The following is an 81,049-nucleotide window of genomic DNA, read 5'->3' on the forward strand; positions in this document are numbered from 1 at the left end:
GAGAGGCTGTTCTCCGACGTCGGCTATCTCATGGACATCGCGATCGGCGAGGAGGACTCGACGGGCAAGGGCCGCTGGCGGCTGCTGCTCCTGGAGGACTGCGACGAGCTGATCCGCGGCGAGGCGAAGCACACGGCGGGCCAGGCGCTGTCGCGGTTGCTGAACCTGACGGACGGCCTGTTGGGCCAGGGCCGCAACGTCCTGGTCGGTGTGACGACCAACGAGGACCTGGAGCGCCTGCACCCGGCCGTCGTCCGCCCCGGCCGCTGTCTGGCCCGCATCGAGGTGGGGCCGTTGACGCGCCGGGAGGCGGTGAGCTGGTTGGGCGCCGAGGAGGGCGTCGGCCGCGAGGGCGCCACGCTGGCGGAGCTGTACGCGCTGAAGCGGGGCACGTCCCCGACGTCGCTGCCGGACCCGCGGGACGGGGCGGACGCGGGGCTGTACCTGTAGCCATCCGGTGCTTTCATGGCTGTATGACCCTGTTCGTCGGGACGTCTGGGTGGCAGTACAGGGACTGGCGGGGCGCCCTCTACCCCGCCGACGTTCCCATGCGACTGTGGCTGGAGGAGTACACGGAGCACTTCGCCACAGTGGAGATCAACAACGCGTTCTACCGGTTGCCGACGCGGGAGAACTTCGAGGCCTGGCGTGACCGGGTACCGCGGGACTTCGTGGTCGCGGTGAAGGCGAGCCGCTATCTGACCCACATCAAGCGGCTCAAGGATCCCGAGGAGCCGGTCCAACGTCTGATGTCCCACGCGGCGGGCCTGGGCGACCGCCTGGGGCCGGTCCTCCTCCAACTCCCGCCGACTCTGCGCGCCGACCCCGCCCTCCTGGACGCCTGCCTGGCCTGCTTCCCGTCCGGGACGCGCATCGCGGTCGAGCCCCGCCACGAGTCCTGGTGGGCATCCGAGACCCGCGAGGTGCTGGAGACCCGGAGCGCCGCCCTGTGCTGGGCCGACGTCCAGGCCCGCCCGGTGACCCCGTTGTGGCGCACCACGGACTGGGGCTACGTCCGCTTCCACGAGGGCCGCGCCCACCCCTGGCCCCGCTACGGCCGACGCTCCCTGGAGTCCTGGGTCGACCGCATCGCGACCACCTGGTCCGGCGCCGAGGACACGTACGCGTATTTCAACAACGACCCCGGCGGGGCAGCGGTGGAGGACGCGGTGGTCTTCGGGAGGGCGGCGACGCGAGCGGGCCTTGCGGTGACCCGCACGCCGGATGTCGCCGCACGCCGCTGACTACTTGCCGTAGGCCGCCCGCAGGGCATCCCGCACGGCAGCGAGCGCCGCCTTCTCGTCCAGCCCCAGCCTCCGAGCCCGCTCCACGTACGCCTGCGCGGCCGATGCGAGCTCACGCTCCGCGGCCGAGCCGGCGGCGGCCACGAACGTGCCGTTGCGCCCCCGCGTCTCGATCACCCCGTCGCTCTCCAGGGCCCGGTAGGCCTTGGCGACCGTGTTGGCCGCCAGCCCCAGCGACTCCGCGAGCCCTCGCACGGTCGGCAGCCGGTACCCCACCGGGAGCACCCCCGCCCGCGCCTGCTCGGAGATCTGCGCCCGCACCTGCTCGTACGGCGCGGCACTGTCGTCGATGTGGATCTTCAAGGTCACAGGGCCGATTGTCCCGTACCCCCTCGGAAAATGAGAGGCACCCTCGCGCCCGGTCCCCGTAGCGTGCGCCGTGATGACTGTTATCGTGCGCCCCCTGCGTCCCGAGGTCCGAGCCGACGTCGAGGGCTTCTCCCACGTCCGCCACCTCGCCCTTCCCTTCTTTGTGGTGACCCCGGACTCCATCGTCTACGACGTCAGCCACATGCACCCCGACGGCCATTACCGGCCGCTCGTCGCGGAGGAGGACGGCGAGGTGATCGGCACAGCCCAGGTGGGGCTCGTCCACGACAGCCCGGAGCCCGGGCAGGGCTACGTCAACGTGTACGTCCACCCGGAGCGCACCCGCCGCGGCGCGGGCACGCTGCTGGTCCGCACCGCCGAGGAGTACCTGGCCGAGCGGGGAGCGACCAGGCTGTTCGCGTGGATCCTCGACGCACCGGGCAACCGCGCCTTCGCCGAACGGCACGGCTACCGCGAGGGCCGCTCGGCCCACTTCCTCCGCCTGGACCTGGCGAACGGCACGCTGCCCCCGCTGCAGGCCACGCCCCCGGGCGTCGAGCTGCGCACGGCGGCCGACTTCGCGGACGATCCGCGCCCGCTGTTCGAGCTGGACGCGGAGACGGCGTCGGACGAACCCAGCGACGTCACCTACGAGTTCACGGACTACGAGGCCTGGCTGAAGGAGACCTGGAACCATCCCCTCCTCAGCCATGAGCTGACCTCCGTCGCCGTCGTCGACGGCCGTCCCGCCGCCTTCAGTCTGGCCAACACGGACGGCGGCACCCGGTACACCTCCGGCATGACCGGCACCGCGCGCGCCTTCCGTGGCCGGGGCCTGGCCAAGCTGGCCAAGAACGACTCCCTGCACCGCGCCCGTGCCGCCGGCCTCACGGAGGCGTTCACGGGCAACGACACCGGCAACGGCCCGATGCTCGCGATCAACAAGTGGTTCGGGTACGAGATCTGCGCGACGGAGGTCCGCTATGTCCGCGAACTCGGCTGACCAGGCCCGCCTGCTGGACGTGGTCCTGGTCAAGTCCGGCCGCACGAAGATCCGTTACGCGGCCGAACTGCTCACCGACGACGGCACCCGCATCGCCGTCCGCGCCCCCTGGGCCGGCGACGGAGTCCGCGACTTCGGCTTCGTGCGCTTCGAGCCGGGCGACGTCTTCACCGAGTACTACTGGCGGGACCGCTGGTACGCCGTGAAGGAGGTCCGCGACGCCGAGGGCGCACTAAAGGGCTGGTACTGCGACATCACCCGCCCGGCCACGCTGTCCGGCACCGAGCTGATCGTCGAGGACCTCGACCTGGACCTGTGGCGCTCCGCCGACGGCACGGACGTACGCCGCCTGGACGAGGACGAGTTCATCGCGAGCGGCCTGCCCGAGACGGACCCCGAGGCGGCCGCGGCGGCGGTGGCGGCCCTGGACGAGCTGGAGGGATACGCGACGGTCGAGGGCGGCCTGGAGTCACTGCTGGCCTAGGCGCTCCGCCGGCTGTGTCGATATGCGGCTCCGCCGCGGGGCCGCGATATGTCGATCGTCTGCGGCGCCATCGTGGCTGGTCGCGCTCGCGCGGCGGAGCCGCATATCGACACAGCCCCGCGCCCCTTCAGGGCGCGGCCGAACCGCAGCCGATTTCGCCAGGGGTGCTCAGACCCTCGCCACCACGGCGTACCGCTCGTCGTGCACGGCCCTCCCCCACAGCGGTTCGTCGTCCGACAGCCGCTCCACGCGCACGTGCCCGGCGAGCGGGGCGAGAAGGCCGGTGAGCCGGTCGGCCGGTATGCCGACGGGGCTGACCGTCCCCCACACGCCCTCGACCAGCACCAGCCGCCCGCCGGGCCGCAGCAGCCCGGCCCAGTGCCGCAGCACACGCGCGGGGTCGGGCAACGTCCACAGCACATGCCGTCCGAGCACGACGTCGAACCGCTCCTCCCCCACCGGCGGCTCCGCCGCGTCACCGACGAGGAACGCCGCGTCACGCTCGGCGAGCTTGGCGCGAGCGAGATCCACCATCGCCGGGGACAGATCCACCCCCGTGACCCGGTGTCCCTGCTCGGCCGCGAGGAGCGACAGGCTGCCGGTGCCGCAGCCCAGGTCGAGGAGGTCGGACGCGCGCTCGGGGAGCCAGGACCGCAGCCGGGAGGCCCAGGCCCGGCGTACCTCGGGGTCGCGCAGGCCGTGGTCCGGTTCGTCGTCGAAGGAGGCGGCCGCCGCGTCCCAGTCCGTGTCCGCCCCTGTGATGGGGCGTTCACCGTTCGTCATGTTGGTCATGGAGCCAAGAGTGACACCCGCCACTGACAGGCGAATCGTGACAGCCGCCACTGACAGGACCTGCGGCGATGAGCAACTCTCCCCGAAAGGGTCTACCTCCATGTGAACGAGGAACACGGTGGACCTGAAGGAGGCAGCCATGCGCCGCGTTACCGTGCAGAAGCCCCTGAAGAGGAAGTCGGAGGCCCGCCGCGTCCAGGAGGAGGCGGACGAGCGCCCCTCGGGACGACCCGAGGTCCGCAAGGACATCGCACGAACCTGGTGGCCGGACGGCTGAGCTGGCCAATGGCCCTTCTACGAGAGCCGTCGGACCAGCCGCCTGGGCTGTGGGGTGGTCGCACAGACCATCCCCGCGAGGCACCACGGCCTCGTAGCCGTACTTCGGTTGAAGTTCTCTCCCGTACGGAGCCGGGAGACTCCCCCCTGGATCGCTCCGGGGAGTTTGACAGGTCGTGCCTGTCCGGCGACGACCCTTCCGGCCGCCGAGGCAAGTACGTGACTCGACTCGCCCAGGTTGTTGAGGACTTGGTTGTCGACCTCAACAGTCCAGCAAGCCTACCAAGCACGTTCCGCGCCCGTACAGAAACGCTCCGCAACGGGGGTCCGCGGCCACTTCGCCGCGTGGTCCGCCTCCATGGGCACCGGGAGCACCCCGATGCGCTCGACGCAGGGCGTGAAAACGGCGTCCGTCACCACCCTCACGGCCGGTACGTCGGCGGCCGTGGCGGGCCGGATCTCTCGCTCGTCATGGCGTGAACGCTCCCTACCTGATCTCCGCCTGAGCACTCCCTTAAGGCGACCCTAAAGATCGCCTCGAACCCCCTGCGACAGGTGATTTCACGGTTTCTTGGATCCGGCACTCATCAGTTTCGGTTCCGAGGAGATCCCCCATGCCCGCACGCCGCAAGGCCGCCACCGTCGCCGCCCTCGGCCTGACCCCGCTCGCCCTGACCGCCCTCGCCACCGCCCCCGCGTCGGCGCACGGTTCGATGGGCGACCCGGTCAGCCGGGTGTCGCAGTGCTACGCGGAGGGCCCGGAGAGCCCGAAGTCCGCCGCGTGCAAGGCGGCGGTCACGGCGGGCGGCACCCAGGCCCTGTACGACTGGAACGGCATCCGCATAGGCGACGCGGCCGGCCGCCACCAGGAGCTGATCCCGGACGGCAAGCTGTGCAGCGCGAACAGCGAGGAGTTCAAGGGCCTCGACGTGGCCCGCGCCGACTGGCCGGCGACGAGCGTGAGCAGTGGGTCGTACACCTTCAAGTACCGCGTGACCGCCCCGCACAAGGGCACCTTCAAGGTCTACATCACCAAGGCGGGCTACGACCCGACGAAGCCGCTGGCCTGGGACGACCTGGACCTGACGAACCCCGTGGCGACGGTCACCGACCCGGCGGCCTCGGGCGGCTTCTACACGTTCTCCGGCACCCTGCCCGAGCGGTCGGGCAAGCAGCTGCTGTACGCGGTCTGGCAGCGCTCGGACAGCCCGGAGGCGTTCTACTCCTGCTCGGACGTGGCCTTCGGCGGCGGCAGCGGTGGGAACGGTGACTCCGACGCCGGTGACTCCGACGGTGGCGACACCGGCGGCGGGGCCGTTCCGGCTCCGAGCGCCTCCGCGCCCTCCGAGGAGCAGATCGAGGACGGTGCCGACCAGTCGACGATCGAGCACCACGGCCACGGGGACCAGGACGCCAGTACGTCGGCGGAGCCGGCCGCGGCGGCCGGGGAGGCGCGGTCCGCCACCCCGGTCAACCAGCCGAAGGCGGCCGGTGCGACCGAGAACCTCGCCGAGACCGGTGGGGACAGCGGCACGGCGTATCTCGCGATGGGCGGTGCGGCGACCCTGGCGCTCGGCTCGGCGGTCCTGTTCGCGTCGGTGCGCAGGCGCGCGGCCGGCGGCGCTCGCCACGGCCGCTGACCCGGGACTCCGGGGCCTGACCGGCGGCTCAGGCCGGTCAGGCCCCGGTGGTGTGTTCCGTGTCGTACCGCTCTCAACCGATCGCCGACGCGCAGGTGGTGGGCGTGGCGCGGGCCGGGTCGAGCGCGTTGGCCACCTCGTGGAAGGCGATCCGGTCGGTCAGGCCGATGAGCGCGTGCTCGGACAGGTCGACCGCGCACAGGTCCTGGATCAGGACGTTCTTCACGTCGGGCCCGTTCAGGAACTGACTCCGATACGGCGTCACCACCTCGTCGTACTTGGTGGCGATGACGGTGTAGCGGACGCCGGGAACGGTGTCGCCGCCGGCGTTGAGCTTGGTCATGAACTCGGATCCGACGACCTGCTGGGCGAGGGCGGGCGTGGCGGTGGAGAGCAGGTCCTCGGCGCCGGGGAAGTACGGCAGCAGGTTGGTGAGCCCGGCCAGGGTGGTGCCGTGGTTGTTGGGCGCGACGCCGACGAGGGCGTTCACCTTGGCGGCGCCGCCGAGGAACTTGACGTAGTAGCGGGGCATCATGCCGCCCTGCGAGTGGCCGACGAGGTCGGCCTCGGCGGCACTGGTCGCGGCTAGCACCTTGTCGACATAGGCGGAAAGTTGCTCCGCCGACTTGTCGATGGGGCCGAGGGCGTGGAAGAACGGCACGCCCGGCAGCTGGCCGTAGTCGAGGGAGAAGACGCAGTAGCCACGGTTCTTCAAGTAGGGCGCGAGTCCCAGCCAGTTGTCGACGGAGTTCGCGAAGGTGCCGTGCACGAGGACGACGGGGCGGGGGTGGGCGGCGGACGGCTTGCAGGAGAAGTCGTTCCAGCCACTATTCGACGTCGCCGTCGTTTCGGCCGCCTGAGCGGCGGTGGTGGCGGGGACGACGGCGACCGCGGCGGTCAGCAGCAGCGCGGCCAGGGGTCTGAGCACTCGTTTCCAGGGCAGCATCGTGTGATCTCCTTGCGGCTCAAGGGAGGTGCGACGGCCTTACGCCCTGTGATCCGGATCACGAGGATGCTGTTCACTCGTCAAGTTACGGGCGAGTAGTAGACGTGTGAAGTTACGCGTCAGTAAAAACTTCCAGTGATAGTCGGCGACGGCCGGCGGTGCGTCGCAATCACTGACGAATCGTCACCAGGTAGGTCTGATAGGCCCCTTGGGCGCACTGCGCACCAACTGCTCGCGCAGCGCCCGCACTTCACCCGCTCGGCGGGATCGAGGCCCTCGGCACGCAGGGCGAGGGCGCGGACACAGGCGTACTGGGGGCCGAGGGCGTCGTACAGGGCATACGCCGCTCTGGTCAGCGCCGCCGAGTGGGCCGTCGGTTCCGTCAGGGTGCGGCTGCGGGGCGTCGAGGCGCGGTCGGTGTGGCGGACGGTGAGGGTCAGGGTGCGGCAGACCTTGTCCAGGGCGCGGAGCCGGGCGCCCAGTTCCTCGGCGGCGGAGAGCAGGGCGCGGCGGTGGCGATCGGGGGCCGACTCGTCGGGGGTGAGGGGACGTTCGGCGACCAGCGAACGCGATACCGCGGTCGGGACGACCCGGCCCCGATCGATTCCGCTCGCCTGCTCGCGCAGCTCACGGCCGGCCTGCTCGCCGACCAGACGCTGGAGCGTGGACAGCGGCGCGGCGGCGACCAGGCCGAGCGTGTCGAAGCCGCACTCGCCCAGGGTGCGGGCGGTCGCGGCATCGACGCCGGGCAGCGTGGCGACGGGCTTCTCGGCGAGGAACTCCGCGACGGCGTCCGGCTCCTCGGGCATGGCACATGTCACCCCGGGCCGCGCGTCCCGCGCCGCCACGCGGGCCAGCATCGGCCCGGGCCCGGCGCCGATCGCGCAGTCGACCCCGTGGTGGGCGAGGGCACGCAGCCGGATCACCGACGCCAGCTCGACCGCGTCACGCCCGAAGTCCCGCGCGGCGCACCGCAGATCGGCCAGCGCCCCGTCCGGCGGCAACGCCTCCACGACCGGCGTGAAGTCCTCCAGTAACCCGAGCAGCCCCGGCAGGACCGCCGCCTCGCCCGTCGGCGGCAGCTGGAAACGTACGCAGAGGATGGTCATCCCGCACTCCCGGGCTCTGGTGCCACAACTTCCGCAATACCGGCAATGTCCGCAACTTCCGCACCTGTGAAGGCTCTTGATCCGCGGTCGCGGATCCACCCACGGGTTCGGTTCGTATCCCGCGGGCGTTTGGATTCACCCGACTCGCGCGCGGCGTCAGTGGACCGCGCGGCATCAGTGGACTGCGTCCTCGCGCGCGGCGTCAGCGGACGGCGTTCCCGGTGCACGTGATCAGTCCGCCAGCGTCGCGGGCCGTACGGCCTGCGGCCCGAAGCGTCGGCGGGCGCGGTCCGCGGCGACCTCGGCCGCGCGGGCCCGGGCGTCGCCGGGATCCAGGGAGAGTTGCCAGTAGGCGCTCTCGGCCGGCAGCAGTCCGTCGGCGCGGATCGCGTAGGCGCGGACTCTCGCCCGTTGCAGGCCGAGGCCGGTCAGCAGGCCCAGGGCGGTCGCGGCGAGGGCGGGTGAGTGGTCGGTGGGTTCCGGCAGCGCACGCGTGCGCGTGCTGGAACTGCGGTCGGCGTACCGCACCGTGAGGGTGAGCCGGCTCGCGATCCGCCGTTCAGCGCGCAGACGCCCGCCGAGCTGCTCGGCGAGCCCCAGGACCGCCCGGTGATGCAGTGCGGGGTCGAGGCAGTCCCGCTCCAGCACCAGGTCGGCGGTCAGGTGCTCCGCCGGTTCCGACGGGGTGACCGGGCGGGGGTCGTGGCCGCGGGCGCGTTCGGCCAGCAGCCGCGCCTGACCGACGCCGAGGAGCCGTTGCAGGGTCGCCGAGGGCAGGTCGGTGAGCTGGCCGATGGTGTGCAGTCCGTATCTGCCGAGCGTCGTCGCCGTGGCGCGGCCGATGCCGGGCAGCGCGGTGACCGGGCGGGGGTGGAGCCAGTCGGCGGCCCGCTCGGCGGGGACCGAGGTGGTCTCGCCGGGCGCGGACGCGTCGGCCGCCATCGCCGCCAGCATCCGGTTGCCCGCGAGCCCCGCGCTGCTGTCGATGCCGTAGAGGCCCTTCAGTCTCATCATCGTCATCTGGACCATGTCGTAGGGAGAGAGGTCGAAGTACCTGAGCGCCGAGGTGAGGTCGAGCTGGACGGCGTCGGGCGGGATGGCCTGCACATGAGGCGTGACACCGTACATCAGTTCGATTATGTCACCGTACTGATCCTCGGTCAGCGCGGCGTGCAGATGGAGGTGGGCGATGTGCCGCTGCCGTGCGCTCACCCCACTCACCCCACTCACTCCGCTCATCCCACTCATCCGGCTCACCCCGCGCTCCCTGGACTTCGATGGCCGAACTTCTTCAGATCGGCGGAACGGGTGCCGGCGGGCTGGAGGTCGGCGTACGGATGCAGCCGTGCGCCCGCCGTGCCGTCGGCCAGGGTGCGCTGCGGCTGGGCGGGGGTCGGGTGCGGACGGCTCTCGCCGAGGAGGGCGAGCGCGGCCTCGGGGCCGTTGTCCCGGCGGGCGGCGGCGATCTCGTCCAGGTCCCAGGCCATGGAGCCGACGACGGTACGGCGGGTACCGCGCACCTGGACCGTGCCGCGCACCAGCAGCAGCCCGCTGTGGAACACGGTGTGCGCGCAGGCCGGATGGGAGTCCTCGAAGAAGGCCAGGTCGACCAGCCCGGACCCGTCCTCCAGCGTGACGAAGATGATCCGCTTGCCGCTCGCGATCGGCGGCGTCTGGGTCGAGGCCCGCACACCCGCCACGAGCACCTGCTGCCCGGCCCGCAGCCCGGCCAGATGCGCCGCGTCGGTCGCACCGATCTCCCGCAGCAGCCGGTGATGATGCTCCATCAGATGCTTGGAGACATCGATGCCAAGGGTGCTCAGCTCAGCACTGAGCGCCTCCCGCCCGGTCATCTCCGGCAGCCCGCTCGGCTCCGCACCGCCAACGGCGCCCGCGACGATGGGCAGTTGACCCTCGTGCGCGGACCGGGTCCGGGACTGCCGATGCAACTCCGCGATCTGGAGCAGCAGATCACGCCGGGTGAGCCGACCGTCGTGCAGACAGTTCAGGGCACCGATCTCCGCCAGCCGCTCGGCCACCGGCCTGCTGGGACGGGCCCGCTGCCAGAAGTCCGACAGCGATCCGTACGGCTGGCTCTCCTCGATCCGCGCGCACTCGCCCTCGCTGATGCCGTGCACCGCGGCCAACGCCAGCCGCACACCCCACTGCTCCCCGTCGGCCTTCTCCACGGTGTGCCGCACCCGGGAACGGTTGATGTCGACCGGCAGAACCTGTACGCCGCCCCGGCGGGCGTCAGCGACCAGGACCCGCTTCGGCCACATCCCGGGATCGTGTTCGAGCAGACCCGCCAGCAGGAACGCCGGGTAGTGCGCCTTGAGCCAGGCACTCTGCAGCGCGGGTACGGCGAAGGCGACCGCGTGCGCGCGGCAGAAGCCGTACGCCCCGAAGGCCTCGACCGTCTTCCAGACGTCCTCCCGCACGACCGCGCTGTAGCCACGCGCGCGTGCCCGCTCGTGGAACCAGTCCCTGATCATGGGCAGTTGCTCCTTGTCGCCGAGCGCCCGCCGGGTGATCTCCGCGAAGGCCCGGTCGCAGCCGGTCATCACCGACAACGTCTCGATGATCTGCTCGTGCCAGATGGTCACCCCGTAGGTGTCGGCGAGCACCGGCTCCAGATCCGGGTGCGCGTACGACGGCGTACCGCCATGGCGCGCGGCGATATAGCGCTCGGGCATACCACCGGCGACCGGCCCCGGCCGGAAGAGACTGATGTCGGCGATGACGTCCTGCACGTCGCGCGGCTGCAACCGGGACAGCAGATCCTGCTGACCGGGCGACTCCAGCTGGAACAACCCCAGGGTCTGGCTCTCCTGGATGAGCTTGAACGCGAAGACGTCGTCGAGCGGCACCTGCCGCGGGTCGTCCAGGTCGATGAGGTTGCCGGTGGTCCGTTCGATCTCGACGACGGCATGGGCCATGGCGGACTGCATCCGCACACCCAGCACGTCGAGCTTGATGTTGCCCAGCGCCTCGATCTCCTCCTTCGCCGCCATGGCCATGGGGTAGTCGCCCTGTGGGGTGGGCTGCACCGGCAGCCGGTCCAGAAGGGTGGCGTCGCTGATGACCACGCCGCAGGGGTGCATGGCCATGCCGTGGACCAGGGAGTCGAGGCCCTCGGCGAGCTCCCACAAGGGCCCGTACCGACCCGCCTCGCCCGCCAGTTGCCGCAGCTCGGGCAGCTCGGCGAGCGCGCCGGTGATGTCGGCGGCCCTCAGATGCGGGAAGCTCTTGGCGATCCGGTCGACCTCCGCCGGCGCGACCCCCAGCGCAAGACCGGTGTCCCGCAGTGCCCGGCGCGCCCGATAGGTCTCGGGCATCGCGGTGACCGCCACCCGCTCCTTGCCGAACCGTTCGAAGATCGTGTCGTAGCACTCCAGCCGACGGGCCGACTCCACGTCGATGTCGATGTCGGGCAACGACTCCCGGCGCCTGCTCAGGAACCGTTCGAACAGCAGACGGTGGTCGAGCGGGTTGGCCGTGGCGATGTCCAGCGCGTGACAGACCATCGACCCGGCACCGGAGCCGCGGGCCGCGACCCGGATGCCCTTGGCCCGGATGTCGGCCACGACCTGGCCGATGGCGAGGAAGTACGCGTCGTAGTTCCAGTGGGAGATCACACCGAGTTCCTCGTCCAGCCGGTCGAGTGCCGCGCGGTCGCGGTCGAGGCCCCGTCGGACCAGACCTTCTTCGCATCTCAGGCGCAGCAGCCGGGCCGCGCCACCCGCTCCCGGCTCGGCGCCGAAGAGTGACGGTTCCGGGAGGTGCGGTGTGCCGAGGCCGAGGTCCGCTCGGGGGTCGACGGTGCACGCGTCCGCCGTAACAGCGGTGTCCGCCATCAGGCGCCGCGCCCGCCGGACATCCCCTCCCGCGCACTCGGCGACCATCCGCGCGACGGCCGCCATCCCCCGCTCGTCCTTGAGCCAGCGCTGCCCGCTGTCCAGGTGACGCCGATCGATGGGGCGCAGCAGCCGTGCGGCGTCCAGGACGTCGGCAAGTCGATGTTGCTCGGGGTCGGCGTAGCGGACGGCGTTGGAGAGCACGGCGGGGGTGCGGGTGCGGTCGGCCAGGGCCAGCGTCCGGGCGGCCAGCCGAAGCGTTCCCGCCCCTGTGCCGAAACGTTTCTGCGCAACAACCTCCAGCCGGACCCCCCTCCCGAAGACCTCCCGCCACGGCGCCAGCAGCTTCACCGCGACGTCCTCCCGCCCCACCGACAACGCCCGCACCGGCTCCGAGAGCGGCCCGAGCAACACCGTCAGCCCGGGGCCGCCGTACTCGCGCAGCGCCTCCCACGGCACCACCGGCGGCGTACCGGACAGGGCACCGACATGAGCGGCCGACGCGATACGGCACAGCCGCGCCCACCCCGCCCGGTCCTCGGCGAGCAGCACGAACCGCAACGGCGGCTCGACGACATGCGCACCACCGCGCACCGGCGTACGGCGGCGCCGGCCGGGCGGCGGGGGCGCAAGAGCCTCCACCGCCAGATCGATCCCGAAGACCGGCCGAACGCCTTCCTTCACACAGGCCCGCGCGAACCGCACGGCCCCGGTGACCGTGCCCCGGTCGGTGAGCGCGAGCGCCGCCATGCCTCGCTCGGCCGCCCGCCGCACAAGCTGCTCGGGATGGGAGGCGCCGTAGCGGGCGGAGTAACCGGACGCGACGTGCACGTGGGCGAAACCCGCCATGCCGCACCTCCATCACTCCACCCCTTTTCGGCCACATGCCCGATAAATCCATCGTACTCTCGTTCGATTACTCTAACCCCATCAGCCCCGGTCAGCGACCCACATTCGAACACATCATCGATTCTCAAGGGGGCGAGCAGCACCCAGAACAAGCCCACCCCGCCACCTCCCCAACCAGCCACGGCAGTTGAGGGACCCACCTGCGGCAGAACATCCGTACGACATCCATTCGGCCGCCCCCCACCTGCACAAACACCACAGGCCCCGGACCGTGGGGGCATGACGCAGACCACCGGCGCCGACACCCCCCACGGCCCCTTCCTCGCCGAAGTGAAGGACGCGGTCACTCCACGAGCCACCCTGCTCGTGACCGGCGTGGTGATCCTCCACCTGCTCTTCATCGCCTCTTATGTGGGCGCACTCCACGACCCGAAGCCCAAGGACGTGCCCTTCGGGGTCGTGGCCCCCCAGGCCGCCGCCCAGCAGACGGTGACCCGACTGCAGAACCTCCCCGGCGACCCGCTGACCCCACGCGCACTGCCCGACACGGCGACAGCCCGCGAACAGATCCTGAACCGCGACATCGACGGCGCCCTGCTGATCAACCCGACCGGCACCACCGACACCCTCCTGGTCGCCACCGGAGGCGGAAGGGTGCTGGCCACCACCCTGGAGAGCCTCGTCACCACCCTGGAGAAATCCGAGGCTCGCACCCTCCGCACCGTCGACGTGGCCCCGGCCGACCGACAGGACGCCAACGGACTCTCGTCCTTCTATGTGACCGTCGGCTGGTGCGTGGGCGGCTATCTGTGCGCGTCGATCATGACGATCAGCTCCGGCGCAGGCCGCCCCACCCCCAGGCGCTCGGTGATCCGGCTCGCCGCCATGGCCCTGGTCGCGATCGTCGGCGGCCTCGGCGGCGCCCTGATCGTGGGCCCGATCCTCAACGCCCTCCCGGGCAGCATCGCCGCCCTCTGGGGCCTGGGCGCCCTGATCATCTTCGCGGTCGGCGCGGCGACGCTCGCCTTCCAGGCCGTCTTCGGCATGGCCGGCATCGGCCTGGTCATCCTGATCATCGTCATCCTGGGCAACCCGAGCGCGGGCGGCGCTCTCCCACCCCCACTGCTCCCCCCGTTCTGGAGAGACATCGGCCCCGCACTACCGCCGGGCGCGGGCACATGGGCAACCCGCTCGATCGCCTACTTCAAGGGCAACGACATGACCGCCTCACTACTGGTGCTCTCGGCATGGGCGGCAGCAGGGATCGCGGTCACACTCCTGGCGACATCGCTGCGCACGCCCAAGAGACCGCAGTCGACCAAGGCGTCGTAAGGCAGGCAGGAACGCACCCGCACCCGCGTACGGCGGCAAGGGGACGTGCCGGGTGGTGTCCGCCCGCAGTGGCCGGCGTCAACACGCAGCACCACTTGGCCTAAGCCCAACCGCCGGTCCGAGGACGGACACCACCCGGCACGGCCCCGACCCACCCACCACACCGCAGGCGCTACGCGCACCCCCACCAAACAGCCACAGGCCGCCGCAGGCATCAACGCGCACCCCCACACACGCACGACGCGGACCCCACACACGCGAAAGTCCCGCCCCTCACAAACAGGGGCGGGACTCCACAAATGCGACGAACCGTCAGCCGATCTCGGTACCCGTGGCCGACAGCGCCTCGGTCACCGGCTGGAAGAACGTCTCCCCACCGGAGGTGCAGTCACCGCTGCCACCCGAGGTGAGACCGATCGCCTTGTCGCCGGAGAACAGCGAGCCGCCGCTGTCGCCGGGCTCGGCGCAGACGTCGGTCTGGATCAGCCCGTTGACGATGTCACCGTTGCCGTAGTTCACGGTGGCGTCCAGCCCGGTGACCGTACCGTCGTGCACCTGAGTGGTGGACCCGCTCCGGGTGACCTCCATGCCGACGGTGGCCTCGGCGGCCCCGCTGATGGCCTGCGAGGACCCGTTGTAGAGGTTGACCTCGCTCGGGTGGTCGACCTCGGCGGTGTACTTGACCAGCCCGTAGTCGTTGTCCGGGAAGCTGGACGTCTCGTTGGTGCCGATCTCGGTGCCGCTGGAGTCCGACCAGGTCGTGATGCCCTCGGTGCAGTGCCCGGCGGTCAGGAAGAACGGCTCCCCGCCCTTGACGACGTTGAAGCCGAGCGAGCAACGCCCACCGTCACCGGTGATCGCGTCACCACCGGCGACGAAGGGCTTGAACTCACCCTTCGTGCGCTGGAGTTCGGCCTTGGCGCCGAGCCCGTCCACGACCTCGGTCAGCTTGGCCAGCTCGGCCTTGGAGACCGTACGGTCCGCGGTGACGACGACCTTGTTGGTCGTGGGGTCGGTCGCCCACGAGGTACCGGGAATGGTCGCGTCGGCCTTGAGCGTCGTACGCGCGCTCTTCAGCTCGGCGAGCGAGTTCTCGACGACCTCCGCCTTGGCACCGGCCGCCTCGACGGCGTCGGCGGCGGCCTCGTCGAGGACGTTCACCACAAGGCTCTTGGCCTGGGCGTCGTAGTAGGTACCCGCGGCATCGGCGCCGAGGTCCTTGACGAGCGTCGAGGCGAGCTTTCCGGCCGCGCCGACCGAAAGGGTCTTGAGCGAGGGCGCCTCGGGCGTCTCACTCGCGTTCGCAGTCTGCAAGGTCACTCCCGCGGCCACCAGTGCGGCGATGCCCGCACCTGCCACGGCGGCACGCCGCTTGGGTATGCGTCGGTGCTTCAACTCACGTCCTCCTGTGGGGGGTCGGCCCGAGAGGTTGTGGGGACCTCGACGGACCGGAAGGCGTACGGCTACGGAGGCGGCGCACAACAAATGCCGCGCCCGGGCCGGTTGAACAACGCTCACTATTCCGAGACCCCCGGGAGCACACAAGGTCGACTTCCGGACGCGCGTAGAACACGGTTGCGCGCCCACGCCACCTTGACCGTGCACAGTCACACGGGGCCTCTTCGCACAGCAAACACTGCAAGCGAGCGAACCATACGCAACGCGTGAGGTCTACTCCTGTCTTGAAATCGACCCTTCCGCATCCGAATTCAAGCGCGGCTCAAGAGGCGGAAGTTCCTCCTGCACGGCCCGAGACCCGACGGACGGCGCCCGCTGGGCACCGTCACCGGCCCGGGCGTCCCCCGCCGGCCTCTGTGCCCCTTTCTCCAGAAACCGCAACAACTCCACCGGAATCGGAAGCACCAGCGTGGAGTTCTTCTCGGCCGCCACCGCCATCACCGTCTGCAGCAACTGCAACTGCAGAGCGGCAGGCGCGTCGGCCATCTGATGCGCCGCCTCCGCCAGCTTCTTGGAGGCCTGGAGCTCCGCGTCGGCGTTGATCACCCGCGCCCGCCGCTCCCGGTCCGCCTCGGCCTGCCGGGCCATCGACCGCTTCATGGTCTCGGGCAGCAACACGTCCTTGATCTCCACCCGGTCGATCGTCACGCCCACTCCACGGCCGGACTGTCGATCATCAACTCCAGCCCCTGGTTGAGCATTTCGCGGTTGGACAGCAGATCATCCAGCTCACTCTTCGCAGTTTGTCGACACCCGGAACGATCACGGTGAACCCGGGTCCACGCACCTCGGACCGGAGCTTCCCGAGACGGAAGACCACGCCCCGTTCGCACTGCTTGACGACCCGCGCGGCCGCCGCCACATACACCACACCGGCCAACGCGAGCGTCGCTCCCGCCGCCACCAGCTCCTCGACCATCACGACCCCCCAGGGTCCGAAATGGGCGCACATCAGGGTTCTTTGGCACCTGTTCCGACGATAACCCCGCACTCCGGACAAAGGGGAGCCCCCACACGCGGTGCGTGCGGGGGCTCTGGGCGCTGCTGGCTGCCGGCCGGAAGGGTTTAGTAGACGCTCACGCCGTACGCGCTGAGGGCCTCGGTGACCGGCTGGAAGAAGGTCGTGCCGCCGGAGGAGCAGTTGCCGCTGCCGCCGGAGGTCAGACCGTACGCGGTGCCGTTGCTGCCGTAGAGCGAGCCGCCGGAGTCGCCGGGCTCGGCGCAGACGGTGGTCTGGATGAGACCCCCGACGACGTCGCCGCCGCCGTAGTTGACGGTCGCGTTGAGGGCGGTGACCCGGCCGCTGTGCGTACCGGTGGTGGAGCCGTCGCGGATGACGGTGGTGCCCACGCTCGGCGTGGCCGCGCGGGTGATGTCCACGCCGTTCGCGGTGCCGGGCCGGCTGACGGAACCGGAGTAGCGCACGATGCCGTAGTCGTTGCCCGGGAAGCTGGAGCCCGAGGTCGAGCCGATGACCGTGGTGCGGCCGGAGTTGGAGTACCAGGTGCCCGCACCGTCGGTGCAGTGGCCGGCCGTCAGGAAGTACTGGTTGCCGCTGCTGTCCTGGACGTTGAAGCCGAGCGAGCAGCGCCAGCTACTCGCATAGATGGCGTCGCCGCCCTGGATGAACTTGCTGAACTTGCCGGCGGTGCGCTTGATCGTGAGCGCGTCGGCGTTCGCGCCGGCCTGCTCCTTGATCTTCGCGATCTCCGCCTGGGAGACCGTGGAGTCGGCGGTCACCGTGACGCTGTTGGTCTTGCTGTCGACGGCCCAGGCGGTGCCCGGGACGTCGGCCTTCAACACCGAGCCGCTGACGCTCTTGAGCTCGGCGGCGCTGAAGGTGGTCGGAGTGTCCGCGGCGTTCGCGTTGGGGATCGCGATCGCGGCTGCGGCCACGAGGCCGGAGGAAACGGCGATCAGCCGGGTCCGTCTCGTAATACCACTGCGGGGGGTGGTGCGCTTGATCCTCACTTTTCGTTCCCTCCAAGGGAAGTCGGGGGCCCGCGTGGGGTGGGGCCCGTGAGGCGCAGTCAGCGGGCCACAGGTCCGGATTCCGAACACGCCGTGCCCCTGACAAGCGCTGAGGGGGAGTATTCGGCCGAACGCCCGCCAGCCGCAAGGGCGCCTTTCGGCCGTCAACCTTTGAACGATCTACGAAAACGGGCCGTCCCCCTCGACCGAGACCTGCAGCGTGAGCGCCTGCCCCCGAGCCTGACCTCACCACCGAAGGACCGCCCGTCCAGGGTCAGCCGATCCGCCCCGTCGGCCGTGAGGACAACTCCGTCACCACTCAGCCACCCACACCCCCGGGATGTCCGGAAGTCGCCTCTCCGGAAAGTCCCGGCCCTAGGGCATGATCCGCCGGACAGGCCCTAGCAACCGTCGCAGGGGCAGCAGCAGTCGCAGCCGCTGCAGTCGCAGTCACGGCAGCAGCCCTCGCGCTTCTTGCGGGACCACGGGCCCTCGTACTCCTTCGCGCAGCACAACTTGCAGGTGCAGCACAGCAGCCAGAACATCCCGCAGCCGGCCCAGAACCCACGCCGCCCCTTCGGCGGCTGAGCGGCCGGCCCACCTCCGAACCCGCCGAAGTCACCACCGCCGCCACCAGCACCGCCACCGCCGGGCGCGCCCCCACCGCCGGCATACGGGTTCCCGCCGGCATACGGATTCCCGCCACCGGCATACGGATTCTGCGGCGCCCCGTACGGCCCCTGCTGCGGCGGCTGCCCATAGGGCCCGGGCTGATGCGACGCACACACGGGCACCGTGCCGAACGCCCGGTCCACCGAGCGCCGAAGCTCGTGCACCAGCAGCAGATGGGCCAGCTTGGCATCCGTGAACTCCACCTCGCGCAACGCCAGCCGCACCCCGTGCACGGCGTCGTCGGCGAGCCGGCGCGCCTCGGCGAGCGAGGTCCCGGTCCCGGTGAGCGGGTTCCACGCGCCCGACTCGGCGTCCGCGGCCCGGTCCTCCACGGCGTCCAGGAGGTGCGCCAGCCGTCCGAAGAGGCGCCCGGCCTCGGCGAGCGGCTCGGCGTTGTGCGGCCGTCCGGCCAGGATCGCGGTGTGGGCGAAGGCGGCGGCGGTCGCCGTCTCGGTCGGCTCGGTCACGGCGAGCAGGGGCGTCCCGGGCCCGGCGAGCGCCTCGATGCCGAGCTGCCGGTCCACGGCGTCGACGAGTACGGAGGTGTCGAACCCGACGGCCGAGCCGCTACGGGCACCCGCCGCACCCCACCCCGCGGCCACCCGGCGTGCGGCGAGCGCCACCGGCCTGCGGGCCAGCAGCCCGTCCCCGTCGGCCACATGGTCACGCACCTTGGCGGAGGCGAGCACCAGCGAGACGGCGGCGGCGAGCCGCGCACCCTCGCCCTGCGCGACGGACGCGGTGCGCATTCCGCGCAACGGGCACGGTCCCGCCGTACGCCGCAGGCCACTGTCCTGCTCGGCCTGAGCCTCCGTCAGAACGGAGATCAGCAGCCCGTCGTAGTTCGTCACGATCCGCGCGAGCTGACCGTGGTCCCCACGCAACGAGAGGCACAGCCCGCACAAATGCGCCATCCATTGGCCGGTGAGCTTCTCTCCGAGCCGATGACGACAGGGCCGGACGATTCCGAACACGATGTTCCCCCGAGGTTCTTACGACGTTCCCAGGACGCTGAGCTGCCGCATCGTACCGACCGGGGTACCGATGGCGACGGCGGTCTCGTTCACCCGTACGCTCCCCGCCTCACCCATACGCCGCGAAGAATCATATTTCACTCACAGTCAGCAGCCGTACGTGGCATGCCCCTTGGGGGACACGGGCTCTCGACGGATGCGCTGTGCACCAGTACCGTCACAAACCCCCCGCGCGGCGTCTATCCACTTGGCACGACGTCCGCATCATGGATGACCATAGGGATGCGGAAGGCAATAGAGACCGCTGTGAGAGGAGGCGTCCATGGGATCGGTGCGCAAGGCGAGTGCCTGGCTGGGCCTCGTTGACGACAACGATGACGAGCGTTACTACGACGACGACTACTCCGAGGGGACCGAGCCCGGGGATGCCTGGGTCACCGACCCGCGGGTCAAGGTGGCCACGGACGTCGCCGAGGAGAAGGGCCGTCGGATCGGCACGGTCACCCCGGACAGCTTCCGGGACGCCCGCGCCATCGGCGAGCTGTTCCGGGACGGCGTCCCGGTCATCATGAACCTCACGGCCATGGATGCCGCCGACGCCAAGCGCGTCGTCGACTTCGCGGCGGGACTCATCTTCGGTCTGCGCGGCTCGATCGACCGTGTGTCCAACCGGGTGTTCCTGCTGACCCCGGCCGACACGGAGATCATCAGCGGGGAGTCGTCGGCACACCGCTCGGACGGCTTCTACAACCAGAGCTGAGGCAGGGCCGCTCACCGGCCCTGCCCCCTGGTGGGGTCAGCGGAAGGCGTCGAGTCCGGTGAGCGCCTTGCCCAGCACGAGCTGGTGCATCTCGACGGTGCCCTCGTAGGTGAGCACCGATTCGAGGTTGGTCGCGTGCCGCATCACGGGGTATTCGAGCGAGATCCCGTTGGCACCGAGGATCGTCCGGGACGTACGGCAGATGTCGATGGCCTCGCGGACGTTGTTGAGCTTGCCGAAGCTGACCTGCTCGGGACGCAGGCGGCCGGCGTCCATGCGCCGCCCCAGATGGTGGGCGAGCAGAATCCCCTTGTGCAGTTCGAGCGCCATGTCGGCGAGTTTGGCCTGGGTGAGCTGGAAGCCCCCGATCGGCCGGCCGAACTGCTCCCGCGACTTCGCGTAGTCGAGAGCGGCCTCGAAACAGGAACGCGCCGCGCCCATGGCCCCCCACACGATCCCGTACCGGGCGTGCGAGAGACAGCTGAGCGGCCCCTTGAGCCCGACGACCTCGGGAAGCACGGCATCGGCGGGCAGCCGTACGTCGTCCATGACCAGCTCACTGGTGACGGAGGCGCGCAGCGACAGCTTGTGCTTGATCTCCGGGGCGGAGAACCCGGCGCTGTCGGTCGGCACGACGAAGCCACAGATCCCTTCGTCGGTCTGCGCCCAGACGACGGCGACCCCGGCGACGGAGCCGTTAGTGATCCACATCTTCCGCCCGTTGAGCACCCAGTCCGAGCCGTCCCGCTTGGCGTACGTCCGCATGCCGGCCGGGTCGGACCCGTGATCCGGCTCGGTCAACCCGAAGCACCCGATGACCTCGCCGGAGGCCATCCGGGGCAGCCAGGCCTGCTTCTGCTCCTCGCTGCCGAACCGGTGGATGGCGTACATGGCGAGGGACCCCTGCACGGACACGAGCGAGCGGATCCCGGAGTCGGCGGCCTCCAGCTCCAGACAGGCCAGCCCGTACTGCACGGCGGACGCCCCGGCGCACCCGTACCCACTGAGCGACATCCCGAGGGCCCCGATCTCCCCGAGCTCCCGGGCAAGCTCACGAATCCCCGGCAGCTCCCCCGTCTCGTACCACTCGGCGACATACGGCACGACCCGATCAGCGGCCCAGTCCCGCACGGTGCCGCGAATGGCCAGGTCCTCGGGCTCCAGGAGATCGTCGATACCGAGGGGGTCGGCGGGGTCGAACGGGGGCAACTTCGAGGACGCGGACATGGGAGACCCTCCGGCAGCACGGAAAACTAGCACCGCTAGTTACGACTGATGCCAGACGCTACGACGCAGTGTCCCGCACGTCCAGTACGCACTACGCACTACGCACCGCAAGCCGCCGACGGCGGGGAACCCCCACAGGAGACGTCCACTTGTCAACGGACTGGAAACGGGTGGTGCGTGGGTGGGAGAAGGCTTGGTCAAGCGGAGACGCGGGACTCCACAACTTCCCTAGGTCCAGGAATCTCCGCCTCCACCGCAGGCGCCTCGCACTGCATGGCCCGCGGCAACCGCAACGCCATCACCGCCCCCAGCAGCAACAACCCCGCACTCACCAGCAACGTCACATGCAGCCCGTGCACAAAGGAGTCCCGAGCCGCATGCCGCAGGGCATCCCCCGCAGGCCCGCCCAGCTGCGCGGCAACCTCGTACGCCTCCCCCAACGAATGCGAGGCGGCCGTAGAGGCAGAAGCGGGCACACCCCCCACATGCGCCAGCCCGGGGGCGTACGCCGCGTTCATCACGCTGCCCAGCAACGCGATCCCGATCCCGGCCCCCAGCTGGTACGACGTCTCACCGATCGCCGCCGCGCCACCGGCCTGCTCCTGCGGAGCCTCGCTCAGCATCGACTCGTACGCCCCGAAGAGCGTCGTCTCCAGCCCGAAGCCGAGCAGCACGAACCCGAACAGCAGCAGCCCGGGGTTGTCCGACCTGCCCATGGCCGTCAGCAGCACTACCGCGGCCGCGGTCAGACCGAACCCGGCGCACACCATGCGCCGCGGCCCGAACCGTCGTAGCATGCGCGCCCCCGCCAGCCCCGCCGCCATCGCGGCGAAGGTCAGCGGCAGCAGCCGTAGCCCCGTCTCCAGCGGCGAAAGACCCAGCACCAGCTGCAGATACTGCGCCGCGATCAGTTCGAGCCCGACCAGCGCGAGCATCGCCAGCACGATGCACCCGACGGACGTACTGAACGCCGGTCGCGCGAACATCCGCAGGTCGACCAGCGGATGCGCCCGGCGCCGCTGCCGTCGTACGAAGAGGAACAGCAGCACCGCGCCGATCACCAGCGGTGCCACGGTGAACACGCTGTCCACCGACTCCCCGCCGCCGAGCCGCTTCACGCCCAGCACCGCGCCGAACAGTCCGGCCGCCGCGAGCAGCGCGCCGACCACGTCCCAGGGGCCCTTGCCGTCACCCTTGGACTCGGGCAGCAGAAGTCGGCCCACCGGAAGGCTGACCAGCATCAACGGGATGTTGACGAGGAAGACCGAGCCCCACCAGAAGTGCTCCAGCAGGAAGCCGCCGAGCAGCGGCCCGACCGCCGCGCCGACGGCGGCCACGGCGCTCCAGATACCGATCGCGAGGGCACGCTCCCGCCGGTCCGGGAAGACCTGGCGCAGGATCGACAGCGTCGCGGGCATGATCATCGCGCCGCCGACGCCGAGCAGGGCGCGGGCCAGGATGAGCACCTGCGGGTCGTGCGCGATGGCCGCGAGGCCGGAGGCGATGCCGAAGAGGCCGTATCCGAGGAGCAGGACGCGCCTGCGGCCCACCCGGTCACCGAGCGTGCCGAAGAGGATCAGCAGCGAGGCGCAGACCAGCGGATAGATGTCGACGATCCAGAGCAGTTCTATCGCGCCGGGCCTGAGGTCCTCGGTGACGGCGGGGACCGCCACGTGCAGCACGGTCGCGTCGACCGCGACGAGGAGCAGGCTGGCGCAGAGGACGACGAGGACGACCCAGCGGTTGGCACCGGCCCCGGCCGCCCGACGGCGCAGCGCAGCGGCAGCCGTGGTCGTCCCGGACATGTACGTACCTCCCAGTGTTTCCTCTCCCTCGGCGGGCTCACGGGGTGGGGACTCCCTGTGACTCGGCCGGAGAGGAGCGGTGGTCTCCGGCCCGCGCAACGAAGGGCGAGTGACTCGTCAGGTTACGCGAGTTCCCGTCGGTGCCGAGTGGCGGACCTCTCAGACCTCGCACAGAACGCGTGTGGCGTACGCCACTCCCCTCCAGGTCAGCACGGACCGGAGGGCGGTCCGGTTCGGCCCACCGTCGATAATCGAGCCCGTGACCGATCTTGACACGCGCATGGCACCGACCGGCCCGTCGGCCCTGCGCCGCGCGGCCCCGGCCCTCCTCGGCTACGCGGCCGTACGCACCCTGGGCCTGCTCGCCCTGGCCCTGTGGAGCGGGGCGCGCGACAAGAGCGCGTACACGCTGCTGACGGCCCGCTGGGACGCGCTCTGGTACACGAGGGTCGCGGAGCAGGGCTACGGCTATGAGGTGCACATGCCGAACGGCGACGTGCACTCGAACCTGGCCTTCTTCCCCCTCCTGCCCTGGCTGGAGCGGCTCGGGGCAGCCCTGACCCCGCTGTCGCACGCCGACGCGGGCTTCGCGGTGAGCCTGCTCGCCTCGTTCGCCGCGGCCTGGGGGATCTTCGCGGTCGCCGATCACGTGTACGGCCGTCGGGCGGGGGTGTGCGCCGTACTGCTGTGGGCGGTGCTTCCCGTCGGGATCGTGCAGTCGATGGCGTACAGCGAGTCGCTCTTCACCGCGCTCGCCGCCTGGTCGCTGTACGCGGTGCTGACCGGCCGCTGGCTGACCGCCGGAACCCTGGCGCTGCTGGCGGGCCTGACCCGCCCGGTGGGGATCGCCGTCGTCGCGGCGGTGTGGGCGGCGGGCATCGCCTCTTTCGTGGGAGACCGGAGCACGCCGGTGCCGCACGGCCCCCGGCGCGCGACGCGCGCCCTCGGCATGCTCCTCGCTCCCCTCGGCACCGCCGGCTACGTCCTCTGGGTCGGCCACCGCACCGGCAAGGGGCCCCTCGGGTATCTCGACGTCCAGGCGGGCTGGCGCAACGGCTTCGACGGCGGCTACGCCTTCGCCCGGTTCGTCGCCGACAAGTTCACGTCGTTTCCGTCGGCCCTGGCGGGGGTCGGGCTGATCGTCGGGGTCGGGCTGGTGGCGTGGCTGTACGTCGTCTGCGTACGGCAGGGCCAGCCGCTCCCGCTCCTGGTGTACGGGGGTGTCGTCACCGCGCTCGCCCTGTGCGCCTCCAGCTACTTCGGCTCGAAACCGCGCCTGCTGCTGCCCGCGTTCCCTCTGCTGCTGCCCCTCGCGCTGTCCCTGTCCCGGCTGCGTACGCCCAGGTCGGCGGGGGTGCTGGCCGGGGTCGCTGTGGCCTCGGCCGTGTACGGGGCGTTCTGGCTGAACGGCTCCGGTCCGCCCTGACCGGCGCCCGACCCGTGCCCGACCGGCGCCTGACCGTCGGTGAGCACTCGGATAATTCCGGCCCAGCATTCGGTGAACGAATTCATAAGCGGCGAAAAACAACCGCATCAGAATGATCAAAGGAAATGAAGGGTAGAGCGCCCGGGGATTGTGGATTCCGAGGAAATAAACCCCTCCCTGAGAGGAATCCCACATCACATCGTCATCACAAACCGGCGGAATCGCACGGGAACAGAGCTCACTCGCTGTAACGTCGATTGGGTGCGTACCGAACGAACCCTCACCCGTCTGGACCGGGTGTTCGCCAGGCTGGACCGGGAACCGGAACGTCCGGCACACATCGACGTGCCGAAGACGAGCCGGCACCGGATCGTGCTGTTCGCCGCCACGCTGGCCTTCTATGTGGCGATCGTATGGGCCGTCGTCATCACTTCATGGCTGGTCCGGCTCGACTGGCAGGTCATGTTCTTCCGGCCCTACCAGCAGTGGGCCGAGATCCACGCGTTCGTCGACTACTACGTGGTGCTCGGCCAGCGCGGCCCGACCGCGGTGATGGTCGCGGCCTGGCTGGGCTGGCGTTCATGGCGCCAGCACACGCTGCGGCCGCTGCTCGCCCTCGGCGTCTCACTGCTCCTGCTGAACATCACCGTCGGTGCCGCCAAGCTCGGCATGGGCCGCCTCGGCCCGCACTACGCGACCGACATCGGCTCCAACGAGATGTGGCTGGGCGGCGATATATTTCCCAGCGGCCACACCGCCAACGCCGTGGTGACCTGGGGAATCCTGGCCTACCTGGCCTCCACCCCGAGAGCGCGCCGCTGGCTGTCGGCCCTGTCGGCGGTGACCTCGCTGGGCGTCGGCCTCGCCACGGTCTACCTCGGTACGCACTGGCTGAGCGATGTGCTGCTCGGCTGGGCCGCGGGTCTGCTGATCCTGCTGGCGCTGCCGTGGTTCGAGCCGCTGATCGCACGCGCGGAGACCTGGATCTTCGATCAGCGCGACCGCTGGCGCGCAGGTCGGCAGGCCGTCCCGGCACAGCTGCCACCCGCTCCGGTCGAGGTGCCGGTGCGGCTCAAGCCGTGCCCGGCTGCCGCCGAGGACGAGGCCGCGGCACGCGAGGCGGCCTCCGCGGCCCGCTCACCGCGCGACCCGTTCCAGCTGGCGCCGAGTCCGCACACGACCCGCTCGGAGCGCACACCGGTCACTCCGGTCAGCATCCGCCGCCCGCCCCACCAGGAGCGTCTGGCCCGTGGCGCGGCCCCTGCGGCCCGACCGCTGACGGGCGGCTGAGCACCGGACAGCACAGGACAGCGGGGGTTCGGTACGCACAACCGCCCCGTACAGCGACGGCCCCGGCTCCTCTCCAGGAGCCGGGGCCGTCGCTGTCGACCAACCCTGCGTCTGTCCTTCGTCAGTCCTTCGTCAGCCCTTCCAGGCCCGCGCCACCTGGCCGTCCTTGACCTCGAAGTTCAGCCGGCCCGAGCGGTACTCCATGGTGATGATCGCCCCCGGCGGCAGCGAACGCACCGTCGACCACCCTCGGTCACGGGCGAGCCGCTCGGCCCTGTCGGCGCCGAGTCCGACGTAGGTGTCCGGGTTGTCCTGGGGTTCGGCAGGGGGTTTCGGAATGGGTGCCATGCCGCCACGCTAGGGCCTGTCCGAAGGATCGGGCCAGAGCGGACCATGAACCTTTGTAGTGGCCATCCGAGTCGCACGTCCCTCTCGGGTCACGCTTTTGTCACAGGATCACGACACGCGTTTCAGCCTCACTTCGTCACACCAACGAGCGGTTCTATAGGCCTTCCGCAGGCATTCGATCGTAATTTCCGCGTGTCGCGACGACCCCGCCAATAACCCGGCGGAAAAGTTCCGGGAGAACTGCCCCCGAACTCGTTTTCCCCGGCATTAATCGCCGGCCGCGGGAGCCGGTTCCGCACAGAAAGTACATGGTTCCGGCACAAGACCCCCGTACGCCCCCTGTCGGAGCGCTGCCGCCGCGAGCATCATGGCGTGAGCTCGCGTCGGCGCGTGCCGCGCGGGCTTCAGCGGGCCCGGGGCGCGACGAGCGAAGGGGCGAGCGAGCGATGGGGACGCAGACCGTACAGGGGACGGCACGGCCCATGGGAAGCGGGGAGCCGGGCGGCCGTGTGATCGTCGACTGGCTGACCACCACCGACCACAAGAAGATCGGGCATCTCTACCTGATCACGTCGTTCGGGTTCTTCCTGGCCGGCGGTGTCATGGCACTGCTGATGCGGGCCGAGCTCGCCCGGCCGGGGATGCAGTTGCTGACCAACGAGCAGTTCAACCAGCTGTTCACCCTGCACGGCACGATCATGCTGCTGCTGTTCGCGACCCCGACCTTCGCGGGCTTCGCCAACGAGCTGATGCCGCTGCAGATCGGCTCCCCGGACGTGGCCTTCCCCCGGCTGAACATGTTCTCGTACTGGCTGTTCCTGTTCGGCGGCCTGATCGTGATGGGCTCACTGATCGTGCCGACCGGGCCGGCCTCCTTCGGCTGGTTCGCCTACGCGCCGCTCAACAGTCTGGAGCGCTCCCCCGGGATCGGCCCCGACCTGTGGATCATGGGCCTGGCGCTGGCCGGCTTCGGCACGATCCTCGGCGCGGTCAACTTCATCACCACGATCATCGGGATGCGCGCGCCCGGCATGACGATGTTCCGGATGCCGATCTTCGTCTGGAACACCCTGTTCACGTCGATCCTGATCCTGATGGCGTTCCCCGTGCTGGCGGCCGCGCTGCTGGTGCTGGAGGCGGACCGCCGGTTCGGCTCGGTGGTGTTCGACGCGGGCAGCGGCGGGGCGCTGCTGTGGCAGCACCTGTTCTGGTTCTTCGGCCATCCCGAGGTGTACATCATCGCGCTGCCGTTCTTCGGCATCATCAGCGAGATCATCCCGGTCTTCTCGCGCAAGCCGATCTTCGGCTATCTGACGCTGATCGGGGCGACGATGGCGATCACCGGTCTGTCGATGGTGGTGTGGGCGCACCACATGTTCGCCACGGGCGCGGTGCTGCTGCCGTTCTTCTCGTTCATGAGCTTCCTGATCGCCGTCCCGACGGGGGTGAAGTTCTTCAACTGGACCGGGACCATGATCAAGGGCTCCCTGTCCTTCGAGACCCCGATGCTGTGGGCGACGGGCTTCCTGGTGACGTTCCTCTTCGGCGGTCTGACGGGGGTGATCCTGGCGTCGCCGCCGATGGACTTCCACGTCTCCGACTCGTACTTCGTCGTCGCCCACTTCCACTACGTCGTCTTCGGCACGGTCGTCTTCGCGATCTTCGCCGGGTTCCACTTCTGGTGGCCCAAGTTCACCGGGAAGATGCTCGACGAACGGCTCGGCAAGATCCACTTCTGGACGCTGTTCGTCGGCTTCCACACCACGTTCCTGGTGCAGCACTGGCTGGGCGCCGAGGGCATGCCGCGCCGCTACGCCGACTATCTCGCCGCCGACGGCTTCACGGCGCTGAACACGGTCTCGTCGATCGGCGCGTTCCTGCTCGGCCTGTCGACGCTGCCGTTCCTCTACAACGTCTGGAAGACCGCGAAGTACGGCAAGAAGGTCGAGGTCGACGACCCCTGGGGCTACGGCCGCTCCCTGGAGTGGGCGACCTCCTGCCCGCCCCCGCGGCACAACTTCACGGTGCTGCCGAAGATCCGCTCCGAGTCCCCGGCGTTCGACCTGCACCACCCGGCGCACGCGTTGGAGGCTCCGCAGCCCGAGCCAAAGAGCGAGCAAGCCGGCCCTGAGCGGTCCTGATCGCCTCGACGAGCTCGGCCGGCTCCACGACCTCGAACTCGAAGCCCAGCAGCATCACGTGGATCACCATCACGTCGAGGCTCCCGGCGCCGGTGCGCAGGAGGCAGTTGTCGGGACCGTCCGCCTCCAGCTGCCCGGTGGTGGGCGAGATGCTCGCGGCGGCCACCTCCAGGGGCACCAGCAGCCGGATGACGGCGTGCGAGGCGTACGCGCGCGTGGAGACGCCCCGGGAGACGTACGCGGCGAGGTCCTCGGCGGGCGGGGTGCGCGGGGTGAAGCGCGGGCCGTGCGGGGGCCTGGGGGTGATGCGGTCGACGCGGAACGTACGCCAGTCGTCGCGGTCGAGGTCCCAGGCGACCAGGTACCAGCGGCGCTCGCTGCACACCAGGCGGTGCGGCTCGACGATGCGGCGGGTGGAGGCGCCCTCGTGGTTGAGGTACGCGAACCTGAGGCGCTCGGCGTCCCGGCAGAGGTTGGCGAGCTCGGTCAGGACGGCCGGGTCGACGGTGGAGGGCTGGGGGCCGCGCAGCATCGGCACGGTGAAGGCGTTGAGGGCGCCCACGCGGCGGCGCAGGCGGTGGGGCAGGACCTGCTCCAGCTTGGCGAGAGCGCGTACGGAGGTCTCGCCGATTCCCTCGATGCCCTGGCCCGCGGCGGTGCGCAGGCCGACGGCGACGGCGACCGCCTCGTCGTCGTCCAGCAGCAGGGGTGGCAGCTCGGCACCGGCGCCGAGCTGGTAGCCGCCGCCTGTGCCGGGGCTGGCGTTGACGGGGTAGCCCAGCTCGCGGAGGCGGTCGACGTCGCGGCGGACGGTGCGGGGGGTGACGCCGAGGCGGTCGGCCAGGTCGGCGCCGGACCATTCTCGGTGGGCCTGGAGGAGGGAGAGCAGCCGCAGCAACCTTGCGGAGGTGTCCAGCATGGGGCGCCTAATAGCTCGGGGGTGCAGGGATCGCGGGCGAGTGCGGGTCCATTGTGGCTGGTCGCGCAGTTCCCCGCGCCCCTAACGGCGTTGCCGGTACCCGGCATTCGACGCTCAGGTTTCCCTGCCGGGTCTCGTACGGGACTCGGGAAGCGGCGGGATGCACGTCCATGGCACCCGGCGCCAGACGATGGTCCGACTCCTCCTCCGTCACGCTGGCGTACGCGTCCCAGTGCCCCTCCGGCAGGGCCACGCTGCTGGGGAGCGCGGCGCGCAGGCGGCCCGTCGTGGCCGGGGTCAGGGGCAGGGTGACCTCCTCGTGGCCCTCGCGATGGCGCAAGACGAGGTGGGCCGCCTCGGTGGCCACGGCCGCGGTGACATCAAAGGTCAGCCCGCCCGCCGAATCCGCGATGCAGTCGGCGCGCAGGGGTACGGCTCGCGACACAGACATCGTCATCCGGTGCGGTTCCTCCCTCCGCCTTCTGGTCTGTGTTCTGTTCTGGTCTGTCGGTTGGACCGGCGACACGGCCTTTGGGTTGCCCGTGACGCCCCGTCATGGCTGGTACGACAGCTGCGGCACCTCGAAGCAGGTGTCGTTCATTTCTCCCTGGGAGACCCAGCCCCGGCCGTCCTCCCAGCGGGCCACCGACAGACAGGTCCGGCGGCTCTTCGGCGGCTCGGGCAGCCGCTCGAACCTGACCGGGATCAGCAGGCCGTCGGCGGTGTATCCCTGGCTGCGGTTCATGAAGTCGTCGACGCACGCGCGCGTGACGCCCTGGACGCCCTGGCCGGCGCACGCCTTCGCCGCATCGGTGAACCACATGGCCGCCGCCCAGCCCTCCAGCTGCCACTGGGAGTGCGTCTTCAGCCCTTTCGTGGCGTCCCGGAACTCCCGTACGGCGGACCGGCCCGTGTCCTCGAAGCCGCGGGACGACCCGGTCGCCCACAGGGCGTTGCGGCAGCGCGGGGCGTCCTCGTAGTCCTCGGCGACGGTGGACGTCCAGTTCTGTACGTTCGTGACCTTGGCGGTGACCTCGGCGCCGACGTCGTCCATCGCCTCGCACAGCCGGGCGTTGCCGTGGCTGTCGATGGCGTCGAAGACGAGGTCGGCGCCCTGTTCCCGCAGATCGGCCGCCACCGCGTGGAAGTTGGGCAGCGCGAAGTCGACCTGCTCGGTGACCACCTCATAGCCCTCGGCCTTCAGCCCCCGCTCGACGAGCCGGGCGTAGGCGGCGGACGCGGGCTGGTTGTACGAGACGACGGCGGCCGTGCGGGCGCCGTGCTCGCGCTTGAAGTAGCGGTAGACCTCGGTGCCGCCGTACTGCTCGCCGTCCCAGCCGGTGGTGCCGTCGCGGGGCGCGAGGCTGCCGTAGATGCCGTAGAGGTGCGGGTAGGTGTCGTAGGCGGCCCCGATGGGCTGGCCGCCGATGTCGGGCACGCGCGCGCGCGAGACGCGTGCGGCGCCGGCGTAGTCCAGGGCGGTGGTGGCGACCAGGGCGACGACCTTCTCCTCGTCGATCAGCTCGTGCACGCACTCGTTGTTGCCGACGCCGCTGCCGCCGTCGTCGCACTCACGCACCTCGACGCGGCGGCCGTCGACGCCCCCGCGCGCGTTGAGGCGGTCGAAGAAGGCCTTGGCGCCGTCGCGCGGGCCGGTGAAGGCGTTGCCTCCGACCGGGCTGGTGACGCTGGTGATGATGCCGACGCGGATCGGGGTGCGGTCGCCGGCGGGCGCCGAGGGAGTGCTCCGGTCGCGGTGCTCGAAGTCGCTCTCCGGCAGCCGGCTGCCACACGCCGTACTCAGAGCCAGCACCACCACGGCGATCGCCGCCTCAACACTCCGGGATCGGCGACCCATTGCCGCTCAACTGGACCAGCGCGCACAGCGTCTTGGCGGACACCTTCCAGGTGCCGTCCTGTTCGACGGCGGTTCCGGAGGCGTCCGGCAGGGCGGTCGCGCCCTTCAGGGTCAGGTCGTACGTCACGTTCGCCTCGGTCGGCGAGGTGAACTCGACCTTGGAGACCTTCGCCTGGACCTGCCCGCCGCGCTCGTCACCGCTGAACGCCTGCAGGACCGGCGCCATCCGGTCGCCGTTCTCCAGGACGGTCTGCTTGTCCTCCATGGACGTCGCCGGGTCGAAGAACCTCTGCCAGTTCTGCTTGATCTCCGTCTCGGCCGCTCCCGCGTCGGCGGGCGCCGTGGCGGCCGGCGACCGCTCGGCCGGCTCCGTCCGCTCCGTCTGCTCGACCGTCGGTGTCGGCGGCGTCTCGTTGCCGCCGCCCCCCTCGTCGTCACTGCAGGCCACGAGGGCCGGGGTGAGGAAGAGGAGCAGGGCCGCGGCGAGCACGATCCCCTGTCCGGCCACCGATGGGCCGCGCCCCCTGGGTGCCTTCCCTCGCCTGACGTCGCTCCCGAGAACCATCTGGCTCACCACCGGGTGTCGATCCGGGCCACCTGTGCCCGGTGCTTTCAGGGTCAGCTTGCAGAAGGCATAGTGCAAGTCCATTGGCGTACATGGAATAGGGCCAGGCACATGCGCGGAAATCCGATGTGCATGCACGCAAACCCGACGTGTGGGAGCCAGCGATGCGGACAGCCCGACTGCGGACCGTACACCCCGCGATCTGGGCCGGCTGGGCCGCGCTCGCGGCCGGTGCGGTGCTGTGCGTCATCGGCTGGTACGGCATCTCCGGCGAACGGTTCGCCGAGCGGCAGCTGCCGTATCTCGCGTCCTGCACGGTGCCCGGCGCCGCGCTGATCATCGCCGGATCGGTGCTGCTGACCCACGGCCGGGGCGCGCTGGCCGCCGCGCGGGGGGAGGAGCTGTACGGCCTTCTGGTGGCCGCCGAGCCCGCCGACGCCGAGGAGTCCGGGCCGTCGGCCACGACGCCGCTCGCGGTCAGCGGGGACCTGCTGATGGTGCCCGGTGGCACCCTCTGGCACCGGGCGGACTGCCCCCTGGTCGCCGGCAAGGCGGACGCCGTCCCCGTCGACACGAAGCTGGTGAGGAGCGGCGAACTGGGCCCGTGCCCGATCTGCGAGCCCGCCGAAGCGGACGACTGAGGCAGACGGCTGATGTCCTCCCTGACGTACGACCTCACCCTGGCCGGCCTGTCGGTGGGCAGCGCCGCCGCGCTCACCGGGATCGGCCTGGTCGTGACCTACCGCGCGACCGGCGTGCTGAACTTCGCGCACGGGGCGATCGCGATGGTGTGCGCGTACGCGCTGCGGCAGTGCGTGGTGGAGTGGGGCTGGCCGCTGTGGGCTGCCGCGACGGTGACGCTGCTGGTGCTGGCGCCCGGCATCGGGATGGTGCTGGAACGGTTCGTCTTCCGCCCCCTGTCGGTCCTGGGCAGCGACCCGGCGCAGACCCTGGTCGCGTCCATCGGCGTGTTCGTGCTGCTGGTGGGAGGTGCGGCGCTGCTGTGGGGCCAGGGAGCGCGGGACGACGCACCGGAGCTGCTGTCGGCGGACCCCTGGGGCCAGCTGGCGGTGGCCCTGCTACTGGCGGCCGGCGTCGCCGCGGTCATCCGCTGGACCCGCTTCGGCCGCGAACTGCGTGCCGTGGTGGACGACCGCCGCCTGGCCGTCCTCGGGGGCATCGACGCGGACCGGGTGGCGGCGGCGGGCTGGGCGTTCGGCTCGTTCACGGCGGGCCTGACGGGTGTACTGCTGGCGCCGTACGTCCGTCTGGACCCGTACGGGCTGCCGCTGCTGGTCATGGAGGTGGTCGCGGTCGCGGTGGCCGCGAGGATGCGCAGCCTGCCGATCGCCGTGGTGACGGCCCTGGCCATCGGGGTGGCGCAGAGCCAGCTGACGCGCCTGCACCCCACGGGCTGGGGCGCGCCCCTGCTGCAAGCCGTCAGCACGAACCTCTTCGTCGTCGCCCTGCTGATCGCGGCCCTGGCCCTGCCCCGCGTAGGCACCCGCGACGCCCTCCCCCGCACGGCCACCGCGCGCGTGCCGACTCCGCCGGGCGCCTGGATCGTGGCGGCGGTGCTCTTCCTGCTCCCCCTGGGCTTCGCGGGTTCGGACCTGCATACGTCGGTGCAGGTGCCGGCGCTGGCCGTAGTCCTGTTGTCCCTGGTCGTGGTGACGGGCCGCAGCGGCCAGATCTCCCTCGGCCAGGCGGCGTACGCGGGCCTGGGCGCCCTGTTCACGGCCCTCCTGGCGGCGGGCCGCTTCCCCGGCCTGCCACGCCTGCCGGAGCTGGCGGCACTCGCCCTCGCGGTCGTCCTGGTGGCCCCCTTGGGCCTCCTCACCGGCTGGCCGGCGATCAGCCGCCGGGGTCTGGCCCTGGCGCTGGCGACCTTCGCGGTGGGCGTCGGCGTGAGCCGCTTCGTCTTCGCCCAGCCGTACGCGATCTCGGGCCTGTCCCTGGGCCGCCCGACGGGCTTCGAGGGAGACCGCGCGTACTACGTCCTGGAACTGACCCTCCTGGCCGCCGCCCTGCTCACCACCTGGCTACTGCGCCGGGGCCGCACGGGCCGGGCCCTGGCGGCGATGCGGGACCACGAGTCGGGCGCGTCGGCGGCAGGCGTCCAGGTGCCCTCCCTGAAACTCCTGGCCTTCGTCTCGGGCGCGGCCCTTGCAGCCCTGGGCGGCGGCCTGCTCGGCATGGGCCTGCGCGCCTTCGACCCGTCCGCCTACGACCCCGTCCGCGGCCTCCTCTGGTTCGCCGCGGTGGTGGTCCTGGGCGCCGACAGCACCCTGGGCGCCCTGGCGGCGGCCGCCCTCCTGGTAGGCCTCGACGCGGGCGCCCGGGGCGGGGTGGCGGCAGCGCTGATCGGCGTGCTGGCGGTGCTGGTGGGGCGGTTCCCCGGGGGACCGTACGAGGCGGCTCGGGCGGCGGCGGGGAGGCTGCGGTTGAGGCGGGGGGCGAGGCTTACGGGGTTGGGGGCGGAGGTGCGTGGGCGGCTGCGGCAGGCGGAGGGAGGCGGGACGCCCCTGCCGGCCCTGGTGGAGCCGACGGGCCGCTACGAACAGGGCGGGGCTGTGGGGACGCAGCGCCCGCAGGTCGCAGCACCGGACGGACGTGACGGCCGTTCCCGAACCGCCGAGCCCAAGCCCGAAAGCTCCCGATCCGCCGAGGCAGCCGACGGCGCTCAACCCCCACAGGGGCCACCCGCACCCGACAACGAAAGTGGTACGGGCGGTACGGGTGGGAATCCCAACGCGGCCGCAGGCCGCGTGCCCACCCCCAAACCCGCACGCGCAAAAACAACCCTCACCACCCACCACCTCCAGGCCCGCTACAACGGCTTCACCGCCCTGGACGACGTCACCCTCACCGTCCCACCCGGCCAGGTCACCGCCGTCATCGGCCCCAACGGCGCAGGCAAAAGCACCCTGTTCCACTGCCTGGCAGGCACACACCGCCCCGCCCAGGGCCAAGTCCTCCTCGGCACCCGCGACATCACCCACCTCCCCACCCACGCCCGCACCCGCCTCGGCATCGCCCGCACCTTCCAGCAACTGGCCGTCTTCCCCTCATTGACCGTGGAGGAAAACGTCCGGGTAGGCGCCGAGCAAGGACGCGTCCAAGACCCCTCAGCCGTGGACCGAGCCCTCAGACTCCTCGCCCTGGACGGCCCCGTACGCTCCCTGCCCGCCGCCGACCTCCCCACCGGCACGCTCCGGCGCGTCGAGTTGGCCCGGTCCCTCGCCGGCAGCCCCCACGTACTGCTCCTCGACGAGCCCGCCGCAGGCCTCGACACCGCCGAGGTCACCGCGCTGACCCGGATCCTGAGGGCCCTCGCCGCCGACGGCACCGCCCTGCTCGTCGTCGAGCACGACCTCGACCTGGTCGCCGACCTCGCCGACACCGTGCACGTCATGACGGCGGGCCGCATCGTCGCCTCAGGCCCACCCGACCACGTACTCGACGCCGCAGGCCCACAGGAGACCCCGGCATGACCACCATCGCCCTGCGCCACGCGCGCGTGCGCTACGGCCCGTTGGAGGCCCTCCACGGCATCACCCTCGCCGCCCCCGGCCCCGGCCTCACCGTTCTGCTGGGCCGGAACGGATCGGGCCGTACGACCGCCCTGCGCGCCCTGGCCGGAGCCGTGCCCCTGTCCGGCGGCACGGTGGTGTGGGGCGGCACCGACATCACCCGTGTGCCCGCCCACGAACGCGCCCGCCGCGGACTGTGCCTGGTCCCCGAGCGCCAGGCCGTGTTCGGCTCCCTCACCGTCGGCGAGAACCTCGAACTCGCGGCCTCCTCGTACGACATCGCCCTCGACGCCTATCCCGCGCTCGCGCCTCTCCTCGCACGCCGCGCAGGCACCCTCTCCGGCGGCGAGCAGCGCATGCTCGCGCTGTCCCGCGCCCTACTGGCACGCGCGCGCGTGCTGCTCGTCGACGAACCCACGCAGGGCATGTCGCCCACGGTCGGCGCCCGTACGTACGAACTTCTGAGCGAACTCGACGCCTGCGTGGTCGTCGCCGAGCAACGACTGCCGCCCGTCCTGCGCGGGCGGACGGCACTCGTCTACGAACTGCGGCGCGGCGCGGTCGTGTTCAGTGGCGAGTCAGGCGAATGGGAGCGCCGTGCAGCGCACCGAACCGGGTCGCGCCCTTCCGGATGAGCGTCGAGCCCTTTTGGACGAGCAGCGACGTGGCCGAGGTCAGCCGATCCGCGACGGTGGGCTTCGACGTCTGCACGGGCTTCGTCGTCTGCTCGGGCTTCGTCGTCTGCTCGGGCTTCAAAGTCTGCTTGGGCTTCGACGGCTGCTTGGGCTTCAACGTCTGCGCGGGCTTCGACGTCTGCGTGGGTTTCCACGTCTGCGTACGGCCCGTGAGCCCGTACCGCCTGGAGCACTGCGGCCAGGCACCCCATCCCTGCACCGCCACCACCTTCTTGGCGATCGTGATCTGCTCCTTGCGGGTGGCGAGATCCGCGCGCGGGGCGTACTTCGCACCGCCGAAGCCCACCCAGGTCCGGTGCGAGAACTGCAGTCCCCCGTAGTGGCCGTTGCCGGTGTTGATCTGCCAATTGCCGCCGCTCTCGCACTTGGCGACACAGCCCCAGGGCCACTGGTCCTTGGCACAGCCGAAGGAGGCGGGTTTGGGAGGCGGTCCAGGGGCCGGTCGTGGCGGCGCCGTATGGCTTGCGCGTGTTGTGTGCGGCAGCGGCGCCGCCTGCGACGTTCCTGGGGCGGCGGCGGTGACCAGTGCGGCGGCGATGACGATCGCGAGCGGTGTGCATTTCATATGAGCACGCTAGGCAGCTTGTTGCGGTCAGCCGTCGCGGCGCGTCCGAGGTGCCCCGGGGCCCCACCCGGTCGGCGGACCGGGTGGCACCCCGTGCCTCAGCAGCGAGCGACCCTCAGAGTTCGAGGCGCTGCCCGGGCACGATCACGTCGGGATCACCGCCGATGACGGCCTTGTTGGCGGCGAAGATCCGCTGCCACGTGGTCCCGTGCCGGGCGGCGATGCCGCTCAGCGTGTCGCCCTCGCGGACGGTGTAGTCACCACGGGACGAGTCGCGGGTGGTGTGTCCCGACGAACGCTCCGGCGTCTGCGCCGGATTCGACCGGGCCGCCCCCGTGTTCGACGGGGCCGACTTGGTGGTGGAAGGGGCCGACGAGCCGGTGGCGGGAGCCGCGGGTGCGCTCCCGTACGCTCCGGCCCGGGCCGAACAGGTCGGCCACGCGCCCCACCCCTGGGCGCGCTGGACCTTGGTGGCCACGGCGATCTGCTGGGCCTTGGTGGCCTGGTCCGCCGTCGGCGCGTAGGCCGTACCGCCGTACGCGCGCCAGGTGGAGGCGGCGAACTGCAGTCCGCCGTAGTAGCCGTTGCCGGTGTTGATGTGCCAGTTGCCCCCGCTCTCGCACTGGGCGATGCGGTCCCACACTCCGCCATCTGCCGCCGCGGCGTTGCCTGTGGCGGCCAGCAGTCCGAGCGGGGCGAGCAGCGCCGCCCCGGCGAGGACCGCCGTCGTACGAGTCCGGCTCCCGTTCGAAGCCTTCGACGCCTTCCGAGCGTTGTCGTGAGTGTTATCGGCACATTCGGACATGTAGGTCCCTCTCGAAGGACTCGGGGTCCCCCAAGGCGGCACGCCACTTCGCACGCCATCGGGCGTGTGAGTGGCGCCCGCCCCGTCCGCCGAGGGTTGGTGCTGACTGCTGGCTGGTGCGGTCGGCGGACGTACCCGAGCGGTGCTCGTTGCACACGGCGGAGGAATGTAGGGAGGCTGACCGGCCGGTATCAACCAACTCCTTGTCATTCCAGGCCAGTTCGCCGTTACCTCCGGTATCGGCGATTTTCGGCCACCCACTTCATTCGCTGATTTCGGGATTTGTCGACCAGGCACCCCAACGATCTGTGACCCACCTCACGCACCCAACTTCCTTGGTACTCCTAGGACTTGACGGTGAGTGCGCGATTCCGTACCCGAGGTGACTGTGCGCGGTGGATGGTTCGATTCCGTTCGGTGTGGTGCGTGACTCCCGCCACAGATCACCCGTTGTCTTCTTCATGAGCCCGGGATCCGCCCGGTTCACGGACCGGGAGCCACCCGGCCCCGCCATGCACCACATCCCGAGGGAGCCACCCGTGCCGCGCATGCTCGACGTCAGCGACGAGGTACGTGCCGAGATCGGCGACGAGGAAGCCGACCGGCTGCTCGCCGGAGAGAACGCCCCCGGCAGTTACGACTGCACGTCCTGCCGTACCCCGGGCGACTCCGAACAGGAGCGCACCAGCACCGTCCTGTTCATCGGGGACGAGACCGCCGTCCTCGCCTTCGCCCACGCCACCTGCCTGCCCTCGCAGGTCGTGCAGGTCACCGAGGAGCAGCTGCAGGGCGCCGTGAAGTCCATCACCGGCGACCGGGTCGACCTGGAGCCGGACACGATCGTGCCGGAGCCGGCCGTGCTGGGCGTCACCAGCGGACTGGTGCTGATCGCCGGGGAGTTGCACCCCGCGCTGGTCGTCGAGCCGACCGCACCCATCGCGCGCCCCGGGGCGATCGGCGCCGGGGACGACTTCCTGCCGTTGCTCATCGAGCAGGGGTTCATGCCGGCGACGGAACTGGCGGATGTGCCGCCCGTGCTGCACGGCTGGTCGGTACTGCTGGCCATGGGGCAGCTGCACGCGGTGCTGCAGCCGGGCACGAATGGCGGGCAGCCGGTCGCGTGGTGGCAGGCACATCATCCGCTGCTGGTGACGGACGGCTGGCGGGCCGCCGCGAACAAGCATCAGCAGGTACTGATGTTCGCCGCGCCCGTGGGGTCCATCGGGCGCCAGCCCAGGGAGGACCTGCTGCGGGAGGCGCTGGACAAGGCCGCCGCGAACGGCAAACTGGTGGCGGCGGCACTGCCGCTCGCGGGGACCTGACAGCGGTTCCCCACCACCTCTGGGACGTCGTCCGCACCTCCGATGAGCAGGCGACCCGTTACGGCGGCCGCATCTCTTCGAGCGCGGTGTCGTTTGGACATACGTGCATGCATACGACGTTCCCCGCCTTCAGGGCGGGCCATCGGCCACGCCGATCTACGACGCGCTCTACGCCGAGTACGTCAAGTCCTTCCGCTCGCTGCCGGGTGACCGCAGCGGGGAGGAGGATCTGGGGTTCATCGCGTTCGGGAACATTCCGCGGAGTACGGGCTCGTACGGCGGCCACCGCCCGGGGTCGTTCAGCAGCTCGTACAGCGCCTACAGCGCGGGCGCCCACAGCGCCCGCCACGGCAGCGGTCAGCAGCCGCAGTGGCAGCGCGTCGGACACATCGGCCCACAGGGCTCGGGGATGCACCACGTCCCGGCCGCGTTGCCCCCGGCGCGCAGAGGCTGAACACATGGAAAGGGCGGCCCTTCTCGGGCCGCCCTTTCGCTTGCGTGCACTACGTCTCTCGCCGGTTACCTCTTCTTGCGTGCGCTACTTCTTCTTGCTTCCGCGCTTCTCGCGCACCCGCACCGAGATATGGATCGGCGTCCCCTCGAAGCCGAACTCCTCGCGCAGGCGGCGCTCGATGAAGCGGCGGTAACCCGCCTCGATGAAGCCGGAGGCGAAGAGCACGAACCGCGGGGGCTTGGTGCCGGCCTGGGTGCCGAAGAGGATGCGGGGCTGCTTGCCGCCGCGGACCGGGTGGGGGTGGGCGGCGACCAGCTCGCCGAGGAAGGCGTTCAGCCGACCGGTCGGCACCCGGGTCTCCCAACCGGCAAGCGCGGTCTCGATCGCCGGAACGAGCTTCTCCATGTGGCGGCCGGTGTACGCCGAGACATTCACCCGGGGCGCCCAGGCGACCTGGCCGAACTCGGTCTCGATCTCCCGCTCCAGGTAGTAGCGGCGCTCCTCGTCGAGGGTGTCCCACTTGTTGTAGGCGATGACCATCGCGCGGCCCGCCTCGACGGCCATCGTCACGATGCGCTGGTCCTGGACCGAGATGGACTCGGAGGCGTCGATCAGGATGACCGCCACCTCGGCCTTCTCGACGGCGGCGGCGGTGCGCAGCGAGGCGTAGTAGTCGGCGCCCTGCTGGAGGTGGACCCGCTTGCGGATGCCGGCCGTGTCGACGAACTTCCAGGTGACGCCGCCCAGTTCGATGAGCTCGTCGACCGGGTCACGGGTGGTGCCGGCCTGCTCGTTGACGACGACGCGCTCCTCGCCCGCCACCTTGTTCAGCAGGGAGGACTTGCCGACGTTCGGGCGGCCAATGAGCGCGATCCGGCGGGGGCCGCCGATCCCGGCGCCGCCGAAGGTCTGCTCGGGCGCCTCCGGCAGGGCCTCCAGGACGGCGTCCAGCATGTCGCCGGTGCCACGGCCGTGCAGGGCGGAGACGGGGTGCGGCTCGCCGAGGCCGAGGGACCACAGGTACGTGGCGTCCGCCTCACCACTGGGACCGTCCACCTTGTTGGCGCACAGCACCACGGGCTTGCCGGCCTTGCGCAGGAGTCGTACGACGGCCTCGTCGGTGTCGGTGGCCCCCACCTTGGCGTCGACGACGAACACGACGGCGTCGGCGGCCTCGATCGCGTACTCGGCCTGCGCGGCCACGGAGGCGTCGATGCCGAGGACGTCCTGCTCCCAGCCGCCGGTGTCGACGACCTTGAAGCGGCGGCCCGCCCACTCGGCCTCGTAGGTCACGCGGTCGCGGGTGACGCCGGGCTTGTCCTCGACGACGGCCTCGCGGCGCCCGATGATGCGGTTGACGAGAGTCGACTTGCCGACATTCGGCCGGCCGACGACGGCGAGGACGGGCAACGGCCCGTGCCCGGCCGCCTCGATGGCACCCTCGACGTCCTCGAGGTCGAAGCCCTCTTCCGCGGCGAGCTCCATGAACTCCGCGTACTCGGCATCGCCAAGCTCTCCGTGGTCGTGCCCGTCGGGCGAGCCCTCGGAGTGGATGTGGTCGTTCATGAAGTCCGTACCTCGTCGTTCATCGTGGTGATCGGTGGACCACCCGGTTGTCCCCCGGCTGATCCACTACTCAGTCTCGCCTAGCGACCGGTCAGTCGCCTGGCGTTTTCCAGGTGCTCGGTGAGCTGCTTCTGGATGCGCTCGGTCGCCTCGTCGAGGGCCGTGCGCGTACGCCGTCCGCTGCCGTCGCCCGCCTCGAAGGGGTCGCCGAAGACGACGTCGACGCGGCTGCGCAGCGGCGGCAGCCCCTTTATCAACCGTCCGGGCCGGTCGGAACTTCCCAGCACGGCGACCGGGACGATCGGGGCGTTGCCGCGCACCGCGAAGTACGCGAGCCCGGCCCGCAGCGCGGCGAAGTCGCCCTCGCCGCGGGTGCCCTCGGGGAAGATCCCGAGGACGCCGCCGTTGTCCAGCACACCCAGGGCCTGGGTGATCGCCGTGCGGTCGGTGCTCTCGCGGTCGACCTTGACCTGCCCGATGCCGAGCAGGAACGGGTCGAGCGGCCCGATGAACGCTTCCTTCTTGATCAGGAAGTGGGTCGGCCGGGGCGCCACGCCCATGACCATGGGGCCGTCGATGTTGTGGGAGTGGTTGACCGCGAAAATCACCGGGCCGGTCGCGGGGACCTTCCAGGCACCCAGCACGCGCGGCTTCCACAGCCCGAACATCAGGCCGACGCCGATCCGCCGCCCGACCTCGGCACCCCGCTCGGAGGGAGCTGTCACTTCGCGGCCCGCTTCTCCTCGACGAGCGTGACGACGCACTCGATGACCTGCGCCAGCGTGAGCTGGGTGGTGTCCACCTCGACGGCGTCGCCCGCCTTGGCGAGCGGCGAGGTCTTGCGGGTGGAGTCGGCCGCGTCCCGCTTGATCAGGGCCTCACGGGTGGCGTTGACGTCGGCGCCCTTCAGCTCACCGCTGCGCCGGGCGGCACGGGCCTCCGGGGAGGCGGTGAGGAAGATCTTCAGGTCGGCGTCGGGCAGCACGGTCGTACCGATGTCGCGGCCCTCGACGACGATGCCCTGCTCGGCGGAGGTGGCCAGCGAGCGCTGCAGCTCGGTGATCCGGGCCCGCACCTCGGGCACCGCGCTGACGGCGCTGACCTTGGAGGTGACCTCCTGGGTGCGGATCGGGCCGGCCACGTCGGTGCCGTCGACGGTGATCGTCGGGCCCGCCGGGTCGGTGCCGGAGATGATCTCGGGCTTGCCGGCCACCGCGGCGATCGCGGTCGGGTCCTCGATGTCGATGCCGCTGGTCACCATCCACCAGGTGATCGCCCGGTACTGGGCGCCGGTGTCGAGGTAGCTCAGCCCGAGCTGCGCGGCGACGGCCTTCGACGTGCTCGACTTGCCCGTGCCGGAGGGGCCGTCGATGGCGACAATCACGGGCTTGGCGGCACCGTTTTCCACGGGAGGACACCTTCCTGGTGCGGTGAGGCGGGGTGGGGGGACGCGAGGGCGCCCCGCACAAGGTTACTGGGTTCGCGTCACTCGTCCGGCCGCGCGCCTTCCAGCCCGTCCGGCGTTTGAGGACGAGGCCCCTTCAGGGCCGAAGCGGGGTCTGGGGCGGCAGCCCCAGCGGGGTCGAAGGGGCGGAGCCCCTGGGGATGGGACGGGTAGGGGCGGCGGGGGCGAGACTCCTACTGCCTGATCGCCCAGCCCCGCTCCCGCAGCGCCGCCGACAACACCGTCGCCGCCTTCGGCTCCACCATCAGCTGCACCAGACCCGCCTGCTGCCCCGTCGCATGCTCGATCCGCACATCCTCGACGTTGATCCCGGCCCGCCCCGCGTCCGCGAAGATCCGCGCCAGCTGCCCCGGCTGGTCGTCGATCAGCACGGCGACGACCTCGTAGACCCGCGGAGCGGCCCCGTGCTTGCCGGGCACCCGGACCTGCCCGGCGTTCCCACGCCGCAGCACGTCCTCGACACCGGAGGTCCCCTCCAGCCGCTTCGCCTCGTCGGACGACTGCAGCGCCCGCAGCGCCCGCACCGTCTCCTCCAGATCCCCGGCGACATCGGTGAGCAGGTCGGCGACGGGCCCCGGGTTCGCGGAGAGGATGTCGATCCACATCCGCGGATCGGACGCGGCGATCCGGGTCACGTCCCGAATGCCCTGACCACACAGTCGTACGGCCGCCTCCTCGGCGTTCTCCAGACGCGCGGCGACCATGCTCGACACCAGGTGAGGCATGTGGGACACCAGCGCGACCGCGCGGTCGTGGGCGTCGGCGTCCATGACCACCGGCACGGCACGGCAGTGCGAGACCAGTTCCAGGGCGAGGTTCAGCACCTCGGTGTCGGTGTCCCGGGTCGGCGTGAGCACCCAGGGCCGGCCCTCGAAGAGGTCACCGGTGGCGGCCAGCGGCCCGGACTTCTCACGCCCCGACATGGGATGCGTACCGATATAGGACGACAGGTCGAGCCCGAGCGCCTCCAGCGCCCGGCGCGGTCCGCCCTTGACGCTGGCCACGTCGAGGTAGCCGCGGGCCACGCCCCGGCGCATGGCGTCGGCGAGCACGTCGGCCACATGCGCGGGCGGGGCGGCGACGATCGCGAGGTCGACGGGGCCCTCGGGCGCCTCGTCGGTGCCGGCGCCGAGCGCGGCCGCCGTACGGGCCTGCTCGGGGTCGTGGTCGGCGAGGTGGACGACGACACCGCGCCCGGCCAGCGCCAGCGCGGCGGACGTACCGATCAGGCCGGTGCCGATGACTAGTGCGGTTCTCACTGGGCGATGTCCTTGCGCAGAGCGGCGGCGGCACCGAGGTAGACATGCGCGATGTCGGCGCGGGCCCGGTCGGACTCGATGTGCGCGAGGACGCGGACGACCCGCGGCATGGCGCCCTCGATGTCCAGTTCCTGGGCGCAGATCAGCGGCACGTCCGCGAAGCCGCTGCCGAGCTTGCGGGCGGCGGCCGCCGGGAAGTCGCTGTGCAGATCGGGCGTGGCCGTGAACCAGATGCTGATCAGGTCGTCCGAGCTCAGGCCGTTGCGCTCCAGGATCGCCGTGAGCAGGGCCCCGACCTGCTCGTCCATGTGGCCGGCCTCGTCCCGCTCCAGTTGGACGGCCCCCCGGACCGCTCGTACCGCCACGGCTCTGCTCCTTGCTGCTGTACGGATCGGCTCTTCGACCGGCCAGCCTAGTCAGCCCGCGTGCGGTGGACGCAGGTCGCCCGCCCGCTGAGACACACGTTGAGACACCTGCTCGGACTCCTGGGACCCCGCCGGTCGGCTTTGAGTCAACGTCACCCGTCCATCCCGATTTCGCTACCGGACCGCGAACGCCTCCGTACGCCTCTGGACGGCGTCGCACGGGTCCGCTCTCATGGGCAAGGAAGCTCGCCTCGGGGGAGGCCTCATGAAGCGTCCGGGACCCTTGCTCACCCTTCTCGCGGGACTGTTGGTCGGCGCGTTCCTGCTGGCGCTCAACGTGACGACGGGGACGAAGAACGCGTCGTCACCCTCATCCTCGTCTGCGGACACCACGAAGGAGTCGCCCGCGGCGACGCCGTCACCGTCGAAGGTCCCCGTCCCGAACGCCGGCTACGCGGGCCGTACCGACGACGACTCCTCCGCCGTGGCCGTCACCCTGCGCGACGGCAGGGCGATCGCGTACTTCTGCGACGGCCGCGCCAAGGAGTCCTGGCTCAAGGGCGACGTGAAGGACGACGGGACCATGCGGCTCACCGGCAGGGACGGTTCCGTCCTGAACGGCACCCTCAAAGAGGGCGTGGGGGTCCCCCCGCTCGAGCGCAGCCGAGAGTGGGGGAAGATCCGCGGCACGGTCGACATCGACGGCGGGCACTACGCCTTCACCGCCGACAGGACGAAGAAGCCGTCGGGCCTGTACCGGGGCACTGCCACCGTGCGCGGCGCCGAGATCGACGGCGGCTGGATCGTGCTGACGGACGGCCGGCAGGTCGGCGTCCTCACCCGCGACGGCAAGCCCTCGCCCGCCCCGCGGATCGACCCCGAGACCGGCGCGGTGACGGTCGACGGCCAGCGGCTCACGGCCCGCCCCGCGACCCCCTGATCCCCGCCTCGCCCCTCCCCCAGCTGCTCCTCGGCCCTCTCCTCACGGGAGTCGATCATGACCGTCGACCCGAACGCCGTCACCCAGGACTTCCCGTCCCCGCAGCCCGGCCACCGCCGCCCGAGCCCGGCCCGCTACCTGGTCCCGGCTCTGGTCGCCGGCGCGGTCGCGGTGGGCCTCGGGGCGTACGGCAAGGTGCACGACCCGTCGGGGACGGCCTTCAACCTCGCCGGGTTCAGCAGCACCGGCGCGGTCAAGTCATGGCTGGCCACGGCGGCGATCTTCCTGGCGCTGGTGCAGGTGGTCTCCGCGTTCATGGTGTACGGCAAGCTCCCGGGGCCGGCCTGGTCGTCCGGGCTGCACCGCTGGTCGGGGCGCGTGGCGTTCCTGGTGTCCGTCCCGGTGGCGGTGCACTGCCTGTACGCGATGGGCTACCAGACGTACGAAACACGCGTTTTCATGCACTCTGTCCTGGGTTGCTTCTTCTTCGGTGCTTTCAGTGCAAAGATGCTGTTGCTCCGGTCGGAGCGACTTCCCGGCTGGCTGCTGCCCATCGTGGGCGGAGTCGTCTTCGCCGCTCTCACGATCATCTGGCTGACCTCCGCCCTCTGGTTCTTCCGCACTTTCGGAGTGACGACATGAGCATCCGTCCGACGCGGCGCACGATCCTCATCGCGACAGGCGGGGCGGGCGCGGCGGCGCTCGTCGCGGGCTGCGGCGATTCCGGCGACAACGGCGACGCGAGCGACTCGACACCGACCTCCACCACCTCCCCCGGCCAGGACGGAGAGGACGGCGAGGAGCTGGCCGGCACAGACGACATCCCGGTCGGCGGCGGCACGATCTTCAAGGACGAGGAGGTGGTGGTGACCCAGCCGGAGCAGGGCGAGTTCAAGGCCTTCTCCGCCATCTGCACGCATCAGCGGTGCACGGTCTCCACCGTGGGCGACGGCACGATCAACTGCGCCTGCCACGGCAGCAAGTTCAAGATCACGGACGGCTCGGTGGCCAACCCTCCGGCGACGAAGCCGCTGCCCGAGAAGCAGATCATCGTGGACGGAAAATCGATCCGCCTGGCGTGATCGGCCGCGTACGCTCCGGGGCATGCACCTCGAGCCCTCCGAGCCCTCCGCATCTTCTGGGCCCCCCGAGCCCTCGGCCCTGGTGCGCGATCACACGATCTACGCCTGTGTGATGGGCTCACGCGCCTTCGGTCTGGCGACGGACGGCAGCGACACCGACCGCCGGGGCGTGTTCCTCGCCCCCACTGCTCTCTTCTGGCGCTTCGGCAAGCCGCCGACGCACGTCGAAGGCCCCCAGGAGGAGCAGTTCAGCTGGGAACTGGAGCGCTTCTGCGAGCTGGCCCTGCGCGCCAACCCGAACATCCTGGAGTGCCTGCACTCCCCGCGCGTGGAGTACGTCGACGACACGGGCCGCGAACTCCTCGCCCTGCGCGAGGCGTTCCTGTCCCGTCAGGCCCATGAGACGTTCACACGCTACGCGCTGGGCCAGCGCAAGAAACTGGAGGCGGACCTCCGCTCCCACGGCGCCCCGCGCTGGAAGCACGCGATGCACCTCCTGCGCCTGCTGACGAGCGCCCGCGATCTGCTGCGCACCGGGCGCCTGACGATCGACGTGGGCGACGAGCGCGAGACCCTGCTCGCGGTCAAGCGCGGCGAGGTCCCCTGGCCGGAGGTCGAGTCCAGGATGACCCGCCTGGCAGTGGAGACGGAGGAGGCCCTGCACCACAGCCCGCTTCCGGCCGAGCCGGACCGCCGCCGCGTGGAGGACTTCCTGATCCGCGTCCGCCGCGCCTCAGCCCTCCAGCCGGCTCCGTACGACGAAGGCGTGCAGGGCGTCGTGGACGCTCGGGGCGTCGGGCAGCGCTGAGGCCGCCTGCGCCTCGTCGAGCACTCCGCGCAGCCGCTCGATGTCGGCCGCCACGCGCGCGTGCTCGACGTCGGCGGCCCCGTGCTCCTGTTCCGCCTTCGCGGCGATCAGCTCGGGCAGGTAGTCCGGGGCATCGACCTGCTCCAGCAGTGTGGGCAGATGGGCCTGCACTTCACCGCTGCGCATCAGATGAACGCCGGTGAGCAGCACCCGGAACGTGTACAGCAGCGGCTTGAGCTCCCCGGTCTTCTCGAACAGCCGCCACTGGGTGGTCGCGAACCCACGGTAGTGATGGGCATGGTGGCCGGTGAGCACGCCGGGCGCGAGTCCGGCCAGTTCCCGGTGCGCGTCGGTCGTGTGCACGACGAGCGGCGAGAGCAACTGCTCCAGCACATAGCCGTTGCGGCGCAGCATCAGCCGTACGAACTTGCGCAGGTCGTGCGTGACCAGGTCCATCTCGACGCCGCCCCGCACCCACATCCGCGACCGCGTCTCCTCCGGCTCCCGCAGCCCGACGAGGTCGGCGGCCGGCAGCAGGTGCACACCCCGCAGGTCCACGTCGGAGTCGCGGGACGGGAACCCGTACAGGTGCGCGCCGGAGACAGTCGCGAACAGCACCGGGTCGGGCTGTTCGGCGACGACGGGTGCGAGGTCGAGGTCCAGGGCGTCGATCATCCGTCAAGCGTCCCAGAGCGCCCCGAGGGTCAGCAGGTCGCCCCGGTACTCGATCCGGTCCGCCCACTCCGTGGGCCAGGCGTCGGCTCCGAGCCAGGCGCCCGCGAACGCGCCCGTCAGGCACGCGATGGAGTCCGAGTCGCCGGAGGTGCAGGCGGCCCGGCGCAGGGCCGTCAGCGGGTCGTCGACGAACCACAGGAAGCACAACAGGCCGGTGGCCAGGGCCTCTTCGGCGATCCAGCCCGCACCGGTGGCCAGGCACGGATCGGTTTCGGGCGAGGCCGTGCGCACGGCGTCCTGGAGCCGGTCCAGCATGGCCTGGCACTCGTCCCAGCCGCGCGCGATGAAGTGCTCGGCCGTGGGGTCCTGGCTGCGGGTCCACAGGTCGCCGAGCCAGCGGTCGTGGTAGCGGGTGCGGTTCTCGTAGGCGTACGACCGCAGCAGCCCGATCAGTCCGGTCGGTTCGGTGCCCTGCGCGAGCAGGCGTACGGCGTGCGCGGTCAGGTCGGACGCGGCGAGTGCCGTCGGATGCCCGTGGGTGAGCGCGGACTGCAACTGGGCGGCGCCCGCGCGCTGTTCGTCGCTCAGACCGGGGACGAGCCCGAGGGGCGCCACGCGCATGTTGGCGCCGCAGCCCTTGGAGCCGATCTGGCTGGCGTCCTGCCAGGGCAGGTCGGTGCGCTCCAGCAGGTCACAGGCCCGGAGGCAGGTGTTGCCCGGGGCCCGGTTGTTCTCCGGAGACCGGTTCCACGCCACGAACTCCGCGCGCACCGGCTCCACCATGGTCCCGGGACCCAGCAGCCCCAGATCCATCGCCGTCCGCAGCCCCTTCCCCAACGCCAGCGTCATCTGGGTGTCGTCGGTGACGATCGCCGGCGTCGGCAGCTCCATGTCGCGCCACGGCCCGCACTTGGCGAGGATCGACGGCACGTCGTTGAACTCGGTCGGGAAGCCGAGCGCGTCCCCGAGGGCGAGGCCGAGCAGGGAGCCGGTGGCGGCGCGCTTGCGCACGGTGGTCGTGGTCATGCGGGGCGTCCTTCGGGGGTGGGCCGGAGCAGGGGCGGGTGGAGGGTGGTGGCGGTGCCCGCGCGGTACAGCGCGGCCGGTTTGCCTCGGCCGCCGGTGAGCCGGGCGGCACCGGGGACGGGTTCGACGAAGCCCGGCGTGGCGAGCACCTTGCGGCGGAAGTTGGGCCGGTCGAGGGCGGTGCCCCACACCACCTCGTAGACGTGCTGCAGCTCGCCGAGCGTGAACTCGGGCGGGCAGAAGGCGGTGGCGAGGCTGGAGTACTCGAGTTTGGCGCCGACGCGTTCATGGGCGTCGGCCAGGATCCGGTCGTGGTCGAAGGCGAGCGGCCCCGCCTTGTCGTACGGCACCCAGCACGCCTGCGCCGCGTCGCTGCCGCCGTGCGGTTCGGGCGGGTGGGGCAGCAGCGCGGTGAAGGCGACCGTGACGACCCGCATCCGGGGGTCGCGGCCGGGCTCGCTGTAGGTGCGCAGCTGCTCCAGATGCAGCTCGGAGACGTCCGAAAGACCGGTCTCCTCGGCGAGTTCACGCCGGGCCGCCGTCTCCGCCGACTCGTCGGGCTGCACGAAACCGCCGGGCAGCGCCCAGTGGCCCTGGTACGGCTCCTGCCCGCGTTCGACGAGCAGGGCGTGCAGGACGCCGTCGCGGATGGTGAGGACGGCGAGGTCAGAGGTGACGGCAAAGGGTTCGTGGGCGTACTTGTCGTAGCCCTCGGGAACGGTGGGTCCCGGCATGTCGCTCACCCCTTTTACGGCCAGCTTTATAGTCAACACGACTATTAGTCACCCTGACTATAAGGAGGCTGGACGGCTTTGCACAACCCAACGGAAGGCAAACCCTCGTCACTCCGGCAAGGAGTGTGCGCCGCCCCGGGAACCACACCGCCCGCGCCGCCCCGCCCGAGCCACCCCGCCACAAAGCCCTCAGCGGCCCTTCAGGCGCCTCCCACGGCCCTCAGGACCCCGACGGGCATCGGAGGCCGCGCAACGACTCTCCAGCGCCGCCAGACGCGCCCCGAGGGACGAAGCAAAACGGCCGGTCCCGGACTCAACCCGGAACCGGCCTGCACACACGCGTGTGCCTACGTCACGCGTGGGCCTACAGATCGACTTCCTGCATCAGCATCCCGACCTCGGTGTTCGACAGCCGCCGCAGCCAGCCCGACTTCTGGTCGCCGAGCGTGATCGGCCCGAAGGAGGTGCGCACCAGCTTCTCCACGGGGAAGCCCGCCTCCGCCAGCATGCGCCGCACGATGTGCTTGCGGCCCTCGTGCAGGGTGACCTCGACCAGGTAGTTCTTGCCGGTCTGCTCGACGACCCGGAAGTGGTCCGCGCGCGCGTAGCCGTCCTCCAGCTGGATGCCGTCCTTGAGCTTCTTGCCCAGGTCGCGCGGGATCGGGCCGACGATGGCCGCGAGGTACGTCTTCTTGACGCCGTACTTGGGGTGGGTGAGGCGGTGGGCCAGCTCGCCGTGGTTGGTGAGCAGGATGACGCCCTCGGTCTCGGTGTCGAGCCGGCCGACGTGGAAGAGCCGGGTCTCCCGGTTGGTGACGTAGTCCCCAAGGCACTGTCGCCCGTCGGGGTCCTCCATCGTCGAGACGACGCCCGCCGGCTTGTTGAGCGAGAAGAACTGGTACGACTGCGTGGCGACCGTCAGGCCGTCGACCTTGATCTCGTCCTTCTCCGTGTCGACACGGAGACCCTGCTCGGTGACGATCTCGCCGTTGACCTCGACCCGCGCCTCGTCGATCAGCTCCTCACAGGCACGCCGGGAGCCGTATCCGGCCCGCGCGAGCACCTTCTGCAGCCGCTCGCCCTCCTGCTCGGCGCCCGGGAAGGTCTTGGGCAGCTTGACGTCCTTCTTGCCCGCGTACCGCTCCCGGTTGCGCTCCTCGGCGCGCGCGTCGTACTCGCGGGAGGTCGCCGGAGCCCAACGGCCGCGCCCGGTGCCCTGGCCCTGCTTGGGGCCGCCCTTGGCGCCGCCGCGCGCCGAGGCACCACGCCCCGACTTCGGGCCCTCCTGAGTGGCGCCGGGGCCCACGTCGTAGCGCCGCTCCTCCGGGCGCGGCTTCTTCGGCCGGCCGCCCTGCTTGTCGTCGCGGTTGTTACCGGCGCCGCGGTAATTACCGCGGCCACCACCGCTTCCGCCGCGGCCGCCGCTGTTGCCACCACGGCTCCCGCCGTTGTTTCCGCTGCTGTTCCTGCCGCTGCTGCTTCGCATCAAAGTTCCGTCTGGTCGTCTACGTCGTGGGTTCCCCGGCTGACCGGGTGCCCGGACCGTCATCGGGAGCGTCCGGGTCGAACGACGGAACCCCTTCCTGGGTCTCGGCCTCGATCGCCTCCGCCTCCGGGAGGAAGGGCGCGAGCTCCGGGAGCTCGTCCAGACCGCGCAGGCCCATCCGCTCCAGGAAGTAGTTCGTCGTCCTGTACAGGATCGCACCTGTTTCGGGTTCCGTGCCCGCCTCCTCGACCAGTCCGCGCTGAAGGAGGGTGCGCATGACACCGTCGCAGTTCACTCCGCGTACGGCCGAGACGCGGCTGCGGCTGACCGGCTGACGGTACGCGACGACGGCGAGCGTCTCCAGAGCGGCCTGGGTGAGCCGGGCCGTCTGCCCGTCCAGGACGAGCCGCTCGACCGCCGCCGCGTACTCGGGGCGGGTGTAGAAGCGCCAGCCGCCGGCGACGAACCGCAGCTCGAAGCCGCGCCCCTGCACGGCGTAGTCGTCGGCCAGCTCCCGCAGGGCACGGGCGATCTGCCGCCGCGGCCTCTCCAGCAGCTTCGCGAGGCGCTCCTCGGTCGCGGGCTCGTCCACGACCATGAGCATCGCTTCCAGGGCGGGCTTCAGATCGAGGTCGGCGACGGTACGCAGCCCGGCCGGAAGCTCGGTGATCTCCTCACTCACGTCTTCTTCTCCTCCTTGGGCGGCTCGGGCGGCCGGTCGAACTCGTCGGTCACCGCGGGCGTCTCGTCCCCGTCCCCACCGGTCCACCGCACGACGAGCTCCCCCAGCGCGGTCTCCTGGTCGAGGGCCACGGCCTTCTCGCGATACAGCTCCAGCAGCGCCAGGAATCGCGCTACGACGGTGAGTGTGTCGTCGGTGTCCTCGATGAGCGCCCGGAAGCTGGCCTCGCCGAGTTCCCTGAGCCGCGCGACGACGATCCCGGCCTGCTCCTGCACGCTCACCAGCGGCGCGTGGATGTGATCGACGTAGACCTGCGGCCTGGGCTTGGGCTGCATCGCCTTGACCGCGAGCTTGGCGAATCCTTCCGCCCCGATGCTGATGACGACCTCGGGCAGCAGCTCGGCGTGCTGCGGCTCCAGTCCGACGGTGCGCGGATAGCGCCGCGCCTCGTCGTCGAGGCGTCGACTGAAGATGTCGGCGATCTGCTTGTACGCCCGATACTGCAGCAGCCGCGCGAACAGCAGGTCCCGCGCCTCCAGCAGCGCCAGATCGGCCTCGTCCTCCACCTCGGCGGAGGGCAGCAGCCGGGCCGCCTTGAGGTCGAGCAGGGTGGCCGCGACCACGAGGAACTCGGTCGTCTCGTCGAGGTCCCAGTTGGCCCCCATCGCCCTGATGTGGGCCATGAACTCGTCGGTCACCTTGGACAACGCGACTTCGGTGACGTCGAGTTTGTGCTTGGAGATCAGCTGGAGGAGCAGATCGAAGGGGCCCTCGAAGTTGGAGAGGCGAACCTTGAAGACGCCGTCTTCACTGGCCTCGGCCTCGTCCTGCCGGGCAGGCGGCTCAGGAGCGGGCTCGGCGGCGGGAGCCTCAGGTACCGGCTCCGGCTCGGGCTCCCGCTCGGGTACGAGGTCGGGTTCCGGAGCAGCGACCTGAGGTTCCGGCTCCGGTACCGCGGCCTCGGCAACCTCGGGCTCCGGTTCCTCGACGACCGGAGCCGGCACGGGCACCGGCGATGCTCCCGGCCCCCGCCCCAGCACACGCCGCCGACCGCCGGAGGCACCGGCGCCGGAGGCGGGAACGTTGTTCGAGGTCATGGCCCCCGCAGGCTACCGCTACCGCCCGCGAAGCCGTCGTACGAGGATGCTCGCGTCTCCCCGGCTCTCCAGATCCGCGAGGACCACGGCCACCGCCTCGCGGACGATCCGCCCGCGGTCGACGGCCAGCCCGTGCTCGCCGCGGAGCACCAGACGCGCGTGCTCCAGATCCATGAGCTCCTCGGCGGAGACGTACACGGTGATCTTCTCGTCGTGCCGTTCGCGACCACTGGGCCGCCGCGAGGCCTGCCGTCCACGCTTGCGCGGCGCGGCAGAAGCGGCGGCGGAAGCAGCGGCACCGGACCCGACGGCACCGCCGACGGCACCCGCGGGCGCCCCGGCAGAACCTTCCTGCGCCCCCTGACGCCGCGCGGAACGCTCGGCCGCAGCGGCCCGGCTGCGTGACTCGCCGGCGTCGACGGACTCGGCGTCGGCGGCCACATGTTCCGCGCCGTCGCCGTCACCGCCCTGCGCGGGCACCGATTGCGGCGCGTCCTCCGCCGCGGCGGCATCGGACTCCCCCGCGGGAGCCGGCACCCGGGCCTCGCCGTTGACCGGGCGCCGGGGAGTGGACGGCTGGAGCGCCGTACCCCCTGTCGTGCGGAACAGTTCGTCGGCCCCCGGCAGACTCACTCGGCGTGACACCGGGCGAGCACCTCCCTGGCGAGCTGGCGATAGGCGGCGGCGCCGACGGAGTTGGAGGCGTACGTGGTGATCGGCTCACCGGCGACCGTGGTCTCCGGGAAGCGGACCGTGCGCCCGATGACCGTGTGGTAGACGTGGTCGTCGAACGCCTCGACGACACGCGCGAGCACCTCACGGCTGTGCACCGTGCGTGAGTCGTACATCGTGGCGAGGATCCCGTCGAGCTCCAGGTCCGGGTTGAGCCGCTCCTGGACCTTCTCGATGGTCTCGGTCAGCAGCGCCACACCACGCAGCGCGAAGAACTCGCACTCCAGCGGCACGATCACCTTGTGGGCGGCCGTCAGCGCGTTGACCGTGAGCAGGCCGAGCGAAGGTTGACAGTCGATCACGATGAAGTCGTAGTCGGGCAGCAGTGGCTTCAGGGCGCGCTGGAGCGTGGACTCGCGCGCGACCTCGCTGACCAGCTGGACCTCGGCGGCCGACAGGTCGATGTTGCTCGGCAGCAGGTCCATGTTGGGGACCGCCGTCTTCAGGAGCACCTCGTCGGCCGACATGCCCCGCTCCATGAGCAGGTTGTAGACCGTGAGGTCGAGCTCCATCGGGTTGACGCCGAGACCGACCGAGAGCGCGCCCTGGGGGTCGAAGTCGACGAGCAGGACCCGGCGTCCGTATTCCGCGAGCGCGGCACCCAGGTTGATGGTCGACGTCGTCTTGCCGACGCCGCCCTTCTGGTTGCACATCGCGATGATCTTCGCGGGACCGTGGTCGGTCAGCGGACCCGGGATCGGGAAGTACGGCAGCGGACGCCCGGTCGGGCCGACGCGCTCGCGGCGCTGCCGGGCAGCGTCGGGCGCGAGCGTGGCCGCGTATTCGGGGTCGGGCTCGTACTCCGCGTCGGGGTCGTAGAAGTGCCCGTCGGGCAGTTCGTCGTAGGCGGCGAGTTGGTTGTGGGGCGCGCCACTTCCGTCGCCGACCATGGCGTTCACGTGATGGCCATCCATGCTCTGGTGTGCTGTCTGAGTCAACCCTGAGATCTGGTGACTCTGGTGGGCTGCGAAGGTGCGCACCGCAACGGAGCCGACAGCCTCGAATCCCGCGGGACCCTGGTCCCGTACCGGCATTCCTGGTTGACCACCCCCGGGAGAAAATGTCGACTCATTCACAAGTCGTCTTACCTCCTTGGTGACCAGGAAACTTCTAGACAGGTCAGCGTGGCACCATGCCGACAGTCGGCGACTCTATGGCGTGTCGGCGGTCCGCAGCAACACAATCCGCCGGACCGGGCAGATGTGTCGACAATGAAACATCCCGCTGTCAAGGGCGTACGGCCGTCGCACGGCAGGTTTCACCGGTGTGCGAATCGGGCGAAGGGTTGCGTTCGAGGCGAGTTGACCGAGAGTCGCAAAGTGACCATACACACATCCGGCCGGACCTTTTCGGGCAAGGTCCGGCCGGGTGCGTTCGGTTGACGACGCGTGTTGACGTATCGCCTTTACCAGAAAGTGACTTAACCGATCGGCTCAGCCGAGCAGCGTTTCGAGCTCCACGTGCTCCAGGCCGTGCGCCTCCGCGACCTCCCGGTAAACCACCTTGCCGTCATGCGTGTTGAGGCCCTTGGCCAGCGAGGCGTCGCGGCGCAGCGCCTCGACCCAGCCCTTGTTGGCCAGTTCGAGGATGTACGGCAGCGTGGCGTTGGTCAGCGCGTAGGTGGAGGTGTTGGGCACCGCGCCGGGCATGTTGGCGACGCAGTAGAAGACCGAGTTGTGGACCGGGAAGGTCGGCTCGGCGTGGGTCGTCGGGCGCGAGTCCTCGAAGCAGCCGCCCTGGTCGATCGCGATGTCGACAAGGACACTTCCCGGCTTCATCCGGGAGACCAGCTCGTTGGTGACCAGCTTCGGGGCCTTGGCGCCCGGGATGAGCACGGCACCGATGACGAGGTCGGCCTCCAGGCAGGCCTTCTCCAGTTCGAGGGCGTTGGAGACGACGGTCTGGATCTTCGTGCCGAAGACCTTGTCCGCCTCCTTGAGCTTGTTGATGTCCTTGTCGAGCAGGGTCACGTGGAAGCCCATGCCGATGGCGATCTGTGCGGCGTTCCAGCCGGAGACGCCACCGCCGATGACCACGGCCCGGCCGGCCAGCACACCCGGAACGCCGCCGGGCAGCACGCCGCGGCCGCCGTTGGCGCGCATCAGGTGGTAGGCGCCGACCTGCGGGGCGAGGCGGCCGGCCACCTCGGACATGGGGGCGAGCAGGGGCAGGGCGCGGGAGGGCAGCTCGACCGTCTCGTACGCGATCGCCGTGGTGCCGGACTCGACGAGCGCGTCCGTGCACTCCTTGGAGGCGGCCAGGTGCAGGTAGGTGAAGAGCGTCTGGTCCTTGCGGAGGCGGTGGTACTCCTCGGCGATGGGCTCCTTGACCTTCAGCAGCAGGTCGGCGGTGGCCCAGACCTCGTCGGCGGTGGGCAGGATCTGGGCGCCGGCGGCGACGTACTCGCTGTCCGGGATCGACGAGCCGACACCGGCGCCCTGCTCGATGACGACCTGGTGGCCGTGGCGCACCAGCTCCAGCACGCCGGCGGGGGTGATGGCCACCCGGAACTCGTTGTTCTTGACCTCGCGGGGGATGCCGACCTTCACGTCGATCACGGTCCTTGGCTCAGAGGGTGTGGGGGCATTGCAAGACATACCCAGGCATGCAGGGCACACCGGGAGACACCGCAGGAGAAGGTGCGGCAGAGCCAGTCTAATGAAGGCGTTCCCGCTGTCTAGCCTTTCATTGCATCAATCTTCTGCGGATGTACTACGGATTTCGCAGGCGTTAGGGTCATGTTCCGGCTCGAAAGCGTCTTGTACGGGCCTCAGCTCGTCCAGATCCGGCTCCTCGGGCTCCTCCCCCAGCATCCGCCGGGCCGCGCCCCGGTGCAGCTGGGCCGCCGCCGAATCACCGAGGTGGTCGAGGGTGTCGGCGAGCCGCAGATACAGGGCGCCCTGCAACCGGGAGTCCTCGGCGCGCCGCGCCCACTCCACCGCCTCCTGGCAGGTGCGCAGCGACTCCTCGGGCCGCCCCGCGTACTCCTGGACCCTGGCCAGCTCGCTCAACGCCCGCGCGTGACCGCCGACATCGCCGTTCTTGCGGTGCCCGGCGACCGCGGCCCGCCAGTTCCGCAGCGCCTCGCCGTACCGGCCCGCGTAGGTGTGGGCCTGGGCGATACGGCCGTACAGCCGGGCGGCGTCCGCGCGCTCGTCCCGGGCCAGCCGCTGGGCCAGCGCCCGGCCGAACCAGTCGGCGGCCCGGTCGTAGTCCGAGAGCTCCAGATGGGCACCGCCTACGGATTCCATCGCGCGACCGGTCGCATACGGGTCGTTCGCCTCCCGTCCGGCGTCCAGCGCGGCCCGATAGCGCGCCAGCGCATCCTGCTTGCGCCCCGTCCGGGCGTCGACGTCGCCGAGGTTCAGCAGGGCCGCGGCCTTCTCGCGGGGCAGGTTCTGCCGCTCGGCCACGTCGAGGACCAGACTGTGGACGGCGTACAGGTCATCGGCGGCCGCCTGTGTGCCGACATGCGCGACCAGCGCCCTGACCAGCTGGGACATCAGCCGTCGGGCCAGGGTGTCCAGCTCCCCGTCGGCGACCGCGGCCCGGGCCGAGGCCAGCAGCGCGGGCCTGCGGATGCTCAGCCAGTCGGCGGCCGCGCGGGGGTTGGGGAAGCGCAGGGCCTGGGGCATGCCTAGGAGCTTCTGGCGGGTCTCGGGGCTGTCGGTCTCGGTGATCGCCCGGCAGGACTGCAGCAGCCGTACCGTCCGCTCCAGCATGCGGGCCCGGGCGAGCTGCAGCTCGGCGGGGCGGTCCTGGGTCTCGGTGAGGGCCTTGAGGCACGGGTACAGACAGGCCGGGACCTCGTACTGGGGCAGCGGCGAGTCGACGGAGTGCAGCAGGCCGAGGGCGGTGAGGTCGTCCAGGGTGGTGCGGGCTCCGTCGACCGAGGAGCCGGCGAGGGCGGAGGCGGTGTGCGGGTCGACGACGCCGCCGGGGGCGAGGCAGAGCAGGCGCAGTATGCGGGCGGCCGGGGTCGGAAGGGACGCGTAGGCGAGGCGGAAGACCCGGTCGAGCGGCGCGCCCTCCTCGCCCTCGGCCCGCAGCTGTTTGGCGAGGTCGGCGACGGCCGCCTTGGGGCGGGCGGCGAGCCAGCCACCCGCCAGCATCAGCGCGGCGGGCTGCCCCTGGCACGCCTCGACGAGGCCCTCGGCGGAACGCGGGTCGACGGTGATGCGGACCGAGCCGGCGTACCGGGACAGCAGCTCCACCGCCGACTTGGTGTCCAGACCGCCGAGCGTGCAGGGCCGTACGTCCGAGATCCCGGTCAGCGGGCCGTCGGAGACCGCGACGGCCAGGCAGTCCGGGGAGTCCGGCAGCAGCGCGTCCACCTGCTCGGCCTCGGCAGCGTCGTCCAGCAGGAGCAGGACCCGGCGCTCGGCGAGGGCCACGCGCAGGGCCGCCATGAGGTTGTCCTCGCCGGCGCCGGGCGAGATGGGCCAGTCCAGGGCGGCGAGCAGCACGCGGGCGGCGCGTTCGACGGGGACGGGGGTGCCGTCGGGCTCGCTCAGCCGGGCGCGCAGCACACCGTCGCCGTAACGGTCCGCCACCTGCCGTACGAGTTCCTCGGCGAGCGCGGTGCGGCCGGAGCCGGGGCGGCCCGCGATGAGCAGTACGCGCGCGCGTGGCGCTTTGCGGCCGGAGAGGGTGTCCAGGCCCGCGCGCTCGATGTCGGCGCGGAGCTCCTTCAACTCGCGGGTACGGCCCAGGAATTGGTTCCCGCCGGACGCCTGTGCCGACACCTGCACGCCGCCTGTGTCCACCACCTGATCCGTCACGGGCCACGCTCCCGTCCCACCAACGCGCAAGCCCGCCGGGACTCCGGTTCGGGCGTATTCAGAGCCTAGTTCACGCTCTGCTACGTTCCGTGCGGAGCACGGCGGGCAGGGAGAGGACGTCCCCCGATCGGATCAGCCGATCTTCACACTGAAGGGTGTGTTCAGGACGCGAAGGGGCGAGCCGGCCACGGCGCCTCCGCCGGCCGCAGCGCGTCGAGTCCGTCACCGCTGCGCGCGGCGACCAGGGACAGCACACCCACGACGAGGCAGTTGTTGTGCAACTCGCCCGCGAGCACGCCCCGGACGAGCTCGGCGACCGGCACGCGCGCGTGCTCCATGTCGGCCTCCTCGTCCTCCACCTCGAAGCGCTCCCCGTCGGCCTCGGACAGATCACGGGCGAGGAAGATGCGTACGGCCTCGTCGCAGCCGCCGGGGGTGGTATAGACGTCGGTCAGTACCCGCCAGTCCTCGGCCTTGACGTGCGCCTCCTCGTACAGCTCGCGCTGGGCGGCGTGCAGCGGGTTCTCGCCGGGGATGTCGAGCAGTCCCGCCGGGATCTCCCACAGCTTCTGGCGCACCGGGTGGCGGTACTGCTTGATGAGCAGGACGCGGTCCTCCGCGTCGAGGGCGAGGACTGCCACCGAGCCGGGGTGGACCTGGTAGTCGCGTCGCACCACCGAGCCGTCGGGCATGACCACGTCGTCCGTGCGGACGGAGGTCTTGTTGCCCACGAAGGGGGTGTCCGTCGCCCGGATCTCCCACTCCTGCGGGGTGTCCTTGATCGTCATGCCCTGCCCTTCCACACGCTTTCAAAAAGAACCCGCCAAAGAAAACCGGGGTGCGAACCTTTGAAGATTCGCACCCCGGCCACCGTACAACTCTCGTGTCAGTCCGAATTCTTGCCGAGGCCTTCAGCCTGCTGGCGCGCACCATCAACCCGCTGGCGCTCGACAGCCGCCTTCACCAGCCCGGCGAACAGCGGGTGCGGGCGCGTCGGGCGCGAGCGCAGCTCGGGGTGGGCCTGCGTGGCCACCAGGTAAGGGTGGATCTCGCGCGGGTACTCCACGTACTCGACGAGCTTGCCGTCCGGCGACGTGCCGGAGAACTGGATGCCGGCCTTCTTCTCCAGCTCCGCGCGGTAGGCGTTGTTCACCTCGTACCGGTGACGGTGCCGCTCCTCGACGTACTCCTTGCCGTCGTACACCTCGCGCACGATCGAGCCCTCGGCCAGCTTGGCCGGGTACATGCCGAGGCGCATGGTGCCGCCCATGTCACCCTCACCGGCGACGATGTCGAGCTGCTCGGCCATCGTCGAGATGACGGGGTGGGAGGTGGCCGGGTCGAACTCGGTGGAGTTGGCGTCGCCGATGTCGGCGAGGTTGCGGGCCGCCTCGACCACGATGCACTGCAGGCCCAGGCACAGGCCCAGCAGCGGGATCTTGTTCTCGCGGGCGTACTTGATCGCGCCGACCTTGCCGAGCACACCGCGGTCGCCGAAGCCGCCCGGGATGCAGATGCCGTCCACGTCGGCGAGCTGCTGCTTGGCCCCGGCCGGGGTCTTGCAGTCGTCGGACGTGACCCACTTGATCTTCACGCGGGCCTTGTTGGCGAAGCCGCCCGCACGCAGCGCCTCGGTGACCGAGAGGTAGGCGTCGGGCAGGTCGATGTACTTGCCGACCAGCGCGAGGGTGATCTCGTGGTCGGGGTTGTGGACGCGGTCGAGCAGGTCGTCCCAGGTCGTCCAGTCCACGTCGCGGAACGGCAGGTCCAGCTTGCGGACGACATAGGCGTCCAGGCCCTCGCCGTGCACGGTCTTCGGGATGTCGTAGATGGAGCGGGCGTCGGGGCAGGCGACCACGGCCGCCTCGTCGACGTCGCACATCAGCGAGATCTTGCGCTTGATCGCGGTCGGCACCTCACGGTCGCAGCGCAGCACGATCGCGTCTGGCTGAATACCGATGTTGCGCAGCGCCGCAACCGAGTGCTGGGTCGGCTTCGTCTTCAGCTCTCCCGAGGGGCCGATGTACGGCAGGAGCGAGATGTGGACGACGAAGACGTTGTCACGACCGACCTCGTGACGGACCTGGCGGACGGTCTCCAGGAACGGCAGCGACTCGATGTCGCCGACCGTGCCGCCGACCTCCGTGATCACGACGTCGACCTCGTCCGTCGCCATGCGGCGGATGCGGTGCTTGATCTCGTTGGTGATGTGCGGGATGACCTGCACGGTGTCGCCCAGGTACTCGCCGCGCCGCTCCTTGGCGATCACGGTCGAGTACACCTGGCCGGTGGTCACGTTCGCCGAACCGTCCAGGTCGCGGTCGAGGAACCGCTCGTAGTGGCCGATGTCCAGGTCGGTCTCGGCGCCGTCGTTGGTGACGAACACCTCGCCGTGCTGGAAGGGGTTCATCGTGCCAGGGTCGACATTGAGGTACGGGTCCAGCTTCTGCATGACCACCCGCAGGCCTCGTGCCTTGAGCAGCATGCCGAGGCTGGAGGCCGTCAGGCCCTTGCCGAGCGAGGAGGCGACACCCCCGGTGACGAAGATGTGCTTGGTCGTCGTGGATTTGGGCGTCATGGCCAAGAGGGTGCTCCCGTGGTCGCGGTCTGGGGTGCGGTGCGGCTGCCCGACCGGAGAGATCTCCGGGGTCGCCGTCGCTGCGGTTCCGGGGTTTCTCGCCCACCGGTCCACGGGCTACCAGGGTATCAGCGACGGGGGCCGATGGCGTCCGGCCACGCTCCGCACACGAGCCGCCACGAACCTGCACAGGCGCCTCGGATTCTCACCCGTTGCTCACCCGTTCGGCAGACCCGGGTTGCCCGGAGCGGCACACAGATCATCTACGTGCGTCGTATCCTGCTCGGACATTCGCTGCCGAGCCCGGCCGGCAACACGGCACCACCCCTCGCCCGTAACCACCGGAACAACGAGAGCTCGTCAGTTCGTTGAGCAGAGATTGTTGAGAAGCGACTGTCGTTTTGCTTCACGGCCGAAGCGACTGCTTTGCTTCACCGCTCAACAACGCTTAACAATCACCCCTTGACCGCACTAGCGAGAGCCCCCTTGCCAGAAGAGGGGGTGACGTGGCCGTTCGACTGGAGTTGCACGTGGCCGGGCGCATCGAAGACTACGCACTCATCGGAGACATGCAGACAGCGGCGCTGGTCTGCCGGGACGGCACAGTCGACTGGCTGTGCCTGCCCCGCTTCGACTCGCACGCCATCTTCGCCGGCCTGCTGGGCACCGAGGAACACGGTTTCTGGCGGCTCGGCCCCGCCCACGCCTCCGACGCCCAGCCGCCCACCGCGGCCCGGCGCAGCTACCGCGGCGACTCTTTGATCCTGGAATCCGAGTGGGACACGCCACGCGGCACGGTCCGGGTGATCGACTTCATGCCCCCGCGTGACGGCGCGCCCCAGCTGATCCGGATCGTGGAGGGCGTCTCGGGCCGGGTGCCGATGCGCTCGGCGCTCAGGATGCGTTTCTCGTACGGCCGTGTCGTGCCGTGGGTGCACAAGCACGAGGGCCGAACGGTCGCCGTCGCCGGCCCGGACTCGGTGTGGTTCGACGCGGAGACCGAGACCTACGGAAAGTCGCTGACGACGTACTCGGACTTCACGGTCGCCCCGGGTGAGCGGATCGCCTTCACCATCTCCTGGGAGCCCTCGCACAAGCAGCCGCCCGCGCTGCCGGAGCCGGAGCAGTCGCTGGAGGCGACGGAGGACTTCTGGCGCGAGTGGGTCGAGCACTGTACGTACCACGGCCCCTACCGTGAGGCGGTCATCCGCTCGCTGATCACGCTGAAGGCGCTGACGTACGCCCCGACCGGCGGCATCGTCGCCGCGCCCACCACCTCCCTGCCGGAGGACATCGGCGGCGTCCGCAACTGGGACTACCGCTACACCTGGCTGCGCGACGCGGCGATCACCCTGTCCTCGCTGCTGCGCACCGGCTACCGCGAGGAGGCCCGCGCCTGGCGCGAGTGGCTGCTGCGGGCGGTCGCGGGCGACCCCGAGAACCTGCAGATCATGTACGGCATCGCCGGTGAGCGCGAGCTGGGCGAGGCCGAGCTGGACTGGCTGCCCGGCTACGAGGCCTCCGCGCCGGTCCGGGTCGGCAACGGCGCCGCGCACCAGCTCCAGCTGGACGTGTACGGTGAGGTCACCGAGGCCCTGCACCTGGCCCACATGACGGGCCTGGCCCGCAACGACTACGCCTCCCTGCTCCAGCTCAAGCTGATCCGCTACCTGGAGGACCACTGGGACGAGCCGGACGAGGGCATCTGGGAGGTGCGCGGCCCGCGCCGCCACTTCGTGCACTCCAAGGTGATGGCCTGGGTCGCCGTCGACCGCACGATCAAGCTCATCGAGTCCGGCGACGCCGACGGCCCGCTGGAGCGGTGGCGCGAGCTGCGCGACGACATCCACCGGGACGTGTGTGAGAAGGGTTACGACAAGGAGCGCAACACCTTCACGCAGTCGTACGGCTCGAAGGAGCTGGACGCCTCCCTGCTGCTGATCCCGCAGATGGGCTTCCTGCCGCCGGACGACAAGCGCGTCATCGGCACCATCGAGGCGATCCAGCGCGAGCTGTCCACCTCGGACGGCTTCATCCTGCGCTACCCGACGCAGGGCGACCACGAGGGCGTCGACGGCCTCCCCGGCGACGAGGGCGCCTTCCTGGCCTGCTCGTTCTGGATGGCCGACGACCTCGCGATGATCGGCCGCGTCGACGAGGCCCGCAAGCTGTTCGAGAAGCTCCTGTCGCTGCGCAACGACCTCGGCCTGCTGGCCGAGGAGTGGGACCCGCGCCTGCAGCGCCAGGTCGGCAACTTCCCGCAGGCCTTCAGCCACGTCCCGCTGATCGACACCGCACTGCGGCTGACGGCATCCGGGGCGTACGGCGGCTGAACAGGACTGCCGTAACGCGCCCGCCTAGGCTGGGAGCAAGCGGATGCCCCGGCACGGAAGGGGGCAGCCATGGCTTCCCTCTCGAAGGCGGGCGCGGCCCTCACCGCGCTGCGCGAGGATCTCGCCGGTGATGTGTTCGCGCCGGGGGACTTCGGTTACGACGACGCACGAGCCGTCTTCAACAGCATGATCGACCGGCGGCCCGCCGTGATCGCGCAGTGCGTGGACGAGGACGACGTCGCGCGGGCCGTGCGGTTCGCGCGCGACCTGGACCTCAACATCGCGGTGCGCGGCGGCGGGCACAGCGTCGCGGGCATGGCGGTCAACGACAACGGCCTGGTGATCGACCTGCGCCATATGCGCGCGGTCACCGTCGACCCCGCGGCCGAGGCGGTGCGGGTCGCGGGCGGGGCGACGATCAGCGACCTGGACCGAACCTGCCGGCCACACGGGCTCGCCACGACCGGCGGCCGGGCCTCCACGACCGGCGTCGGCGGTTTCGTCCTCGGCGGCGGCTCCGGCTGGCTGGACCGCTGGTGCGGCCTGGCCGTCGACAACCTGCTCGGCGTCGAGCTGGTCACCGCGGACGGCGAGCGGGTCCACGCGAGCGCCGACGAGAACCCGGAGCTGTTCTGGGGCCTGCACGGCGGTGGCGGCAACTTCGGCGTCGCGACCGCGCTCACCCTGAAGCTCCACGAGCTGCCCGAGTTCTCCATCGCGCTGGTCCTCTACCTGCCGGAGTCCGGCCCCGAGGTCGTCCGCACCTACCGCGAGCTGATCGCTGTGGCCCCGGACGAGGCGAGCGGCGCCGTGCTGTATCTCACCGGCCCGCCAGAGGAGTTCGTACCGCCGCACCTGGTCGGCACGGTCCTGTGCGGTGCCCTGCTGACGTACGCCGGGCCCGAGCAGGACATGCGCAAGTTGGCCGAGCCCCTGCTGGCGCTGCCGCACGAATCGGAGATCGTCGGGGCGATGCCGTACGCCGATGTCCAGTGCATGCTCGACGATCCGCCGGGGATGCGGAACTACTGGTCGGCGGAGTACCTGACGAGTGCGCCCGACGCCTACCTGGACGCGTTCTGCGCCGGGGGCGAGTCCATGCCGCCGACCGGGACCATCCAGGTGCTGTTCCCGCTGGGCGGGGCGATCGCCGCGGGCCCGCGCGAATATCCCGTGCCTTACCGCGACGCGCCCTGGGCCGTCCATCCCTTCGCGATCTGGGAGGATCCCGCGGACGACGAGCGTTGCCTCCAGTGGGTCCGGGACGTCCGTGCCGACGCGCGGCCGTGGAGCACCGGCGCGGTCTACCTCAACTTCATCGGGGACGAGGGCGCCGAGCGGGTGGTGGCCGGCGTGGGCGCCGAGAACACCCGGCGGCTGGCGGATCTGAAGCGCCGCTACGACCCGGACAACGTCTTTCGCTTCAACCACAACATCAGGCCGGCCTGACCACCGTCACCAGGCTCGCCGGAATGCCTTCAGCGTCCGCTCCCCGCCCGGATCGCCCGCAGTCGCTGGCACGAGGGCGATCTCGTCCAGCCCGGCCTCGGCGTACTCCCCGACCCGCGCGCGTACGGCGTCCAGGTCGCCCACCAGGCCGACCATGTCGGCTGCCGCTGCGGGCAGCGCCCGGACCAGCGTGCCGGGGTCGGCACCTGTACGGGCCAGCTCGACCGCCTCCCCGAACCCGGCCGCCTCGAACATGTCGCTGTAGCCAGGCACCGTCAGATACCCGGCGATGCTCCGCAGCACCTGCGCGAGGGACTCCGGTTCCGGATCGACGGCGGCCGGCAGCCAGGAGGCCAGCACCGGCGGCGTACGGCCCGCGCGCTCGGCGGCCGCCGTCAGCTTGGCCCGCAGCGTCCGTACCTGCTCCGGCGAGACGATGTCGAGCAGCATCCGGTCGGAGTGGGCCGCCGCCGTGGCGATCGCGCGGTCGCCGAAGGCCGCCACGGTGAGCGGGCCGCCGGGCGGCTGGAGACGGCGCGGGAAGGCGCTGCCGGGGACGACCGGCTCGCCCGGCTCGCCGTGCAGGAAGCCGCGTACGGCCGCCGCCGAGGCCTCCATCGCCGCCGCGGGCCGCACCCGCGGCACGCCGTGCACGCCCTCGACGACCCGCTTGCTGGACGTCCCCAGCGCCACCCCGACCCGCCGCCCGGTGACGGCGGCGACCGAGGCGGCACCCCGCGCGATGCCGAACGCGTCCCGCACCGACACCGCCACGGGACCGGCCGTCAGCGCGACCCGCTCGGTGGCCCGCCCGATGGCCGCGGCGAGGACGAAGGAGTCCCAGGTCGGCCCCTCCCCCGCCCACACCTCGCGATACCCGAGCCGGTCGGCGACCGCCGCCACCCGCAGCGGCTCCTCGACCGGACTGTCGTCCTCCCGTGCCACGGCAACCACGCTGAAGTCCATGAGGGCGCCGCTACCCCGCCGAGCGTGCCGTAACCGAAAGACGACTTGCCGTGGGTGATCGGCTCCGTGGCCGTCCGGAGATGTCGGGGGAGCATGCCCAGGGGTAGCGTCCGGCTCATGGACAGCGGTGCGGGCGGTATGGACAGCGGTACGGGCGCCACGGGCGGCGGATTCGACACCCACGGCGCCGGGATCACCGTGCGCCGGGCGCTGGAGCTGCCCGGGCTGCGCAGTGGGCTGCCCGAGGTCCTCGCGGGCGCCGAGCGGCTCGGGCGGACCGTGCGCTGGGTGCACGCGGGCGAGGTGCCCCACATCGCGTCCCTGCTGAAGGGCGGCGAGCTGCTGCTGACCACGGGCTACGGCCTCGGCACCCGTCCGTCCGACCAGCGGGCGTTCGTGCGCACGCTGGCCGAGCGCGGCATCGCGGCCCTCGTCGTCGAACTCGGCCCGCGCTTCACGCGTCTGCCCGCCGCGCTGGTCGACACGGCCCGTACGGCCGGGCTGCCGCTGGTCCAGCTGCATCGCGAGGTGCCCTTCGTGACGGTCACCGAGGAGATCCACACCGAGATCGTCAACGGCCACTACGCGCTGCTGCAACGGGCGGAGGAGGTGCACCGCCGGTGCACCGAAGCACTGCTCGGCGGCGGTGGTGTGCCCCAAGTGCTCGGCATCCTGGCCGACTTCGGCGGCAACCCGGTCTTCCTGGAGACGACGGACGGGCAACTGCTGTACGCCGCCGGGGCCGGGCCCGAGGGCGCGGATCCGCTGCAGGTGTGGGAGGGGCTGCGGGAGCAGCACAAGGACGCGCCGCCGCCCGCCGGTTCGGTGCTGGTGGATGTTCCGGGCGGCGGGCCCGGGACGGGGTCGGTCCGGGCGCGGCTGGTCCTGCTGCCCGTGCGGGGCCTGCTCGCGCCCGTCCATCGCCTCGCCGCCGAGCGGGCCGCGGGGATCCTGGCCGTGGTGCTGATGCAGGCCCGGCAGGAGGAGGAGCTGGCGGCACGCGGGCGCGGCGACTTCCTGACCGACCTCGCCGAGGGCCGTGTCGACGCCGAGGACGCCCCGGCGCAGGCGCGCGTGCTGGGCTTCAAGCCGGGCAACAGCCCGCTGCTGCCGGTGGTGATGCGGCTCGGGGACGTGCTGTCGCCGGGCGGCGGTTGGGCGGTGCTGGCGCGGGCGGTCGGGGAGGAGCTGGCGGCCGTGGGGGTTCCGGTCCTGCTGGGCGTACGGCCGGTCGAGGGGCGCGTCCCGCTGCTGGTGGGCCTGCGTGCGGAGGCGGAGCGGTCGGCGGTCGCGGACCGGGTGGCGGCGGCGCTGCGGGCGGGCGTGGAGCGGGCCGGGATCCAGCGGCCCGGGGCACAGCCGCCGGTGGTGGTCGTCGGGGTGGCCGGCGGCTGGGCGGCGGCCTCGGCGGGCCTCAGGCACGCGGCGGAGACGGCGACCGCGGCACAGGGCCTGCCGGACCGCCCCTGGTACGACGCCCGCCGCCTGGACATCGACCTGCTGCTGTGGCGGCTGCGTGACCAGCCCGACCTCGCGGCCTTCGTGGACCGTGCGATCGGCCCGCTCCGCGACCACGACAACCGCTCCAAACCGCCCCTGCTGCCCACGCTGGAGACGTACTTGGCGCACACGGGCCGCAAGGCGGAGACGGCCCGTGAACTGCACCTCAACCGGCAGACCCTCTACAACCGCCTCGCCCGCATCGGCGAGTTGCTCGGCACCGACCTCGACGACCCGCAGACGGTACTGGCGTTGAGCCTGGCGCTGCGGGCGCGGCGGCACGTGCCATAGGGCGGGGCGGCGCCTAGATCATGGGCCGGGGCTGGGTCAATTCGTCGTAGACACTGAGGACTTGAGCGACCGTCTCGTCCTCCGTCGGCCACGTGGCCGCCTGCCGCACACCCCGCTCCTTGAGGAGCTCCAGGCGTTCGGGATCGCCCAGCAGCCGTACGACGGCGTCGGCGAGCGCCTGCGGGTCGCCGTACGGGACGAGTTCGGCCGCGTCCCCGACGAGTTCCGGGATGCCGCCGACGTCGGTCGCGACGAGCGGCACGCGCGTGTGCAGGGCCTCCTGCGCCAGCACGGACCGCGACTCCCAACTGCTCGGCAGCAGCGCGACATCGGCGGCGGCGAGCAGCTCGGAGACGTCGTCGCGCCGCCCGATGAGCCGCACGGGCAGCCCCTCGTCCTCGATCCGGCGCTGCAGTGCCCCCCGCAGCGCCCCCTCCCCCGCGATCACGACCAACGGCACGGGATCGAGCCGAAGCCACGCGTGCGAGGCGTCCAGCAGCACGTCGTATCCGCGCTGCCGCTCCAGCGAGCCGACGGCGATCAGCAACGGGCGCCCGGTGGCGCCGAGTTCGGCCCGGACCTTGGGCCGCAGCCGGTCGGGGTCGTCGCGCTCGACGGCCCGGCGGGGCCCGGGCAGCGCGACGGCGGCCAGGCGCGCGTCCCGCGCTCCGGTCCGGCGGGCCCGGTCCACGAGCGTCGAGGTGGTCCCGAGCACGACGGAGGCGGCCTTGACGACCCGGCGCTCCAGCAGCCGTACGAGATGGGCGCGGGCACCTTCGGCCTCCGCCCGGTCGTGCCAGGTGACGACGAGCGGAGTACGCCGCCCGCTGAGCGCGAGCACGGTACGGAAGGAGGCGTGCAGCCCGTGTGCGTGCACCAGGTCGGCGTCCGCGCAGGCTGCCCGCAGGGCGGCCACGGAGCCGGGGTCACTGCTGCGCGGCACGTGCAGGTGTTCCGCACCGGCGCCGGTGAAGTCGTAGAGCCGATCGGCCTCGACGGGTGCACACACCAGGACCCGCACGCCCCGCGCGACCAGCCCCGAGGCCAGCGATCGCACATGCGCACTACTGCCGGCGTTGCCGCCGCCCAGCACCTGCACGGTGCGCAGCGACGACTGGCCGTGCGGTGAGTGGCTGCTCGCGGGGGTCACGTGGCCGGGGCTCCTGGTTGTGGGTCGGGCGGTCACGAAGAACGTACAGAAGGATCGCGCGGAGGGGGTGTACCGCGAGGATCCCTGCGCAGACGACGTGCTTACGCCAAGGATGCCAGGACGCACGGGTGTTCCGGGCACCGTGGGAGCTCGCAAGGCGGGCAACACGGCGTGCCGAGTCACCTGCACGAGTGAGGTGGGGTGGGCGGGTGTGCCCGAACACGCGCGCGTGGCGGTTGTCCCGACAGCCGGCCCGACCCGGCAGCACGGCACAGGTGCGGCCCCCGAACCAGCGCACCGCGCCGGGCCGATGGACCCGCCCTCCGCCGAACGCACCCCGGTGAGCCGCCGTTCACATCAGCGCGCGCCCAACGCCCCCGCCGCCTCGCTCACCTTGTCGCCGTACACCGCGGCGGCCACGAGCGCGGCGGCATGCGCGACCAGCCCGGCCCTGCCGTTCCCGGCGACGACAGCGGCGCCCAGGGCCGCGCCCAGCGCATGGGCGCCGGTGTCGCCGATCATCGCCCGCTCCCCGAGGTCGTCGGGCAGCACGGCCGCGGCGGCTCCCATGGCGGTGGCGGCGATCCCGGCGCCGGGCCCTGCGCGGAGCAGCCCCGGCGCCCCGAGCGCGAGCACCGCGGTGGCGGCCCTGCCCGGGTGTACGTCGACGAGGTTGACGAAGTGCGCGGCCCCGGCGATCACCACGCCCGCGAGGAGCTTGTCCACTGGCCGCTCCTTGAGGAACGCTCCCGCGACGAGCCCCGCGGCCGAGATCCCGAACAACTTGACCGCGCCGCTGGTGACTTCGCCGTCCCGCAGGGCGGACAGGTGCGCCCGGAGCCCGCGCCGCGGATCCCCCGCCCCGGCGACGTCGTCGTACGCCCCGCAGACTCCCGCGACGGCCACGGCGAGCCCGGCGGCCGGCCGTATCCGTCCGGCACCGACCGTCGCCGCCAGCGCGGAGGCGGCACCGGCGTACAGCTCCACGGTCCGGCCCGCGTAGTTCTTCCGCTCCCAACGGGCTCGGCCACCCGGGGCCTTGGCACGCAGGGCGGCGACGCCGGCGCGGGTGAGGGCGGCGGAGAGGCCGAAGGCGGTGGTCCTGGGGGCACGTTCGATCATTCGGCCACCTTACGGTCCACCACTGACAGCCCGGCTCTCACGCGCGCCGGCGGACAGCGCCGCCCCTCGCAGAGCGGCCCCTCGCAGAGCGGCCCAGAGGACCGCTACCCGTCCGCCCGAGCCGTCGCCAGCAACTCCTCGGCGTGCGCCCGCGCGGTCTCCGAGTCCTCCTGCCCGGCGAGCATCCGGGACAGCTCCCGAATCCGCTCCTCGCCCTCCAGGACCTTCACGCCGGACCGGGTGACCGACCCGTCGTTGGTCTTCTCCACGAGCAGCTGCCGATCGGCGAAGGCGGCGACCTGCGGCAGGTGGGTCACCACGACCACCTGTGCGCTCTTGGCCAGCCGGGCCAGCCGCCGCCCGATCTCGACGGCCGCCTTGCCACCGACACCGGCGTCGACCTCGTCGAAGAGATACGTCGGCACGGGATCCGTCCCCGCGAACACGACCTCGACGGCGAGCATCACGCGCGAGAGCTCACCACCGGAGGCACCCTTGGCGATGGGCCGCGGCGGCGCCCCGGGGTGCGGGGCGAGCAGCAGCTCGACCTCGTCGACACCCGACGGCCCGTACGCGACCGCACGCCCGCCGACCTCGACCCCCTCCGGATCCTCGGTCTGCCGGATCTCGAACGACACGCGCGCGTGCGGCATGGCGAGCGAGGCCAGCTCGGCGGTCACCGCGGCGGCGAACCGGTCGGCGGCCTCCGCCCGCGCATCGGTCAACGCCTGCGCCAGCCCGCCCAGCTCGGTCCGCAGCGCGTCCCGCTCGGCGGTCAGCTCGTCGATCCGCTCGTCGTCACCGTCCAGTTCGGTGAGCCGCGCGGCACCCCGCTCGGCCCAGGCCAGCACGGAGGCGACGTCCTCGCCGTACTTCCGCGTCAGCGCGCCGAGCGCGGCCCGCCGTTCCTCGACGGCCGCCAGCCGCCGGGGATCGGCGTCCAGGTCATCGGCGTACCCCGCCAGCTCCCCCGCCACATCGCCCAGCAGGATCCCGATCTCGCCGATCCGGTCGGCCAGCGCGGCCAGCGCCGGGTCGTGCGACCGCACGGCGTCCAGGGCGCGCTGCGCACCCGCGACGAGCGTGGCGGCGTCGATGCCCTCGGGATCCTCGGGATTCCCGGCGAGCGCGGCATGAGCGACCGTGGCGGCCGACGACAGCGCCTCGGCATGCCCGAGCCGCTCCGCCTCCTCCGCCAGCTCGACGTCCTCCCCGGCACGGGGCTCCACGCCCGCGATCTCGTCGAGCCCGTACCGCAGCATGTCAGCTTCCTGGGCCCGCTCACGCGCGCGCGTGACGATCTCCTCCAGCTCGACCGCCACGGCCCGCAACCGCCGGTAGGCCTCGCCGTACTTGGCCAACGGCCCGGCGACGGCCTCACCGGCGTACCGGTCGAGCGCCTGACGCTGCCGGGACAGCTTCAGCAGCCCCTGCTGGTCGGTCTGCCCGTGCACGGCCACGAGGTCGTCGGCGAGGTCCGCCAGCAGCCCCACAGGCACACTGCGCCCGCCCACATGCGCCCGCGACCGCCCCTCGGCGGAAACGGTACGGCTGATCAACAGCGCCCCGTCGTCGAGCTCGGCCCCGGCCTCCTCGGCCCGCACGACGGCCGACGCACCCGGGGCAACGCTGATCCGCCCCTCCACGACCGCCTTGCCGGCCCCGATCCGCACGAGCGCCGGGTCGGCACGCCCACCCAGCAGCAGCCCGAGGCTGGTGACCACCATGGTCTTGCCCGCACCCGTCTCACCGGTGACGGCAGTGAACCCCGGCGACAACTCGACGACCGCATCGTCGATGACTCCGAGCGACCGTATCCGCATCTCCTCCAACACGGACACGACCATACGAGGTCGGGGGCGGGAAGTGCGACGGCCCCCGGGTCCATGATGTGAAGGCGCAGGTGACGAATGGGTATCGGCCGCACATTGTCACCCAGGGGAGTGGAGGTTTTTAGGGGCGCGGGGCTGTTTCGATTTGCGGCTCCGCCGCGTGGGCGCGAGCAACCACAGACGACCCGCAGCCGCCCGCGATTCCGAACCACCCCCCACAGCTGGCTAGTGAGGCGCCCCCCGCCACCCGGACACGGGCAACGCAAACTTCGCCACCAACCGATCCGTGAACGAAGCATGATGCAGCCGAGCCAACCGCACCGGCACAGCCCCCCGCCGCACCTCGACCCGCGCCCCCGGCGGCAACTCCACAGTCCGCCGCCCGTCACACCACAGCACACCCGGCGGAACATGAGGCAGAACCTCCACCGCCAGCACAGAATCCGGCGATGTCACCAACGGCTTCGCGAACAACGCATGCGCACTGATCGGCACCATCAACAACGCCTCGACCTCGGGCCACACCACAGGCCCACCCGCGGAGAACGCATACGCCGTGGACCCCGTCGGCGTGGACAGCACAATGCCGTCGCACCCGAACCCCGTCACCGGCCGCCCGTCGATCTCCAGCACGACCTCGAGCAGCTTCTCGGCCCCGGCCTTCTGCACGGCGGCCTCGTTCAGCGCCCAGTCCGTGTGCACGACGTCGCCGTTCTGATGCACGACGACGTCGACGGTCATCCGCTCCTCGACCTCGTACGCCTTGGTCACGACCCGGTCGACAACCTTGTCGAGATCGTCCCGCTCGGCCTCCGCGAGGAACCCGACCCGCCCGAGGTTGACGCCCAGCATCGGCACCCCGGACGCCCGGGCGAACTCGGCGCCGCGCAGCAGTGTCCCGTCACCGCCGAGCACGATGAGCAGCTCGCACCCGTCGAGGCACTTCGGGGTCGCCTCCTTGACGAGCTGAACCTCGTCCGGCAGCGGCAGGTCGGCGGCCTCGTACTCCAGGACGCGCACCCCGATGCCCTCCCGCAGCAGCCCCTTCACCACAAGCTCGGCGCTGCGAATGGCCGCGGGCCGGCCCGTGTGGGCGAGGAGAAAAACAGTACGAGTCAGGTTCTGCATCAACGCGGCCCCTCCGCCACTGCTCGGTCAACGTCGGCCGGGTCCAGAGCGGGCGCCCCGGCACGCAGCCACAGAAAGTACTCGACATTCCCGGAGGGTCCGGGCAACGGACTCGCCGTGACCCCCTTCACCCCGAGCCCCAGTTCCCACGCTTTCTGGGCCACGCCGCGCACGGCCTCGGCCCGCAGCTGGGTGCTGCGGACGACCCCGCCGCTCCCCAGCCGTTCCTTCCCCACCTCGAACTGTGGCTTGACCATCATCACCAGGTCGGCGTCCGGCTTCACGCACCGCACCAGGGCGGGCAGCACCAGTCCGAGCGGGATGAAGGACAGATCCCCCACGACAAGATCCACTGGTTCCCCATCGATCGCTTCGAGCGTCAACTCGCGTACGTTCGTACGGTCCTTGACGGTGACGCGTTCATCACTCTGGAGAGTCCAGGCGAGTTGGCCGTATCCGACGTCCACGGCGACGACGTGCGCGGCCCCCGACCGCAGCAGGACGTCGGTGAACCCCCCGGTCGACGCCCCGGCGTCCAGTGCCCGCCGCCCTTCCACCGCGAGCCCCTGGGGTACGAAGGCCTCCAGTGCGCCCGCGAGCTTGTGCCCGCCCCGCGACACGTACTCGGGATCGCTGCCGTCGGCCGCGACGACGATCGCCGCCGCGGTCTCCACCTGCGTGGCCGGCTTGGTCGCGACGGTCTTGCCGACGCTGACCCGTCCGGCGGCGATCAGCTGGCTGGCGTGCTCCCGCGAGCGCGCGAGCTTGCGGCGGACCAGCTCCGCATCGAGACGGCGGCGTGCGACTCCTGCCACTTTCGGTTCAGCTCCTGCTTTCGTACGGCATCCAATAAGTGTGACCCGAAGGGTCTCATTGAGGGGTGGTAGTCGGGTGGCGGGTGGGAGCCGGAGGTCCCGGGCGGGCGTCGAGCGCGGTGAGCGCGTCGCGCAGCCCCCGATGCACATCCTCGTACACCTCGACGTGTCCGTCCGTGGCGAGGTGGTCGGCATCACCAAGCCGCTCCAGCTGGGCGTCGACCTCGGCGTTGCCGGTGGGGGTGCGCGGGACGTTCAGCGGGGCGGGGGCGGCGGGGTCGTACTCGGGCCCGCCCGCGAGCCCGGCCTCGACCTCAGCCTCCGCTTCGGCCACCTCCGGGATCTCCGTCTCCGGAACTGTGTCGCTCATGCCCAGACGCTACCCCGAACCGCTGGGGTACCGTCGATCGCGATGGCCACGATCGAGGAGTGCCGCGCCGCACTCGAAAAGCTCTCGGACAACATGCAGCGTGCCGAAGGGGACGTCCGCACGGCCGCGGCCCTTGACCGCTCGGTGAGCTGCCACATCACCGACCTGGACGTCACGTTCGCCGGCCGCATGGCGGGCGGCCGGATCCACGTCCACGACACGCTCCAGGGCCCGCCCCGCGAGAAGGCCCAGATCAGACTCAGCATGACCGGCGACGATCTGGTCTCCCTGGTCGACGGCGAACTGCACTTCGCCAAGGCCTGGGGCTCGGGCCGGCTGAAACTGCACGCGGGCCTGCGTGACCTGATGCTCCTCAGAAAGATTGTCTAGCCCGCTCCTCAGGACGCCTCCGCAGCCGCGGCCTGCTCCTCAGGACGCTTCCGTAGCCACGACCTTCTCGACGTCGGACCTGGCGTCGGGCTCGGCGTCGGACTTGCCCCCGGCCCGCGCCTTCCGCGCCGCAGGCACCACCAGTGGCGTCCCCGTCTCCGGGTCGTCGATGACCTGGCAGCGCAGCCCGAACACGTCCTCGACCAGCTCGGCCGTGACGATGTCGTTCGGCGCGCCCTCGGCGATGATCTCCCCGCCGCGCAGCGCGATGAGGTGCGTGGCGTACCGGGCGGCGTGGTTGAGGTCGTGCAGCACGGCGACGAGGGTCCGCCCCTGCTCCTCGTGCAGTTCGGCACACAGGTCGAGGACGTCGATCTGGTGCTGGATGTCGAGGTAGGTCGTCGGCTCGTCGAGCAGCAGCAGCGGGGTCTGCTGGGCGAGCGCCATGGCGATCCACACGCGCTGCCGCTGACCACCCGACAGTTCGTCGACATAGCGATCGGCCAGCTCGGCCACGCCGGTCTGCTCCATCGACTCCTGGACGACCCGCTCGTCCTCGGTCGACCACTGGCGCAGGATGCCCTGGTGCGGGTAGCGACCCCGGCCCACCAGGTCGGCCACGGTGATCCCGTCCGGCGCGATCGACGACTGCGGAAGCAGCCCCAGCGTGCGCGCGACCTTCTTCGCCGGCATCGACTGGATGACCGACCCGTCCAGCAGGACCCGGCCCTGACTGGGCTTGAGCATCCGCGACAGCGCCCGCAGCAGCGTGGACTTGCCGCACGCGTTCGGGCCGACGATCACGGTGAAGGAGTTGTCGGGTATCTCCACCGACAGCTGCTCGGCGATGACCCGCTGGTCGTAGGCGAGGGTGACGTTGTCGGCGGACAGGCGGTTCACAGTGCTCCTTCGGTTGTTCAGCCCATTGTTCGGCCCGCTGCTGAGGCTTTCTCTGCTGATGCTGCTGCCGGCGCTCATATCCGGCCCGCCTTGCGCTCGGTGACCAGAAGCCAGAGCAGGTATACGCCGCCGAGCACGCCCGTGACCACACCCACCGGCATCTGGTCGGCGCCGAAGACCCGCTGGGAGATCCAGTCGGCGGTGACGAGGAGGGCGGCGCCCATGCACAGGGAGGGCAGCAGGTTCGGCCCGGGCGAGCGGGTCAGACGCCGGGCGAGCTGCGGGGCGGTGAGCGCCACGAAGCTGACGGGTCCTGCGGCGGCGGTGGCGGCCGCGGTCAGCAGCACGGCGGCCAGCATCAGCAGCAGCCGTACACGTTCGACGCGCACCCCGAGGGCGTACGACACGTCGTCGCCCATCTCCATCATCCGCAGGCCTCGTGCGTTGGCGAGGACGAGCGGTACGAGGACGGCGCACAGCGCGAGCAGCGGCCAGACCTGGGCCCAGTCACGGCCGCTGAGGGAGCCGGTCATCCACACCACCGCACGGGCCGCGTCGACCAGGTCGGCCTTGGTCAGCAGATAGCCGTTGACCGCCGTCATGATCGCGGACATGCCGATACCGACCAGGACCAGTCGATAACCGTGCACACCCCGCTTCCAGGCGAGCAGATAGATGGCGAGCCCGGTCGCGAGCCCGCCCACCAGCGCGCCGACGGTGACCTGGCCGGCGTTCCCGGAGAACAGCACGATCACCACGAGCGCCCCGGCCGTGGCCCCCTGTCCAAGACCGAGGATGTCCGGGCTGCCCAGTGGGTTGCGGGACAGCGCCTGGAACAGCGCACCGCCGAGACCGAGCGAGGCGCCGACGAGGAGCCCGACCAGGACCCGCGGCAGCCGCAGCTCGTTGACGATGAACTCCTGCCCCGCGTTGCCGTCGCCGAGCAGCGTCTTGAGGACGTCGCCCGCCGAGATCGGGAAGTCGCCGGTGCCGATCAGCAGCACGCTCGCGGCGAGCCCGGCCGCCAGCAGCAGGACGACGACGATCAGCGCCCGGACGTCCAGCCTGACGGAGAGCCCGCCCGGGGTCCGCACGGCACGGTTGCCACGGGCGGTCTTCCCCGCACCCTTCTCCGGGCTCCTCGCCTCGCTCTTCGGCGCGCTCTTGGACGCGCTCTTCGCATCGCTCTTCACTGCCGTCCTCACAGCTGCGCCGTCCTCCGCCGTCGTACGAGAAAGATGAAGACCGGTCCGCCGAGGATCGCGGTGACGATGCCGACCTGGAGTTCGGCGGGCCGGGCGACGATCCGGCCGAGGATGTCGGCGCCGAGCAGCAGCACGGGCGACAGGACGGCCGCGTACGGCAGGATCCAGCGCAGGTCGGGGCCGGTGAAGGAGCGCACGACGTGCGGCACCATCAGGCCGACGAACACGATCGGGCCGCAGGCCGCGGTCGCGGCGCCGCACAGCACTGTCGCGGCGAGCATCGACAGCACCCGGGTGCGGTTCAGATGGGCGCCGAGGGCCTTGGCGGTGTCGTCGCCCATCTCCATGGCGTTCAGCGGCCGGGCGAGCGCGAGCGCGAGGACGCTGCCCGCGAGGAGGAACGGCAGCACCTGGGTGATGGTCTCGTCGGTCGCCGAGGTCAGCGAACCGACCGTCCAGAAACGCATCTTGTTGAGCGCCGCGTCGTCCGTGATCATCACGGCCTGGAGATAGCCGTAGAGCGCTGCGCTGATCGCCGTACCGGCCAGCGCCAGCCGCACCGGCGTGGCGCCCCGGCTGCCGCCGAGGAACCAGACCATGGCCCCGACCGCGGCCGCGCCGAAGAAGGCGAACCAGACATAGCTGCTCAGACTTGTGACGCCGAAGAAGGTGATGGCCGTGACGACGGCGGCGGACGCGCCCGCGTTGATGCCGAGCAACCCCGGATCGGCGAGCGGGTTGCGGGTCAGCGCCTGGAGCACGGCCCCGGCGAGCCCGAGGGCGGCGCCGGCGAGCAGTCCGAGGACGGTGCGCGAGATCCGGTCGTCGACCACGACATCGCCGTAGGTCCCGGAGGCCTCGAACAAGCCGTGCCAGACCTCCCCGATGGACAGCTGTTTCGCCCCGATCGCGATGCTCGCCAAGGCGACGACCACCAGAATCAGGACAGAGACGAGCAGCCCAACGGCTCGTATCGCCCGTCGGGTTGGGGGCGCGGACTCGGACTCCGCGCGCTGTTCGGGAGGACTGTCGACCAACACCCAGTTAGGTTAGCCTACCCTCCCATTCAGCCACGATCCCGCTGCGTGCCCGTGCCCGACCGCACTCCGCGGCCGTACCACCACTACGAAGCCGTACGGCCACTCGGGAACCGTAAGGCGGCTCACAACCCCAGCCGCACCAGCGCCTTCTCCGCATCCAGCGCGCAAGAACCCTCCCCGGCCACGGTCCAGGCCGCCGCGCAGAGCGCCCGCAGCCCGTCCAAGCCCGAACCGTCACCATCGAGTTCCAGCCGCTCCGACCCGGCGGTCGCCGTCCAGCCACCACACCTGAAGCCGCCCCCGTCCGCCACAACCTCGGGCTGGCCGGTCAGCAACCCTCGCAGATCGGCGTCGACATACGTCGGCCGGTGCTGCGGCGGCGCGGCCAGCAACTGGGCGCCGTCGGTCACCCCGGTCAGCACGAGCAGCGAGTCGACGTCCCCGTTGAACGCACCCTCGATGTCCGTGTCCAGCCGGTCCCCGACCACCAGCGGCCGCTCGGCGCCGGTCCGCAGGATCGTCTCCCGGTGCATCGGAGGCAACGGCTTGCCCGCCACCTGCGGCTCGGCCCGGGTGGCTATCCGCACGACCTCCACCGCCGCGCCGTTGCCCGGTCCGATCCCCCGCGCACCAGGGATCGTCAGGTCGGTGTTGGACGCGAACCACGGCACCCCGCGCGCGACGGCGTAACAGGCCTCAGCGAACCGCCCCCACGGCAGCTCGGGACCGCCGTACCCCTGCACGACAGCGGCCGGATCGTCGTCCGCCGACTCCACCGGCTCAAGCCCGCGCTCCCGCAGCGCCACCCGCAGCCCTTCACCGCCGATCACCAGCACCCTGGCCCCCGCCGGCACCTGCTCACTGATCAGCCGCGCGACCGCCTGCGCCGACGTGATGACGTCGTCCGCCCCGGTCGGTATCCCCAGTGCCGTCAAATGCGCGGCCACGACATCCGGAGTCCGCAGCGCGTTGTTCGTGACGTACGCCAGATGCATCCCGCCCGCACGGGCCTCGGCGAGCGACTCGACGGCATACGCGATCGCGTTGCCCCCCGCGTACACCACACCGTCGAGGTCGAGCAGCGCCGTGTCGTACGCCTCGCTCAGGGCCTGGCCACTGCCCTCGGGCCTCGTCCTGACGCTCTGGCTCATTCCGCATCGCTCCTCGTTCGACGGCTTTCCCTCGATCATCCCCCATGCCACTGACACCCGTACGATGCCTGGATGAACACAGCAGGTCACCCGGAAGCAATGGTGCGCCGAGGCCTCGAACTCACCCCGTTCCGAGGGCTTCGCTACGACCCCGACCGGGTCGGCAGCCTGGCGGCCGTGACTTCGCCGCCGTACGACGTCGTGGTCCGCCCCGACGGCCTGCTCCATCTCGAGTCGGCCGACCCGCACAACATCGTCCGCCTGATCCTCCCCCAGGCCGACACCCCCGGCGCCCGCAACGAACAGGCGGCGGAGACCCTGCGCCGCTGGCTGTCCGAAGGCGTACTGACCGCCGACCCCGAACCCGGCCTCTACGTCTACGAACAGCACGACGGCGACGGCATGCTGCAGCGCGGCATCATCGGCGCCCTGCGCGTCTCGGAGCCGTCGGAGGGCCTGGTCCTGCCGCACGAGGACGTCATGCCGCACGTGGTCGCCGACCGAGCGGCCCTGATGCGCGCCACGTCAGCGAACCTCGAACCCCTGCTCCTGACCTACCGCGGCAACGGCACCGCGGCCGACGCGACCGCCGTCATCGAGCGCACGGTGGAACTCCCGCCGCTCTTCTCCACCACCACGGAGGACGGCTTCAGCCACCGCCTGTGGTCGATCACCGACCCCGCCGAGCTGACCCGCGTCCAGTCCGACCTGACCCGCCGCCAGGCCCTGATCGCCGACGGCCACCACCGCTGGGCCACTTACCGCCGTCTACGCGCGGAGCACTCCTCCCCCAGCGCCTGGGACTACGGCCTCGTCCTCCTGGTCGACACGGCCCGCTACCCCCTCCGCGTCCGCGCCATCCACCGCCTCCTGCACAACCTGCCCGTACCGGACGCCCTCGCCGCCCTCGACGGCCAGTTCCGCGTATGCCGCCTCGAGGTCCCGCTGCCCGAGGCCCTGGCGGCGCTGGCCGACGCGGCCTGCGCGGGCAACGCCTACCTCCTCGCCGGAGACGGCGCCTTCCACCTCGTCGACGCCCCGGACCAGGCCCTCCTCGCCCGAACGGTCCCCGCCGACCGCCCCACCGCCTGGCGCACCCTGGACGCGACGGTCCTGCACGCCACCCTCCTCGCCCACGTCTGGCACATCCCCGAGGACGACCCCACCCGCATCGCCTACATCCACGACACCGCCGCCACCGTCGACAAGGCGGAACGCGACGGCGGTACGGCCGTCCTGATGCACCCGGTCCGCGAGGACGTCGTACGCGACCTCGCCCGCCAAGGCGTCACGATGCCCCGCAAGTCGACGTCGTTCGGCCCGAAGCCGGCCTCGGGCCTGGTCCTGCGCGCCCTGGACCTCTGAACGCCGAAGGGGCGGGATCCCAGCCCGGGATCCCGCCCCTCACATCAAACGTCGCTCACTCCTGGTGGCCCTCGTCGGAACCACCCGGGTCCGGCTTCTCATCGCTGTCGTCGCCCTCGTTGTCGTCGCCCTCGTTCTCGTCGAGGGCGTCAACGAAGTCGACCCCGTCAAGCTCGGCAAGCCGGTCGGAGGCGTCCGTGCTGCCGTCCTTGTCGGCCTCGACGGCCTTGGCGAACCACTCCCGCGCCTCACCCTGCCGCCCGGCGGCCAGCAGCGCGTCGGCATACGCGTACCGCAGCCGCGCGGTCCACGGCTGTACGGAGTTGGAGGCCAGCTCGGGGCTCTGCAGCGTCACGATGGCCGCGTCCAGCTGCCCCATGTCGCGCCGGGCACCGGCCGCGACGAGCCGCATCTCGACCTGCCCGGCCTTGTCGAGCTTGGGCACCTCGGGCGCCCCGGCCATGTCCAGCGCCTTCTCCGGCCGCCCGAGCCCACGCTCACAGTCGGCCATCAGCGGCCACAGCTCAACGCCACCGGTCATCCGCCGAGCCGCCCGGAACTCGGCGAGCGCCTCGGCGTACTTCTGGTTCGCGTACGCCGCGAACCCGGCCGCCTCGCGTACGGCAGCGACACGCGACGCCAGCCGCAGGGCCACCTTGGAGTAGCCGTAAGCACCCTCGGGGTCCTCGTCGATGAGCCGCGCGACCATCACCAGGTTCTTGGCGACGTCCTCCGCGAGCCCCTTCGGCAGGCTCAGCAGCTCCTGCCGTACGTCCTTGTCGATCTCGTCGCCCGTGACGTCCTCGGGGATCGGCAGCCGCTTGATCGGCTCACGGTCCCGATCCCGCTCATCACGGAACCGGCCACCGCCGCGTCGGTCGTCACGACCGCCGTCCCGCCCACGGAACCCACCCGGCCGACCGCCACGGTCGTCCCGACGGGGCCCACGACCCCCACGGTCGTCACGCCCACGGAACCCACCCCGGTCCCCTCGACTGTCGTCACGCCGGAACCCACCCCGGTCGTCACGACGCTCATCACGCCGGAAACCGCCACGGTCGCCACCACGGTCATCGCCACGACGGTCGTCACGCCGATCATCCCGACGGTCGTCACGCCGCTCATCGCGGCGGAAGCCCCGGTCGCGATCGTCGCCACGGAACCCACGGTCCCGGTCATCTCGGCGGAAGCCACCGCGGTCACCGTCCCGACGAGTGTCGCTACGGCGGTCACCGCCACGGTCATCACGCCGGCCGTATCCGCCACCACGGTTGTCGTCACGCCGGAAGCCACCACGGTCATCGCCACGACGGTCGTCACGCCGATCATCCCGACGGCCGTCACGACGCTCATCCCGACGGTCGTCACGCCGATCATCGCGGCGGTCATCCCGACGCTCATCGCGTCGGAAACCACCGCGCTCATCGTCACGACGGAAGGACGGGCGATCGCCCTCGCGACGGAAGCCACGGTCGCGGTCGTCCCGACGCGGCCCACCGGAACGGTCGTCCCGACGGAACGGCGGACGAGGCCCACGATCGCCTTCACGCCGGTCATCGCGCCGGCCGTAGCTGCCGCCACGGTTGTCGTCACGCCGGAAGCCACCACGGTCATCGCCACGACGGTCGTCACGCCGATCATCCCGACGGTCGTCACGACGGTCATCGCGACGGAAACCACCGCGGTCGCCGCCCCGATCGCCGCCCCGATCGCCGCCACGGCCATCGCCACGGCGATCGTCGCGACGCCCGTACCCACCACGGTCGTTGTCGCGACGGAAGCCGCCACGGTCTCCTCGGTAGCCGCCGCGGTCACCCCGGTCGCCGCGGTCACCACTGTCCCGTCGCCGCTGGTCGCGCTCCGGTCGATCGTCGGGAGAGTTGGTGGACATGGGTGACTCCTGTCTTCGGTACCGCAAGCATTGTAAAAACAAAAGGACCCCTGGTCCCAGCTGAACGCTGGGACCAGGGGTCCTCCAAAGATTGTTCGGCGGCGTCCTACTCTCCCACAGGGTCCCCCCTGCAGTACCATCGGCGCTGTAAGGCTTAGCTTCCGGGTTCGGAATGTAACCGGGCGT

At 71.2% G+C, this 81,049-nt stretch carries 71 protein-coding genes, 1 rRNA gene and 2 pseudogenes (1 of these 74 only partly in view); 25 read left to right on the forward strand and 49 right to left on the reverse strand.

Translation table 11 applies throughout. From position 1 onward, the window contains the following. Both ACIA8X_RS23060 and ACIA8X_RS23065 read left to right on the forward strand, forming a co-directional pair. A protein-coding gene (locus ACIA8X_RS23060) for a DUF5925 domain-containing protein (RefSeq protein ID WP_393457992.1) crosses the window boundary here: on the forward strand, nucleotides 1-450 show its final stretch. Its footprint begins 645 nt before the window's first position; 450 of the gene's 1,095 nt are visible here — the last part of the coding sequence; its start codon lies off the left edge, out of view; the stop codon is at nucleotides 448-450. 23 nt (nucleotides 451-473) lie between these two features. After that, complete coding sequence (locus tag ACIA8X_RS23065) at nucleotides 474-1,244, forward strand: DUF72 domain-containing protein (RefSeq protein ID WP_393457995.1); 771 nt, start codon at nucleotides 474-476, stop codon at nucleotides 1,242-1,244. On the opposite strand, the gene ACIA8X_RS23070 is transcribed toward ACIA8X_RS23065, so the two are convergent. Continuing rightward, a complete protein-coding gene (locus ACIA8X_RS23070) occupies nucleotides 1,245-1,613 on the reverse strand; it encodes a GntR family transcriptional regulator (protein WP_393457998.1) in 369 nt (122 codons plus the stop codon). A gap of 73 nt (nucleotides 1,614-1,686) precedes the next feature. On the opposite strand from ACIA8X_RS23070, the gene ACIA8X_RS23075 reads away from it, so the two are divergent. Next, nucleotides 1,687-2,616 (forward strand): GNAT family N-acetyltransferase, encoded by a 930-nt coding sequence (locus tag ACIA8X_RS23075; protein ID WP_393458001.1) that lies wholly within the window; start codon nucleotides 1,687-1,689, stop codon nucleotides 2,614-2,616. Then, on the forward strand, nucleotides 2,597-3,100 hold the full coding sequence (locus ACIA8X_RS23080; RefSeq protein WP_393458004.1) for a DUF402 domain-containing protein: 504 nt from the start codon (nucleotides 2,597-2,599) through the stop codon (nucleotides 3,098-3,100). The genes ACIA8X_RS23075 and ACIA8X_RS23080 overlap by 20 nt, the downstream gene beginning before the upstream one ends. Before the next feature lie 168 nt (nucleotides 3,101-3,268). Here ACIA8X_RS23080 and ACIA8X_RS23085 read toward each other — a convergent pair whose 3' ends face one another. Then, nucleotides 3,269-3,883, reverse strand: a complete 615-nt coding sequence (locus tag ACIA8X_RS23085) for a class I SAM-dependent methyltransferase (protein WP_399459021.1) — start codon at nucleotides 3,881-3,883, stop codon at nucleotides 3,269-3,271. A gap of 148 nt (nucleotides 3,884-4,031) precedes the next feature. Here ACIA8X_RS23085 and ACIA8X_RS23090 point away from each other — a divergent pair, with 148 nt between their 5' ends. Next, nucleotides 4,032-4,169: a hypothetical protein gene (locus ACIA8X_RS23090; RefSeq protein ID WP_393458007.1), complete on the forward strand. Its 138-nt coding sequence runs from the start codon at nucleotides 4,032-4,034 to the stop codon at nucleotides 4,167-4,169. Between the two features lie 613 nt (nucleotides 4,170-4,782). Next, the gene (locus ACIA8X_RS23095) at nucleotides 4,783-5,808 is read left to right on the forward strand and encodes a lytic polysaccharide monooxygenase (protein ID WP_393458010.1); all 1,026 of its coding nucleotides are present in this window, start codon (nucleotides 4,783-4,785) and stop codon (nucleotides 5,806-5,808) included. Between the two features lie 73 nt (nucleotides 5,809-5,881). Here ACIA8X_RS23095 and ACIA8X_RS23100 read toward each other — a convergent pair whose 3' ends face one another. The 4 genes from ACIA8X_RS23100 to ACIA8X_RS23115 all read right to left on the reverse strand — a co-directional run bounded on the left by ACIA8X_RS23100 (nucleotide 5,882) and on the right by ACIA8X_RS23115 (nucleotide 12,569). Then, nucleotides 5,882-6,754 carry an esterase/lipase family protein gene (locus ACIA8X_RS23100; RefSeq protein ID WP_393458013.1) on the reverse strand — a complete coding sequence of 291 codons (873 nt, stop codon included), beginning with the start codon at nucleotides 6,752-6,754 and terminating at the stop codon, nucleotides 5,882-5,884. Nucleotides 6,755-6,873: 119 nt separating this feature from the next. Further along, nucleotides 6,874-7,863, reverse strand: a complete 990-nt coding sequence (locus tag ACIA8X_RS23105) for a hypothetical protein (protein ID WP_393458016.1) — start codon at nucleotides 7,861-7,863, stop codon at nucleotides 6,874-6,876. Nucleotides 7,864-8,094: 231 nt separating this feature from the next. After that, a complete protein-coding gene (locus tag ACIA8X_RS23110) occupies nucleotides 8,095-9,075 on the reverse strand; it encodes a DNA polymerase thumb domain-containing protein (RefSeq protein WP_399459000.1) in 981 nt (326 codons plus the stop codon). 41 nt (nucleotides 9,076-9,116) lie between these two features. After that, nucleotides 9,117-12,569, reverse strand: a complete 3,453-nt coding sequence (locus ACIA8X_RS23115) for a DNA polymerase III subunit alpha (RefSeq protein WP_399459001.1) — start codon at nucleotides 12,567-12,569, stop codon at nucleotides 9,117-9,119. A gap of 279 nt (nucleotides 12,570-12,848) precedes the next feature. On the opposite strand from ACIA8X_RS23115, the gene ACIA8X_RS23120 reads away from it, so the two are divergent. Further along, entirely contained in the window at nucleotides 12,849-13,901 is a 1,053-nt protein-coding gene (locus ACIA8X_RS23120) for a DUF3533 domain-containing protein (protein WP_399459002.1), read from the forward strand. 312 nt (nucleotides 13,902-14,213) lie between these two features. Here the strand turns inward: ACIA8X_RS23120 and ACIA8X_RS23125 are convergent, their stop codons facing one another. From ACIA8X_RS23125 to ACIA8X_RS23140, 4 genes and pseudogenes are all read right to left on the reverse strand, one after another. After that, nucleotides 14,214-15,296 (reverse strand): S1 family peptidase, encoded by a 1,083-nt coding sequence (locus tag ACIA8X_RS23125; protein WP_393458028.1) that lies wholly within the window; start codon nucleotides 15,294-15,296, stop codon nucleotides 14,214-14,216. Nucleotides 15,297-15,572: 276 nt separating this feature from the next. Beyond that, nucleotides 15,573-16,278 (reverse strand): annotated as a pseudogene (locus ACIA8X_RS23130) (SPFH domain-containing protein). 146 nt (nucleotides 16,279-16,424) lie between these two features. Next, the gene (locus ACIA8X_RS23135; protein ID WP_393458031.1) at nucleotides 16,425-17,330 is read right to left on the reverse strand and encodes a S1 family peptidase; all 906 of its coding nucleotides are present in this window, start codon (nucleotides 17,328-17,330) and stop codon (nucleotides 16,425-16,427) included. 401 nt (nucleotides 17,331-17,731) lie between these two features. Continuing rightward, nucleotides 17,732-18,976, reverse strand: a complete 1,245-nt coding sequence (locus ACIA8X_RS23140; RefSeq protein ID WP_399459003.1) for a DUF5685 family protein — start codon at nucleotides 18,974-18,976, stop codon at nucleotides 17,732-17,734. Between the two features lie 322 nt (nucleotides 18,977-19,298). Between ACIA8X_RS23140 and ACIA8X_RS23145 the strand changes: the two genes are divergently transcribed. Beyond that, nucleotides 19,299-19,736, forward strand: a complete 438-nt coding sequence (locus tag ACIA8X_RS23145; RefSeq protein WP_393458037.1) for a cell division protein SepF — start codon at nucleotides 19,299-19,301, stop codon at nucleotides 19,734-19,736. Between the two features lie 36 nt (nucleotides 19,737-19,772). On the opposite strand, the gene ACIA8X_RS23150 is transcribed toward ACIA8X_RS23145, so the two are convergent. Both ACIA8X_RS23150 and ACIA8X_RS23155 read right to left on the reverse strand, forming a co-directional pair. Then, entirely contained in the window at nucleotides 19,773-20,963 is a 1,191-nt protein-coding gene (locus ACIA8X_RS23150; RefSeq protein ID WP_399459004.1) for an acyl-CoA dehydrogenase family protein, read from the reverse strand. Between the two features lie 197 nt (nucleotides 20,964-21,160). Beyond that, nucleotides 21,161-22,768 (reverse strand): MFS transporter, encoded by a 1,608-nt coding sequence (locus ACIA8X_RS23155; protein WP_399459005.1) that lies wholly within the window; start codon nucleotides 22,766-22,768, stop codon nucleotides 21,161-21,163. 259 nt (nucleotides 22,769-23,027) lie between these two features. Here ACIA8X_RS23155 and ACIA8X_RS23160 point away from each other — a divergent pair, with 259 nt between their 5' ends. After that, a complete protein-coding gene (locus ACIA8X_RS23160; protein ID WP_393458046.1) occupies nucleotides 23,028-24,194 on the forward strand; it encodes a mannosyltransferase family protein in 1,167 nt (388 codons plus the stop codon). A gap of 261 nt (nucleotides 24,195-24,455) precedes the next feature. Continuing rightward, the gene (locus ACIA8X_RS23165) at nucleotides 24,456-25,484 is read left to right on the forward strand and encodes a phosphatase PAP2 family protein (protein ID WP_399459006.1); all 1,029 of its coding nucleotides are present in this window, start codon (nucleotides 24,456-24,458) and stop codon (nucleotides 25,482-25,484) included. Nucleotides 25,485-25,616: 132 nt separating this feature from the next. Here ACIA8X_RS23165 and ACIA8X_RS23170 read toward each other — a convergent pair whose 3' ends face one another. Further along, the gene (locus ACIA8X_RS23170; RefSeq protein ID WP_393458052.1) at nucleotides 25,617-25,832 is read right to left on the reverse strand and encodes an I78 family peptidase inhibitor; all 216 of its coding nucleotides are present in this window, start codon (nucleotides 25,830-25,832) and stop codon (nucleotides 25,617-25,619) included. Between the two features lie 482 nt (nucleotides 25,833-26,314). Here ACIA8X_RS23170 and ctaD point away from each other — a divergent pair. Further along, nucleotides 26,315-27,808: pseudogene (gene ctaD / locus ACIA8X_RS23175) on the forward strand (cytochrome c oxidase subunit I); the annotation flags it as partial. A 43-nt stretch (nucleotides 27,809-27,851) separates the two neighbouring features. Here ctaD and ACIA8X_RS23180 read toward each other — a convergent pair. The 4 genes from ACIA8X_RS23180 to ACIA8X_RS23195 all read right to left on the reverse strand — a co-directional run bounded on the left by ACIA8X_RS23180 (nucleotide 27,852) and on the right by ACIA8X_RS23195 (nucleotide 31,315). Beyond that, nucleotides 27,852-28,892: a helix-turn-helix transcriptional regulator gene (locus tag ACIA8X_RS23180; protein WP_393458055.1), complete on the reverse strand. Its 1,041-nt coding sequence runs from the start codon at nucleotides 28,890-28,892 to the stop codon at nucleotides 27,852-27,854. Between the two features lie 7 nt (nucleotides 28,893-28,899). Then, nucleotides 28,900-29,349 carry a hypothetical protein gene (locus ACIA8X_RS23185; RefSeq protein WP_399459007.1) on the reverse strand — a complete coding sequence of 150 codons (450 nt, stop codon included), beginning with the start codon at nucleotides 29,347-29,349 and terminating at the stop codon, nucleotides 28,900-28,902. Nucleotides 29,350-29,445: 96 nt separating this feature from the next. After that, nucleotides 29,446-30,750: an ABC transporter substrate-binding protein gene (locus ACIA8X_RS23190; RefSeq protein ID WP_393458061.1), complete on the reverse strand. Its 1,305-nt coding sequence runs from the start codon at nucleotides 30,748-30,750 to the stop codon at nucleotides 29,446-29,448. Next, nucleotides 30,725-31,315, reverse strand: coding sequence for a hypothetical protein (locus tag ACIA8X_RS23195; RefSeq protein WP_393458064.1), 591 nt, complete (start codon nucleotides 31,313-31,315; stop codon nucleotides 30,725-30,727). The genes ACIA8X_RS23190 and ACIA8X_RS23195 overlap by 26 nt, the downstream gene beginning before the upstream one ends. 164 nt (nucleotides 31,316-31,479) lie before the next feature. On the opposite strand from ACIA8X_RS23195, the gene ACIA8X_RS23200 reads away from it, so the two are divergent. Genes ACIA8X_RS23200 through ACIA8X_RS23210 form a run of 3 tightly spaced genes read left to right on the forward strand, consistent with a single transcriptional unit; the run spans nucleotide 31,480 to nucleotide 35,483 of the window. After that, complete coding sequence (locus tag ACIA8X_RS23200) at nucleotides 31,480-31,956, forward strand: hypothetical protein (protein WP_399459008.1); 477 nt, start codon at nucleotides 31,480-31,482, stop codon at nucleotides 31,954-31,956. 12 nt (nucleotides 31,957-31,968) lie between these two features. After that, nucleotides 31,969-34,809: an ATP-binding cassette domain-containing protein gene (locus ACIA8X_RS23205; protein WP_399459009.1), complete on the forward strand. Its 2,841-nt coding sequence runs from the start codon at nucleotides 31,969-31,971 to the stop codon at nucleotides 34,807-34,809. Beyond that, nucleotides 34,806-35,483: an ABC transporter ATP-binding protein gene (locus tag ACIA8X_RS23210; RefSeq protein WP_399459010.1), complete on the forward strand. Its 678-nt coding sequence runs from the start codon at nucleotides 34,806-34,808 to the stop codon at nucleotides 35,481-35,483. The genes ACIA8X_RS23205 and ACIA8X_RS23210 overlap by 4 nt, the downstream gene beginning before the upstream one ends. On the opposite strand, the gene ACIA8X_RS23215 is transcribed toward ACIA8X_RS23210, so the two are convergent. Together ACIA8X_RS23215 and ACIA8X_RS23220 are read right to left on the reverse strand one after the other, a co-directional pair. Then, the gene (locus ACIA8X_RS23215) at nucleotides 35,416-36,108 is read right to left on the reverse strand and encodes a transglycosylase family protein (RefSeq protein ID WP_399459011.1); all 693 of its coding nucleotides are present in this window, start codon (nucleotides 36,106-36,108) and stop codon (nucleotides 35,416-35,418) included. The genes ACIA8X_RS23210 and ACIA8X_RS23215 overlap by 68 nt on opposite strands. A gap of 115 nt (nucleotides 36,109-36,223) precedes the next feature. After that, nucleotides 36,224-36,913, reverse strand: a complete 690-nt coding sequence (locus ACIA8X_RS23220) for a transglycosylase family protein (RefSeq protein WP_393458078.1) — start codon at nucleotides 36,911-36,913, stop codon at nucleotides 36,224-36,226. 539 nt (nucleotides 36,914-37,452) lie between these two features. Between ACIA8X_RS23220 and ACIA8X_RS23225 the strand changes: the two genes are divergently transcribed. Together ACIA8X_RS23225 and ACIA8X_RS23230 are read left to right on the forward strand one after the other, a co-directional pair. After that, entirely contained in the window at nucleotides 37,453-38,235 is a 783-nt protein-coding gene (locus tag ACIA8X_RS23225) for a hypothetical protein (protein WP_393458081.1), read from the forward strand. 103 nt (nucleotides 38,236-38,338) lie between these two features. After that, nucleotides 38,339-38,689, forward strand: a complete 351-nt coding sequence (locus ACIA8X_RS23230; RefSeq protein ID WP_093911386.1) for a hypothetical protein — start codon at nucleotides 38,339-38,341, stop codon at nucleotides 38,687-38,689. Nucleotides 38,690-38,773: 84 nt separating this feature from the next. Here ACIA8X_RS23230 and der read toward each other — a convergent pair whose 3' ends face one another. From der to aroH, 5 genes are all read right to left on the reverse strand, one after another. Beyond that, on the reverse strand, nucleotides 38,774-40,255 hold the full coding sequence (gene der / locus ACIA8X_RS23235; protein WP_393458084.1) for a ribosome biogenesis GTPase Der: 1,482 nt from the start codon (nucleotides 40,253-40,255) through the stop codon (nucleotides 38,774-38,776). 80 nt (nucleotides 40,256-40,335) lie between these two features. After that, complete coding sequence (locus tag ACIA8X_RS23240) at nucleotides 40,336-40,923, reverse strand: lysophospholipid acyltransferase family protein (protein WP_393458193.1); 588 nt, start codon at nucleotides 40,921-40,923, stop codon at nucleotides 40,336-40,338. A gap of 53 nt (nucleotides 40,924-40,976) precedes the next feature. After that, nucleotides 40,977-41,663, reverse strand: a complete 687-nt coding sequence (gene cmk, locus ACIA8X_RS23245; protein WP_393458087.1) for a (d)CMP kinase — start codon at nucleotides 41,661-41,663, stop codon at nucleotides 40,977-40,979. Nucleotides 41,664-41,893: 230 nt separating this feature from the next. Next, on the reverse strand, nucleotides 41,894-42,979 hold the full coding sequence (locus ACIA8X_RS23250; protein ID WP_393458089.1) for a prephenate dehydrogenase: 1,086 nt from the start codon (nucleotides 42,977-42,979) through the stop codon (nucleotides 41,894-41,896). Further along, nucleotides 42,976-43,344 (reverse strand): chorismate mutase, encoded by a 369-nt coding sequence (aroH, locus tag ACIA8X_RS23255; protein WP_393458092.1) that lies wholly within the window; start codon nucleotides 43,342-43,344, stop codon nucleotides 42,976-42,978. Before aroH ends, ACIA8X_RS23250 begins: the two co-directional genes overlap by 4 nt. Before the next feature lie 265 nt (nucleotides 43,345-43,609). On the opposite strand from aroH, the gene ACIA8X_RS23260 reads away from it, so the two are divergent. The 4 genes from ACIA8X_RS23260 to ACIA8X_RS23275 are packed head-to-tail and all read left to right on the forward strand — an operon-like array spanning nucleotide 43,610 to nucleotide 46,174. Next, nucleotides 43,610-44,284 (forward strand): hypothetical protein, encoded by a 675-nt coding sequence (locus tag ACIA8X_RS23260; protein WP_393458095.1) that lies wholly within the window; start codon nucleotides 43,610-43,612, stop codon nucleotides 44,282-44,284. Between the two features lie 57 nt (nucleotides 44,285-44,341). Beyond that, nucleotides 44,342-44,926, forward strand: a complete 585-nt coding sequence (locus ACIA8X_RS23265) for a DUF6529 family protein (RefSeq protein ID WP_393458098.1) — start codon at nucleotides 44,342-44,344, stop codon at nucleotides 44,924-44,926. Continuing rightward, a complete protein-coding gene (locus ACIA8X_RS23270) occupies nucleotides 44,923-45,366 on the forward strand; it encodes a Rieske (2Fe-2S) protein (RefSeq protein WP_393458101.1) in 444 nt (147 codons plus the stop codon). The genes ACIA8X_RS23265 and ACIA8X_RS23270 overlap by 4 nt, the downstream gene beginning before the upstream one ends. A 22-nt stretch (nucleotides 45,367-45,388) precedes the next feature. After that, complete coding sequence (locus ACIA8X_RS23275; protein WP_399459012.1) at nucleotides 45,389-46,174, forward strand: DNA polymerase beta superfamily protein; 786 nt, start codon at nucleotides 45,389-45,391, stop codon at nucleotides 46,172-46,174. Here the strand turns inward: ACIA8X_RS23275 and ACIA8X_RS23280 are convergent. The 12 genes from ACIA8X_RS23280 to ACIA8X_RS23335 all read right to left on the reverse strand — a co-directional run bounded on the left by ACIA8X_RS23280 (nucleotide 46,100) and on the right by ACIA8X_RS23335 (nucleotide 59,965). Then, nucleotides 46,100-46,849: a DNA polymerase beta superfamily protein gene (locus ACIA8X_RS23280; RefSeq protein WP_399459014.1), complete on the reverse strand. Its 750-nt coding sequence runs from the start codon at nucleotides 46,847-46,849 to the stop codon at nucleotides 46,100-46,102. The genes ACIA8X_RS23275 and ACIA8X_RS23280 overlap by 75 nt on opposite strands. A 3-nt stretch (nucleotides 46,850-46,852) precedes the next feature. After that, complete coding sequence (locus tag ACIA8X_RS23285; RefSeq protein ID WP_399459015.1) at nucleotides 46,853-47,875, reverse strand: ADP-ribosylglycohydrolase family protein; 1,023 nt, start codon at nucleotides 47,873-47,875, stop codon at nucleotides 46,853-46,855. Beyond that, nucleotides 47,872-48,609 carry an NUDIX domain-containing protein gene (locus ACIA8X_RS23290; RefSeq protein WP_393458112.1) on the reverse strand — a complete coding sequence of 246 codons (738 nt, stop codon included), beginning with the start codon at nucleotides 48,607-48,609 and terminating at the stop codon, nucleotides 47,872-47,874. The genes ACIA8X_RS23285 and ACIA8X_RS23290 overlap by 4 nt, the downstream gene beginning before the upstream one ends. Nucleotides 48,610-48,973: 364 nt before the next feature. Further along, complete coding sequence (locus ACIA8X_RS23295) at nucleotides 48,974-50,095, reverse strand: pseudouridine synthase (protein ID WP_399459016.1); 1,122 nt, start codon at nucleotides 50,093-50,095, stop codon at nucleotides 48,974-48,976. Between the two features lie 19 nt (nucleotides 50,096-50,114). Further along, on the reverse strand, nucleotides 50,115-50,777 hold the full coding sequence (gene scpB, locus ACIA8X_RS23300; protein WP_393458118.1) for an SMC-Scp complex subunit ScpB: 663 nt from the start codon (nucleotides 50,775-50,777) through the stop codon (nucleotides 50,115-50,117). Then, a complete protein-coding gene (locus ACIA8X_RS23305; RefSeq protein WP_399459017.1) occupies nucleotides 50,774-51,874 on the reverse strand; it encodes a segregation and condensation protein A in 1,101 nt (366 codons plus the stop codon). Before ACIA8X_RS23305 ends, scpB begins: the two co-directional genes overlap by 4 nt. An 18-nt stretch (nucleotides 51,875-51,892) precedes the next feature. Continuing rightward, nucleotides 51,893-52,519 carry a hypothetical protein gene (locus ACIA8X_RS23310; protein ID WP_399459018.1) on the reverse strand — a complete coding sequence of 209 codons (627 nt, stop codon included), beginning with the start codon at nucleotides 52,517-52,519 and terminating at the stop codon, nucleotides 51,893-51,895. Further along, a complete protein-coding gene (locus ACIA8X_RS23315) occupies nucleotides 52,504-53,640 on the reverse strand; it encodes a ParA family protein (RefSeq protein WP_393458127.1) in 1,137 nt (378 codons plus the stop codon). The genes ACIA8X_RS23310 and ACIA8X_RS23315 overlap by 16 nt, the downstream gene beginning before the upstream one ends. 399 nt (nucleotides 53,641-54,039) lie before the next feature. Continuing rightward, nucleotides 54,040-55,164 (reverse strand): alanine dehydrogenase, encoded by a 1,125-nt coding sequence (gene ald, locus ACIA8X_RS23320; protein WP_393458130.1) that lies wholly within the window; start codon nucleotides 55,162-55,164, stop codon nucleotides 54,040-54,042. A gap of 135 nt (nucleotides 55,165-55,299) precedes the next feature. Next, on the reverse strand, nucleotides 55,300-57,387 hold the full coding sequence (locus ACIA8X_RS23325; protein ID WP_393458133.1) for a tetratricopeptide repeat protein: 2,088 nt from the start codon (nucleotides 57,385-57,387) through the stop codon (nucleotides 55,300-55,302). Nucleotides 57,388-57,548: 161 nt separating this feature from the next. Next, the gene (locus ACIA8X_RS23330; RefSeq protein WP_393458136.1) at nucleotides 57,549-58,175 is read right to left on the reverse strand and encodes an NUDIX domain-containing protein; all 627 of its coding nucleotides are present in this window, start codon (nucleotides 58,173-58,175) and stop codon (nucleotides 57,549-57,551) included. Between the two features lie 98 nt (nucleotides 58,176-58,273). Then, the gene (locus ACIA8X_RS23335; protein WP_393458139.1) at nucleotides 58,274-59,965 is read right to left on the reverse strand and encodes a CTP synthase; all 1,692 of its coding nucleotides are present in this window, start codon (nucleotides 59,963-59,965) and stop codon (nucleotides 58,274-58,276) included. Between the two features lie 530 nt (nucleotides 59,966-60,495). On the opposite strand from ACIA8X_RS23335, the gene ACIA8X_RS23340 reads away from it, so the two are divergent. Together ACIA8X_RS23340 and ACIA8X_RS23345 are read left to right on the forward strand one after the other, a co-directional pair. Next, nucleotides 60,496-62,298, forward strand: coding sequence for a glycoside hydrolase family 15 protein (locus tag ACIA8X_RS23340; protein WP_393458196.1), 1,803 nt, complete (start codon nucleotides 60,496-60,498; stop codon nucleotides 62,296-62,298). 69 nt (nucleotides 62,299-62,367) lie between these two features. Beyond that, the gene (locus ACIA8X_RS23345) at nucleotides 62,368-63,747 is read left to right on the forward strand and encodes an FAD-binding oxidoreductase (protein WP_393458142.1); all 1,380 of its coding nucleotides are present in this window, start codon (nucleotides 62,368-62,370) and stop codon (nucleotides 63,745-63,747) included. 6 nt (nucleotides 63,748-63,753) lie between these two features. On the opposite strand, the gene ACIA8X_RS23350 is transcribed toward ACIA8X_RS23345, so the two are convergent. Continuing rightward, nucleotides 63,754-64,713, reverse strand: coding sequence for an LLM class F420-dependent oxidoreductase (locus tag ACIA8X_RS23350; RefSeq protein WP_393458145.1), 960 nt, complete (start codon nucleotides 64,711-64,713; stop codon nucleotides 63,754-63,756). 138 nt (nucleotides 64,714-64,851) lie between these two features. On the opposite strand from ACIA8X_RS23350, the gene ACIA8X_RS23355 reads away from it, so the two are divergent. Beyond that, on the forward strand, nucleotides 64,852-66,504 hold the full coding sequence (locus ACIA8X_RS23355) for a PucR family transcriptional regulator (RefSeq protein WP_393458199.1): 1,653 nt from the start codon (nucleotides 64,852-64,854) through the stop codon (nucleotides 66,502-66,504). Between the two features lie 13 nt (nucleotides 66,505-66,517). On the opposite strand, the gene ACIA8X_RS23360 is transcribed toward ACIA8X_RS23355, so the two are convergent. The 6 genes from ACIA8X_RS23360 to ACIA8X_RS23385 all read right to left on the reverse strand — a co-directional run bounded on the left by ACIA8X_RS23360 (nucleotide 66,518) and on the right by ACIA8X_RS23385 (nucleotide 72,921). Beyond that, nucleotides 66,518-67,654 carry a glycosyltransferase family 4 protein gene (locus tag ACIA8X_RS23360; protein WP_393458148.1) on the reverse strand — a complete coding sequence of 379 codons (1,137 nt, stop codon included), beginning with the start codon at nucleotides 67,652-67,654 and terminating at the stop codon, nucleotides 66,518-66,520. Between the two features lie 357 nt (nucleotides 67,655-68,011). Continuing rightward, nucleotides 68,012-68,776 (reverse strand): hypothetical protein, encoded by a 765-nt coding sequence (locus ACIA8X_RS23365; protein WP_399459019.1) that lies wholly within the window; start codon nucleotides 68,774-68,776, stop codon nucleotides 68,012-68,014. Nucleotides 68,777-68,880: 104 nt separating this feature from the next. After that, the gene (gene recN, locus ACIA8X_RS23370) at nucleotides 68,881-70,623 is read right to left on the reverse strand and encodes a DNA repair protein RecN (RefSeq protein ID WP_393458154.1); all 1,743 of its coding nucleotides are present in this window, start codon (nucleotides 70,621-70,623) and stop codon (nucleotides 68,881-68,883) included. A 210-nt stretch (nucleotides 70,624-70,833) separates the two neighbouring features. Further along, a complete protein-coding gene (locus ACIA8X_RS23375; RefSeq protein ID WP_393458157.1) occupies nucleotides 70,834-71,739 on the reverse strand; it encodes an NAD kinase in 906 nt (301 codons plus the stop codon). Beyond that, nucleotides 71,736-72,551 carry a TlyA family RNA methyltransferase gene (locus tag ACIA8X_RS23380; RefSeq protein WP_393458160.1) on the reverse strand — a complete coding sequence of 272 codons (816 nt, stop codon included), beginning with the start codon at nucleotides 72,549-72,551 and terminating at the stop codon, nucleotides 71,736-71,738. The genes ACIA8X_RS23375 and ACIA8X_RS23380 overlap by 4 nt, the downstream gene beginning before the upstream one ends. Before the next feature lie 55 nt (nucleotides 72,552-72,606). Beyond that, the gene (locus ACIA8X_RS23385; RefSeq protein ID WP_393458163.1) at nucleotides 72,607-72,921 is read right to left on the reverse strand and encodes a hypothetical protein; all 315 of its coding nucleotides are present in this window, start codon (nucleotides 72,919-72,921) and stop codon (nucleotides 72,607-72,609) included. A 42-nt stretch (nucleotides 72,922-72,963) separates the two neighbouring features. Between ACIA8X_RS23385 and ACIA8X_RS23390 the strand changes: the two genes are divergently transcribed. Then, on the forward strand, nucleotides 72,964-73,311 hold the full coding sequence (locus ACIA8X_RS23390; protein ID WP_393458166.1) for an SCP2 sterol-binding domain-containing protein: 348 nt from the start codon (nucleotides 72,964-72,966) through the stop codon (nucleotides 73,309-73,311). Between the two features lie 39 nt (nucleotides 73,312-73,350). Here the strand turns inward: ACIA8X_RS23390 and ACIA8X_RS23395 are convergent, their stop codons facing one another. From ACIA8X_RS23395 to ACIA8X_RS23410, 4 genes are all read right to left on the reverse strand, one after another. Beyond that, entirely contained in the window at nucleotides 73,351-74,289 is a 939-nt protein-coding gene (locus tag ACIA8X_RS23395; protein ID WP_393458169.1) for an ABC transporter ATP-binding protein, read from the reverse strand. Beyond that, nucleotides 74,286-75,305, reverse strand: coding sequence for a FecCD family ABC transporter permease (locus tag ACIA8X_RS23400; RefSeq protein WP_393458202.1), 1,020 nt, complete (start codon nucleotides 75,303-75,305; stop codon nucleotides 74,286-74,288). The genes ACIA8X_RS23395 and ACIA8X_RS23400 overlap by 4 nt, the downstream gene beginning before the upstream one ends. A 107-nt stretch (nucleotides 75,306-75,412) precedes the next feature. After that, nucleotides 75,413-76,456: a FecCD family ABC transporter permease gene (locus ACIA8X_RS23405; RefSeq protein WP_393458172.1), complete on the reverse strand. Its 1,044-nt coding sequence runs from the start codon at nucleotides 76,454-76,456 to the stop codon at nucleotides 75,413-75,415. A 122-nt stretch (nucleotides 76,457-76,578) separates the two neighbouring features. Beyond that, a complete protein-coding gene (locus tag ACIA8X_RS23410) occupies nucleotides 76,579-77,607 on the reverse strand; it encodes an HAD hydrolase-like protein (protein ID WP_393458175.1) in 1,029 nt (342 codons plus the stop codon). Between the two features lie 72 nt (nucleotides 77,608-77,679). On the opposite strand from ACIA8X_RS23410, the gene ACIA8X_RS23415 reads away from it, so the two are divergent. Then, nucleotides 77,680-78,972, forward strand: a complete 1,293-nt coding sequence (locus ACIA8X_RS23415; RefSeq protein WP_393458178.1) for a DUF1015 domain-containing protein — start codon at nucleotides 77,680-77,682, stop codon at nucleotides 78,970-78,972. A 55-nt stretch (nucleotides 78,973-79,027) separates the two neighbouring features. On the opposite strand, the gene ACIA8X_RS23420 is transcribed toward ACIA8X_RS23415, so the two are convergent. Together ACIA8X_RS23420 and rrf are read right to left on the reverse strand one after the other, a co-directional pair. Beyond that, entirely contained in the window at nucleotides 79,028-79,789 is a 762-nt protein-coding gene (locus ACIA8X_RS23420) for a hypothetical protein (protein WP_393458205.1), read from the reverse strand. A 1,167-nt stretch (nucleotides 79,790-80,956) separates the two neighbouring features. Then, nucleotides 80,957-81,049 (reverse strand): 5S ribosomal RNA (rrf, locus tag ACIA8X_RS23425); the annotation flags it as partial.

It is taken from the genome of Streptomyces sp. NPDC051738 (assembly GCF_044453205.1).
Taxonomy (GTDB): Bacteria; Actinomycetota; Actinomycetes; order Streptomycetales; family Streptomycetaceae; genus Streptomyces.

Bases quoted from the DNA above. Each gene is read 5' to 3' on its own strand.
- der (WP_393458084.1), bottom strand. From the start codon at position 40,255: ATGAACGACCACATCCACTCCGAGGGCTCGCCCGACGGGCACGACCAC.
- ACIA8X_RS23220 (WP_393458078.1), bottom strand. From the start codon at position 36,913: ATGTCCGAATGTGCCGATAACACTCACGACAACGCTCGGAAGGCGTCG.
- ACIA8X_RS23210 (WP_399459010.1), top strand. From the start codon at position 34,806: ATGACCACCATCGCCCTGCGCCACGCGCGCGTGCGCTACGGCCCGTTG.
- ACIA8X_RS23065 (WP_393457995.1), top strand. From the start codon at position 474: ATGACCCTGTTCGTCGGGACGTCTGGGTGGCAGTACAGGGACTGGCGG.
- ACIA8X_RS23185 (WP_399459007.1), bottom strand. From the start codon at position 29,349: ATGACGATGTCTGTGTCGCGAGCCGTACCCCTGCGCGCCGACTGCATC.
- ACIA8X_RS23075 (WP_393458001.1), top strand. From the start codon at position 1,687: ATGACTGTTATCGTGCGCCCCCTGCGTCCCGAGGTCCGAGCCGACGTC.
- ACIA8X_RS23395 (WP_393458169.1), bottom strand. From the start codon at position 74,289: ATGAGCGCCGGCAGCAGCATCAGCAGAGAAAGCCTCAGCAGCGGGCCG.
- ACIA8X_RS23120 (WP_399459002.1), top strand. From the start codon at position 12,849: ATGACGCAGACCACCGGCGCCGACACCCCCCACGGCCCCTTCCTCGCC.
- ACIA8X_RS23205 (WP_399459009.1), top strand. From the start codon at position 31,969: ATGTCCTCCCTGACGTACGACCTCACCCTGGCCGGCCTGTCGGTGGGC.
- recN (WP_393458154.1), bottom strand. From the start codon at position 70,623: ATGGTCGTGTCCGTGTTGGAGGAGATGCGGATACGGTCGCTCGGAGTC.
- ACIA8X_RS23215 (WP_399459011.1), bottom strand. From the start codon at position 36,108: ATGAAATGCACACCGCTCGCGATCGTCATCGCCGCCGCACTGGTCACC.
- ACIA8X_RS23410 (WP_393458175.1), bottom strand. From the start codon at position 77,607: ATGAGCCAGAGCGTCAGGACGAGGCCCGAGGGCAGTGGCCAGGCCCTG.
- ACIA8X_RS23090 (WP_393458007.1), top strand. From the start codon at position 4,032: ATGCGCCGCGTTACCGTGCAGAAGCCCCTGAAGAGGAAGTCGGAGGCC.
- ACIA8X_RS23285 (WP_399459015.1), bottom strand. From the start codon at position 47,875: ATGACCACGACCACCGTGCGCAAGCGCGCCGCCACCGGCTCCCTGCTC.
- ACIA8X_RS23105 (WP_393458016.1), bottom strand. From the start codon at position 7,863: ATGACCATCCTCTGCGTACGTTTCCAGCTGCCGCCGACGGGCGAGGCG.
- ACIA8X_RS23190 (WP_393458061.1), bottom strand. From the start codon at position 30,750: ATGGGTCGCCGATCCCGGAGTGTTGAGGCGGCGATCGCCGTGGTGGTG.
- ACIA8X_RS23270 (WP_393458101.1), top strand. From the start codon at position 44,923: ATGAGCATCCGTCCGACGCGGCGCACGATCCTCATCGCGACAGGCGGG.
- ACIA8X_RS23265 (WP_393458098.1), top strand. From the start codon at position 44,342: ATGACCGTCGACCCGAACGCCGTCACCCAGGACTTCCCGTCCCCGCAG.
- ACIA8X_RS23180 (WP_393458055.1), bottom strand. From the start codon at position 28,892: ATGCTGGACACCTCCGCAAGGTTGCTGCGGCTGCTCTCCCTCCTCCAG.
- ACIA8X_RS23295 (WP_399459016.1), bottom strand. From the start codon at position 50,095: ATGCGAAGCAGCAGCGGCAGGAACAGCAGCGGAAACAACGGCGGGAGC.
- ACIA8X_RS23305 (WP_399459017.1), bottom strand. From the start codon at position 51,874: ATGACCTCGAACAACGTTCCCGCCTCCGGCGCCGGTGCCTCCGGCGGT.
- ACIA8X_RS23150 (WP_399459004.1), bottom strand. From the start codon at position 20,963: ATGTCCGCGTCCTCGAAGTTGCCCCCGTTCGACCCCGCCGACCCCCTC.
- ACIA8X_RS23365 (WP_399459019.1), bottom strand. From the start codon at position 68,776: ATGATCGAACGTGCCCCCAGGACCACCGCCTTCGGCCTCTCCGCCGCC.
- ACIA8X_RS23415 (WP_393458178.1), top strand. From the start codon at position 77,680: ATGAACACAGCAGGTCACCCGGAAGCAATGGTGCGCCGAGGCCTCGAA.
- ACIA8X_RS23280 (WP_399459014.1), bottom strand. From the start codon at position 46,849: ATGATCGACGCCCTGGACCTCGACCTCGCACCCGTCGTCGCCGAACAG.
- ACIA8X_RS23195 (WP_393458064.1), bottom strand. From the start codon at position 31,315: ATGGTTCTCGGGAGCGACGTCAGGCGAGGGAAGGCACCCAGGGGGCGC.
- ACIA8X_RS23115 (WP_399459001.1), bottom strand. From the start codon at position 12,569: ATGGCGGGTTTCGCCCACGTGCACGTCGCGTCCGGTTACTCCGCCCGC.
- ACIA8X_RS23290 (WP_393458112.1), bottom strand. From the start codon at position 48,609: ATGCCGGGACCCACCGTTCCCGAGGGCTACGACAAGTACGCCCACGAA.
- ACIA8X_RS23355 (WP_393458199.1), top strand. From the start codon at position 64,852: ATGGACAGCGGTACGGGCGCCACGGGCGGCGGATTCGACACCCACGGC.
- ACIA8X_RS23170 (WP_393458052.1), bottom strand. From the start codon at position 25,832: ATGGCACCCATTCCGAAACCCCCTGCCGAACCCCAGGACAACCCGGAC.
- ACIA8X_RS23385 (WP_393458163.1), bottom strand. From the start codon at position 72,921: ATGAGCGACACAGTTCCGGAGACGGAGATCCCGGAGGTGGCCGAAGCG.
- ACIA8X_RS23350 (WP_393458145.1), bottom strand. From the start codon at position 64,713: ATGGACTTCAGCGTGGTTGCCGTGGCACGGGAGGACGACAGTCCGGTC.
- ACIA8X_RS23100 (WP_393458013.1), bottom strand. From the start codon at position 6,754: ATGCTGCCCTGGAAACGAGTGCTCAGACCCCTGGCCGCGCTGCTGCTG.
- ACIA8X_RS23390 (WP_393458166.1), top strand. From the start codon at position 72,964: ATGGCCACGATCGAGGAGTGCCGCGCCGCACTCGAAAAGCTCTCGGAC.
- ACIA8X_RS23330 (WP_393458136.1), bottom strand. From the start codon at position 58,175: ATGACGATCAAGGACACCCCGCAGGAGTGGGAGATCCGGGCGACGGAC.
- ACIA8X_RS23275 (WP_399459012.1), top strand. From the start codon at position 45,389: ATGCACCTCGAGCCCTCCGAGCCCTCCGCATCTTCTGGGCCCCCCGAG.
- ACIA8X_RS23200 (WP_399459008.1), top strand. From the start codon at position 31,480: ATGCGGACAGCCCGACTGCGGACCGTACACCCCGCGATCTGGGCCGGC.
- ACIA8X_RS23095 (WP_393458010.1), top strand. From the start codon at position 4,783: ATGCCCGCACGCCGCAAGGCCGCCACCGTCGCCGCCCTCGGCCTGACC.
- ACIA8X_RS23080 (WP_393458004.1), top strand. From the start codon at position 2,597: ATGTCCGCGAACTCGGCTGACCAGGCCCGCCTGCTGGACGTGGTCCTG.
- ACIA8X_RS23145 (WP_393458037.1), top strand. From the start codon at position 19,299: ATGGGATCGGTGCGCAAGGCGAGTGCCTGGCTGGGCCTCGTTGACGAC.
- ACIA8X_RS23085 (WP_399459021.1), bottom strand. From the start codon at position 3,883: ATGACGAACGGTGAACGCCCCATCACAGGGGCGGACACGGACTGGGAC.
- ACIA8X_RS23315 (WP_393458127.1), bottom strand. From the start codon at position 53,640: ATGCCGGTACGGGACCAGGGTCCCGCGGGATTCGAGGCTGTCGGCTCC.
- ACIA8X_RS23260 (WP_393458095.1), top strand. From the start codon at position 43,610: ATGAAGCGTCCGGGACCCTTGCTCACCCTTCTCGCGGGACTGTTGGTC.
- ACIA8X_RS23240 (WP_393458193.1), bottom strand. From the start codon at position 40,923: ATGTTCGGGCTGTGGAAGCCGCGCGTGCTGGGTGCCTGGAAGGTCCCC.
- ACIA8X_RS23335 (WP_393458139.1), bottom strand. From the start codon at position 59,965: ATGACGCCCAAATCCACGACGACCAAGCACATCTTCGTCACCGGGGGT.
- ACIA8X_RS23345 (WP_393458142.1), top strand. From the start codon at position 62,368: ATGGCTTCCCTCTCGAAGGCGGGCGCGGCCCTCACCGCGCTGCGCGAG.
- ACIA8X_RS23155 (WP_399459005.1), bottom strand. From the start codon at position 22,768: ATGTCCGGGACGACCACGGCTGCCGCTGCGCTGCGCCGTCGGGCGGCC.